This window comes from Candidatus Binatia bacterium (genome assembly GCA_036563615.1).
GTDB lineage: Bacteria > Desulfobacterota > Binatia > UBA12015 > UBA12015 > DATCMB01.
In genome coordinates this window covers 170,239-285,581 of sequence record DATCMB010000018.1, presented here as the reverse complement: position 1 = coordinate 285,581, position 115,343 = coordinate 170,239, and the positions used below count along the sequence as shown (strand labels likewise).

General features: G+C 71.4%; 98 protein-coding genes (2 of these 98 only partly in view). 47 read left to right on the top strand and 51 right to left on the bottom strand.

The window, feature by feature from the left end; translation table 11 throughout:
- Positions 1–662: the 3' portion of a methionine--tRNA ligase gene (gene metG / locus VIS07_15370; GenBank protein ID HEY8516888.1), read on the top strand. The gene continues 931 nt to the left of window position 1, outside the view; the window shows 662 of its 1,593 coding nt (coding positions 932–1,593); the start codon falls outside the window, past its left edge; it ends in the stop codon at positions 660–662.
- Positions 659–1,477 (top strand): TatD family hydrolase, encoded by an 819-nt coding sequence (locus VIS07_15365; protein HEY8516887.1) that lies wholly within the window; start codon positions 659–661, stop codon positions 1,475–1,477. The genes metG and VIS07_15365 overlap by 4 nt, the downstream gene beginning before the upstream one ends.
- Before the next feature lie 52 nt (positions 1,478–1,529).
- Here the strand turns inward: VIS07_15365 and VIS07_15360 are convergent, their stop codons facing one another.
- The 7 genes from VIS07_15360 to VIS07_15330 all read right to left on the bottom strand — a co-directional run bounded on the left by VIS07_15360 (position 1,530) and on the right by VIS07_15330 (position 6,415).
- Positions 1,530–2,606 (bottom strand): FAD:protein FMN transferase, encoded by a 1,077-nt coding sequence (locus tag VIS07_15360; protein HEY8516886.1) that lies wholly within the window; start codon positions 2,604–2,606, stop codon positions 1,530–1,532.
- Positions 2,603–3,160 (bottom strand): hypothetical protein, encoded by a 558-nt coding sequence (locus VIS07_15355; protein ID HEY8516885.1) that lies wholly within the window; start codon positions 3,158–3,160, stop codon positions 2,603–2,605. Before VIS07_15355 ends, VIS07_15360 begins: the two co-directional genes overlap by 4 nt.
- A 3-nt stretch (positions 3,161–3,163) precedes the next feature.
- Complete coding sequence (locus VIS07_15350) at positions 3,164–3,718, bottom strand: FMN-binding protein (GenBank protein HEY8516884.1); 555 nt, start codon at positions 3,716–3,718, stop codon at positions 3,164–3,166.
- 58 nt (positions 3,719–3,776) lie between these two features.
- Positions 3,777–5,180: a hypothetical protein gene (locus VIS07_15345; GenBank protein HEY8516883.1), complete on the bottom strand. Its 1,404-nt coding sequence runs from the start codon at positions 5,178–5,180 to the stop codon at positions 3,777–3,779.
- 80 nt (positions 5,181–5,260) lie between these two features.
- Positions 5,261–5,473 carry a hypothetical protein gene (locus VIS07_15340; GenBank protein HEY8516882.1) on the bottom strand — a complete coding sequence of 71 codons (213 nt, stop codon included), beginning with the start codon at positions 5,471–5,473 and terminating at the stop codon, positions 5,261–5,263.
- 198 nt (positions 5,474–5,671) lie between these two features.
- A complete protein-coding gene (locus VIS07_15335) occupies positions 5,672–6,163 on the bottom strand; it encodes a transcriptional repressor (protein HEY8516881.1) in 492 nt (163 codons plus the stop codon).
- A 9-nt stretch (positions 6,164–6,172) separates the two neighbouring features.
- On the bottom strand, positions 6,173–6,415 hold the full coding sequence (locus VIS07_15330) for a hypothetical protein (GenBank protein ID HEY8516880.1): 243 nt from the start codon (positions 6,413–6,415) through the stop codon (positions 6,173–6,175).
- A 248-nt stretch (positions 6,416–6,663) separates the two neighbouring features.
- Between VIS07_15330 and VIS07_15325 the strand changes: the two genes are divergently transcribed.
- Positions 6,664–7,500, top strand: a complete 837-nt coding sequence (locus VIS07_15325; protein ID HEY8516879.1) for a universal stress protein — start codon at positions 6,664–6,666, stop codon at positions 7,498–7,500.
- Between the two features lie 28 nt (positions 7,501–7,528).
- Here VIS07_15325 and VIS07_15320 read toward each other — a convergent pair whose 3' ends face one another.
- On the bottom strand, positions 7,529–8,203 hold the full coding sequence (locus VIS07_15320; GenBank protein HEY8516878.1) for a polyhydroxyalkanoate synthesis regulator DNA-binding domain-containing protein: 675 nt from the start codon (positions 8,201–8,203) through the stop codon (positions 7,529–7,531).
- A gap of 293 nt (positions 8,204–8,496) precedes the next feature.
- Between VIS07_15320 and VIS07_15315 the strand changes: the two genes are divergently transcribed.
- From VIS07_15315 to VIS07_15295, 5 genes are all read left to right on the top strand, one after another.
- Complete coding sequence (locus VIS07_15315; GenBank protein ID HEY8516877.1) at positions 8,497–9,771, top strand: sigma-54 dependent transcriptional regulator; 1,275 nt, start codon at positions 8,497–8,499, stop codon at positions 9,769–9,771.
- A gap of 332 nt (positions 9,772–10,103) precedes the next feature.
- Positions 10,104–11,135, top strand: coding sequence for a hypothetical protein (locus VIS07_15310; GenBank protein HEY8516876.1), 1,032 nt, complete (start codon positions 10,104–10,106; stop codon positions 11,133–11,135).
- Positions 11,136–11,338: 203 nt separating this feature from the next.
- Entirely contained in the window at positions 11,339–12,022 is a 684-nt protein-coding gene (locus VIS07_15305; GenBank protein HEY8516875.1) for a HEAT repeat domain-containing protein, read from the top strand.
- Positions 12,023–12,035: 13 nt separating this feature from the next.
- Positions 12,036–13,676 carry a methylmalonyl-CoA mutase family protein gene (locus tag VIS07_15300; protein ID HEY8516874.1) on the top strand — a complete coding sequence of 547 codons (1,641 nt, stop codon included), beginning with the start codon at positions 12,036–12,038 and terminating at the stop codon, positions 13,674–13,676.
- 59 nt (positions 13,677–13,735) lie between these two features.
- On the top strand, positions 13,736–14,482 hold the full coding sequence (locus VIS07_15295; protein ID HEY8516873.1) for a hypothetical protein: 747 nt from the start codon (positions 13,736–13,738) through the stop codon (positions 14,480–14,482).
- Positions 14,483–14,489: 7 nt separating this feature from the next.
- Here VIS07_15295 and VIS07_15290 read toward each other — a convergent pair whose 3' ends face one another.
- Entirely contained in the window at positions 14,490–16,160 is a 1,671-nt protein-coding gene (locus VIS07_15290) for a PEP-utilizing enzyme (GenBank protein HEY8516872.1), read from the bottom strand.
- Positions 16,161–16,276: 116 nt separating this feature from the next.
- Between VIS07_15290 and VIS07_15285 the strand changes: the two genes are divergently transcribed.
- From VIS07_15285 to VIS07_15275, 3 genes are read left to right on the top strand one after another with little or no spacing between them, the layout of a single operon-like run.
- On the top strand, positions 16,277–16,873 hold the full coding sequence (locus VIS07_15285) for a hypothetical protein (GenBank protein HEY8516871.1): 597 nt from the start codon (positions 16,277–16,279) through the stop codon (positions 16,871–16,873).
- 60 nt (positions 16,874–16,933) lie between these two features.
- Positions 16,934–17,902: a DHHA1 domain-containing protein gene (locus VIS07_15280; protein ID HEY8516870.1), complete on the top strand. Its 969-nt coding sequence runs from the start codon at positions 16,934–16,936 to the stop codon at positions 17,900–17,902.
- 10 nt (positions 17,903–17,912) lie between these two features.
- Positions 17,913–18,452, top strand: coding sequence for an NUDIX hydrolase (locus tag VIS07_15275; GenBank protein HEY8516869.1), 540 nt, complete (start codon positions 17,913–17,915; stop codon positions 18,450–18,452).
- Positions 18,453–18,607: 155 nt separating this feature from the next.
- Here the strand turns inward: VIS07_15275 and ftsH are convergent, their stop codons facing one another.
- The 3 genes from ftsH to asnS form a co-directional block, all read right to left on the bottom strand.
- Complete coding sequence (ftsH, locus tag VIS07_15270) at positions 18,608–20,536, bottom strand: ATP-dependent zinc metalloprotease FtsH (protein HEY8516868.1); 1,929 nt, start codon at positions 20,534–20,536, stop codon at positions 18,608–18,610.
- A gap of 171 nt (positions 20,537–20,707) precedes the next feature.
- On the bottom strand, positions 20,708–21,307 hold the full coding sequence (gene coaE / locus VIS07_15265) for a dephospho-CoA kinase (protein ID HEY8516867.1): 600 nt from the start codon (positions 21,305–21,307) through the stop codon (positions 20,708–20,710).
- Positions 21,308–21,382: 75 nt separating this feature from the next.
- Entirely contained in the window at positions 21,383–22,702 is a 1,320-nt protein-coding gene (gene asnS, locus VIS07_15260) for an asparagine--tRNA ligase (protein HEY8516866.1), read from the bottom strand.
- A 240-nt stretch (positions 22,703–22,942) separates the two neighbouring features.
- Here asnS and VIS07_15255 point away from each other — a divergent pair, with 240 nt between their 5' ends.
- From VIS07_15255 to VIS07_15215, 9 genes are all read left to right on the top strand, one after another.
- Positions 22,943–24,193 carry an IscS subfamily cysteine desulfurase gene (locus tag VIS07_15255; GenBank protein HEY8516865.1) on the top strand — a complete coding sequence of 417 codons (1,251 nt, stop codon included), beginning with the start codon at positions 22,943–22,945 and terminating at the stop codon, positions 24,191–24,193.
- Positions 24,194–24,221: 28 nt separating this feature from the next.
- Entirely contained in the window at positions 24,222–24,644 is a 423-nt protein-coding gene (iscU, locus tag VIS07_15250) for a Fe-S cluster assembly scaffold IscU (protein HEY8516864.1), read from the top strand.
- Positions 24,645–24,681: 37 nt separating this feature from the next.
- On the top strand, positions 24,682–25,014 hold the full coding sequence (locus VIS07_15245) for an iron-sulfur cluster assembly accessory protein (GenBank protein ID HEY8516863.1): 333 nt from the start codon (positions 24,682–24,684) through the stop codon (positions 25,012–25,014).
- A gap of 2 nt (positions 25,015–25,016) precedes the next feature.
- Entirely contained in the window at positions 25,017–25,694 is a 678-nt protein-coding gene (locus tag VIS07_15240; protein HEY8516862.1) for a DnaJ domain-containing protein, read from the top strand.
- Entirely contained in the window at positions 25,695–27,518 is a 1,824-nt protein-coding gene (gene hscA / locus VIS07_15235) for a Fe-S protein assembly chaperone HscA (protein HEY8516861.1), read from the top strand.
- A complete protein-coding gene (locus tag VIS07_15230) occupies positions 27,515–27,835 on the top strand; it encodes a 2Fe-2S iron-sulfur cluster-binding protein (protein ID HEY8516860.1) in 321 nt (106 codons plus the stop codon). Before hscA ends, VIS07_15230 begins: the two co-directional genes overlap by 4 nt.
- 16 nt (positions 27,836–27,851) lie before the next feature.
- On the top strand, positions 27,852–28,394 hold the full coding sequence (locus VIS07_15225; protein ID HEY8516859.1) for an Rrf2 family transcriptional regulator: 543 nt from the start codon (positions 27,852–27,854) through the stop codon (positions 28,392–28,394).
- A gap of 71 nt (positions 28,395–28,465) precedes the next feature.
- Entirely contained in the window at positions 28,466–28,870 is a 405-nt protein-coding gene (locus VIS07_15220) for a hypothetical protein (protein HEY8516858.1), read from the top strand.
- Between the two features lie 68 nt (positions 28,871–28,938).
- The gene (locus VIS07_15215; GenBank protein ID HEY8516857.1) at positions 28,939–29,277 is read left to right on the top strand and encodes a hypothetical protein; all 339 of its coding nucleotides are present in this window, start codon (positions 28,939–28,941) and stop codon (positions 29,275–29,277) included.
- Positions 29,278–29,281: 4 nt separating this feature from the next.
- Here VIS07_15215 and VIS07_15210 read toward each other — a convergent pair whose 3' ends face one another.
- Genes VIS07_15210 through VIS07_15195 form a run of 4 tightly spaced genes read right to left on the bottom strand, consistent with a single transcriptional unit; the run spans position 29,282 to position 34,173 of the window.
- A complete protein-coding gene (locus VIS07_15210) occupies positions 29,282–30,196 on the bottom strand; it encodes an ABC transporter permease (GenBank protein HEY8516856.1) in 915 nt (304 codons plus the stop codon).
- Positions 30,186–31,247, bottom strand: a complete 1,062-nt coding sequence (locus VIS07_15205; protein HEY8516855.1) for an ABC transporter permease — start codon at positions 31,245–31,247, stop codon at positions 30,186–30,188. Before VIS07_15205 ends, VIS07_15210 begins: the two co-directional genes overlap by 11 nt.
- 5 nt (positions 31,248–31,252) lie before the next feature.
- Positions 31,253–32,791: an ABC transporter ATP-binding protein gene (locus tag VIS07_15200; protein ID HEY8516854.1), complete on the bottom strand. Its 1,539-nt coding sequence runs from the start codon at positions 32,789–32,791 to the stop codon at positions 31,253–31,255.
- A complete protein-coding gene (locus VIS07_15195; protein ID HEY8516853.1) occupies positions 32,788–34,173 on the bottom strand; it encodes a CCA tRNA nucleotidyltransferase in 1,386 nt (461 codons plus the stop codon). The genes VIS07_15200 and VIS07_15195 overlap by 4 nt, the downstream gene beginning before the upstream one ends.
- Positions 34,174–34,276: 103 nt before the next feature.
- Here VIS07_15195 and VIS07_15190 point away from each other — a divergent pair, with 103 nt between their 5' ends.
- Entirely contained in the window at positions 34,277–38,662 is a 4,386-nt protein-coding gene (locus VIS07_15190) for a DEAD/DEAH box helicase (protein HEY8516852.1), read from the top strand.
- A gap of 54 nt (positions 38,663–38,716) precedes the next feature.
- On the opposite strand, the gene VIS07_15185 is transcribed toward VIS07_15190, so the two are convergent.
- Positions 38,717–39,616, bottom strand: coding sequence for a prolipoprotein diacylglyceryl transferase family protein (locus VIS07_15185; protein HEY8516851.1), 900 nt, complete (start codon positions 39,614–39,616; stop codon positions 38,717–38,719).
- 75 nt (positions 39,617–39,691) lie between these two features.
- Between VIS07_15185 and selA the strand changes: the two genes are divergently transcribed.
- Positions 39,692–41,104 carry an L-seryl-tRNA(Sec) selenium transferase gene (selA, locus tag VIS07_15180; protein ID HEY8516850.1) on the top strand — a complete coding sequence of 471 codons (1,413 nt, stop codon included), beginning with the start codon at positions 39,692–39,694 and terminating at the stop codon, positions 41,102–41,104.
- Positions 41,101–43,035: a selenocysteine-specific translation elongation factor gene (selB, locus tag VIS07_15175; GenBank protein ID HEY8516849.1), complete on the top strand. Its 1,935-nt coding sequence runs from the start codon at positions 41,101–41,103 to the stop codon at positions 43,033–43,035. Before selA ends, selB begins: the two co-directional genes overlap by 4 nt.
- 98 nt (positions 43,036–43,133) lie before the next feature.
- On the opposite strand, the gene VIS07_15170 is transcribed toward selB, so the two are convergent.
- Complete coding sequence (locus VIS07_15170; GenBank protein ID HEY8516848.1) at positions 43,134–43,925, bottom strand: peptidylprolyl isomerase; 792 nt, start codon at positions 43,923–43,925, stop codon at positions 43,134–43,136.
- Positions 43,926–44,297: 372 nt separating this feature from the next.
- Here VIS07_15170 and VIS07_15165 point away from each other — a divergent pair, with 372 nt between their 5' ends.
- Positions 44,298–45,605 (top strand): hypothetical protein, encoded by a 1,308-nt coding sequence (locus tag VIS07_15165; protein HEY8516847.1) that lies wholly within the window; start codon positions 44,298–44,300, stop codon positions 45,603–45,605.
- Positions 45,605–46,066 (top strand): hypothetical protein, encoded by a 462-nt coding sequence (locus VIS07_15160; protein HEY8516846.1) that lies wholly within the window; start codon positions 45,605–45,607, stop codon positions 46,064–46,066. The genes VIS07_15165 and VIS07_15160 overlap by 1 nt, the downstream gene beginning before the upstream one ends.
- On the opposite strand, the gene VIS07_15155 is transcribed toward VIS07_15160, so the two are convergent.
- Positions 46,038–46,415: a VanZ family protein gene (locus VIS07_15155; GenBank protein HEY8516845.1), complete on the bottom strand. Its 378-nt coding sequence runs from the start codon at positions 46,413–46,415 to the stop codon at positions 46,038–46,040. The genes VIS07_15160 and VIS07_15155 overlap by 29 nt on opposite strands.
- 107 nt (positions 46,416–46,522) lie before the next feature.
- A complete protein-coding gene (locus tag VIS07_15150; GenBank protein ID HEY8516844.1) occupies positions 46,523–47,776 on the bottom strand; it encodes a thioredoxin domain-containing protein in 1,254 nt (417 codons plus the stop codon).
- Between the two features lie 76 nt (positions 47,777–47,852).
- Here VIS07_15150 and VIS07_15145 point away from each other — a divergent pair, with 76 nt between their 5' ends.
- From VIS07_15145 to VIS07_15125, 5 genes are read left to right on the top strand one after another with little or no spacing between them, the layout of a single operon-like run.
- Entirely contained in the window at positions 47,853–51,245 is a 3,393-nt protein-coding gene (locus VIS07_15145) for a phospholipid carrier-dependent glycosyltransferase (protein HEY8516843.1), read from the top strand.
- Positions 51,242–51,949 carry a hypothetical protein gene (locus tag VIS07_15140; protein HEY8516842.1) on the top strand — a complete coding sequence of 236 codons (708 nt, stop codon included), beginning with the start codon at positions 51,242–51,244 and terminating at the stop codon, positions 51,947–51,949. Before VIS07_15145 ends, VIS07_15140 begins: the two co-directional genes overlap by 4 nt.
- Positions 51,946–53,517 (top strand): glycosyltransferase family 39 protein, encoded by a 1,572-nt coding sequence (locus VIS07_15135; GenBank protein HEY8516841.1) that lies wholly within the window; start codon positions 51,946–51,948, stop codon positions 53,515–53,517. The genes VIS07_15140 and VIS07_15135 overlap by 4 nt, the downstream gene beginning before the upstream one ends.
- A gap of 20 nt (positions 53,518–53,537) precedes the next feature.
- Positions 53,538–53,891 carry an arsenate reductase (glutaredoxin) gene (arsC, locus tag VIS07_15130; GenBank protein HEY8516840.1) on the top strand — a complete coding sequence of 118 codons (354 nt, stop codon included), beginning with the start codon at positions 53,538–53,540 and terminating at the stop codon, positions 53,889–53,891.
- On the top strand, positions 53,888–55,417 hold the full coding sequence (locus VIS07_15125) for a wax ester/triacylglycerol synthase domain-containing protein (GenBank protein ID HEY8516839.1): 1,530 nt from the start codon (positions 53,888–53,890) through the stop codon (positions 55,415–55,417). Before arsC ends, VIS07_15125 begins: the two co-directional genes overlap by 4 nt.
- A 40-nt stretch (positions 55,418–55,457) precedes the next feature.
- Here VIS07_15125 and VIS07_15120 read toward each other — a convergent pair whose 3' ends face one another.
- The 16 genes from VIS07_15120 to VIS07_15045 all read right to left on the bottom strand — a co-directional run bounded on the left by VIS07_15120 (position 55,458) and on the right by VIS07_15045 (position 79,756).
- Positions 55,458–56,762 (bottom strand): hypothetical protein, encoded by a 1,305-nt coding sequence (locus VIS07_15120; protein HEY8516838.1) that lies wholly within the window; start codon positions 56,760–56,762, stop codon positions 55,458–55,460.
- Positions 56,763–56,909: 147 nt separating this feature from the next.
- Entirely contained in the window at positions 56,910–58,886 is a 1,977-nt protein-coding gene (locus tag VIS07_15115; GenBank protein HEY8516837.1) for a hypothetical protein, read from the bottom strand.
- A 163-nt stretch (positions 58,887–59,049) separates the two neighbouring features.
- On the bottom strand, positions 59,050–61,647 hold the full coding sequence (locus VIS07_15110; GenBank protein HEY8516836.1) for a DUF6600 domain-containing protein: 2,598 nt from the start codon (positions 61,645–61,647) through the stop codon (positions 59,050–59,052).
- 147 nt (positions 61,648–61,794) lie between these two features.
- Positions 61,795–62,952, bottom strand: coding sequence for an MltA domain-containing protein (locus VIS07_15105; GenBank protein ID HEY8516835.1), 1,158 nt, complete (start codon positions 62,950–62,952; stop codon positions 61,795–61,797).
- A gap of 46 nt (positions 62,953–62,998) precedes the next feature.
- On the bottom strand, positions 62,999–64,168 hold the full coding sequence (locus tag VIS07_15100) for an alanine--glyoxylate aminotransferase family protein (protein HEY8516834.1): 1,170 nt from the start codon (positions 64,166–64,168) through the stop codon (positions 62,999–63,001).
- A gap of 15 nt (positions 64,169–64,183) precedes the next feature.
- Positions 64,184–65,575 carry a M20/M25/M40 family metallo-hydrolase gene (locus VIS07_15095; protein HEY8516833.1) on the bottom strand — a complete coding sequence of 464 codons (1,392 nt, stop codon included), beginning with the start codon at positions 65,573–65,575 and terminating at the stop codon, positions 64,184–64,186.
- A gap of 26 nt (positions 65,576–65,601) precedes the next feature.
- Positions 65,602–67,164, bottom strand: a complete 1,563-nt coding sequence (locus tag VIS07_15090; protein ID HEY8516832.1) for an AsmA-like C-terminal region-containing protein — start codon at positions 67,162–67,164, stop codon at positions 65,602–65,604.
- Complete coding sequence (locus VIS07_15085) at positions 67,164–68,186, bottom strand: sigma-70 family RNA polymerase sigma factor (GenBank protein ID HEY8516831.1); 1,023 nt, start codon at positions 68,184–68,186, stop codon at positions 67,164–67,166. The genes VIS07_15090 and VIS07_15085 overlap by 1 nt, the downstream gene beginning before the upstream one ends.
- A 202-nt stretch (positions 68,187–68,388) precedes the next feature.
- Positions 68,389–69,531, bottom strand: coding sequence for a phosphoribosylformylglycinamidine cyclo-ligase (gene purM / locus VIS07_15080; protein HEY8516830.1), 1,143 nt, complete (start codon positions 69,529–69,531; stop codon positions 68,389–68,391).
- Positions 69,528–72,041: a CoA transferase gene (locus VIS07_15075; protein ID HEY8516829.1), complete on the bottom strand. Its 2,514-nt coding sequence runs from the start codon at positions 72,039–72,041 to the stop codon at positions 69,528–69,530. Before VIS07_15075 ends, purM begins: the two co-directional genes overlap by 4 nt.
- 10 nt (positions 72,042–72,051) lie before the next feature.
- A complete protein-coding gene (locus tag VIS07_15070; protein ID HEY8516828.1) occupies positions 72,052–73,962 on the bottom strand; it encodes an alkyl sulfatase dimerization domain-containing protein in 1,911 nt (636 codons plus the stop codon).
- Positions 73,963–74,040: 78 nt separating this feature from the next.
- The gene (locus tag VIS07_15065; GenBank protein HEY8516827.1) at positions 74,041–74,589 is read right to left on the bottom strand and encodes an SgcJ/EcaC family oxidoreductase; all 549 of its coding nucleotides are present in this window, start codon (positions 74,587–74,589) and stop codon (positions 74,041–74,043) included.
- A gap of 26 nt (positions 74,590–74,615) precedes the next feature.
- Entirely contained in the window at positions 74,616–75,872 is a 1,257-nt protein-coding gene (locus VIS07_15060; GenBank protein ID HEY8516826.1) for a DUF1329 domain-containing protein, read from the bottom strand.
- A gap of 177 nt (positions 75,873–76,049) precedes the next feature.
- Positions 76,050–77,795, bottom strand: coding sequence for a VWA domain-containing protein (locus tag VIS07_15055; protein ID HEY8516825.1), 1,746 nt, complete (start codon positions 77,793–77,795; stop codon positions 76,050–76,052).
- Positions 77,796–77,814: 19 nt separating this feature from the next.
- A complete protein-coding gene (locus tag VIS07_15050; GenBank protein HEY8516824.1) occupies positions 77,815–78,951 on the bottom strand; it encodes an AAA family ATPase in 1,137 nt (378 codons plus the stop codon).
- An 85-nt stretch (positions 78,952–79,036) separates the two neighbouring features.
- Positions 79,037–79,756, bottom strand: a complete 720-nt coding sequence (locus VIS07_15045) for an RNA pseudouridine synthase (GenBank protein ID HEY8516823.1) — start codon at positions 79,754–79,756, stop codon at positions 79,037–79,039.
- Positions 79,757–79,838: 82 nt separating this feature from the next.
- On the opposite strand from VIS07_15045, the gene VIS07_15040 reads away from it, so the two are divergent.
- Positions 79,839–81,041 (top strand): LOG family protein, encoded by a 1,203-nt coding sequence (locus tag VIS07_15040; GenBank protein ID HEY8516822.1) that lies wholly within the window; start codon positions 79,839–79,841, stop codon positions 81,039–81,041.
- 39 nt (positions 81,042–81,080) lie between these two features.
- Here the strand turns inward: VIS07_15040 and VIS07_15035 are convergent, their stop codons facing one another.
- Positions 81,081–82,271 (bottom strand): CDP-alcohol phosphatidyltransferase family protein, encoded by a 1,191-nt coding sequence (locus tag VIS07_15035; protein HEY8516821.1) that lies wholly within the window; start codon positions 82,269–82,271, stop codon positions 81,081–81,083.
- Positions 82,272–82,490: 219 nt separating this feature from the next.
- Between VIS07_15035 and hpnJ the strand changes: the two genes are divergently transcribed.
- The 5 genes from hpnJ (at position 82,491) to VIS07_15010 (ending at position 88,823) form a co-directional block, all read left to right on the top strand.
- A complete protein-coding gene (gene hpnJ, locus VIS07_15030) occupies positions 82,491–83,972 on the top strand; it encodes a hopanoid biosynthesis associated radical SAM protein HpnJ (protein HEY8516820.1) in 1,482 nt (493 codons plus the stop codon).
- 25 nt (positions 83,973–83,997) lie between these two features.
- Entirely contained in the window at positions 83,998–85,185 is a 1,188-nt protein-coding gene (gene hpnI, locus VIS07_15025; GenBank protein ID HEY8516819.1) for a bacteriohopanetetrol glucosamine biosynthesis glycosyltransferase HpnI, read from the top strand.
- A gap of 288 nt (positions 85,186–85,473) precedes the next feature.
- The gene (locus tag VIS07_15020) at positions 85,474–86,754 is read left to right on the top strand and encodes an FAD-dependent oxidoreductase (GenBank protein HEY8516818.1); all 1,281 of its coding nucleotides are present in this window, start codon (positions 85,474–85,476) and stop codon (positions 86,752–86,754) included.
- A complete protein-coding gene (locus VIS07_15015) occupies positions 86,751–87,911 on the top strand; it encodes a hypothetical protein (GenBank protein ID HEY8516817.1) in 1,161 nt (386 codons plus the stop codon). The genes VIS07_15020 and VIS07_15015 overlap by 4 nt, the downstream gene beginning before the upstream one ends.
- A gap of 27 nt (positions 87,912–87,938) precedes the next feature.
- Positions 87,939–88,823, top strand: a complete 885-nt coding sequence (locus tag VIS07_15010; protein ID HEY8516816.1) for an MBL fold metallo-hydrolase — start codon at positions 87,939–87,941, stop codon at positions 88,821–88,823.
- A gap of 43 nt (positions 88,824–88,866) precedes the next feature.
- Here VIS07_15010 and VIS07_15005 read toward each other — a convergent pair whose 3' ends face one another.
- The 7 genes from VIS07_15005 to VIS07_14975 form a co-directional block, all read right to left on the bottom strand.
- Positions 88,867–90,063: a CoA transferase gene (locus VIS07_15005; protein HEY8516815.1), complete on the bottom strand. Its 1,197-nt coding sequence runs from the start codon at positions 90,061–90,063 to the stop codon at positions 88,867–88,869.
- A gap of 69 nt (positions 90,064–90,132) precedes the next feature.
- Positions 90,133–90,978 (bottom strand): hopanoid biosynthesis-associated protein HpnK, encoded by an 846-nt coding sequence (gene hpnK, locus VIS07_15000; protein ID HEY8516814.1) that lies wholly within the window; start codon positions 90,976–90,978, stop codon positions 90,133–90,135.
- A gap of 32 nt (positions 90,979–91,010) precedes the next feature.
- A complete protein-coding gene (locus VIS07_14995; protein ID HEY8516813.1) occupies positions 91,011–91,730 on the bottom strand; it encodes a phosphocholine cytidylyltransferase family protein in 720 nt (239 codons plus the stop codon).
- Positions 91,727–92,815 carry an alanine--glyoxylate aminotransferase family protein gene (locus tag VIS07_14990; protein ID HEY8516812.1) on the bottom strand — a complete coding sequence of 363 codons (1,089 nt, stop codon included), beginning with the start codon at positions 92,813–92,815 and terminating at the stop codon, positions 91,727–91,729. The genes VIS07_14995 and VIS07_14990 overlap by 4 nt, the downstream gene beginning before the upstream one ends.
- Complete coding sequence (locus VIS07_14985; GenBank protein ID HEY8516811.1) at positions 92,812–93,435, bottom strand: thiamine pyrophosphate-dependent enzyme; 624 nt, start codon at positions 93,433–93,435, stop codon at positions 92,812–92,814. The genes VIS07_14990 and VIS07_14985 overlap by 4 nt, the downstream gene beginning before the upstream one ends.
- Positions 93,432–93,932 carry a thiamine pyrophosphate-binding protein gene (locus tag VIS07_14980; protein ID HEY8516810.1) on the bottom strand — a complete coding sequence of 167 codons (501 nt, stop codon included), beginning with the start codon at positions 93,930–93,932 and terminating at the stop codon, positions 93,432–93,434. The genes VIS07_14985 and VIS07_14980 overlap by 4 nt, the downstream gene beginning before the upstream one ends.
- A 2-nt stretch (positions 93,933–93,934) precedes the next feature.
- The gene (locus VIS07_14975) at positions 93,935–95,584 is read right to left on the bottom strand and encodes an isocitrate lyase/phosphoenolpyruvate mutase family protein (GenBank protein ID HEY8516809.1); all 1,650 of its coding nucleotides are present in this window, start codon (positions 95,582–95,584) and stop codon (positions 93,935–93,937) included.
- Between the two features lie 134 nt (positions 95,585–95,718).
- Between VIS07_14975 and VIS07_14970 the strand changes: the two genes are divergently transcribed.
- Complete coding sequence (locus tag VIS07_14970; protein ID HEY8516808.1) at positions 95,719–96,594, top strand: 4Fe-4S dicluster domain-containing protein; 876 nt, start codon at positions 95,719–95,721, stop codon at positions 96,592–96,594.
- A gap of 84 nt (positions 96,595–96,678) precedes the next feature.
- Here VIS07_14970 and VIS07_14965 read toward each other — a convergent pair whose 3' ends face one another.
- Positions 96,679–97,431, bottom strand: coding sequence for a fatty acid desaturase (locus tag VIS07_14965; GenBank protein ID HEY8516807.1), 753 nt, complete (start codon positions 97,429–97,431; stop codon positions 96,679–96,681).
- Between the two features lie 150 nt (positions 97,432–97,581).
- Here VIS07_14965 and VIS07_14960 point away from each other — a divergent pair, with 150 nt between their 5' ends.
- Positions 97,582–97,869 (top strand): hypothetical protein, encoded by a 288-nt coding sequence (locus VIS07_14960; GenBank protein ID HEY8516806.1) that lies wholly within the window; start codon positions 97,582–97,584, stop codon positions 97,867–97,869.
- 569 nt (positions 97,870–98,438) lie between these two features.
- A complete protein-coding gene (locus VIS07_14955) occupies positions 98,439–99,326 on the top strand; it encodes a LysR family transcriptional regulator (protein ID HEY8516805.1) in 888 nt (295 codons plus the stop codon).
- Here VIS07_14955 and VIS07_14950 read toward each other — a convergent pair.
- On the bottom strand, positions 99,292–99,873 hold the full coding sequence (locus tag VIS07_14950; GenBank protein ID HEY8516804.1) for a PadR family transcriptional regulator: 582 nt from the start codon (positions 99,871–99,873) through the stop codon (positions 99,292–99,294). The two genes, VIS07_14955 and VIS07_14950, sit on opposite strands and share 35 nt — an antisense overlap.
- 89 nt (positions 99,874–99,962) lie before the next feature.
- Positions 99,963–100,898, bottom strand: a complete 936-nt coding sequence (locus tag VIS07_14945; GenBank protein HEY8516803.1) for an LLM class flavin-dependent oxidoreductase — start codon at positions 100,896–100,898, stop codon at positions 99,963–99,965.
- Between the two features lie 146 nt (positions 100,899–101,044).
- Between VIS07_14945 and asd the strand changes: the two genes are divergently transcribed.
- Positions 101,045–102,124 carry an aspartate-semialdehyde dehydrogenase gene (asd, locus tag VIS07_14940; protein ID HEY8516802.1) on the top strand — a complete coding sequence of 360 codons (1,080 nt, stop codon included), beginning with the start codon at positions 101,045–101,047 and terminating at the stop codon, positions 102,122–102,124.
- Between the two features lie 91 nt (positions 102,125–102,215).
- On the opposite strand, the gene VIS07_14935 is transcribed toward asd, so the two are convergent.
- Positions 102,216–103,985, bottom strand: coding sequence for a GAF domain-containing sensor histidine kinase (locus VIS07_14935; protein HEY8516801.1), 1,770 nt, complete (start codon positions 103,983–103,985; stop codon positions 102,216–102,218).
- A 157-nt stretch (positions 103,986–104,142) separates the two neighbouring features.
- Here VIS07_14935 and VIS07_14930 point away from each other — a divergent pair, with 157 nt between their 5' ends.
- The 4 genes from VIS07_14930 (at position 104,143) to VIS07_14915 (ending at position 109,841) form a co-directional block, all read left to right on the top strand.
- The gene (locus VIS07_14930; protein HEY8516800.1) at positions 104,143–105,738 is read left to right on the top strand and encodes a glycosyltransferase family 39 protein; all 1,596 of its coding nucleotides are present in this window, start codon (positions 104,143–104,145) and stop codon (positions 105,736–105,738) included.
- 13 nt (positions 105,739–105,751) lie between these two features.
- Positions 105,752–107,605, top strand: a complete 1,854-nt coding sequence (locus VIS07_14925) for a phospholipid carrier-dependent glycosyltransferase (protein ID HEY8516799.1) — start codon at positions 105,752–105,754, stop codon at positions 107,603–107,605.
- 221 nt (positions 107,606–107,826) lie between these two features.
- Positions 107,827–108,837 carry a flippase-like domain-containing protein gene (locus tag VIS07_14920; protein HEY8516798.1) on the top strand — a complete coding sequence of 337 codons (1,011 nt, stop codon included), beginning with the start codon at positions 107,827–107,829 and terminating at the stop codon, positions 108,835–108,837.
- Complete coding sequence (locus tag VIS07_14915; GenBank protein ID HEY8516797.1) at positions 108,834–109,841, top strand: hypothetical protein; 1,008 nt, start codon at positions 108,834–108,836, stop codon at positions 109,839–109,841. The genes VIS07_14920 and VIS07_14915 overlap by 4 nt, the downstream gene beginning before the upstream one ends.
- On the opposite strand, the gene VIS07_14910 is transcribed toward VIS07_14915, so the two are convergent.
- Positions 109,838–110,389, bottom strand: a complete 552-nt coding sequence (locus VIS07_14910; GenBank protein ID HEY8516796.1) for a CDP-alcohol phosphatidyltransferase family protein — start codon at positions 110,387–110,389, stop codon at positions 109,838–109,840. The two genes, VIS07_14915 and VIS07_14910, sit on opposite strands and share 4 nt — an antisense overlap.
- 29 nt (positions 110,390–110,418) lie before the next feature.
- On the opposite strand from VIS07_14910, the gene VIS07_14905 reads away from it, so the two are divergent.
- Positions 110,419–111,663 (top strand): tetratricopeptide repeat protein, encoded by a 1,245-nt coding sequence (locus VIS07_14905; protein ID HEY8516795.1) that lies wholly within the window; start codon positions 110,419–110,421, stop codon positions 111,661–111,663.
- Between the two features lie 21 nt (positions 111,664–111,684).
- Here VIS07_14905 and VIS07_14900 read toward each other — a convergent pair whose 3' ends face one another.
- Positions 111,685–112,434 carry a LytTR family DNA-binding domain-containing protein gene (locus VIS07_14900; protein ID HEY8516794.1) on the bottom strand — a complete coding sequence of 250 codons (750 nt, stop codon included), beginning with the start codon at positions 112,432–112,434 and terminating at the stop codon, positions 111,685–111,687.
- Positions 112,435–112,438: 4 nt separating this feature from the next.
- Positions 112,439–113,572, bottom strand: a complete 1,134-nt coding sequence (locus VIS07_14895; GenBank protein HEY8516793.1) for a histidine kinase — start codon at positions 113,570–113,572, stop codon at positions 112,439–112,441.
- A gap of 306 nt (positions 113,573–113,878) precedes the next feature.
- On the opposite strand from VIS07_14895, the gene purK reads away from it, so the two are divergent.
- Together purK and purE are read left to right on the top strand one after the other, a co-directional pair.
- On the top strand, positions 113,879–115,045 hold the full coding sequence (gene purK, locus VIS07_14890; protein HEY8516792.1) for a 5-(carboxyamino)imidazole ribonucleotide synthase: 1,167 nt from the start codon (positions 113,879–113,881) through the stop codon (positions 115,043–115,045).
- Between the two features lie 130 nt (positions 115,046–115,175).
- Positions 115,176–115,343, top strand: the beginning of a protein-coding gene (purE, locus tag VIS07_14885; GenBank protein HEY8516791.1) for a 5-(carboxyamino)imidazole ribonucleotide mutase. It continues 369 nt past the right edge of the window; 168 of the gene's 537 nt are visible here — the first part of the coding sequence; it begins with the start codon at positions 115,176–115,178; the stop codon falls past the right edge of the window.

Below are 115,343 nucleotides of genomic sequence, written 5' to 3'. Positions count from 1 at the left end.
AGTACGGCATGGACGCCGTGCGCTACTTCCTGCTGCGCGAGGCGCCCTTCGGCAGCGACGCCGACTTCACCGAAGCGGCGCTGATCACGCGCATCAACGCGGATCTCGCGAACGGGCTCGGCAACCTCGCGAGCCGGACGCTCGCGATGATGAAGCGCTACTTCGCGGGCGAGGTGCAGCCGCTCGAGCCGAGCGACGACGCGGACCGCGAGCTCGCGGAGGCCTACGCGCGCGAGAGCCGCGAGCTCGACGCGCACGTGCGCGCCCTCGCCTTCCACCGCGGGCTCGAAGCGCTCTGGCGCGCGCTCGACGCGGCGAACAAGTACATCGTCGCCACGGCGCCGTTCACGCTCGCGAAGGATCCGGCGCAGATGCCGCGCGTCGGCGCGATCCTGCACAACTGCCTCGAGGCGCTGCGGGTGACCGCGCAGCTCATCGCGCCGTTCATGCCCGACACCGCGGAGCGTCTGCGCGTCGCGCTGGGACTCGACGAAACCCGCTTCGGCGATCTGCACCTCGCCTGGGGCGCGGCGTTCCCGCCGGGTCACCGCGTCGGCGAGCCGGTCGCGCTCTTCCCGCGCATCGAGACCGATGGCGAGGGCAAGCGCGGCGGGAGCGTCGGGAACGCCGCCAAGGGCGGCAAGAAGCAGCCTCGCTCTTGAGCGCGCCGCATCCGCTGCCACCCGGCGTCCGGGTGGTCGACTCGCACTGCCACCTCGCCGACGAGGCGTTCGACGCCGACCGCGACGCCGTCTGGCAGCGCGCGCTCGACGTCGGCGTCGCAGGCGCGGTGATCGTCGGCGCTGGCGGCGGTTCGGCGTCGAACCAGGCCGCGCTCGAGCTCGTCCGCCGCCATCCCGACCGGATGCGCGCGGTGGTCGGCATCCACCCGCACGACGCCAAGGACGCGGACCGGCGCGCGCTCGAGGAGGTCGCCCGGCTCGCGCGCGATCCGCTGGTCGCGGCGGTCGGCGAGACCGGGCTCGACTACCACTACGACAACTCGCCGCGCGAAGCGCAGGTCGCGTCGCTGCGCGCGCACGTGCTGATCGCGGCCGAGGTCGGCAAGCCGCTCGTGATCCACTGCCGCGACGCCTACGCCGATCTCTTCCGCGTGCTCGACGAGGACCGCCCGCCGCGGCTGCGCGGCGTGGTGCACTGCTTCACCGGCAACCTGCAGGAAGCGCAGGCAATGCTCGAGCTCGGCTTCTCGATCTCGTTCAGCGGCATCGTCACCTTCCGCAACGCGAACGCGCTGCGCGAGGTGGCGCGCGTCATCCCGCGCGACCGGCTGCTGGTCGAGACCGACGCGCCGTACCTCGCGCCGGTGCCGCTGCGCGGCAAGCGCTGCGAGCCGTCGTTCGTGGTCGAGACCGCAGCGCGGCTCGCCGAGGTGCGCGGCGACGACCTCGCGGAGCTCTGCGCGGCCGTGACGCACAACGCCACCGCGATCTTCGGGCTCCCCGCGACGCACTGACGACGGCGCGCTGACCGCTACGGCGCCGAACGCGGCGGCGCGGAAGCGGCTCCTACGACGCGGGCGCGCGCGACGCCTCGAGCGCTTGCGCGGCTTCGAGCGTCGGCATCGCCTCGAACGCGACGGTCGCGTCCCAGCCGCGCGTCGTCCAGGTGTGACCGTCCGCGGTCGCGAGCAGTCCCTCGATGCCGTCGAGCCCTTCGAGCAGCGCGATGCCGTCGCGCTCGCCGAGCAGCAAGAGCGCCTTGCTGAGCGCCTCCGCCGCAGCTCCCGTCGGCGCGACGACCGCGGCGACCAGGTCGCGCTCCATCGGCCAGCCGGTGCGCGGGTCGAGCACGTGCCCGAAGCGACGCCCCGCGATCTCGCTCGTCTGGCCGAAGCTGCCCGAGACCGACAGCGCACGATCGCGCAGCGTCACGACCCCGAGCGACGCGCCGGCGGGGTGCGCGAGCAGGAGCCGCCAGCCGTCCGCGTCGGGCGGCGCGCCGATCGCCTGGATGCTGCTGCGGCCGAAGTCGAGCAGCGCGCTCGTCCCGCCCCGCGCGCGCAGCGCGCCCGCGATGCGATCGAGCGCGTACCCCTTGCCGATGCCGCCGAAGTCGACGCTGGTGCCGGGAGCGTCGAGCGCCGCAGCGCTGCCGCCTTGCGCGAGCACGATGTGCTCGCTGCCGACGCGCGCGCGCGCCGCGGCGAGCGCGTCTGCCGCCGGCAGCTCGCCACGGCGTCCGGCGTCACGCCACAGCGTGACGAGCGGCCCGACGGTGACGTCGAACGTGCCGCGCGTGAGCACCGAGTACTCGCGCGACAGCGCCAGGACCTCGATCACCTCGGGCGGCAGCGGCTGCAGGCCCGAGCCGGCGTGCGCGTTGAAGCGGCTCGTCGGCGCGTCGGCACGCCAGGTGGTGAGGAGAGCGTCGAGGCGCTCGGCGATCGCCCACACGTCGGCTGCGTCGAGCGGGCCGCGGTCGTCGGTCGTGCACAGCTCGACCTGCAGGATCGTGCCCATGACGTAGCGACCGTCGCGCACGCAGTCGCTGACGACGACGGGCTCGCGCGCCGAGGCGAGCGCCGACGCGCCCGGGACGAGCAGCAGCCAGAGAGCGGCCGTGGCGACGCGGGCGACGCTCACAGCCCGGCGCGCTCCGACTCCTCTTCTTCCTCTTCCTCCTCGTCCTCGTCGTCCTCGGCGTCGCCGCGGTAGGCCGCCGACGAGCCCGCGAACACCGCCCACACGCACGCCACGACGAGCACCGCGAGGCTCGTCTCGAGCGCGAGGAAGCTCGCGATCTTCAGGTACGCGAACCACGGGCTCACGAAACGCACCAGCCAGCCGGAGCCCTCGTCGAGCAGCGCCGCGCCGAACGGGACGACGATGAACCACGGCTTCAGGTCGGGGCGCAGCGGCACGAACAGCATCAGGTGCGTCAGCGTCAAGAGCAGAAGTCCCATCGCGAAGAAGTGGAAGTGCGAGACCTCGAGCATGCCCTGGTAGCTGCGCGGCTGCAGGAAGCGCTCCTCGGAGCCGAGGTAGTAGTCGACCACCGACTGGTAGCTGAGCCCCATCTTGTTGAAGAAGAGCGCCGCGTTCGTGAGCCAGAGGACCACGACGTAGAGCACGAACATCAGGATGATCGCCTGCAGGAGGCGATTGCGGCTCCACTCTCCCGTGATCACGAAGCGCATGGGCTACTTCTTCTCGATCAAGACCTGGTGGAGCGCGAGCGCGCGGCGCACCGCGGACGTGACGGCGTGCGAGGTGAGCGTCGCGCCGGCGATGCCGTGGATGTCGCGGTCGACGCGCATCGCCGGGTCGAGCTTGCGGTTCGGGAACTGCTCGAGCCAGCGCTCGGAGGGCTCGAAGTCCGGCGGCTCGTAGAAGGCGAGCAGGAGAAGCTTCGCCACCGAGCCGTCCGGCGCGACGACGATCAGCAGCGTCTCGGGCAGCGTCCGCACGATGTGGGTGTCGATGAACGCGTAGCCCATCGGCGCGCCGTCCTTCTCGCCGACGTGCACCGTGACGAGCTGCGACTCGAGCGGCGCCTTGGCGAGCTCCTCGACGCGCGCCTGCTCTTCGTCGGTGAGGAAGAAGTTCTTGCTCTCGACGCGATCCGCGCCGGGGAAGGCGAGCTGCAGGGCTTCGTTGCGCGCGTAGTGAACCTTCGCAGACGCGACGGTCGCGCCCGCGAGCACGAGCGCGACCGTCGCGACGAAGCCAAGGATGGTGCGAAGCCCGGCGCGCACGCAGAGCGCCGCCGAGCGGAAACGAACGGGGGCGCGAGAACCGCGCCCCCACGCCGAGCTAGAACACGAAGCCAAATCCGAGGTTGATCTCGTCCGGCTTCGTGCCCGAGACGACGTTGAACGTGCGGTAGTCGAGCTTGAAGACGACGTTCTGGATCGGCCAGTAGTCGATGCCGACCTCCCAGATGCGCTGCTGCAGGTTGTTGTTCTTGCCGAGGCCCGGGGGAGTCTCATCCTGGGTGTTCAGGTACGAGAAACGGGCGAACGGCGCGAGGGCCATCTCCGAGTCCGGCAGGATCCACTGCATGACGTCGTAGCCGAGCTCGAAGTAGGTGCCGATCATGCGGCCCGCGATGGTCGCGTTCTCGGAGATCTCGCCGATCTCGCGCAGCGCGAGGGTCAGCGAGCGCGCGTCGCCGAGGTTCGCCATGGTGAACAGCGCGCGCGCCTGCAGGCCGTACGCACGGTACTGGCCGTGGACCTCCCAGATGGTCGTGCTGGTCTTCGGGATGCGGACGTCGTCGACGACCTGATCCTGACCGGAGTTGCCGGTGTACACCGACGCGCCGAGCAGCAGGCTCGGGATCGGGTTGTAGTCGAGCCGACCGGTGAAGGCGACGTCCTCGTACAGCACGCGGTTGCCGTTCTGTCGGGCGTCGCGGAAGCCCTGCGGACGGATGCCCTTCGCGTTGAAGCCGTTGATCAGGTACGCGCGGTAGTTGAGCCCGGGGATGATCTCGCCGAACAGGCCGAAGCCGAGCTCACGCCAGGTCGACGGGATGATCTGACGCTCCACCTCGGGGCGGTTCACCGAGTAGTAGAACACCGGCTCGTGCCACTCGTTGATGAAGCCCATCGGCACGAGCACGAGGCCGACGCGCCCGTTGGCGTACTCCTTCAGGAAGAAGTCGAGGTAGGCGAACTCGACCGCCACCGAGCCGCCGCTCGAGCTCTCGTTCGCGTTCGTGCTGGCGTGCTCGAACTCGATCTCCGAGTTGAACACGATCCAGTCGTTGAACTTGTAGCCGGTGTAGAGGACCAGGCGCTCGAGGTCGGCGCGGTTGCGGTCGTTCGGGCCCTTGTCGCTCACGTAGCCGGTGAACTTGGCCTCGCCGTAGCCGCCGATCGAGAGGCCGCGCGACGTGCGGTAGATCTTCGACGCCGCCGGGCCCATGCCGTACTCGCCCTTGAGCTCGAGCTCCTCCGGGATGGTGAGCTGCGTGCGGATCTTGTCGACCGCGTCGGCGAGCACGTTGGTCTTGCGCTCGCTCTCCTGCTGCTTCGCCTTGACTTCCTCGACCTCTTTGACCTGCTCGGCCTTCAGCGCCTCGAGCTCCTTCTGCATCTCGAGAAGCTTCTGCTCGAGCTCGCGGATCCGCTGCTCACTGGACGCGTAGCTCCGGGTCGGGAACGGAATCACGCAGCCCACGATCGCCAGCACGGCGACGAGCCTTCGCACCATGCATCCCTCCTCTGCTGGTAGAACCGGACTCTGTCGAAGGGCTCTGGGCGTGCGCCGCTGGCCGCTGGGCTCGACTCAGATCAACTTCCCCCGCTCGCTCCCGCGCCGTCCCACTCCACGTCGATGCCGTGCCAGCTCGCGGACGTCGCCCAGGGAATCACGACGACCCGCTTGCAGCGCCGACACTTGAGCTCGACGCCCGTCGCGCGCAGGCGCGCGAGCAGGCTACCGCAGGCGCAGCGCCGCTCGTGCTCGGCGTGGCCGGCGTCCCGAGATGGTGACGGCTCGCTCATCGGGGGCGAAATTGAACATCATTTTCAATGCCTGATGTCAAGGTGGGCGTGGCGAAAAGCACCGCGGGTGGTGCGCGTCGTGGCCGCGTCGCGGAGTAGGTTCCGCCGCGCGTTCTCCGGATCGGGATGAGCGGCGCACGACCCCCCGTGGCGACCGGCACGCCGGTCCGAGCCGACCGCTGAGGCGGCGGGGACGAATCAGCGCCGCGACGTGGTGGCGACGCGATCGACGCTGGCGCTCGGCCGCACGCCCTCGCGGCACTCGCGGCAGATCCCGTAGAGCTCGAGGCGGTGCCGGGCGAGCACGAACCCGAGGCGCGTCGCGATGTCCTCCTGCAGGCGCTCGAGCTGGTCGTCCGAGAACTCCACGATCCGCCCGCAGCGATCGCAGATGATGTGGTCGTGGTGCTGATCCCCGACGTCGGCGTTCTCGTAGCGGGTCTGACCGTCGGCGAAGTGCTGCTCGTCGGCGAGCCCGCACTCCTTCAGCAGCTTGATCGTCCGGTAGACGGTCGCGTAGCCGACGCGCGGGTTGATCTTGCGGACCTCACGGTAGAGGTCGTCGATGCTCATGTGGCGGTGGCCGCCGAAGAAGACATGAGCGATGTCGTCGCGCTGCGCGGTGGACTTGAGATTCTTTTCTTTGAGCGCCTTGCGGAATGCGGCGAATCGCTCCGCGCGCGACAGCATGAACGAGCGTTACGGACGCCGTGGTTCTTTGTCAACCACGGCATCCCGCGGCGCGCGCGCGAGCAAGCGACGGGCTTCCGGGGAGATGTCGACCCCCGAAAGGTCCCGCCCCTCGAGCGTCAACGCCAAAAGCTCGATCTCGTCGTCGGGCGACAGGTCGTGATCGACGAACAGCACCTCCTGCCCGTCGACGCGACACAGCCCGCTGCGCGCGTGATACCCGACCTCGCGCATCAGACGCTCGCGCCGCACGCGGATGCCGATCGCGCAGGCCGCGTTCTCGAGTTCCGCGATCAGCGCCGCGAGGCGCGCCGCGCGCGCGCTGGGACGCTTCGGCGACGAAGCCGTCGCCCCCGGGCGCGTCATGCGCCGGCCGCCGCGTCCGCTTCGCGAGCTACGCACGTTTCGTCGGGCGCTGGCTGTCGACATCGGGCCGCGCTAGTATCGCGCGCGCGCCGGCTTGTAAAGGTTTCCGTCCGACGTCCGAAGGGCAGGTTGGCATGATCAAGAACATCCTCGTCGGCATCGACGGCTCGGAGCACGCGCGAACGGCGCTCAGCTACGCCACCTGGTTCGCCCGACGGCTCGACGCGACGGTGACGGGTCTGTACGTCGTCGACATCGTCTCGATCGAGGGCTCGTTCTTCCACGACATCTCGGGCTCACTCGGCTTCGAGCCGTACCTCGACTTCACGTCGAAGATGCGCGAGGCGCTGCACGAGCGCGGCAACGCGCTGCTCGAGGAGTTCCGCGCGACCTGCACGCGCGAGGGCGTGCGCTTCGACACCGCGCTGCAGATCGGCATCGTGCCGAGCGAGATCTGCGAGCGGGCGCGCGAAGCGGATCTCGTCGTGATCGGACACCGCGGCGTCAATCAACGCTTCTCCACCGGACTGCTCGGCGGCACCACCGAGAGCGTCACGCGACAGTGCCCGAAGCCCGTGCTCGTGACGCCGCTCGAGTTCCGCGAGATCACCTCGCCGCTGCTCGCGTACGATGGAAGCCAGCGCGCGAGCGCGGCGATGCAGGTCGCGGCGGAGGTCTGCAGCCAGCTCAAGCTGCCGCTGTCGGTCTTGACGGTGTGCCGCGACGAGGAGCAGGGCGAGAAGGTCATCGACCAGGCGCGGCGCTACCTTGCGTCCTATCCGCTCGAGGCGCGCTTCAGCGTCGTGACCGGCCACGCCTACGAGCGTATCCCGGCCGAGATCAAGGAGAAGGGCTACGACCTCGTCTTCATGGGGTCGCACGGCCACGGGCGGATCATCGAGCTCGTGCTCGGCAGCACGACCGAGTACGTGCTGCGCAACGCGCCCTGCCCGGTGTTCCTGAACCGCTGACCGAGCGGCTCGGCGGCGCTCGCCGCGCCTACTGCTCTTCGCCCGAGGTCGACGGCGGCGTCGCAGACGCCTCGGGAGCCGGCGCCTGGGCAGGCGTCTCGGCCGGCTTCTCGCCGCTCGACTCGACGGTCGTGCCGTTCTCGCGGGCGAGCAGCTTGCGGATCCGGTTCTCGATCTCGCGCACGCGGCTCTCGAGGCGCTCGACCTCGAGCCCGATGCCCGGGTAGCTGCGCAGCTTCTCGATCGAGCCCTTGATCCCCTGGTCGATGCGCCGCTGCAGCTCCTCCATGCGGCGCTTCGAGGTGGTCAGGACCTCGTCGATGCGGCTCTCGTTGACGAGCTCCGTGACGCGACGCTCGGCCGCCTCGCGCATCTCGCCGAGGGCCTCCATGCCGCGCGAGGTCACTCCGGCGATCGCGTCGCCGCCGTAGCGCACCAGCTCGCGCAGCAGCGGAAGCGACGCCAGGCTCTTGTGGCGGCGCTCCTCCTCGAGAATGATCTGCGCAAGCGTGACGGCCGTGAGGTCGGCGCCCGTCTCGTTGTCCGTGACTTCGACTTCCTCGCCGCTCCGGATCAACGCGGCAATGTCGTCGAGGGCGACGTAACGACTCGTGGTCGTATCGTAGAGCTTGCGGTTCGCATATCGCTTGACGACCCGCGGCATGGTGGGTGGGTCGGTAGCACCCGTCTCCGGGGTCGGCAAGGATGCCCTCCCGGCGTCGACGAGGACGCCCCGCGGCGGGCCGGGCGGGGCGGCACGTCGACTGCCATTTTTGAACGGCCCTTCGGGGAAATCGTCAAAAATGTGCCGCCCGGAGCCGGCCGCGGCGCTCGGGTGCGCCCTCCGCACCCCGCCTTTCAAGGAGAAATCCCTAGAGTTTCGCGCCCTTTCCGAGGCGCGCGGCCGACGCACCACGTCGTGGCTTCGCACTTGCTATGCGGCGCATCCGCCGCGCCGTGCCGGTGGAGTCACGGCCAGGGGAAAGGAATCGCGTCATGCGCCAGGGGACCCTACCGACCAGTGCCCGAGCCCTTCCCGGCTTCATGGGGATGTTCGGCGATCATCCGAGCATGCGTAAGGTGTTCGACATCGTACGGCGCGTCGGCCCGTCCGATGTCCCGGTGCTGATCACGGGGGAGAGCGGCACCGGAAAGGAGCTCGTCGCTCGCGCTCTGCACAACGTGTCGAGCCGCGCGAGCCGCAGCTTCGTCCCCGTCCACTGTGGCGCGATCCCGGAGGAGCTCCTCGAGAGCGAGCTCTTCGGCCACGTCCGCGGCGCCTTCACCGGGGCGATCGCGTCGAGAACCGGCCGCTTCCAGCTCGCCCACCACGGCACGATCTTCCTCGACGAGATCGGGGAGATGAGCCCGCGCTTCCAGGTCAAGCTGCTGCGCGTCCTCGAGGACGGGACGTTCGACCCGGTCGGCAGCGCCGCGACCCGCTACGCCGACGTGCGCGTGATCGCGGCCACGCACCGCGACCTGCACGCCGGGGCACGCGAGGGAACGTTCCGCGAGGACCTGCTCTACCGGCTCGACGTCGTGCGCATCCACCTGCCGCCGCTGCGCGAGCGCCGCGAGGACATCCCCGTGATCGCCCGCCACTTCCTCGACCAGGTGGCCGCGCGCTGCCGCCAGCAGCCGGCCGAGCTCCTGCCGGAAACGGCGGACGCCCTGATGTCGTACGGCTGGCCGGGCAACGTCCGCGAGCTGCGCAACGTGCTCGAGCGCGCGGTCCTTCTGAGCGAGGAGCCCGGCGTGCTGCGTCCGAGCGACCTGCCCGCACCGATCGGCTCGGGCCGCGTCCTCGACGAAGGGGAGAGGAAGCCCGCACCGCTCGCGAGCCCGCAGCACCCGGCGTCCTCCGGCACCCAGATCCCCTGGGACTTCGGTCCCGAGGGCACCGACTTCTACCACGAGCTCGAGAGCTTCGAGCGCCGGATGATCGACCGCGCCCTGCAGCTCGCCCGCGGTAGCAAGCGCGAGGCCGCCCGGCTCCTGCAGGTCAACCGCACGACGCTGCTCGAGAAGCTGAAGCGCCGCGGCTGGTACGTGAGCAAGGACGCCACGGTCACGGCGCTCGGGGCGGCGCCCGCTCCCGCCCGCCCGGAGGAGGTGGGCCCCGAGCTGCCGCGCCCCGACGCCACCGCCCCGGTCCCGGCGATGCGCTGGCCCGGCGACGGCTGGCTCGACATGCGCCGGCCGGTCGCGCGCGCGGCCTATGCGCCGGCGGCTGCTCCCGTCCCGCAGCGCGCAAGCCAGATGCGCTGAGCGGCGCGGACCGGACGTCCGGACGTAAGGTTCCGACGGCTCGGTCCGTCGTTCTCTAGAGCCCACACGGACGGGAGGACGACTCGTGGTCCGTGGGGGCCGCGCTGAGCCCGGAGTTGTTGTAATGCGCAGCGCGAGTTGGTAGGAGTGGCGAGTCTTTTTTTGGGGGTTCTGCGGCCGGTCGGCCGCATGACGGGGCGTTCCCTGCGCAGAGAGGAGCTCGCGGCATGGCGTCGCGAGATCTTGAATCAGGGACTACTTGAAGCGAGGCAGGCACGAGTGAGCGTTCCTGCGGCTCGTGAGCTTTGCAGCGAGCGGGGAGAAAGGAGCTGATGAAGGTGATGCGCGAGAGGAGAATTCTGGCCGCCCTGGCGATGGCGAGCGCGTTCGTCCTCGGGACCGCCGGGACGAGTTCGGCGCAAATACTTCCTCTGGTCGAGGAGGACTTTTCCCACATCCAGCCGGCGGCGCAGCTGGTGATGCCGTTCGACGCGACGGAGGGTAAGGAGTCCTTCCTCATCGTCAGCAACATCGGTGGCACGTCGCCCGCCGGTGGTCCGCAGATCACGACCCACTGGACGTTCTGGTCGTCGAACTGCAACGAGCTGGCGAACTTCTCGATCTGTCTGACGCTGAACGACACGGTCGTGGTCGATCCGACCAACGCTCGTGCGATTGGCCCGGACAACAGCGAGTTCGGCCCGGTCATCAACCTCACCGGTCAGCGCGGCCTCGTCACCGTCACCGCGTACGAGACCAACAACGTCTGCGGTGACTTCTCGAGCACCGGCGCGCAGCTGATCGACAACGCGATCGTCGGCACGTTCACCTTCGCCGACACGAGCGTCGGCTACGCGTTCGGTAACGACGCGTTCGGCCTCGGCCTCGACGTGACCGGCACCCGCGTCGAGCTGCCGGAGTCGGGCATCGTCGACTCGTTCAACATCCAGACCTTCGACCCGACCTCGGTCGAGGCGAGCGTGGTCGTGCTCTCGCACCTGCGTGAGCAGCCGGTCGGCCAGGTCGAGCCGAGCAACGCCGCGATCCGCTTCGCGACGACCTTCTACGACATCAACGAGATCCCGACCTCGCTGCCCGACCAGACCGTGGGCTGCGTCAAGTTCACCACGGTGTCGAGCGAGCCGGGTGGCCCGGCTGGTCTGATCCCGGCGAACATCAACGTGACGACGTCGGGCATCATCCGCCTCGAGCCGGTCGCGGGCTTCACCCCGACCAGCTACCTGTACGGCATCATCGGCCAGGCGGTCGGTCCGTTCGGTGCGAGCTCGAGCACCAAGGTTCTGTACCAGGAGCCGTCGGCGTCGCGTGCGTTCGTCGACGCGCCGTCGACCCTGCTCGACTGATCGTCGACAGACGACGAGAGACGAAGGGCGCCCGGAGAAATCCGGGCGCCCTTTTTCGTTTCCGAAACCCGCCCCGCCTCTCCCGAGCCGCCGCGTCGCTCACCCCTCTCGCGCCTCCCGGCGCACGGGATGCAACCTTGCGCGCAGCGACCGTTTCTGTCGTTAGTCGAGACGTGAGCACACACGGCAAGCGTTTCGTGCGGATGGCTTTCGTTGCGCTGACGGCCGCCTGCCTGGCGACGCCGGCCTACGCCCAGCTCGGCCTGCCCGGCATGGGCAACCAGCGCTCGACCCGCCAGAGCAACCCCGGCTCGAGCGACGTCGACGAGGCCGCGAAGAACATGCGCGACGAGGACGCCGCGACCCGTCTCGAGGCCGTCAAGGCGCTCGCCACCTCGCAGGACAAGAAGGCGGTCGAGCACCTCATCGAGGCGACCGCCGACCTCGACCCGCGCGTCAAGCTCAAGGCGATCGACGCGCTGGGGACGCTGCGCGCCGCCGACGCGACACCGGTGCTCGTGCAGATGCTGTACATGCGCGAGAGCGAGCCGTGGCTCAAGCGGCGCGTGCTGGTGGCGCTCGGCAAGATCGGCGACATGCGCGCAGCGCGGCCGATCGCCGACTTCCTGGCGCGCGACACCGACGCCGAGACCCGCGGCACCGCGATCTTCGCGCTCGGCGAGATCGGCGATCCGAGCAGCGTCCCGCACCTGAAGACGATCGGCGAGACCACCACGGACGAGACGCTGCGCCGGCTCACCCGCGACGCGATCGCCAAGATCGAGCAGAAGCAGGTGAACCCGGAGGTCCTGGTCAAGGCGCTGCGGGACAACGAGGAAGACGCGCGGCCGGCGGCGGCGAGCGCCGCTGCGCCGCTTGCCTACTGAGGAGGTCGTGACGGTGCGCAATCGGTCTGGGCTTGGGGCGACGCAGAATCTCGCGCAGCCAGTGGCGCCGCCGGCTTCGGAACCAGCCCCGCGCACGACGCAGTCCGGCCTCCCGCTGAAGCCCGTCTACGGGCCCGAGGACGCGCAGGCGGCGCTCGGCGAGCCGGGCGAGTACCCGTTCCTGCGCGGTCCGTACAAGACGATGTACCTGAGCCGGCGCTGGACGATGCGCCAGTTCGCCGGCTTCGGCACGCCGGAGGACACCAACCAGCGCTTCCACTTCCTCCTGCGTCAAGGCCAAAATGGCCTCTCGACCGCCTTCGACATGCCCACCCTGATGGGCTACGACGCCGACCACCCGCGCTCGCGCGGCGAGGTCGGACGCGAGGGCGTCTCCGTGTCGACGATCGAGGACATGGAGCGCCTGTTCGACCGCATCCCGCTCGACGAAGTGACCACGTCGATGACGGTGAACTGCAGCGCGTCGGTGCTGCTCGCGATGTACCTGGCGATCGCCAAGCGGCGCGGCATCGCCTGGACCAAGCTCGGCGGCACGATCCAGAACGACATGCTGAAGGAGTTCATCGCGCAGAAGGAGTGGATCTCGCCGCCCGAGCCGTCGGTGCGGATCGTCGCCGACATGATCGAGTTCTGCGCGACGGAGGTGCCACGCTGGCACCCGGTGTCGATCAGCGGCTACCACATCCGCGAAGCGGGAGCGACGGCGGTGCAGGAGCTCGCCTTCACGCTCGCCGACGGCATCGCCTACGTCGCCGAGGTGCTGCGCCGCGGTCGGCTGAAGGCGGACGACTTCGGACACCGGCTGTCGTTCTTCTTCGACGTCCACAACGACTTCTTCGAGGAGATCGCGAAGCTCCGCGCCGCGCGTCGACTGTGGGCGAAGATCATGCGTGAGCGCTTCGGCGCGACGAAGGACGAGGCCTGCCGCCTGCGCATGCACGCGCAGACCGCGGGCGTCACGCTCACCGCGCAGCAGCCCCTGAACAACATCGTCCGCGTCACGCTGCAGGCGCTCGCCGCGGTGCTCGGCGGCGTGCAGTCGCTGCACACCAACTCCTTCGACGAGACGCTCGCGCTGCCGACCGAGGAATCGGTGATGGTCGCGCTGCGCACGCAGCAGATCATCGCCGAGGAGAGCGGTGTGGCGAACATCGTCGACCCGCTCGGCGGCAGCTACGCGCTCGAGGCGCTCACCGACTCGATCGAGAAGGCAGCCGCCGACTACATCGCGGAGATCGACCGCCGCGGCGGCATGGTGAAGGCGATCGAGCAGGGCTACCCGCAGCTCGAGATCGCCGAAGCGGCGTACCGCGACCAGCAGCGCTTCGACAGCGGCGAGCGCGTGATCGTCGGCGTGAACAAGTACACCGTGCCCGAGGAGCGGCCGGTCGACATCCTGCGCATCCCGCTCGAGGTCGAGGAGCGCCAGATCGATCGCGTGCGGCGCTTCAAGCAGTCGCGCGACCACGTCCGCGTCAAGGACGCTCTCAAGCGTGTCCGCGCGGCGGCGGAGTCCGACGACAACCTGATGCCGGTGCTCGTCAGCGCGGTGCAGGAAGGCTGCACGGTCGGCGAGATCTCGGACGTGTACCGGCAGGTGTTCGGCGAGTACCGCGACCCCGCGCACCTGTGAGAGTCGCCGCAATCCGCTCTTCGGCGACGGACGCGCGTCGCCGTCCGCGCGCTCGTGCGGTGCGCTTCGTCGCGCGCTTCGTCATGCTCGCTGCGACCGCCGGTACGCTCGCGCTGCTGCGCGCCGGCGGCGCGCACGCCGAGAGCGCGTCCACGGAGTGCAACGCGTACTTCCCGCTGCGTCCGGGCGCGCGCTGGGTCTACACCGAAGGCCAGCGCGGCTCACCCGCCAAGATGCAGCGCACGATCACCGTCAAGTCGTCGACGACGCACGACGGCGTCACCGATGCCGAGCTGATGCAGGAGGTGACGCTGCCCGGCGAGCCGGGCGTCGTCGCCGGGCAGGCGATCACCAAGGTGCGCTGCGATGCGAGCGGCGTGACGATGTGGGTCGACGGCTCGGCCGGCGTCGCTGGAGAGACGTCCGGCGTCATCAAGGCGAAGCTCCCCGGTCTACCGCCGGCGAAGGACCTCGTCCCGGGCTTCGCCTGGCGCGGCGAGAGCGAGGTCGAGACGATGGACGCGGGCACGCGCGTCGTGGCTTCGGGCACGCGCGGCAGCCGCGTCGAGGGGATCGAGAGCGTCACCGTACCGGCGGGCACGTTCCCGGAGGCATTGCGCGTCGCCTCGGTGCAGACGCTCACGCTGCGTCGCGGCGACGAAGCGCGCTACGCGAAGCAGCAGACCCTCGAGTGGTACGTGCGCGGCATTGGTCTCGTGAAGCGCGAAACCCGCACGAGCACCGGCTCCGACGCCGCCGCGAGCATCGAGGAGCTGCAGAGCTACTCCGGGCTCGAGACGCCCTAGCCGCGGGTCACGCGAGCGCGACGGTTCCCGCGCGCCCGTCGACTACGATCCGGTCGCCGGTCGAGAGCACGCGCGTCGCGTGCGCGACGTTGACCACCGCCGGGATGCCGAGCTCGCGCGCGACGATCGCGCCGTGCGACAGGAGCCCGCCCATCTCGAGGACGAGCGCGCTGCCGAGCGCGAGCAGCGAGGTCCAGCTCGGATCGGTCGACGCGGCGACGATCACCTCGCCCGCGCGCAGCGCGCGCAGGTCGTCGACCGAGCGCACGACGCGCGCCGGACCGACGGCGCGCCCCGGCGAGACGCCGAGCCCGGACAGCTCGCGCGCCGGCATCTCCGCAGGGACCGCGTCGGCGATCGCGCGCGGTCCCTCGTCGTCCGCACCGTGCAGCGTGGCGGGCACGATGGCGTCACGCAGCGTCTCGTACGCGGCGCGGCGCTCGGCGGCCTGCGCCGCGGTCACGGCGCCTTCGCGCAGCGCGGCCTGCAGCTCGTCCGCTTCGAGATAGAAGACGTCCTCGGGATCGTGCAGCGCGCCCCGCGCCGCGAGCCGCTCGCCCGATCGGAGCGCCAGCGAGCGCAGCGACGCGAGGAACAGGTCCGCGTGGTAGCGCATGTTCTCGCGCAGCGCGTAGTACTCCTGACACCAGTCGAGGCAGCGCTCGAAGACGAAGCGCCGCGCCGTGCCCCCGACGCCGCTGCCGATGCGCTCGGACGCACGCCGCAGCAGATCCTCGCGTCGCGCGCGGCGCGCCGCCGCGCTCTCGAGCGACTGCGCCTGCAGCAGCTTGTGCACCATCCCGATCACGACCGCCGGACGCTCGCGCCAGGTCGGGTAGGAGAGGTCACGACCGACCAGTCGATGGCCGTGCCGCTGGATCAGGTCGCGCACCGACGCGCCGAACGCGCCGAGCCCGCCGTCAAGCGCACGCCGCGCGACCTCCTCCGGGGTCTCCTCGATCGCGCGCACGAGCTGCGCGTCGCGGTCCGCGAGCGCCGCGCAGCGGACGAGGTGGTCGTGGATCGCGAACGTCCAGATGCCGTCGAGGCCGACCGTCAGCTCGGCGATCGACTCGGCGTACCCCGGTGCCCACCGTTCGAGCAGCTCGGAGGTCAGGTGGAAGAAGACGTACGCGTAGATCATCCCCCAGCTGACCGTCTCGAGGTAGCTCGCGAGGCAGCTCTGCACGTCGGCGATCGTCGCGGCGATGGCGGCGTCGGGGGCGTCGGGAGCGAGGTCGAGCCGCTCGAGCTCGGGCGCCACGCGACTCGCGGCGCTGCGGAAGACGGCGGCGCGCGACCACGGCATCCAGCCGCGCTCGCGCAGCGTCAGGTTGAGCAGGATCGACACGGTCTGCGGCGACCAGAGCCAGCGACCCTTGTCGCGCACGTCTGCACGCAGCTCCTCGGGCAGCAGCTCGAGCAGCCCCTCGCTGAGGAACACCGAGGGCACCTCGCTCATCACCTCGGCGACGAGCGTCGCGTTCACGTAGACGTGGCCGTGCGCGAGTCGGAACACCGGCCGCGTCGCGAGCTCCGGCAGCCCGGCGTTGGTGAGGCGTCGGCGCACCATGTGCTCCGCCATCTGATCGGCGAGCAAGGTGAAGGTGAGCGGCGTCACCGCGCCCGACCACAGCTCGTCGGCGATGCGTCTGCTCCAGATCGCCTGGCGCTCCACGCCCGTCCATTACCGCCGGCCGTCGACGGTCGCCACAGCGTCCTGCGCGGCGTCAAAACACACGACAACGCCTTGTCTGCATCGGAGGAGGCGAGTAACATCGGCTCGGACTTGCGGTGCTCGACCGGCCGCCAGACCGTAACGGGCCGCCTGCCGCGCGCCCCAAGTCTGAGCGGCTGCCCATGCCGACGGACAGAGAACAGACCCCTCGCAAGCTGGTCTATCTCCGGGACCACACGCCGAAGCCACGCGGCAGGGCAACCCGCATCGAGCGCAAGGTCGCTCCGTCGACGCATCCGGAGCTCGCCGGCGAAGCCGCTTGGCTCGGACGCTCGCTGCTCGCGGTCTCCGGCGGCATCGTCGTCTACTGGCTGCTGATGATCACGGGTGCAGTCCGGCCCGAGGGTCAGGCGGCGTGGAACTGGACGATGTCGCACTCGCTGCCGCACTTGTTCCTTGCGCTCGTCACCGCCTTCGCCGCTCGCCTGGTGCTCCGCTCGCAGAGCCGCGCGGCGCTGTTCGTCGCGCTCGCCGCGGGGGCGCTGATCGTGGTCGCCATCGAAGGGCTCGCGCACCACGTGGTGAGCGGCGACCTGTCGAAGATCTCGCTCGCGGTGCGAACCGATATCTTGACGCACGCGGCCATGCTGGCGATCGGCGTGTGGGCTGCCTCGTACGCGCTGCGCGTCGATCGTCGTCCACCGAACGCGTGAGCTTCGCGACGGCGCGGCACCTTCTTTTGTCCAAGGCCGCGCGTCGCGTATAGGTGAGGCATGGGACGCCCGGTGCTGCACGTGGTGAGCCACGGGCCGTACTGCCTCGACGGGGTCGCGGCCGCTGCGGCAGTGGCGCGCTTTCACGAGGGCGCCGACGTCCGGCCGGTCTTCGTCGCGAACGAGGAGGTCGACCGCGCGTTGCGCGAGGTCGACGCGAAGCCCGGCGAGCAGCTGTGGATCACCGACGTCTCGTGGACCGATCCCGAGACCGAGAAGCACCTGCGGCAGCTGATCGACGCCGGCGTCGAGGTGCACTGGTTCGATCACCACCGCACGGCGATCGATCGACTGCGCCACGGCGGCTACGACCTCCCCTTCAAGACCAAGGTCGTCACCGACGAGTACTCCGCGGCGAAGCTGGTGTACGACCACCTCGCGCGCACCGCCGAGGCGACGAACGGCGGCGGCACGTCGGTGCCGGAGAGGTTCCGCAAGTTCGCCCGCGTCGTCGAGATGGCGGACGACAACGACCGCTGGCTGCACCGCATTCCGGGATCGCACGAGCTCGGGCTCGTCCTGCGAGCGATGCTTCCCGGCGAGGCCTACCGCTCGCTGCTCGAGCTCGACGAGCGCGTGCTCGACACGCCCGAGATGGCGGCGGCGCGCAAGCGTCTCGGCGAGGAGCTCGCGCGCAACCGCCGCCTTGCCGAGGCGACGCGCGCCGAGCGCACCGTCGACGGCGTCAAGCTCGTCACGGCGCTGTGCGACGGCTACCCCGGCGAGGTCGCCGAGGACTGGGGCCGCGAGAGCCCGCGCACCGTGTTCTGCTTCTTCGACGTGCGCACCCAGGCGCTGTCGTTCCGCCGCTCGCGCGATCTCGACCTCGATCTGTCGAAGCTCGCCGAAGCCTGCGGCGGCGGCGGACACCCGCCCGCCGCGGGTGCGATGATTCCGGAGCTCCCGCGCGCCCTCGCCGAGGTCGTCGCAGACCGAATCGCGCCCGAGGTCGCGCGTCAAGTATCGTGAGGACGTCGTGATGGAAGGCGAGATTGCCCGGCTCGCACGACGCTATGGACGCCCCCGCTGGACGGTCCACGACCTTCCCTCCTTCCGTCGCTCGCCGATCAACCGCAGCCGCACGGCCGAGGTCGCGATGGCGATCCGGCGACGCAACGGCCTCTACCTGCTGCAGACCAAGGACCGCTACCCGAGCCAGACTTTTCGCTTGCCGACCGGCGGCATCATGCGCGGCGAAGGGATCGAGCACGCGCTGCTGCGCGAGACCGAGGAAGAGACCGGACTCGACGTCGAGGTGAGCCGCTTCGTCGCGGTGCTGAACTACCGATCCGCCGAAACGCGGCAGACGTTCGCGACCTACCTCTTCCTGCTCGAGGAGCAGGGCGGCGTCCTGGCGCCGCGCGATCCGAAGGAAGGCATCACCGGCTGGCTCGAGGCCGACCTGCACGGGCTCGGCGACGCAGCCCAGCGGCTGCGCTCGTGCACCGGATCGTGGCGCAGCTGGGGCGAGTTCCGCGCGCTGGTCATCGACGCGCTGAGCGAGGCGCTGCGCACCTGAGCGTCGCGGTCGCGTGCCGCGGCCGCGTGGAGCCTCGATCGAGCGCGGCGCGGTCGCGTCGGAGCGCTCGCGCGCGCGGCGTCGATGAGCTTCGAGCGCCACGGCGCGCCACGCCGAAGCGTCAGACCGAGCAGCCCGAGGCCGCGCCGCCGACGTCAAGCGACATCGCGCGCCGGAGCCTTCGGCGCGACGCGCTCGACGTCGCGGATCCGCGCCTCGTCGAGCGCCTGGCGCAGCTTCTCGCCCTCGAGCGTCTCCTCGCGCTCGAGCGTGCGTGCGAGGTGAATGAGCCCCTCGCGACGCTCCGAGAGCAGCTGGCGCGCGGTCGCGTGCGCGCCGCGAACGAGCGCCGCGACCTCGGCGTCGATCGCTTCGTTGGTCGCCTCGCTCGCCGCCTGCGGACGGCCGAGCAGCGACTCGCCGAGGAACAGCGACTCGCGCCGTCCATAGCTCAGCGGCCCGAGCCGCTCGCTCATGCCGAACAGGCAGACCATCTGACGCGCGAGCTGCGAGGCGCGCTCGAGGTCGTCCTGCGCGCCCGTGCTGACGTCGCCGAAGATCAGCTCCTCGGCGACGCGTCCGCCGAGCATCACCGCGAGCCGGTCCATCAGCTCGCTGCGCCGCATGAGCACGCGGTCCTCGGTCGGCAGCTGCATGGTGAAGCCGAGCGCGCCGATCGAGCGCGGGATGATCGTGATCTTCGTCACCGGATCGCAGTGCGGCAGCAGCGACGCGACCAGCGCGTGACCCGACTCGTGGTACGCGACCAGCGCGCGGTCCTCCGGACGCAGCACGCGGCTACGCCGCTCGAGACCCGTCATCAGGCGATCGGCGGCGAGGAGGAAGTGCTCCGTTTCGACCGCGTCGGCGCCGCGCTGCGCCGCGAGCAGCGCCGCCTCGTTCACCAGGTTCGCGAGGTCGGCGCCCGACAGCCCGGGCGTGCGCGCCGCGAGATCGTCGACGTCGACGTTCGGCGCGGCCTTCACGTTCTTGAGGTGGACCTGGAGGATCTTCGCGCGTCCCGCACGGTCGGGCAGCTCGACGATGATCCGCCGGTCGAAGCGCCCGGCGCGCAGCAGCGCGGGATCGAGCACCTCGGGACGGTTCGTCGCCGCGAGCAGCACGACGCCCTTCGACGCGTCGAAGCCGTCCATCTCGACCAGCAGCTGGTTGAGCGTCTGCTCCTGCTCGTCGTGTCGGCCCATCTGCAGACCGGCGCCCGCGCGCGACTTCCCGACGGCGTCGAGCTCGTCGATGAAGACGATGCACGGCGCCTTCGCCTTGGCCTGCTCGAAGAGGTCGCGCACGCGGGCCGCGCCGAGCCCGACGAACATCTCGATGAACTCCGAGCCGCTGATCGAGAAGAACGGAACGCCGGCCTCGCCCGCGATCGCGCGCGCGAGCAGCGTCTTGCCGGTACCCGGGGGACCGACGAGCAGCACGCCCTTCGGAATGCGGCCGCCGAGACGCTGGAAGCGCTGCGGATTGCGCAGGAAGGAGACCAGCGCCTCGAGCTCGGCCTTCGCTTCGTCGATCCCGGCGACGTCGCTGAAGCGCGCCTGGACGTCGTTCTCGCCGTAGATTTTCGCCTTGTTGCGGCCGAAGGAGAGCGCGCCCGCCGCACCGCCCGGCCCCATCCGCCGCGCGATCAGGTTCCACATCAGCATGATGAGCGCGAACGGCAGCAGCCAGCCGAGGAGCAGCGTGCGCCAGAAGTTGTCCGCGATCTCGCCGGAGAACGTGACGTCGTGCTCGGTCAGGACCTTCACCAGCGACGTCAGATCGAGGCCGGGCGGACGCGTCGCGACGAAGGTCGGGCGCTGGTCGGAGAGGCTGCCCACGACGCCGCGCGACTTCTCGATCTGCCTTTCGAGCTCGGGATCGATCTTGGCGTCCGGACGAAGCTGGAAGCGGACCTCGTCGGTGGTGATCAGCGCCCGCTCGATCTGGTTCGCGTTCGCCAGGCGCTGCAGCTCGCTGTAGCTCACCTCGACCGGACGCGGCGCCACGAAGATCGTCTGCGCGAGCAGCACGAGCAGCAGCGCCGCGGGGAGGTACCACAGCGAGAACTTGACGTTCTTCATCGTTTCACGATGCGCACGTACCACCCGTGTCGGGAAGATCCGCACGCGACGGGATGGCCGGTTTTCTCGCGGCGAACGGTGCGCGGGAAGGCGCACGGAACGGACCCGAGGCCGGATGGAGGGCGCTCGAATTCAACTTAAGGGCAGGGCCGTCCGTGTCAACGCGAAACGTCAACGCGGGACCAGCGTCTGCCAGAGGCCGGTGAGACGCGCGCGCAGGTCGTCGATCGAGCCGTCGTTGTCGATCACCACGTCGGCGGCCGCACGGCGCTCGGCGTCCGACATCTGCTTCGCCATGCGCGCGGCGGCCTCCTCTTCCGCCATGCCGCGCTGCGCAGCGAGCCGCTCGACCACGTCGTCGCGCCGCGCGCAGATGACCCACACCTGGTCGACCAGCGACCGCCAGCCCGCTTCGAGCAGGATCGCGGCTTCGACGACCACCGCGCGGACGCGTCCTTCCTCGCGGGCGCGCTCGATGCGGCGCTCGATCTCGGCGCGGATCAAGGGGTGCACGATCGCGTTCAAGCGCGCGAGCTTCGCGCTGTCGGCGAACACGATCGAGCCCAGGCGCTTGCGGTCGATGCGGCCGTCGGGGCCGACGACCTCGGGACCGAACTCGGCGACGATCGCGTCGAAGCCGGGCTTGCCGGGCTCGTACACCTCGTGCCCGATCAGGTCGGCGTTGATCACCTCGGCGCCGAGCTCGGCGAGGATCGCCGCCGCCGTGCTCTTGCCGGAGCCGATGCCACCGACCAGGCCGATGACGAGCATGCTTTCCTGTCTGGCAACCCCTCGCCGCAGGCGCAAGCGAAGCGGGGAACGTTCGCGCGGGCGCCGCCGCTGAGCCTACGGCGTCAGGCGCTCGAGCATGCGCGGGAACGGGATCGTCTCGCGCACGTGGTGCAGGCCGCACAGCCAGGCGACCATGCGCTCGATGCCCATGCCGAAGCCCGCGTGCGGCACCGAGCCGTAGCGTCGCAGGTCGAGGTACCAGGAGAAGGCGGACGCGGGCAGGCCGTGCTCCGCGATCTTGCGCTCGAGCGTCGCGAGATCGTCCTCGCGCTGGCCGCCGCCGATGATCTCGCCGTAGCCCTCCGGCGCGAGCACGTCGACGCACAGGGCGAGGCGCGGATCCGCGGGATCGGTCTTCATGTAGAAGGCCTTGCACGCGGCCGGGTAGCGGTGGACGAGCACCGGACGGTCGAACTGGCGCGCGAGCTCGGTCTCCTCGTCGCCGCCGAAGTCGTCGCCCCACTCGATCGGCTTGCCGGCCGCGCGCAGACGCTCGACCGCCTCGTCGTAGGTGATGCGCGGGAACGGCTTCTGCACGCGCTCGAGCGCCGTGACGTCGCGCTCGAGCGTCGCGAGGTCCTCGCGCCGCTCCTCGACGACGCGCCCCACGACCTCGACCAGGAAGTCCTCGGCGAGGTCCATGTCGCCTTCGAGATCGAGCCACGCGACCTCCGGCTCGACCATCCAAAATTCGGTGAGGTGGCGGCGCGTCTTCGACTTCTCGGCGCGGAACGTGGGGCCGAAGCAGTACACCTTGCCGAGCGCCATCGCGCCGGCCTCGAGGTAGAGCTGCCCGCTCTGCGTCAAGTATGCGGGCTCGCCGAAGTAGTCGACCTGGAAGAGCGTCGTCGTGCCCTCGCAGGCGGCCGGCGTGAAGATCGGCGCGTCGAGCAGCGTGAAGCCGCGGCTGTCGAAGTAGTCCCGGCAGGCGCGCTCGACGCTCGCCCGCACGCGCAGGATCGCGTTCTGCCGCGGCGAGCGGATCCAGAGATGACGGTGATCGAGGAGAAACGCCGTGCCGTGCTCCTTGGGCGCGATCGGGTAGTCCTGCGCGACCGACACGACCCGCACGTCGCGCACGGCGATCTCGTAGCCGCCAGGCGCCCGCGCGTCGGGGCGCACCTCGCCGTCGACGATCAGCGACGACTCCTGCGGCAGACGCTCCGCGGCCTCGAAGACCTCGGGCGGGACGTCCGGCTTGAACAACGTGCACTGGATGACGCCGGTGCCGTCGCGGACCTGCAGGAAGAGCAGCTTGCCGCTCGAGCGACGGCCGCGGAGCCAGCCCCGCAGCGTCACCACCTGGCCCGCGTGGGCGCCGATGCCCGCGACGTTGACGATGGGGAGGGACGACGACGGCGCGCGGTCCGACATGCTGCGGCTTTAGGCAGCGGGCCTCGGTGGCGCAATGCGTAAGGACCCGTGCGGCAAGTCCGCGACCGCCACCGACCGAACGCTCCGGAGGCCCCGACGCGCGGTCGGAGCGGACGTCTCGAGGCTTCGGGAGGCCGGGTTGACTCCCCGTACCCGGTCCCCTACTAAATCATACTAGCCAGGTCTGATTAGTCGTTGTCTGCCCGCAGCGAGCCGACCCGGCTCTCACCCGGAGACGAGATGAGCATTCCGAAGCGGATCTACATGGATTACCACGCGACGACGCCGATGGACCCCCGGGTCCTCGAGGCGATGTTGCCCTACTTCCGCGAGCACTTCGGCAACGCCGCGAGCCGCAACCACTCCTTCGGCTGGGAGGCGGAGTCGGCGGTCGACCGTGCCCGCGAGCAGGTCGCCGACGTCATCGGTGGCAAGGCCAAGGAGATCATCTTCCTCTCGGGCGCGACCGAATCCGACAACCTCGCCATCAAGGGCATCGTCGAGTTCTACAAGGACAAGGGCAACCACATCATCACCGCCGCGACCGAGCACAAGGCGGTGCTCGACACCTGCAAGGCGCTCGAGCGCAAGAAGATCGCCCAGGTGACCTACCTGCCGGTCGACCGCGAAGGCCGCGTCCACCCCGAGCAGGTCCGCGAGGCGATCACCGACAAGACGATCCTGATCTCGATCATGGTCGCGAACAACGAGATCGGGACGATCCAGCCGATCGCGGAGATCGGCCGCATCGCGAAGGAGAAGGGCATCCTCTTCCACACCGACGCCACGCAGGGCTTCGGCAAGCTGCCGCTCAACGTCGACGAGCTCGGCGTCGACCTGCTCTCCGGCACCGCCCACAAGATCTACGGCCCCAAGGGCTGCGGCTTCCTCTGGGTGCGCTCGAAGGGCCCCCGCGTGCGCTTGACGGCGCAGATCGACGGCGGCGGTCACGAGCGCGGCATGCGCTCCGGGACGCTCAACGTGCCGGGCATCGTGGGCCTCGGTGAGGCGGCGCAGATCGCCAAGGCCGAGATGGCGACCGAGTCGGCGCGTGTCGGCGCGCTGCGCGACCGCCTGCACAAGCTGATCACCGACGAGCTCGACGAGGTCTACCTGAACGGACACCCGGTCCACCGCCTGCCCGGGAACCTGAATCTGAGCTTCGCCTACATCGAGGGCGAGTCGATGCTGATGGGCCTCAACGGCTCGGCCCACGCCGACCTGCCGGCGATCGCGGTTTCCTCGGGCTCGGCCTGCACCTCGGCGACGCTCGAGCCGTCATACGTCTTGAAGGCGCTCGGGGTCGGCGACGAGCTCGCGCACACCTCGATCCGCTTCGGCCTCGGCCGCTTCAACACCGAGGAGGAGGTCGATTACGTCGCACAGCGCGTGATCGCCGAGGTCAAGCGCCTGCGCGAGCTGTCACCGCTCTACGAGATGGCGAAGGAAGGCATCGACCTGAAGAATTACTTCGCGGGCGCTCAGCACTGAGCGGCTGCGGGACGGAGACGAAGAGAAAATGGCCGAGTACAGCCCGAAGGTCATCGACCACTACAGCAACCCGCGCAACGTCGGCTCGTTCCCCAAGGACGAGGAGAACGTCGGCACGGGCATCGTCGGCGCACCGGAGTGCGGCGACGTGATGAAGCTGCAGCTCAAGATCAACGACGAGGGCATCGTCGAGGACGCGCGCTTCAAGACGTTCGGCTGCGGCAGCGCGATCGCCAGCTCGAGCTACGTGACCGAGCTCGTGAAGGGCAAGTCCGTCGAGGAGGTCGCGAAGATCAAGAACTCCGTGATCGTCGAGGAGCTGTCGCTGCCGCCCGTCAAGATCCACTGTTCGGTCCTCGCCGAGGACGCGATCAAGGCAGCCATCAAGGACTGGCAGGAGCGGAAGGCCGCGGCCAAGTCCAGCGCCGGCAAGGACCCTGCGGCCGCCTGATCAGCATCCCGATTCGTCGACGAGGAACGCACGCACGATGGCAGCAACGGGCATCACGATGACAGACGCCGCGGTTCAGAAGATCCTCTCGCTGGTTCCAGAGGACCAGCGTGCAGAGCGTGGACTGCGCGTCAAGGTCGTCGGCGGCGGCTGCTCGGGTCTCTCCTACAAGATGGACCTCGACCAGAAGCGCGACGGCGACCGCGTGTTCGAGCGCGACGGTGCCCGGATCATCGTCGATCGCAAGAGCTACCTGTACTTGAACGGCACCGAGCTCGACTACGCCGACGACCTGATGCACGCTGGCTTCAACCTGCGGAATCCCAACGTCAAGCGAACCTGCGGCTGCGGGGCGTCGTTCGGAGTTTGACGATGCAGATCCGCTGCCGGAGCTGCGGCGAAGTCCAGACTCCGACCTTCTTCTGCCGCAGCTGCGAGGCGCTGCAGCTGCTGCCGCAGGACACCGACTACTTCACGGTGCTGGGCTTTCCCTCGCACCCGGCGGTCGACGAGCAGCAGCTCGAGGAGCGCTACTACGCGCTGAGCCGCAAGCTGCACCCCGACCGCTTCCAGACGCGCTCGGCCGACGAGCAGCGCGCGAGCCTGCAGGCGACCGCGCTGCTGAACGCCGCATACCGCACGCTGCGCGACGTCGAGGCGCGCGGACGCTACTGGCTCACGCGCTGCGGCGACGACCTCGGACGCGACAACAACCGCGTACCGCCGCGTCTCGCGGCGTACGTGTTCGACGTGCAGGAGAAGATGTCCGAGCTGCGCACGAGCGCGAACGGCGGTGCGGCGAGCCTGCGTCGCGAGCTGTCCGAAACGCACCGCGACCTCACCGAGCGTCGCAACCGTGAGCGCGCGGCGCTCGCCGAGCTGCTGCGCGGCTGGCCGGTCGGCGACGACGGCGAGCCGACGACGCGCGACGAGCGCGGCGCCGCCGCCGTCCGCGAGCTGAAGGCGCTGCTCTCGGAGCTGTCCTACTTGCGCACGCTCGACCGCGACGTGCAGGCCGCCCTCGCCGAGGGCGCCGGAGCGGAGGTTTAGGTGGCCCGCATCGTCGGCATCGACCTCGGAACGACGAACAGCCTGGTCGCGGTGATGCGCGGCGACAAGCCGGAGATCATCGCGGACCGCAGCGGCGCGCGCCTGCTGCCGTCGGCCGTGTCGCTGCTTCCCGACGGCACGTTCCTGGTCGGCGAGGCCGCGCGACGCCGCGCCGCGCTGCACCCGCGCAGCTCGATCCTGTCGGTGAAGCGCTTCATGGGCGTCGGGCTCGAGCACGTCGACGCGAACGACCGCGAGCGCGTGCGCTTCGCCGAGGGCGAGGGCGCGCTGCGCATCGTGCTCGAAGACGGCGCCGGCGGCACGCAGCAGCTCACGCCGCCCGAGATCTCCGCGCTGATCCTGCGCGAGCTCCGCCGTCGCGCGGAGGCCGCGCTCGGCGAGGAGGTCACGCGCGCCGTGATCACCGTGCCGGCGTACTTCAACGACAGCCAGCGTCAGGCGACGCGCGACGCGGGTCGCCTTGCCGGGCTCGACGTGCTGCGTCTCGTCAACGAGCCCACCGCCGCAGCGCTCGCCTACGGCCTCGACAAGACGGAGGAAGCGCTGGTCGCGGTCTTCGACCTCGGCGGCGGCACCTTCGACGTCTCGATCCTGCAGCTGCGCGCCGGGCTTTCCGAGGTGCTGGCGACCGGCGGCGACACGCGCCTCGGCGGCGACGACTTCGACGCGCGCCTCATCGCGATGCTGCAGGAGAACGTCGGCCTCGATCCGGCGCAGACGAGCGGCGACGACCTCGCGATCCTGCGCGACGCGGCCGAGCGCGCGAAGCGCATGCTGACCGAGAGCGACACCGTGCGCATCGAGCTCGCGCTGAGCGGCGGCACGCGGGTCGCGACGATCGAGCGCCCGGCGTTCGAGACCGCGACCGAGGACCTCGTCGAGCGCACGCTGGCCCGCTGCCGTCAAGCACTGAAGGACGCCGGCAAGGAGACCAGCGACATCGACCACGTCATCCTGGTCGGCGGCGCGACGCGCATCCCGCTCGTGCGACGCCGCGTCGAGCAGTTCTTCGGCAAGACCGCGCTCGCCGGGATCGATCCCGACGAGGTGGTCGCGCTCGGGGCCGCCGTGCAGGCGGGAATCCTCTCGGGCAGCTCGACCGACATGCTGCTGCTCGACGTCGTGCCGCTGTCGCTCGGCATCGAGACCATGGGCGGCGTCTTCACGCGGCTCATCGACCGCAACACGACGATCCCCGCGGCGGCGCGCGAGCAGTTCACCACCGCGGTCGACAACCAGACGCACGTCGAGGTGCACGTCCTGCAGGGCGAGCGCGAGCTCGCGAAGGACTGCCGCAGCCTCGCGCGCTTCCGCATCCCGATCGAGCCCGCGGCCGCGGGGCTGCCGCGGATCGAGGTCACCTTCCTGATCGACGCGAACGGCATCCTCTCCGTGTCGGCGCGCGACGTGCGCACCAACCGCGAGCACTCGATCGAGGTGAAGCCGAGCTACGGCCTCACCGAGGAAGAGATCGAGCGCATGCTCGAGGAGTCGTTCGACCTCGCGGAGGAGGACTTTGCGCAGCGTCAGCTCGTCGAAGCGCGCGTCGAGGCGGAATCGATCCTGCACGCGACCGACAAGGCCAAGCACCTGCACGCCCAGCTCCTGACCGACGAGGAGCGCGAGGCGATCGAGCGCGCGGCGAACGAGCTGCGCGAAGCCGTGCAGGGCACCGACTACAACCGCATCCGCGACCTGATCGAGGCGCTCAACCAGGCGGGCACGCCGTTCGCGCAGCGCATCATGGACGCGTCGATCAAGAGCGCGCTCGAGAGCAAGAGCGTCGCGGAGATCGCGCGATGAGCCACAAGGTGACGTTCCTGCCGATGAACGTGACCGTCGAGGTCGACGAGCGCGACTACCCCTACGGCGATCACGGCAAGCCGGGCTCGATCCTCGACATCGCGCTCGAACACGGCATTCCGCTGGAGCACAATTGCGGTGGCAACTGCGCGTGCACGACGTGCCACGTCATCGTTCGCGCAGGTGCGGAAAATCTCTCCGAGATGGAGGAGTGCGAGGAGGACAAGCTCGACCAGGCCCCCGGGCTGACGCCCTACTCGCGCCTCGGCTGCCAGGCCGTCGTCTCCGGCGACGTCACGGTGGAGATCCCGGAGTGAGGAAGGAGTCGTACCCATGGCGCTGATGCAGGTGAGCCGGCGCGTCGATTACGCGCTGCGCGCAGCGATCCACCTCGCCCGTCAGACCCCGGGACGCTCCCTCTCGGTCGCCGAGATCTCGCTGCAGGAAGCGATCCCGCGCAAGTTCCTCGAGAAGATCATCCAGGACCTGATCCACGCGGGCCTGGTCGTCTCCCGACGCGGCGCGCACGGCGGCTACGCGCTCGCGCGCGACCCGAGCGAGATCTCGTTCCGCGACGTCATGGAGGCGGTCGAAGGCCCGATCACGCTCAACGTGTGCGTCGGCGACCGCAACCTGTGCTCGGTGAGCCCGACCTGCGGCATGCACCACGTCTGGGCCGAGGGACAGCGTCGCCTGATCGAGCTGTTCGCGGCGACCAAGCTCTACGACCTCGCAGGCCCTGTGCATCACGCTGCAGCGGCAGGCGAAGCCTCGACGACGGGCGTCGCGACCACGACGAGCGACGCGAGCACGACCAGCGAGCCGAGCCCGCAGGTGCGCAGCGGCGCCACCCTCCCCGCGGGCAGCCGCGAATGACGCACTGACGCCATCAGGCGTCGAATAGCCCCGTGGACCCCCCGTCCAATGCGGGCATGGAATACTCTCCCTTGCCCCGTGAGGAGCACGGCTCCGATCTCCTCGAGCCCGACGTCATGACCCCGGAGCAGTTCTTCGGGCTGCTTCGTCGACGGTCCTGGCAGGACGGCGAGCGTCGGCTCATGGCGGCCGTGCTGCAGGACGGCATCGAGAACTTCCAGAAGTACGCGTTCGCGACCGATCCGCTCGGACGCGAGCTGTTCGACGTCGAGCGCGACTGGATCGAGTCGGACGACCACGCGCTGTTCTCCTTCACCACCGTGTGCGAGGTCCTCGACATCGATCCCGACTGCCTGCGCAGCGGGCTCCTGCGCTGGCTCGAGCAGCATCGCAACAATCCGGTCCGCATCGAGGCGCGTCACCTCGGCGACCCGCGGCGACGCGTGGAACGGACCCAGGTCGCAGCCGCAGGCTGACGCCGCGCTCGCCGCTGCCGGCCGCGGCGAAACGCGCTACAATCGACGGCGTCCGCAGGACGCCGTCGATGCCGGTCCACCACTATCCGCCGTGCCCGGGGTGCGGCGCCAAGCTCGTCCGCAAACCCGGCGGACGCTGCCCGAGCTGCGGCGCGGACGTCGCTCGGTTCGTCGCCGAGCAGCGTGATCGCGAGACGCGCATCGAGCAGGTGGTCGCGGTGATCTCGACGATCCTCGTCGTCAGCGTGCTGGTCTTCGGCGGCGGGCTCGGGCTCTTCGAGGGCGTCCTGATGTACGCCGCCGCCGGCGCCTTCGTCTGGTACCTCGCGAAGGGGACGTTCTGGAGCAGGCGCGCCGACGCGTCCCCCGGCGAGCCCGCCGAGTCGCGCGACCAGCCCGCGGAGTGACGCGTCACTCGCGCTCGTAGCGTGCGCCGAGCGCCCGCGGCGCGCGCGCCGCGCCCGGCGAGAGCAGCAGCACGAGCAGCGTGAGCACGTAGGGCAGCATCAGGAACGCCTGGTACGGGATCTCCAGCGCCGCCGCCTGGAACTGGAACTGCAGCGCGCTCGCGAGCCCGAACAGCGTCGCTCCGGCGAGCGCGCCCCACGCCGACCAGCGACCGAACACGACCACCGCGAGCGCGATGAAGCCGCGCCCCGCGGTGATCCCCTCGACGAAGGTGTTGGTCGCGGCGAGCGTCAGCGCCGCACCGCCGAGCCCGGCGAGCGCGCCGCCGACCGCGAGCGCCGCCGTCCGGTACGCGCGTACACGCAGCCCGAGGCTCGCCGCCGCGAGCGGATGGTCGCCGAGCGAGCGCAGCCGGAGACCGAGCCCGGTGTGCGCGAGCAACCACGCGAGCGCCGGCGTCGCGACGAGCCCGAGCAGCACGAGCGCGTGCTGCTGGGCGAGCACGGGTCCGAGCACGGGGATCTGATCGAGCAACGGGACGCCGACCGCGGGCAGCGTCGGCAGCACGAGCGCCGCGCCCGTCGCGCCGAGCAGCGCGCGGTAGAGCGCGCCGGTCGCACCGAGCGCGAGCAGGTTGATCGCCGCGCCGACGACGATCTGGTCCGCCGCGAGCCGGATCGCCGCGAGCGCGAACAGCAGCCCGAGCAGCATGCCGACCACCGCGGCGGCGACGCAGCCCCACAGGACGCTGCCGGTCGTCGCCGCGCACAGCGCCGCGGCGAACGCGCCGCCGAGCATCATCCCCTCGACGCCGATGTTGAGCACGCCCGTGCGCTCGACGAGCAGCTCGCCGAGCGCCGCGAGCAGGATCGGCGTGCCGAGCGCGAGCCCCGCCGCGAGGAACGCCTCAAGCAGCATCCGCGGCCTCCTCGGACGGCGCCTCGCCGGCGCGCGAGAGGACGAGACGGAGCGTGTCGAGCTTCAGCATCGCGATGACGAGCAGCGTCGCGCCCTGCACGGCCAGCACCAGCACCGACTCGACGCCCGCCGTGCGCTCCATCGCGGTCGCGCCCGCCGAGAGCGCCGCGAAGAAGAGCGCCGTCGCAACGACGCCCCCCGTGCGCAGACCGCCGAGCAGCGCGATCGCGATCGCCGTGTAGCCGTAGCCCGGCGAGATGCGCTCGTAGAGCCGTCCGGTGACGCCCGCGACCTCGATCGCGCCCGCGAGCCCGGCGAGCGCGCCGGAGAGCGCGAACGCGATCGCGAGGTCGCGCCGCACGGGGAAGCCGGCGAGCCGCGCCGCGGGCGCGTTCAACCCGGCCGCGCGCAGACGCAGACCGAGCGCGGTGCGTGACAAGAGCCAGCCGGCAGCGATGGTCGCGACGAGCGCGAGCGCGACGCCGAGGTGCAGCCGCGAGCCGACGATCGGACGCCAGAGCATCGCGCCCGCGACGAGCGGATCCGACTGCGGGTACTGCCTAGCCGCTTCCTGCAGCGGACCGTCGACCGCCCACGAGACGAGGTACAGCCCGATGAAGTTCAGGAGGATCGTCGTGATCACCTCGTTCACGCCGCGCGCGATGCGCAGCCCCGCAGCGACCACCGCCCACGCCGCGCCCGCGAGCGCACCGGCGAGCAGCACGAGGATCCAGCGTCCGGCTTCGGGTCCGGGCGCCGTGCCCACGACCGTCGCCGCGAGCGCGCCAACCAGGAACTGTCCCTCCGCGCCGATGTTCAGCACGCCGCTCTTGAAGGCGAGCATCACCGCGGCGCCCGTGAGGAGCAGCGGCGTCGCCTGCAGCAGCGTCGCGGTCAGGTTCGCCGTCGAACCGACGCTGCCCGTGAACAGCGCGCGCACGGCGAGCCACGGATCGGCGCCGCCGAGGTGCGCGAGCGCCGCCGCGCACCCGACCGCGACTCCGAGCGCGACCAGCGCCGACACGCCGACGCGCGCGACGAACGACGACACCCTGCTCAGGCCGCGACTCCGACGCCGGCCATGAGCCGGCCCACGTCCAGGCGCCGCAGCGGCGGCGCGAGCGGACCGGCGAGACGACCGCGGTAGAGCACGTACACGTCGCCGGCGAGCGCCTCGACCTCGTCGAGGTCGCACGAAAGCACGAGCACCGCAACGCCGCGCGCCGCGAGCTCGCGCAGCCGACGGTGCACGACGACGGTCGCGGCGAGATCGAGCCCACGCGTCGGGTTCGCCGCGACGACCGCGCGCAGGTTCTGTCGACCGAGCTCGCGCGCGAGGATCATGCGCTGCTGGTTGCCACCCGAGAGCGCGCCGGCCGGCAGCGTCGGATCGCCGGGGCGCACGCCGAACGTGGCGAGGCGCTGCGCGGCAGCCGCGATGATCGAGCGTCGCGGCAGCACGCCGCGCGGCGCGGCCGCACGCAGCTCGTCCTGCGCGAGCAGCAGGTTCTCCCAGAGCTCGAGGCTCGCGACGAGACCGTCGCGCGCGCGGTCGGGAGGAACCACCGCGAGGCCCGCGGCGCGCGCACTCGCCGCGCTCCGCACCTTCCGGCCGCACACCGAGACCTCGCCGCGCACGTCCGCGAGCTCCTCGGACGCGAGCCCTGCGAGCGCCGCGACCAGCTCCGTCTGCCCGTTCCCTTCGACCCCCGCGACGACCGCGATGCCGCCCGCGCGCACCTCGAGCGAGACGTCGTCGAGCACGGGGACACCGCGCCGGTCGCGCGCGGAGAGCCCCTGGACGCGCAGCACGACCTCGGCGTCGCGTGCGGGCGGCGGCACGTGCTCGCCGCCCGCGCGGCGCAGCGCCTCGGGCTCCTCGACCATCAGTGCGGCGAGCGCGTCCTCGTCGAAGCGCGACGCCGGACCGCTGCCCGACACGCGCCCGCGCCGCAGCACCGTCACGTGATCGGCGAGCGACAGCGCCTCGCGCAGCTTGTGGGTGACGATGATGATCGCCGTGCCGGCGGCGGCGAGCTCGCGCAGCAGCGCGAACAGCTCCTGCACCTCGTCGGGCGTCAGCACCGCGGTCGGCTCGTCGAGGATCAGGAGTCGCGTCGGCGCGACCAGCGCCTTCAGGATCTCGACCCGCTGCTGCTCGCCGACCGAGAGCTCCTCGACGACGCGCAGCGGGTTGCCGATGTCGAGACGGCGCGAGCGCGCGAGCTCCCGCACCTCGTCGGCGAGCCGCGCCGCGCGAAACGGTCCGACGTCGCCGCGGGCGAGCGCGACGTTCTCGGCGATGGTCATCGTCGGCACGAGCATGAAGTGCTGGTGCACCATCGAGATGCCGGCGGCGCGCGCCTGCTCCGGCGAGCGCCACACGACCTCGCGGCCGGCGAAGCGGATCGTCCCCGCGTCCGGCGCGTGCAGCCCGGCGACGACGTGCATCAGCGTCGACTTGCCGGCGCCGTTCTCGCCGAGCAGCGCGAGGATCGTTCCCGGGCCGCAGCGCAGATCGACGCCGTCGAGGGCCTGCACGGCTCCGAAGCGCTTGCGCACGCCCTCGATCTCGAGGAGGTACGCCGCGCTCACGTCGCGCTGTCCGGCTCGGCCGGCGGGTAGTGGCCCAGGACCCACGCACGCGCCGCTTCCCGCGACGTGATCTCGCCCTCGAGCTGGGCGTCGAAGGCCCGCTCGAGGATCTCGCGGAAGCGCGGCCCGGGACGGTGGCCGAGCTCGATCAGGTCGCGGCCGCGCAGCAGCGGATCGGGAAGACGTGCTTCGCGCGCGAGCTCCGCCTGCTTGGCGCGGCAGAACTCGTACGCTTCGAGGTTGCCCGAGGCCGACAGCGCATCGATGCGCACGAGCTCGAGCAGGTCGTCGATGTGCTCCTGCGCGAGGAAGCGCTTGAGCTTCGCGACACGCATCGCGGGCGCCTGCACGTGGTGCAGGTGCTGCTCGACCAGGATCGCGGCGCGCTCGGCGGTGTCGCGGCTGCGACGCAGACGCTGCACGATGTCGAGCGTCATCTCGGCGCCCTTCTCGCAGTGCCCGTAGAACGTGATGCGGCCGTCGTCGCGACGCTCGGCGCAGAGCGGCTTCGCGACGTCGTGCAGCAGCACCGCGAGCGCGAGCGCCTCGCCGTGCTGCGGCCCGAGCTTCTCGAGGCACAGCATGGTGTGCGTGAAGACGTCTCCTTCGGGGTGATGATCCGCCGACTGCGCGACGCCGCGCATCGCCTCGACCTCGGGGATCAACACGCCGAGCAACCCCGACGCGGACATCAGCTCGAAGCCGCGCCGCGCGCGTCCCTCGGTGAGGATCTTGACGATCTCCTCGCCGATCCGCTCCCACGCGATGCCGACGATGGTCGGCGCGAGCTTGCAGATCGCCTGCCAGGTCGCGTCCTCGATGCGCCAGTCGAAGCGGGCCGCGAAGCGGATCGCGCGCAGCAGGCGCAGGCGGTCCTCGTCGAAGCGCGCGTACGGATCGCCGATCGCGCGGATCACGCCGGCCTCGAGATCCGCGAGCCCGCCGACGTGGTCGCGCACCTCGAGCGTCTCCGGGTCGAGGAACATGCCGTTCACCGTGAAGTCGCGGCGCTCGGCGTCGGCGCGCTCGTCGGCGAAGTGCACGGTGGCGGGATGGCGGTGGTCGAGGTAGGCGCCGTCGCGGCGGAAGGTCGCGACCTGGAGGTGCTGGCCGCTCTCGATCACCAGCACGACGCCGAACTGCACCCCGACCGGCACCGTGCGGCGGAACAGACGCTGCACCTGCTCCGCGGTCGCCGAGGTCGCGACGTCGTAGTCGGCCGGCTCGCGCCCGAGCAGCAGGTCGCGCACGCAGCCGCCCGCGAGCACCGCCTCGTGGCCCGCGTCGCGCAGCTTGCGCACGACGCGCGCCGCGACGTCGAACAGGCGCCGCGCCTCGGGATCGCTTGGCGGAACGGCCTTCTTCGCCGTCGCTCGCTGCACCCGCGGATCGTCGCACGCGCCAATCAGGGACGCAATTTTCACGTTCCCGTCGCGGCGTTCTCTCGCGCTCGCCCGAGCGCGACGCGACGGCTAAGCTCACCGGGTGGAGTCAAGCAGCACGGATCTCGGCGTTCGCTTCGACCCGCTCGTCGCCGGCTGGTTCGCCGACACCTTCTCCGGCCCGACGCCGCCGCAGCAAGCCGGCTGGCGCGAGATCGCCGCAGGGCGCGACGTCCTGATCGCCGCGCCCACGGGCTCGGGCAAGACGCTCGCGGCCTTCCTCTGGGCGATCGACGAGCTGGTGTGTGAAGCGCGCGAGGGTCGTCTCGCCGACGCGACCGCGGTGATCTACGTCTCGCCGCTGAAGGCGCTCGGCAACGACATCGAGAAGAACCTCGCGGTGCCGCTCGCGGCGATCCGCGAGCGCGCGCGCGAGGCCGGCGTCGACCTGCAAGACATCCGCGTCGCGGTGCGCACGGGCGACACGCCCGCCTCGCATCGTCAGGCGATGCTCAAGCACCCGCCGCACGTGCTGATCACGACGCCCGAGTCGCTCTACATCCTGCTCACCGCCGAGAAGAGCCGCGAGATGCTGCGCTCGGCGCGCACGGTGATCGTCGACGAGATCCACGCCGTCGCGGGTGACAAGCGTGGCGCGCATCTGGCATTGACGCTCGCGCGGCTCGACGCGCTCGTCGGTCGCCGCCTGCAGCGCGTCGGTCTCTCCGCGACGCAGAAGCCGATCGAGGAGGTCGCGCGCCTGCTGGTCGGCAACGACCGCATCGCCGAGGACGGCACGCCGGATTGCGCGATCATCGACACCGGCCACGCGCGCGCGATGGAGCTCTCGATCGAGACCACCGACCTCGAGCTCGGCCCGATCGCGAGCCACGAGCTGCGCGCCGCGGTCTACGATCGCGTCGTCGAGCTGGTGAACGCGCACCGCACGACCATCGTGTTCGTCAACACGCGTCGCCTGGTCGAGCGCGTCGCGCACGCGCTCGGCGAGCGGCTCGGCGCCGAGCGCGTCGTCGCGCACCACGGCAGCCTGTCGCGCCGCATCCGCCTCGAGGCCGAGCAGAAGCTCAAGACCGGTCAGGTGCCGGTCGTGGTCGCGACCGCGTCGCTCGAACTCGGCATCGACGTCGGGCACGTCGACCTCGTCTGCCACCTCGGCGCGCCGCGCGCGCTCGCGACGCTGCTGCAGCGCGTGGGTCGCTCGGGGCACTGGCTCGGCAGCGTGCCGAAGGGCGTCTTCTTCCCGCTGACGCGCGACGAGCTCGTGCAGACCGCGGCCGCGGTGCGCGCGATCCGTCAGGGCGAGCTCGATCGCGTCGTGCTGCCGCGCGCGCCGCTCGACATCCTGGCGCAGCAGATGGTCGCGACGGCGGCGTCGGGCGAGATCGGCACCGAAGCGCTGTGGGAGCTCGTGCGCAGCGCCTACCCCTACCGGGAGCTCTCGCGGCGCGACTTCGACGACGTCCTGGAGATGCTCGCCGAAGGTGTCGCGACGCGGCGCGGTCGGCGCACCGCGTGGCTGCACCTCGACCGCGTCAACGGTCGCGTGCGCGCGCGACGCGGCGCGCGGCTCGCGGCGATCACCAGCGGCGGCGCCATCCCCGAGACCGCCGACTACGACGTCATCGAGGAGCCGACGGAGGCCAAGGTCGGCAAGGTCAACGAGGACTTCGCCGTCGAGAGCATGCGCGGCGACATCTTCCTGCTCGGCAACCACTCGTGGCGCATCCGTCGCGTCGAGCTCGGAAGGGTGCGCGTCGAGGATGCCGGACAGGCGCCGCCGACGATTCCGTTCTGGCTCGGCGAGGCGCCGGCGCGCACGCGGGAGCTGTCGCAGGCGGTCTCCGAGCTGCGTCAAGCAATCGCCGATCGTCTGCACGATCGCGACGCCGCGATCGCGTTCCTGATGGACGAGTGCGGCATGGACCTCGGCGGCGCGACCCAGCTCGTCAACTACGTCGAGAGCACCGTCGCGATGCTCGGCACGGTACCGACCTGCGAGCGCATCGTCGCCGAGCGCTTCTTCGACGAGAGCGGCGGCATGCAGCTCGTCGTGCACGCACCGTTCGGCGGCGCGATCAACCGCGCCTTCGGCCTCGCGCTGCGCAAGTCGTTCTGCCTCGGCTTCGACTTCGAGCTGCAGGCGGCCGCGACCGACGACGGCATCGTGCTCTCGCTCGGCGAGCAGCACAGCTTCCCCCTCGACAGCGTGTTCGGGATGGTGCGGCTCGACACCCTCGAGAAGAACCTCGTCCAGGCGGTGCTCGCCGCGCCGATGTTCGGCACGCGCTGGCGCTGGAATGCGAGCCGCGCGCTCGCGCTGCTGCGCCACCAAGGCGGCAAGCGCGTGCCGATGAACATCCAGCGCATGCGCGCCGAGGATCTGCTGGCCGCGGTCTTCCCCGCGCAGCTCGGCTGCGGCGACAACCGCACGGGCCCGATCGAGCCGGTCGACCACCCGCTGGTCAACGAGACGCTCGCCAACTGCCTGCACGAGGCGATGGACATCGACGGCCTGCGCGAGGTGCTGCGCAAGATCGACAGCGGCGAGATCCGCACCGTCGCCGTCGAGACGGCAGCGCCGTCGCCGATGGCGCACGAGCTGCTGAACGCGTACCCGTACGCCTTCCTCGACGACGCGCCGCTCGAGGAGCGGCGTGCACGCGCCGTCAACCTGCGCCGCACCGACGCGAGCCTCGCGCAGGGCATCGGCGCGCTCGACCAGGCCGCGATCGACGAGGTGCGCGAGCAGGCCTGGCCGGACGTGCGCGACGCCGACGAGCTGCACGACGCGCTCCTCGGCTTCGTCTGGCTGCCGCTCAAAGACATCGGCCCGTGGCAGGAGTGGCTCGACGAGCTCGTCGCCACGCGCCGCGCCGCCGTCGCGCGCTGGACCGCGCCCGACGGCAGCGAGCACGCGTCGGTGGTTCCCGCCGAGCGCAGCCTGCTCGCGCGCGCGGCGCTGCCGTCGCTGCGCTTCGACACGCCGCTCGAGGCGCCGCCCGGCTCGCCCGTCCCCGAGCACGAGGAGGCCGCGCTCGACGCGGTGGTGCGCGGCTGGCTCGCGTGCGTCGGGCCGATCTCGACGGCGGAGCTCGCGCAGCGTCTCGGGCTGCGCCCGACGACGGTCGAGGCGGCGCTCATCCGCTGCGAGAACGACGGCGTCGCGCTGCGCGGCCGCTTCACGCCGAGCACTCCCGAGGAGGAGTGGTGCGATCGTCGCCTGCTGGCGCGCATTCATCGCTTGACGATCGGTCGGCTGCGGCGCGAGATCGAGCCGGTCTCGGTCGCCGACTTCATGCGCTTCCTGCTGCGCTGGCAGCACGTCGCGCCCGGCACGCAGCTGCACGGCCGCGACGGCCTCGCGACCATCATCGCGCAGCTGCACGGCCTCGAGCTGCCGGCGCCGGCGTGGGAGCGCAGCGTGTTTCCCGCCCGCGTCGCGAGCTACACGCCGAGCCTGCTCGACGATCTGTGCTTCTCGGGTGTGGCGGCGTGGGGTCGCTTCTCGCCCCCCGCGGTCGAGCCGGCGACGACGCCGCTGCGCCGGCGGCGCACCGCCCCGACGCGCAACGCGCCGCTCGCGGTCGCGCTGCGCGACGCGCTGCCGCTGCTGCTCGACGCGGCGGCGCTGCGTGCTGGCGAAGCGCTGCACGCCAACGGCGGGGGCGCGACCCAGCGCTTGACGCGCGCCGCGCGCGACGTGCTCGACGTCCTCACGCGGCAGGGCGCGTCGTTCCTCGGCGACGTCGCGCGCGCGACCGGCCTCTTGCCCTCGGCCGCCGAAGAGGCTCTCTGGGAGCTCGTCGCGCGCGGTCTCGTCACCGGCGACGGCTTCGCCGGGCTGCGGACGCTGCTCACGCCGGACGAGAAGCGGCGACCCGAGCGGCGGCTGCGCGCGCTGCGCGGCGGTCGCGCGTCGGCGCGCTCGCTGCCGGTCGGACGCTGGGCGCTGCTGCGTCCGCGCGACGCGATCCTCGCCGACACCTCCGCGACCGCCGACGCGCGCTCGGCGCGTGCGTCGCGCGACGCGCAGTGGGAGCGCAAGGTCGAGGAGACCAGCGAAGCGATGGCCCGCGTGCTCCTGCGACGCTACGGCGTCCTGCTGCGCGAGCTGACCGCGCGCGAGGCGCTCGCCCCGCCCTGGCGCTACCTGCTCGTCGCGCTGCGACGCATGGAGGCGCGCGGCGAGGTGCGCGGCGGACGCTTCGTCTCCGGGCTCGTCGGCGAGCAGTTCGCGCTGCCCGAGGCGGTCGAGGCGCTGCGCGCGACGCGACGCCTCGCCGACGACGGCGAGCCGGTCCTGATCGGCTCCGGCGACCCGCTCAACCTCGTCGGCATCCTGACGCCGGGGGCGCGCATTCCCGCGACGAGCGGTCAGGTGATCGCGTTTCAGCGCGGCGTGCCGGTCGAGGTGGGCGAGCTCGGCGCGGTGCGCAGCCGGCTGCAGAGCCACGCGCAGGGCGCTTGAGCGGATGTTCAGCGACCGCTTCCTGCGTGCTTGACGGCGCTCGACGCTGCGCGCTCACGCCGCCTGTCGGCCGCGGGCGCAGTAGTAGAGCCCGATCGCGAGCACCGGGATGCACACCCACTGCGCGGGCGTGAGCCCGCCGTAGGTCGCGTCGCGCACGCGCAGGAAGTCGAGCGCGAAGCGCACCGGCGCGTACGTCGTCGCGACCAGCGCGATCACCCAGCCGTCGTAGCGGCGACGCTGCGTCGTCCACTGCAGGATCGCGAAGATCACGATGGTGTAGATCAGCTCGTAGAGACCGAGGTCGTGGCGCATCACGCCGTCGATCTCGACGCCGAGCGGCGACGAGGTCGCGACGCCGGGATGGTCGTGCACCGAGAAGCAGGCGAGACGTCCGAACAGCCAGCCGCCCGTGAAGCCGTAGAGCGTGCACTCCATGCCGCGCAGCACCGGGATGCCGGCGCGGCGGAACGCGAGCCAGGCCGCGAGGCCGCCGCACAGCACGCCGCCGAACGACGAGTAGTCGCTGCGGAAGTCGAGGAGAACTCCCGGGTCGAAGAAGTCCTCCGGACGGTAGAGCGCGACGTCGAGCACGTGCGAGCCGACGAAGCCGACCACCAGCATCCAGCCGACGGCGCCGAAGACGTCGTCCCACGGCAGCCCCGTCGCGAGCGACCAGCGTCGCATGAGGTGGATGCCGAACAGCACGCCGAGCGAGACCAGCGGTCCGAACGACGCGATGCGGAGCGGCCCGACGCGCAGCATCCCGAGCTCGTACGCGCCGAGCACGTAGTTGCGCACCAGCAGGGCGGCGAACAGCACGGCGAACAGCGTGAGCCAGAGCGTCGTGACGAGCCGGCCGCGGGCGTCCGACGTCACGGCGGGCTCGGGCGCGCGGTTCGTGTCCTGGCGGCTTCGGCGTGCGGTCGCGATGGTGCCCTCCGAGGGCTGCATTCTATGCCGTGCGGCGAACGGTTGCACCGCGCCAACCAAGGCGAAGCAGCGCGCGCTTTGCTACCCCCGCTGGCCATGCACCCTCGCTCCCTGCCGAGCGTCGACGCATTGCTCGCGCACCCGCAAGCGCTGGCGCTGCGCGAGCGCTTTGCGCGTCCGCTGCTGGTCGAAGCGGTGCGGCGCGTGCTCGACGACGCCCGGCGCGCGGCGCGCGACGGGGAGCGCTTTGGTGCGAAACGTTCCGACGCCGCCGCGCGCGCGACCGACGAGGCGTCGCCCGACGCGATCCTGCGCCGTGCGGAAGCGTGGCTCGACGCGGCCGCCGCGGGACGCCTGCCGCGGGTGATCAACGCGACCGGAGTCGTCCTGCACACGAACCTCGGGCGCGCGCCGCTCGGACCGCGCGTCGTGGACGCAATTGCCGCCGCGGCGGCCGATCCGGTTGCGCTCGAGTTCGACCTCGCGAGCGGCGAGCGCGGCGAGCGCGACCGGCACGTGCAGGACGCGCTGTGCGCGCTGACCGGAGCCGAGGCGGCGCTGGTGGTGAACAACAACGCCGCGGCCCTCCTGCTCGCGCTCGACACCCTCGCCGCGCGGCGCGAGGTGGTCGTGTCGCGCGGCGAGCTGATCGAGATCGGCGGCTCGTTCCGCCTGCCGGACGTGCTGCGCAAGAGCGGCGCGATCCTGCGCGAGGTCGGCACCACGAACCGGACGCGGCTCGAGGACTACGCCGCGGCGATCAACCGGCGCACGGCGCTCGTGCTACGCGCGCACCCGAGCAACTACCGCATCACCGGCTTCACCGAGCAGCCGAAGCTGCGCGACCTCGCCGCGCTCGCGCACGAGCGCGGCGTCGCCCTGATCGAGGACCTCGGCAGCGGCGCGCTGCTCGACCTCGAAGCCTTCGGGCTGCCGCACGAGCCGACGCCGCGCGAGTCGCTCGCGGCCGGCGCGGATCTGGTCAGCTTCAGCGGCGACAAGCTGCTCGGCGGACCGCAGGCCGGGATCCTCGTCGGACGCGCGTCGTTGATCGAGAAGCTGCAGCGCAACCCGCTCAAGCGCGCGCTGCGCGTCGACAAGCTGACGCTCGCCGGTCTCGCCGCAACGCTCGCGCTCTACCGCGCGGCGCCGGATCTCTCGTCCGAGCTGCCGGTGCTCGCCCTGCTGCGCCGCGATCCTGCGACGCTGCAGCGGCTCGCGCACGAGGCGTGCGCGCGTCTGCGCGCGGCCCTCCCCGCGGGCTTCTCGTGCGAGGTGGTCGCGTCGCAGGCCGAGGTCGGCAGCGGCGCGCAGCCGACGCTCGCGCTGCCGAGCTACGCGGTCGCGGTCACTCACGAATCGTGGAGCGAGGAGCGTGTCGCGCGCTGGTTCCGCGACGCGAAGCCCGCGATCGTCGGCCGCATCACGCGTGGGCAGGTGCTGCTCGACGTGCGTGCGGTGCGCGATCCGGCGGACCTCGTTCCGCACCACGAGCAGGTGTCGGCATGACGACGCTCGCGACGAAGACGGCGCACGGCGCCGCGATCCTCGGCACCGCGGGACACATCGACCACGGCAAGACGGCGCTGATCCGCGCGCTCACCGGTCAGGACACCGATCGCCTGAAGGAGGAGAAGGAGCGCGGCATCTCGATCGAGCTCGGCTTCGCCTTCTACGAGATCGACGGCCGGCGCTACGGCGTCGTCGACGTGCCGGGGCACGACCGCTTCCTCCGCAACATGCTCGCCGGCGCGCACGGCATCGACCTCGTGCTGCTCGTCGTCGCCGCGGACGACGGCGTCATGCCGCAGACCGAGGAGCACTTCGACATCGTGCACCTGCTCGGCGCGCGGCGCGCGATCTTCGTCATCACCAAGATCGACCTGGTCGACGAGCGTCGCGTGGCCGAGGTGCGCTCGGAGATCGAGGTGCTGGCCGCCGGGACGGCGTACGAGTCGGCGCCGGTGTGCGCGGTGTCGAGCGTCACCGGCGCGGGACTCGACGAGCTCCGCGCGGCGATCGTCGAGCAGATCGCGACGCTGCCGCCGCGCGATCCGTCCGGCTGGTTCCGGATGCCGATCGATCGCGCGTTCGTGATCCACGGCCACGGTCTCGTCGTGACCGGAACGGCCGTCTCGGGCGTGGTGCGCGAGGGCGACCCGCTCGCGCTGCGTCCGGGCGACGTCACGACCCGCGCACGCACGATCCAGGTGCACGGCGAAACGGTGACGCAAGCGGGCGCGGGACAGCGCGTCGCGGTGAACCTCGGCGGGCTCGATCGCAACGCTGCGCGCCGCGGGCTCGTACTCTCAGACCCGCGCGTCGAGTTTCCGACCGATCGCTTCGACTGCTGGCTCGAGGTGCGTCCCGGAGCGAAGCGTCCGCTGCGCTCGTTCGATCGCGTCCGCGTCTACGTCGGCACGGCGGAGACGATGGGCCGCGTCATCGTGCTCGGCGCGCAAGAGCTCGCACCGAAGTCGCACGGCCATTGCCAGATCGTCGTCGACGAGGAGCTCATGGTCGCGAACGGCGACCGCTTCATCCTGCGCAGCGAGAACGCGACGCGCACGACCGGCGGCGGCGAGGTGCTGCACCCGTTCGCGACGCGCCACCGCACGGTCGACGACGCGCTGCTCGCCCGGCTCGCGCGCCTCCGCGAGCCCGCGCTGCAGCCGCGCATCCACGCGTTCCTCGAACTGCTCCACGAGTTCGCGGCACCGGTCGGCTACGTCGCGCAGGCGATGAACCGCACCGACGCCGACGTGCGTCGCGCGGCCGCGGGCCTTCCGGAGATCGTGCCGCTACCCGAGGCGAACGATCCGCAGGCCTACACGACGCGCGACAAGTGGCGTCAGCTCGCGGCGCTGGTCGCGGAGGTGCTGCGCCACTACCACCGCGTGCACCCGCTGGAGTCCGGCATGGAGGCCGAGGCGTTGCGCTCGCGGCTGCGCGTGCCGGTGCCGCCGCGGCTCTTCCGGCCCGTGCTCGAGCGGCTCGAGGCGGAGGGTGTGCTGGTCCGCGAGCAGGCGCTCGTCCGGCTGCCGACGCACAAGGTCGAGCTCGCGCAGGACGACGCCGACGTCGCGACGCGCGTCGCGCGCGCGCTCGAGAGCGGCGGCTTCACCCCGCCGGACGTCAAGCAAATCCAGAAGGATCTCGACCTGACCTACTCGCGGCTGCTCGAGGTGCTGCGCGTCCTCGAGCGTCAGGGCCGCGTGGTCCGCGTCGGGCCGGACCTGTGGTACGCGAGCGCGGCGCTCGAGCAGGCGCGCGTCAAGCTGCGCGAGTTCCTCGCGAGCCGTCCGGAGATCACCGTCGCCGAATACAGGACGCTGCTCGGCGCGAGCCGCAAGTACGCGCTCGCGCTACTCGAGTACTTCGACAGCATCGCGCTCACGATTCGCGTCGGCGACGCGCGCAAGCTGCGGCGGCCAGCGTAGCCGCGCGCGTCGAGCGCGATCACGCGCGCGCCGGCACCGACGTCGCACGCGCGAACACCTGCAGCGTGCGCACGTCAGCACCCCGCGTCGCCCGCCGCTCAGTGCGCGCCGTGCGCCATCGCCGGGGACGTCGCGCCCGGGCTCGGCTCGGGAATCGACTTGGCGATACGCTCGACCGCCGCCTCGTCGATCGTCAAGTTCGCCTTCTGCTTGAGCTCCTCGTAGTACTCCTTGGTGCGCCCCTGCACCGCCTCGTTGCGCAGCGTCGCGCGAATTTGCTCCTTGACCTGATCGAACGGCTTCTGCTCGCCTTCGCGACGCTCCTCGAGCTGGATGATGTGGTAGCCGTACGGCGTCTTGACGACCTCGCTGATCTCGCCAGGCGTCTGGAGCGCGAACGCGGCGGCCTCGAACTCGGGCACCATGCGTCCGTGACCGAAGAAGCCGAGGTCACCACCCTTGCGCGCCGACGCCGTGTCGACGGAGTTCGCCTTCGCGATCTCGGGGAACTTGCTCGGATCCTTCTTGACCTCTTCGAGCAGCTCCTTCGCCTTGGCTTCGTCCTTGACGAGGATGTGTCGAGCCTTGATCGTCGTCGTCGAGTAACGCTCGGGGTGCGCATCGTAGTACGCCTGCACCTGCTCGTCGGTGATCGGCGGCGCGTCCTGCAGCTTGCGCACGACGCGCTGGATCACGAGACGGCGGCGCAGATCGTTCACCTGGCGCTCGATGTCGGGGTCGTCGGCGAAGCCCTGCTGGACGCCCTCGTCGAAGAGCAGCTCGTTCAGGACGTAGTTCTCGACGAAGCGCTTGCGCGCCTCGGCGTCCATCATCGTGCGCGACCGGTGCGGCAGGCGTTGTAGCTCGGCGGTCAGCTCCTCGGCGGTCATGACCTTGCCGCCGTAGCGCGCGACGACCTCACCGCTCTCGCTCTTCGCCGTGTTCGACTTCGCTGCTGCGGAGCCCGATGTCGCGGACGTCTGCTTCGCAGTGTCCGGGGCGCTGGTCGAGGCTGCGGCAACCGGAGTCTCGTCGCGCGGTGCTCCGCGCTCGCAGCCGCCGAGCACGAAGCCCGCAATCAGTCCCAAGCACAGAGAGAGTCTCGCGATCATCCCGCAAGAATGACAAGAAACGATGCGGCTTCCAACGTTGGAATCGCATGCGCGCGGCGTGAGGAATTGACGCCGCGCAACCCTCTCCGCTAAACCTGCCCGCGGCCGGGTTCTCCGCCGCGGTCCTCATCGCGCCGGCCCTCGTACGCGATGCGCTTTCCGAGCGAACAACGGTTCCTCAAGTACTGCGTCAGCAAGCGGCGTACGTACCTGAAGCAGCTGTTCGAGCGGCGCCACGCACGCGGGTTCTTCGACCTCTGGCACGCGGAGCTGCGCCTGTCAGAGAGCCGCTTCGAGATCGACGGCCTGTCGAGCGAGCAGACGACGCACCTCGGCTCGCAGATGCGCTGGCTGCTGTTGCAAGACCTGCACCAGGTGGTCCGCATGGTCGTGCCGGACTTCCCGCCGGCGCCGCCGAGCGTGCTCGCCGCGCTGCCGGGCGCGCTGCACCAGGTGCGCGTGTCGCGCTCGATGCTGATCGCGGGCGAAGAGGGAGTCGGCAAGGAGCAGCTCGCGATCCTGCTGCACGTCCTCGCGGGGCGACCCGGTGCGCTCGTGCGGCTCGCGAGCGCGGAGCTCGGCCACGCCGGCAGCTCGCCGACGCGTCAGCTCATGCCCGAGCGCGGCACGGTGTTCATCGGCCAGCTCGAGCAGATCCGCGAATCCGCACAAGAAGAGCTGCTTTCGTTCCTCAACGGCGAAGCGCGGCGGCGCGATCTGCTGTTCATCGTCGCGACCTCGGCCGAGCCGCGCGAGCTGACGAACAAGCACGGCGTGCGTCGCGACCTGCTCGTGCGAGTCAGCCAGACGGAGGTCCGCCTGCCGCCGCTGCGCTCGCGGCCGCGCGACGCGGAGATGTTCATCGGGGACGTGCTCTACGACCTCTTGCGCGTCCCCGCGGAGCGCCTGCCCGAGCTGCGCACCGAGGCGCGCGAGCTCGCCGAAACGTGGCGCAGTGAGCTCGTCGACCCCGACAAGGAAGGCTACGACTACTTCGCCGAAGCGCTGTCGTTCGTCATGTGGCGAGAGCGCAAGGCGCTCGCCTCCGAGATGCTGGCGCAGCCGTGGTGCCGCGAGCTCGCGCGCCAGAGCTTCCCCGGCAACTACGCGGAGCTACGCGAGCGCGTCGCGGCGCACTTCGATCGCGACGACGAGCGCAGCGGGCTGCGCTCCGTCGACACGTACGGCGCGTCGCAAGCGAGCGAGCGCGTGCGCACCGAGCCCGCGCGGACGCCCGCCGAGCCCGCGCCGCGTGCCGCCGAGCGCACGGTTCCGACCAACCTGAGCCGCGACCAGCTCCTGCGCGAGTACTACATCGCGCTGCTGCGCGAGGAGCGCGGCGACCTGCGTCGCGTCGCGCTGCGCGCCGGACGCAGGCTACGCAGCCTGCACGCCGAGCTCGCGCGCCTCGACATCCGTCCCAACAGCCTCACGCCGCACACGCTCCCTCCCACTTGATGATCGGACGCCGTCGCGCGCTCCCGACGCAACGAGATTTTCTGTTGCGCGAGGATGACGCTTGCGACACCATCCGCCGTTCGGGGATGTGGTACGTTCTGTCAGGCACGGTTTCCCCCACGGAAGGACACGGCGGCGATCGAGCGCCATCAGGTGAGCCGCTGATGCCAGTCGATCCGACCTCGAGGAGTCACCAGATGGACGATGTGTTGCGTCAGGCGGAAGCCTTGCTCCGCTTCTCCGGCGAAGTGGAAAACAGGATGGTCGAGAGCGGGCTCGGAGGAGTGAACGGCGTCATCGAGCGCTACATCCAGCTGCGACAGGCCCTCGATCGCCTGAGCCAGCGCGAGCTCGACTGGGCCAAGGGGGAAGTCGACCGGCTGATCGCGACGCTGACGGGCGTCGCCGAGCAGCTCGAGCAGCTTCGCGCGATCAAGCTCGCGATCGTCGACCAGCGCTGAGCGCGGTCGCGAGCGCGGCGCCGAGGAGCGTACCGCACGCGTCGAGCGCGACGTCGTACGGCGAGCCGACCCGGCTCGGCACCCAGGTCTGGTGCAGCTCGTCGACCGCCGCGTACGCCGTCCCGAGGGCGACGGCCGCGGCCGCCGTGGTCAGGGCGGCGCGCTCCGGGTGGTCGAGCGCGCGCACCAGCAGGATCGCGAGGATCGCGTACTCGGTGACGTGCGCGAGCTTGCGCACGAGCGCGTGCACCGCCTCCAGCGTCGCCGGTGATGCTCCGGGCAGCAGAAGCTCGAGGAGCGGCAGCAGGAAGCCGCCCGTCTGCTCGCCGCTGAAGTAGTCGCTCGACAAGAGCCAAATCAGCGACGCCCACGCGACGACCGGCAGCCAGCGCGACGCGACGTCGCTCGCCGCTGGTCGCGTCGCTGCGGTCGCTTCAGGCCGGGTCGCGCCGCGCGTCAGGGCTCGTTGCCGCTCCGCGCCGCGGCGGATGCGGTCTTCTGCGCCCGCTCGATCGCGAACGCGTACTGGAAGTGCTCGGGACGCAGGCTGCCCGGCACGCGGCGACCGTTGATGAAGAACGTCGGCGTCGACTCGACGCCGACCTTGGCGCCGATCGCGACGTCGGCCGCGACCTTGGCCGCCGCCGCCGGCGACGCGAGGCAGCGCTCGAACTCGCTCTGATCGAGACCGAGGCGCGCCGCGTAGCCGACCAGGCTCGGCCGGTCGAGCGCGCTCTGGTTCTCGAACAGCATCCGCGCGTACTCCTTGGCCTTCCCCTGCGACGCGGCGCACTCGTAGGCGGCCGCGGCCTCGCAGGCGTGCACGTGGCCTTCGGTCTTCACCTGTGGGTTGCAACGCGAGCTCAGCGGGAAGTTGCGGTGCACGACCGCGACCTTGCCCTCGGCGCGCGCAAGCACGGGTGCGAGGTCGGCGAAGGCGCGCGCGCACGCCGGGCACTCGAAGTCCGAGAACTCGACCAGGGTCACCGCGTCGGGATCCGCGGCCTCGTCGGGCTCGATGCCGAGGTCGACGACCGGCTGCGAGATGTACCAGGCATAGAAGCGCGGATCGCGCTCGCGGATCTCCTCGACCGTCACCGCGGCGGTCGCCGTGTCACGCGGCGCCTGCAGCAGGATCAGCGCGACGACGGCGGCCACCATCACGCCGCCCGCCGGCAGCCAGAACCGCGCCGGCGTCCAGCCCGGCGGCGCCGGCGCGCGCAGCATGCGCATCATCGCGAAGGCGACCCCGAAGAGCGCGACGTTCACGGCGTCCAGCGAGAGACAGAGCGGACACGCGACCCCGATGGCGACGGTCGAGACCACGAAGAAGTAGATCGAGATCACGAGCATCGCGGCGGTCACGGCCGCGAGCGTCGCGGCGGAGCGCGCGCGCGCCTCGCCGCGTCCCTTGGCGATCGACAGCGCGATCGCGCCGGTCACGAGGTAGCTCGCGAGCGCCCACCCGGCGACCGGGATTCCGAGCACCGTCGCGTACGAGCTCGTCAGGACGGCGTCGCACGACAGGCTGGCCGACAGGTCGCAAAAACTCGTGTAGCCACCCTGGCCAGCGGAGATCCGATGATGGATATAAAGCACCACCGCGCACAGCGCGGTGCCCAGAACCGAAAGGATGAGGGCGAGGGTGGGAAGGAATCCGAGTTCGGGCGCCGCCGAAGTGGCTGCCGTGGAGCGACGCGCCGTACCCATGTCGAACGACGATCCTAGCCACGCCCCCCCTGCAATTCAACGCGCTGCTTTCGCGTCGCTGCGTCGCGCGCTCGGCGTGCTGCTCGTGCTGCTCGCGTTCCTCGGGTTCCTGCTCCCGTCGCCGGCGCACGCGCAGAGCTTGCTGCGCAACGGCGCGTTCACCGACGGTGAGGGCGACAAGCCGGCCGGCTGGCAGACCGAGCAGTGGAGCCCCACCGCGGGCACGACCTTCGAGTGGAAGCGGACGCCGAGCGGGTTCGGCGTCGTCGTCGTGCGCAACCCGACGCCGAACGACGCGCGCTGGACGCAGAGCGTCCGCGTGCACCCCAACACCTGGTACCAGCTGTCGGGCTACGTGCGCGCCGTCGGCGTGACCGGCAGGGGCTTCGGCGCGAGCCTCGCGATCCTCGGCGGCTTCGAGCACAGCCGCGAGGTGAAGGGAGCAGACAGCGGCTGGCAGCCGGTGTCGATGTGGTTCAAGACCAAGCCCGACCAGAACCAGGTCACGGTCGCCTGCCGGCTCGGCAACTACGGACAGATCTCGTCGGGCGAGGCGTGGTGCACGGGCCTCGAGCTGGTCGCGATCGGGCGACCGCCGCTCAACGCGGACTTCGTCTACGGGCCGCTCGACGAGGCCACCACTCCCGTCGGCGTCCCCGCTGCGGTGGGCATCGTCGCGCTGCTCGCGCTCGCGCTCTGGCTCTACGGCAAGCTGCCGTCCGAGGTGACGCTCGGCGAGCGTCTCGCGCTGCACGGCGTGCTGATCGCCCTGCTCGTCGTCAAGCTGCTCGTCGCGCCGTACTTCATGTACCGCGTCGACATCTCGTCGTACTCGGCGTGGGCGATGAAGCTCGCGGCCGAAGGACCGGCGCGCTTCTACGCGCCCGGCTACTTCGCCGACTACCCGCCGGGCTACATGTACGTCCTCTGGGCGATCGGGCTCGTCGCCAACGCGCTGAACCTGTCGTGGCAGTCGGCGAGCTTCGTCGCGCTGCTCAAGGCGCCCGCGCTGCTCGCCGACCTCGCGGTCGCGCGTCTGCTCTTCGCGCGGCTGCGTCCCGGCGGACGTCGCCTCGCCTGGGTCGCGGCGCTGGGCTTCGCGCTCAACCCGGCGCTGCTCCTGAACTCGACCATCTGGGGGCAGACCGACTCCGTCCTCGCGCTGCTGACGCTGCTCGCCTTCCTCGCGCTCGGCGACCGTCGCTTCGAGCTCGCGTGGATTCTCGCGACGCTCGCGGTGCTGACCAAGCCGCAGGCGTTGCTCATCGTGCCGCTGCTCGTGCTCTGGCCGTGGGGCTGGTGGAAGAGCGGTCGTCCGCTGTCGGCGCTGCTGTGCATCGTCGCGACGGTCTACGTCGTCGCCGACCCGTTCCGCGGCGAGCGACCGTGGAGCTGGCTCGTCGAGCTCTACACCGGCACGACCGGCTACTACGCGGAGACCTCGGTCAACGCGATGAACCTCGCGGCGCTGCTCTTCGGCATGCGCCACAACGACGCAGAGGTCACGCTCGGCCTCACCGCGCAGACCTGGGGCTTCCTGATCGGCTTCGCCGTCGGCCTCGCGTTCCTGATTCCCTACCTCAAGCGGCGCAGCCGCTCGCTGCACGCGGCGCTGATCGCTTCCGCGACGCTGGTCGCGTTCATGTGCTTGACGCGCATGCACGAGCGCTACCTCTACCCGTTCTTCGTGTTCGCGGGTCTGCTCGGCGTGACCGGACGCGTCGGGGTGATCTACTGGGTGCTCTCGGCGCTGTTCTTCGCGAACCAGCTGCTCGTCTACCTCTACCAGCAGGACGCGAGCGCCGGACCGGTGTGGCTCTGGCGGACGATCGCCGTGCTCGGCGTGCTCGCGACCGTCGGCTGGTACGCGACGTATCGTCGCATCACCCGGCTCGGCGACGAGCCGCCCGGCGCGAGCGTGCTCGACGAGGACGACGATCGCTGGCGCGAGGCGGTCGAGGCGTCGCGTGCGGCGGCGACGGCGCCGCGCCCTGCCGCGTCAGCGCCGGCTACAGCCGCGACCGCCGACGACGCCCCGATGCCCGCGTGGACCTGGCGCGAGATCGGCTTCCTCGTCGTGCTGACCGCGATCTCGCTCGGCCTGCGCGTCTGGGAGATCGACAAGCCGACGGAGCTCGTCTTCGACGAGATCTACTTCGTCGAGCAGGGGCGGAACTACCTGCAGGGCAAGGACTTCATGGATCCGCACCCGCCGCTCGCGAAGCTCACGATCGGCCTCGGGATCCTCACCTTCGGCGACACACCGACCGGCTGGCGGCTCATGAACGCCTTCGTCGGCACGGCGCTGGTGCCGCTGATGTACCTGCTCGCGCGCCTGCTCTTCCGGCGCCGCGTCGCGGCCGGCTTCGCCGCGTTCTTCGTCGCGACCGACGGCTTGTGTCTCGTCGACTCACGCATCGCGGTGATCGACATCCACTACATCACGTGGGGTGTCGCCGCGTACGTGGCGACGGTGTGGCTCGTGCGTCGTCGGCAGTTCCACAACGCGTGGTGGCTGCTCTTGACGGGGACGCTGATCGGGCTGTCGGTGGCAGCGAAGCTCTACATCCCGTTCTTCAGCTTCCTGCTGATCCTCGGGACGCTGTTCGTCACCGCGCGCAACTTCGCGCGTGAGCGCGGCGTCGCTCCGTTCCGCTACGCGCTGTGGCCGGTGTTCGTCGTCGGGGCGACGGCGAGCGTCGTCTACGTCGCGTCCTACGCCCCGCACTTCCTCTGGGGCTGGTGGCACTCGCCGCTCGACCTCGTCAAGTACATCGTGATCAAGGTCCCCGAGTACCAGGCGGCGGTGTACGACGCGACGCACCCGTACAGCTCGAAGTGGTGGACGTGGCCGCTGCTGCTGCGTCCCGTCTGGTACTACTGGAAGGACCCGGCGCCGGAGCCCGGGACCGTCGTCGGCATCTGGGGCTCGGGCAATCCGCCGGTGTGGTGGGCGGCGCTGCCGGCGCTGATCCTCGCCGCGTACTACGCGATCCGCGAGCGACGGCTCGCGCTGGTCTTCGTCGTCGCGGGCTGGGTGATCCACCTCGCGCCGTGGGTCGGCATCGGACGCACGCTGTTCCTCTACCACTACATGGCGTCGCTGCTGTTCGCATTCCTCGCGCTCGCCTGGATGCTCGACCGCCTGTGGCACGGCGAAGGCAGCGCGGTCGAGCGCGGCATCGTCGGCGCGGCGCTGCTCGGCAGCATCTTGCCGGTCGCGATGGCGACGACCGGTGGCTGGGGTCCGGTGCTGTTCGTCGCGCTGCTGCTCGGCTACGAGGGCATGCTGTTCTCGTCCAAGCGCGACCAGACCCGCATCGGGCGCCTCGCGGTCGTTCTGTACTGCGTCGCGATCGTCGCGGTGGCGATCTACTTCCTGCCGATCTGGCTCGGCACGCCGCTCAGCAAGCGCGCGTGGGAAGCCCGCATGTGGATCTCCGGCTCAAAGCTCGGGAACTGGATATGACGCGACTTCGTTCCCGCCGGATCGTGATCGTGCCGAGGCTGCTCGGAGCCCTCCTTGCGCTCGCGCTCGTCGGCGTCGCCGAGGCGTCGACCGAGCTCGTCAAGAACGGACTTCTCTCGCAGGGCCGCGACGGCAAGCCCGACCACTGGCGCAACGAGAGCTACGCGCCGACCGCGAGCAAGTTCTCCTGGACGGTCGACGAGACCGGCGTCGGCACGCTGCGCATCGACAGCGAGCACCCGAACGACGCGCGCTGGGTGCAGAACGTCCCGGTGTCGCCCTTGACCTGGTACCACGTGACCGGCTGGATCCGGGCGGAGAACGTCGGCACGCAGACGATGGGCGCCTACCTGTCCATCATGGACACGTTCCACAACTCGCGCGACCTGCGCGGCACGACGGGCTGGCAGATGGTCGAGCTCTGGGTGAAGACCGGCAGCCTCGAGACGTCGCTGCCGCTCGCCTGCCGGCTCGGCGGCTACAGCTCGCTCAACACCGGAACCGCGGAGTGCACCGGCATCTCGGTCGTCGCCGCGGGCACGCCGCGCGAGGGCGCGCCGTTCGTCTACGGCGGCACGCCGGGCAAGGAGAGCACGGGAGCGAGCCTGCCGCTCGCGCAGGGCGTAGCCGTGCTGGTCGCGATCGGCATCCTCCTCGTGCTGTGGCGCTACCTCGCGCCGCCGACGTGGCGCATCCCACCGTGAGGCGCGTCCACCTCGTCGTCCTCGTGCTGCTCACGCTGGTCGGCGGCTGGCTTCGCTTCTCGTCGACCAGCTTCGGCCTGCCCGACAAGTATCGACCGGACGAGGAGTACCTTTTGTCGCGTGCGCTCGGCTTCGAGGGCGACTGGAATCCGCACTTCGCCGTCTATCCGGCCGCGTACCTGTACGTGCAGCACGCCGTGCTGCGCGGCTACGCGCTCGCCGTCGGGTATCGGCGGAACTTCCGCGAGGTCTACGCGTCGGACCGTCAAGCGCTCGCCTACCTGATCGCGCGCCGCACCTCGGCGGCGTTCGGCACGGCGACGATCCCGATGATCTACCTCGCCGGCGCACGCGCGTTCGGACCGCCGAGCGGGCTCGCCGCAGCCGCGATCCTGACCTTCTCGCCCATCCACGTCCGCGATTCGAAGTACGCGACGACCGACGCGCCGACCGCGTTCTGGCTGACCGTCGCGATCTGGCTGACGATGCGGATGATCCATCGCGGGCGCGTGAGCGACTCGTTGCTCGCGGGCCTCGCCACCGGCTACGCCATCGCCAACAAGTATCCGGCGGGCGCCTTGATGATCGGCGTCGCGGTGGCGCACCTCGAAGCGCGCTGGCGCGAGGGACGCTCGCTGTGGCGCGTCTTCCGCGACATCCGCCCGTGGGTCGCCGCGTACGCCGCGATCGTCGCCTTCCTGTGCGGGACGCCGTACTTCGTCCTCGACTGGCAGCAGACCGTCAAGGACTTCGAGTACCAGCGCGGCTTCATCGAGCGCGGCGTCGGCAACGAGCTCGCGGGCTGGGGCTGGCCGTGGCTGTTCCTCAAGGTGATGCCGGACAGCTTCGGCCTCTTGCTGATGGCGCTCCTGCTCGCCGGGCTCGTGTGGGCGGTGGTGCGACCGCGGCTCGGCACGCTGTCGCTCTTCGCCTTCATCCTGGTCGCCTTCGTCGGCATGACGAGCAGCCGCTACACCTTCTACCGCTACGTCCTCGTGCCGCTGCCCGCGCTCGTGCTGCTCGCGGGACGTCTCGTCGGCGACGCGTACGCCTGGCTCTCGACGGTCGTGCGCCCGGTGCGCGCCGGCGTCGTCACCGCCGCGCTGCTCGCGCTATGCTTGACGCCGTCCGCGATCCGCGACTGGAAGCTGAACCGCCTGCTCGCGCGGCGCGACACGCGCACGATCGCACGCGAGTGGATCGAGCAGAACGTGCTGCGCCCGGCGAAGATCGCCGCCACCGACCACCTCACGCCGTACGGCAAGCCGCAGCTGCCGCCCGGCTACACGCTGGTCGAGATGGACGACGTCGCGTCGCTGCGCGCCAACGGCGTGCGGTTCGTCATCTCCGACGAGTCGCCGCTGCGCTTCTACTCGCGCGGTCCGACGCCCGCGCAGCTGCGCGACCTCGAGCGCAACGCACGACTCGTGCTCGACGTCGATCCGCACGACGGCGGCGACGCGCCGCAGCCGGTATTCGACATGGCCGACGCGTTCTACGCGCCGCTGCAGCACGCCTCGAGCATGAAGCGCCCAGGACCGCGGATCCGCATCTGGCAGATCGACTGATCCTGCGGTAGCAGCCAGTCATGCAAAAGGTCACGATCTACCACAACCCCGTGTGTGGGAAGTCGCGCGGCGCCCTCGAGATCCTGAAGGAGCGCGGCGTCGAGCACGAGGTGATCGAGTACCTGAAGACACCGCCCGACCGCGCGACGCTCGAGCGCTTCCTGGACATGCTTCCGGGCGAGCCCGCGGAGCTGGTGCGCAAGGACAAGCGCTTCAAGGAGCTCGGGCTGAACGCGGCGGACTACGTGACGCGCGAGCAGGTGGTCGACATCCTGCTGAAGCACCCCGAGCTCATGGAGCGGCCGGTCGTGGTGCGCGACGGTCGCGCGGTGATCGCGCGGCCCTCCGAGCGCGTGCTCGAGCTGCTCGATTGAGCGCGCCTTCGTCCTCGACCGACGCGCGGCACGCGACCTCGTACGCCGCCGCGGACGAGCGCTCTCTGCTGCACAACGGCGCGCTCGTGTGGCTCGACGAGCCGGTGTCGTACGACGACGTGCTGCACGCCGTCGACGCCGCGGCGCGCGCGCGTCGCGAGCTCACGCTGCGACCGCCGCGTCTGCCGCTCGCGAGCGAGGTCCTCGGCTGGACGCGCGACGACGCGTTCCGCGCGAGCCGGCACGTGCACGCGGTCGCGCTCGACGCGCCCGCGGACGAGCACGCGGTGGCACGCACCGCAGGCACGCTCTGGGAGCGCCCGCTGCGCTTCGACCGTCCGCCCTGGGAGGTGGACGTCCTCACCGACGGCGACGGGCTCGGTGTCGCGCTGCTGGTGAAGGCGCACCCTGCGCTGAGCACGCGTGGCGCTGCAGCCTTGGTCGAGCTGCTGCTCGGGGACGGCGCCGAGACCGCGAGCAAGAGCGCTGCGCCGCAAGCCGGCGACGACCAGGACGCCGAGGAGGACGAAGCGTCGCGCGGCGGCGTCCTGCCGGCCGTGCTGCGCCTCGCCGCCCTGCTCGCCCTGCGCGGCGCGGAGGGCTCGCGCGCGCTCGCGAGCGAGGTGCGCAACCTGATGCGCCCGGGCGCCGCGCTGGCGCGGACGCGCGAGGTCGGTCGCATGCTGGAGTCGGCGGGCACGCTGGTGTCGTCGCCGGCGCCGGAGACGCCGTGGAACGGCACGCTCGGCAACCAGCGCGCGGTGTGCTGGCTGTCGCTGCCGCTCGACGGCCTGCACGCGATCGCACGGCGCTTCGGCGGCACGTGGCAAGACGCGTGGCTCACCGTCGTCGCGGACGCGCTCGGGCGTCTGCTGCGCGCGTGCGGTCGGCCGACGATGGATCTCTCGCTGCTCGCGTTCCGTCCCGAGCCGCGCGGCGGCGACACGAGCGCCTCCTCGAACGCGGCGGACGCACGCGGCGCAAGCTCCGCCTCCGACGCGAACGACGCGCGCGCCGGAGCCTCCGCCCCTGACGCCGACGACGCGCGCGCCGACCGTCCAGGCCCGATGCTGGTCGCGCTGCCGGTCGGCGAGCTCGCGCCCGCCGAGCGCTTCGCGTCGGTGCACGCGAGCGCGCGCGATCCCCTGTCCGCTGCGCGCGGCACCGGGCTCGCCCGCATGGCCGCGATCGCGCAGCGCCTGCCCGAGCCGCTGCAGTCCGCGCTCGGCTTGCTCGCGTTCCAGGCGGCGAACGTCGTGGTCGCGAGCGAGCGCGCACCGCAGTCGCTGTTCGTCCTCGGCAACCGGCGCGTGGCGACGCTCGTGCCGCTCGCCGCGCTGCCCTGGCAGATCGGGCTCGCGCTGACCTCGCTCGAGCACGACGAGCACGAGCTGACCATCGGCATCACGCTCGATCCGTCGCGCGCGCCGGCGCCGACCAAGGTCGTGCGCGCGCTGCACGACGCCTACGCGACGCTCGCGGCCGCGGCCGACGTGGCGCCGACGCACGCACGCGCCACGCGCTGACGCATCTCCAGCGAGAACCTTCTCGCGAAGGAGCGCCGAGCTAGCGACGCGCCTCGAGCTCCTCGATCTTGCGCTCGACGCGCTGCCGACGCGGACGCAGCCGCTCGTCGGCGGGCGAGGTGCGCTCGAGGAACGCTCGGTACAGCGCGAGCGCGAGCGCGCGCGGGCTCTTGCCGCCCGGTCCCTGGACCAGCGCTCGCGTCGTCGACCGCTCGCCGAGCACGGCGACCGCGGTGTGCCAGGCGTCCCGCTGCTCGGGACGTGCGACGTCGAGGACGGCGAGTGCGTCGGCGAGCTCGAGCACGACGGCGTCGTCACGCGGCGCCAGCGCCGCGGCGACCGCGAGCGTCGCGGCGGCCGTCGGTCGCCCGGCCTGGAACTCGAGGCGACCGAGGATGCGCCACACGTCCGGCGCGCAGCCGTCGACCTGCAGCGCGTCGCGCAGGCGGCTGATCGCGACGTCGGTGTCGAGCGCGTCGCTCGCGCGCTTCGCCGCCAGCGTCAAGCGTCGCACGGTCTCGCGCTGCCAGGTCGCGAGACCCTGCTCGCCTGCCTCGGTGAACGCCGCAGGAAGCGGCTTGCCGAGGCAGCGGAAGTGGTCGACCTCGTGCCAGCGACCGTCGGCGTAGACGAGCACGCGTCCGCTGGTCGCGCCGCTCTCGCCGCCGACGCGCGCGCCGAGCGAGTCGACCGTCCAGCTCTCGACGAGCGCGCCGGCATGCGTCTCCCAGCGCGAGCCCGGGCCGACCCGCGGCGCGCACACGAACTCCAGACGCGGCGCGAGCGCCCAGCCGCAGAGCCCGAGCGTCGTGCCGTCGCCCTCACCGGTCCGCAGCTCGGCGAGCACGACCGGGTCGCCACCTCGCGCGTCGAGGGAGAAGGCGCGACCGATTCCGGTCGGCGCCGGCATGCCGGCATGCTCGAGCTCGACGTCGAAGCCGTGATCGCCGATCAGCATGCCCTTCTCGCGCGACACGTCGATCAGCACGAGCCGCGGCACCGCGCCCCCCGCCGACGCGGTCCGGACGAGCGCGACGACCCAGCGCGTGCCGTCGCCGACCGCCTCGAGGTCGACGATCGTCACGTTCGGCGCGAGCGCGGCGGCGGCGCGCGCGCGGCGCTGCGCGTCGGTGCGCGGCGGCCGCGCGGTTTCGGTCGCGGCGCCGGCGCTGCTGCCGCCCGACGCCGGCGTCGGCGACGGTGCGGGTGCGGCCTGCGCGGGGTCGGCGGCCGCGATCTGCTTCTGCAGCCGATCGAATTGCTCGGTCGTGAGCTGCGGCGTCGGACGCGTGGCGCACGCGGCCAGCGCGCCGACGAGCGCGACGACGCCGCAGAGCCTCGCCACGTCGCGGAGCGTCCGGCGGTCCGTCGCACCGCGGGCGCGGACCTCAGCAGGCGAGCGCGAGCACCCCTTCCCCACCAGCGTCAGGCCTACACCCTGCGACGCTCGGCGGCGAGCCGCATCGGCTCGCCGCCGCGGTGAACGCGCGCGTTACGGCTGCACCGAAATCGTCGGCACCGGGTCGTACGCGAGCGTCCGCATGAAGGTCGTCCACTGCGTGATCGCCGGCGCGAAGTTGAACACCGGGAAGTGGCCCTGTCCGTCGTAGAGCACCATGCCACCGGTCGCGAGGCGCTTGCCCTTCACGAGGTTGCCCGACACCGGCGCCACCAGCGTCGGAAGCCCCGCGAGATCGAACGCCTCTTGGTACTGGTACCCGGGCAGCTCCGGGAAGGCGATCGGCGGGAAGGTCGGCGCGACCAGCGGATAGCCCGCGGCCACCACCATCGACGCCGTCATCGGCGTCGTCACGTAGGCGTCCGCGGTGCCGTGCGTGAAGAGAATCGACAGCGGCGGGCCCTTGCGTCGCTTGGCGAACAACGGCGCGTACGCGACCGGGTCCGACACCTCGCTGCCCATCTGCAGCAGGTGCAGCGCCGGATGGAACAGGTCGACCGGTCCGCCGAGCAGGAGCGAGACCAGCTCGCGCAGCTTGAGCCCGGCGAAGAACTCCTGCTCGCGGGTCAGGATGTTCACCAGCAGGTGACCGCCGCCTGCCGACAGCACGCCACCCTGCACGTTGCTCGCGACGGCGAGGAACAGCGGACCGGTGGTCGCGCCCTGCGAGTGCCCCATGTAGGAGATGCGCTTGCGGTCGAAGCGAATTTTGCGCTTGGTCGCGACGAATCCGGCCCCCGGCGCGACGTTGATCAGCGTCGGCTCGATCGCCAGACGCCGCACGAGCTGGTGGACGGCGAGCGAGTCCGCGGCGGCCTGCAGCGGGTTGTCGCGCAAGGAGTCCGGGTTCAGCGGGTTGTAGAAGTTCGACCCGTCGGGCGTCGCACCGGCGCGCAGGCCGTGCAGCGGCTGGTCGATGCCGAGCGACGCGATGCCGGCGCTCGCGAGACGTCCCGCGGTGCCGTCGTTGATGAAGCTGTTCCGGCTGCCGCCGGTGCCGTGCATGTAGGGCGCGATCGGCCAGCCGCTCTTGGGCATCACGATCGTGCCGTCCTCTCGCTCCTTGGGCACCGTGAGCACGAAGTTCAGCGTCTCCACGCGCTGCACGATCGGCCGCCCGTTCTTGTCGAACTGGAAGATGCCGGTGCCCGGATCGCTGAACGGCGGCGTGCCGTTCTGGAACTGCGGCGCCTGGAACTGGCCGGTGAACACCCAGTAGTGACCGTTCGAGCGTGCCACGTCGAGCGCAAGATTCGTCGCAACGGGGCGTACCTTCGAGCGAATCCAGCGCGCGGCCACCTCGAGCTTGCGCGTCGCGTCGCCGGTGCGGAACACGGTGGCCGCGACCACGCGGTCACGCGGAATCCCCTCGAAGCGCTCGAGCTGCCGCCAGAGCTTGCGGTAGAGCGGCAGCGCCTTCTTCTCGTACGCGCCCTGCGCGGTGAGATCGCGCATGCGCTCGATGAACGGCGACGGCGTCACCGGGAGCGCGTCGTCGCCGAGCAGGTCGTCGGTGATCACCGCGGCGTAGAGCGTGTCGGGCTCGAGCGGGTGACCGGGCACCGGCATGATCCCGAGCAGGTGATCGTCGCGCCATTCGTCGCCGACCGAGCGGTACTCGATCCAGAGCGGCGTGCGCTGCCTTCGATTGCGCGACGACGTGTCGATGTTGATCAGGAAGACGCTCGAGCCGGGCGCGCGCGACGCCTCCGGATTCGCGGGCAGCGACGAAGGGTCGATGTCGCCGTCGAACTTGAAGAACACGCCGGAGTTGATGCCGAAGCCTTCGGTGCGCTCGAGCGAGTCGCGATAGGCGCCGATCAGCGGGTTGCCGCCCGGGAACGGAAAGTTCGCCAGCGACACCGTGCCGTCCGGGTCGCGGCGCAGCTCGAACGGGAACGGCATGTCGTAGAACGAGACGCCGTTGGGATCGAAGACCGCCTCGACCGCCGCGGCAGGGGCAGGTGCGAGCAGCAGGAAGGCGGCGAGCAGGATACGGGAGCGGCGCATTCAGGACCTCCGACGCTGGGCCGGACGGTCGTCCGGCATCCTGGGCTCGCTATCAAGGTCCCCACGCCGCAGGCAATGCTGATTCTTTGCGGTCGGCGCGTGCGCGTGCCGTGCTCGATCGTGAGCTGGCGCGCGGGCGTGTCGCTGGCGGTCGATCGGGAAGCTAGCGTCCGCGTGCGCCGCCGCGCATGCCGCCGCCCACGCTGCCCATGCTGCGGCCCATCGAGCGTCCGCCGCCACCGCCGGAGAAGCCGCGGCTCATCGACGAGCCGGAGTACGACCGCACCGACGGCGCGGACGAGCCGCGCGAGAAGCCCGAGGACGGCGCGGAGTACGTCCGCGGCGCCGAGGACGTGCTGGGCGCGGAGTAGCTCCGCGGCGCGGAGTACGTCCGTGGCGCGGACGACGTTCGGGGCGCGGAGTACGCACCGGGCGCAGAGGTGCTGGGCGATCCGTACGAGCGCGTCGGCGCGGAGCGCACCTGCGGCGCCCCGCGCGACGGCGCGGTGGTACCGCCGTAGGACCTTCCGCTCGGCAGCGAGCGCGGCGCGACGGCCGCGTAGCCGTCCGCCTGCCTCCCGCCACCGTCCGGACGGGAGAGCGTGCGCGGCTGCGAGAAGTAGGTGCGCGGAGCGTTCTCTCGCGTCGTGGGCGCCGAGCGCACCGACGGGCTGGAGCCCAGCGTGCGGGAACCCGACGGATTCGAGCCCAGCGTGCGCGAGCTGCGTGAAGGTGCCTGTGCGCGCACGTCGCCGCGCGCGCCGTTCGGCATCGAACGTACGCTGGGGGAGCCGGGTGAGCGCGACGTGCCGACCGAGCCCTCGCGCGACGTCGTGCGCGGCGCGGTCGCGCCACGCGAGGAGCCCGACGACGCGTCGCCGTCGAACGCCGGACGTTGCGCGACGTACGGCTGCCGCGACGCACCGCCCTCGCGCGGCGCGACCGGCATGTCGCCGCGATGGCTCAGCGTCGGCGGACGCGGAACCCCGCGCGACGCGGTCCGAGCGTCGCCGTTGCCCTCGAAGGTCATGCTCCGACGCGTCGGCGCGCTGCGTCCGCCGTCCGGCTGCGAGGTCGGCGTCCGTGCGAGCGCCTCGCGGCCGCTCGGCATCGCGCGCGCGCCGACTTCGTCGCGTCCGACCGCAGCGACGCTGCGCACGGCCGGCGTGCGACCGCTCTCGGCCGCCATCTGACGCAGCGTCGTCGGCGTGAGCGGCGCTCCCTGATTGCGCTCGACCAGCGGCAGCTTGCGCTCGAAGCTCGGCTGACCGCCGACCGGCGTGCGCGCCGACACCACGCGACGGTCGAGCGCGTCGCGCGGCGGCTGCGCCGTGCGCGTCACCCCGACCCGCGACGGGTTCGTCGCCGGCAAGCTGTCGCGGGTCGGCACGACCGGAAGCCGACCGCCCACCGGACGCATGCCGCTCGCGTCCCGCGCGTTCACCGGCATGACGCGGCCGCCGCGCCGGAAGTCCGGCACCGGCATGCTCGAGAAGCCGCCCGGGTGGCGCCGGTTCACGAACTCGACATCTTTTATATTGATGTTCGTGATGTTCTTGGTGATGAAGTAGTTGTTGACGATGCGCGGGCCGCCCCAGCCGCCCCACCACGGGCTGCCGATCACCACGCCGCCCCAGCCACCCCACCACGGGAAGCACGGCTCGCCCCAGCCGAGCGGCACCCAGCCGATGCTGCCGAAGCCGATGCCGATCGACACCGAGACGCCGCCGCCCCAACCGCCGTACCAGCCGACGAGCGCCGGAGCGTAGACCGGGGCCGCGACGATCGGCCCCGGCGCCCAGCCCCAGTAGCCGCCGTAGTAGACCCAGCGGCCGTAGTGGAACGGCGCCCAGCCCCAGGGAGCGTAGTCGAGCCACGTCCAGCCCCACGGATCGACCCAGACCCAGCGGCCGTCGGTGTACGGCGCCCAGCCGACCGGAACGTCGCGCGGCCGCCAGACCGGCCCGTACTCGGGGTGCTGATCCCAGTCGCCGTGCTCGTCGAGGTCCTCGGCGCCGTAGATCTCCTCGCTGACGTAGCGATAGCTCTGCGCCTGCTCGACGCGGCGGGCGCGCTGCGCCTCCCACTCGTCCCAGGCGTCGCCGCCCTCGATCGAGTACAGGCTCGGGCGAGCGTCGCTGCCGGTGCCGGTGATCTTGGCGCCGCGGCCGATCGTGAGACGGTAGCGCTCGCCGCCGACGTAGACCGCCGCCTCGCCCTCGCGCACCTGGACGTCGGTGTCGCCGTCGCGGTCGACCGAGACGCGGTACACGCCGGCCTCGCGCACGACGATCGCCGCACCCGGGGTGTCGATCTCGACGTGGCGCTCACCCGGGTCGCGCCGGACGCGGAAGGTCGCGAGGCCGAGCGTCATCCGCACCTGGGTCGTGTCGGGACCGAGCTCGAGCATGCCGATCTCGGTCTCGCTCGCGAGGCGGGCGTAGACCGCCGGCGCGAGCTGGATCTCGGCGCGCGACGCGGCGCCAGAGTAGAAGCGGTCGCCGGTGACGAGCGGCGCGTTGACCGACACGCCGGTCCAGTCGTCGGCGTCACCGCGCAGATACGACGCCTCGCCCTCGATCAGGCTGACCCGGGCGACGCCGGGCTCGTCCTTCGGTCGGTCCGTCAGCTCGACGTCGGATGCGGCGGCGGCGAGGCCGCCCGAGGCCACGAGCAGGCCGAGCGCGGCCAGCAGGCCGAGGGCTCCGGCCCGGGCGCGACGCCCGTGCAGGAACCCCGATCGAGAGCTCCGGGTCTTCATCGTCTTGCTCCTGCCGCCGGTCCGCGACGCCCCTGGCGTGCACCACCGACCCTGGTTCAAACACACGACCAGCGTCGAGGATGCGCTGATCATGCGCCCCGGCGTGGGGCGTCGCCAGAGGAAAAGCGCGCGGCGCCTGGGAGCCGGTCAGGACCGGGGCTCGAGCCAGGCGATGCGGCCGCGGTGGCGCAGCTCGCCCGCCACTCGTTCCGCCTTCTCGTCGCTGCCGCAGAAGAGATCGATCCGGCCGCGTCCCTTGATCGCCGTGCCGGTGTCCATCGCGATCACCAGCGACGAGAAGCGCTCGCCGCCGGGCAGCTCGACCGATAGGTGCCCGATGCTGCCGAGCGGCACGACGTCAGGGTCGACCGCGACCGAGCGCCAGGCGACGAGCGGCACGCCGAGCGCGCCGCGCGGCCCCTGTTGCGCGTCCGGCGAGGACTCGCGCACGGCGAAGAACACGTAACGTGGGTTCGTGCGCATCACCGCCGGAGCCTCGTCGGGGTGCTCGCGCAGCCACTTCTTGATCGCCGGCGCGGTCGCCTCCGTCGGCCGGAACACGCCGCGCTCGACGAGCTCGACGCCGATCGAGCGGTAGGTCTTGCCGTTGCTGCCGGCGAAGCCCACGCGCACCGTCGAGCCGTCGTCGAGCACGAGGCGACCCGAGCCCTGGACGTGCAGGAAGAAGAGCTCGATCGGGTCGTCGGTGTAGAACAGCTCGAGCCCGCGCCCGTCGAGCGCGCCGTTCTCGATCTCGGCGCGCGTCGGCAGGTCCGTTCCGCCGGGCGGCATCGCGTAGACCGGGTAGCGGAAGCGGCCGTCGCGCTTGCGTCGCGCGGACAGCGTCGGCTCGTGGTAGCCGGTGACGAAGATCGGGCGGAACGGCGACGCGGTGAAGCGCTCCGCCAAGATCTTCGCGAGATCGGCGTCAGGACGCGCGAGCGCATCGCGCAGCGCGCGCAGGCCGCGGACGACCGTTCGCGTCTGCGCGCTCGCGTCCTTGGCTTCCGCGCGCGGCGCGAGCTTGCCGAGCGCCTCGCTGACGGCGCGGCGCAGGGCGGCACGATCGCCGTGGTCGGTGAAGGCGGTCGACGTCTGCGTGCGTGACGATCGTGCGCTCGAGGTCTGCGCGCGCGACTTCTCCGGACTCTCCGTCTGCGCGCTCGACGCCGGCTTGCCGGACGACTGCGACGAGGACGTGCCGGCGCGCGCGTCGCTCGGCGTGACGAGCGCCACCGCCGCGGCGACCAGCGCCGTCGCGCCGACCAGCACGGCCGCCGCCACGAGCGTGCGTCCGCGGCTCACGAGGTTTCGTCCGGTCGCGCGGCGGCGCCGCCGACCTGCCCCACCGTCAAGCAGAAGCGAGCACCTGCTCGGCGGCCGCGAGCGCGCCGGTGCTCGTGCGCCCGAGCGTCTCGCCGAGCGCGTGCAGCACCAGCAGGACGTTGCCCGCGGTCGACGACTCGCCCATCAAGCCGATCCGCCAGACGCGCCCCTTCCACGGACCGAGCCCGGCGCCGATCTCGATGCCGTGCTCGTCGAGGAGCTGCTTGCGCACGCCGGCCTCGTCGACGCCGTCGGGCACCGACACCGCGTTCAGCATCGGCAAGCGGTGCTCGGGTGCGACCGGCATCGCGAGTCCCAGCGCGTCGAGCCCCGCGACCAGCGCACGGTGGTTGCGCAGGTGACGCGCGAAGCGCGCCTCGAGCCCTTCCTCGTGCACGATCCGCAGCGCCTCGTAGAGCGCGTACACCATCGAGACCGGCGCGGTGTGGTGGTAGACGCGGTCCGAGCCCCAGTACTGCTCGAGCAGGCTCACGTCGAGGTACCAGCTCTGCACCGGAGTCTTGCGCGCGCGCACGCGCTCGAGCGCGCGCTCGCCGAACGTCACTGGCGAGAGGCCGGGCGGGCACGACAAGCACTTCTGCGTGCCGCTGTAGCAGGCGTCGATGCCCCAGGCGTCGACCTCGACCGGCGTGCCGCCGAGCGAGGTCACGGTGTCGACGACGAACAGCGCGTCGCGCTCGTGCGCGAGACGCGACAGCTCCTCGAGCGGCTGGCGCGCGCCGGTCGAGGTCTCGGCGTGCACCGCGGCGACGAGGCGCGCCTTCTTGCCCTGCGGCAGCGCGTCGAGCGCGCTGCGCAGACGTTCGACGTCGATCACCTCGCCCCACGGCACCTCGACCGGGACCACGTGGGCGCCGCAGCGCCGCGCGATCTCGACCATCCGCCCGCCGAACACGCCGTTCACGCAGATCACCGCGACGTCGCCGGGCTCGAGAAGATTGACCAGCACGGCCTCCATGCCCGCGCTGCCCGTCGCCGAGATCGGGAAGGTGAGGCGATTGCGCGTGCGGAAGGTCGCCCGCAGAAGCTCCTTCACCTCCTCCATCAGCGCGACGAAGGCCGGGTCGAGGTGGCCGACCAGCGGGGTCGCGAGCGCGCGCAGGACGCGCGGGTGGACGTCGCTCGGTCCGGGACCGAGCAGGATGCGGCGTGGTGGGTTCAGCTCAGCAGACACCCGGTCACCGTCGCGTCAGACGTGCTCGTATGCAAGCCGGCCCACGGCGTCGACGTAGGTGCGGATTCCCCAGCGGTAGCCGTCGACCGGGACGCGCTCGTCGTGGCCGTGGAACATGGTCTGGAAGCTGATGCCCTCCGGCAGCTTGAGCGGCGCGAAGCCGTAGCAGCGCGCGCCGAGCGCGGCCCAGAACTTGTCGTCGGTGAAGCCCGGGATCAGCCACGGCACCGGGATTCCGTCGGGGTCGTGGTCGCGCAGCGTCGAGCACAAAATCTCGAATTCGGGCGTGTCGGACGAGGTCACCACCGGCTCGAGGCTCTCGAGGATCTCGACCTCGAACTCCTCGCCGATCACCGCGCGCACCTCGCGCAGCAGGTCCTCGAGCGTCTGTCCGGGCAGCGTGCGGCCGTCGAGCTCGACGGTCGCGACGCCGGGGATGACGTTGGTCTTGTTGCCGGCACGCACCACCGTCGGCGACACGGTGTTGCGCAGGATCGCCTCCATGCCCTGGCGCTGCTGCGGGTCGCGCAGACCGTAGTCGAGCACCGTGCTCGCGAGGTACGGCGTGGTGAGGCCACGCAGCGCGAGCGCCACCGGCAACGGCTGGTGCTCGGCGAGCGACTCGATGAACTTCGTCGCCTCGGGCGTGATGTGCAGCGGCAGCCGCGTCTCGCCCAGCTTCGCGATCGCGCGCGCGAGCTTGACGGGCGCGCTGTCGGAGCGCGGCACGCTGCCGTGTCCGGGCACGCCGCGGAACGTCAAGCGCAGCCAGCAGACGCCCTTCTCCGCGACCTGGATCGGGTAGTAGCGCACGCCGAGCAGCGGCATCGAGAAGCCGCCGACCTCGTTCAGGCACACCGCCGCGCGGACCATCTCGGGATGGTTCTCCGCGAGCCAGCGCGAGCCGTAGCGGCAGCCCGCCTCCTCGTCCGCGACCACCGCCATCACGACGTCGCGGTCGGGACGGCGCCGCGAGCGGGCGAGCGCGGTCATCGCGGCGAGGTCCATCGCGAGCTTGCCCTTCATGTCGACCGCGCCGCGGCCCCAGATGCAGCCCTCGGCGATCTCGCCGCCGAACGGGTCGCGGCGCCAGCTCGCGCGCTCGACCTCGACGACGTCGATGTGCGAGGCGAGCATCAGCGGCCCCTGGTGTCCGTTGCCGACGATCCGGCAGACGAGGTTTGCGCGGCCCGGCGCCGACTCGAGGACCACCGGCTCGAGCCCCTCGCGGCGCAGCACGTCGGCGACGTACGCTACCGCCGGCGCTTCATTGCCCGGCGGATTGACGGTTTCGAAGCGGATCAGACGTTGCAGGTGCGCGACCGTCGCGTCGAGCAGGGACTCGTCGACGAGGGCGAGCAGGTCGGCGCTGCGGGCGTCGTCGGAAGGGGCCGTCGCCGTGTGCATGGCGGCGGACCTTAAGGGAAAACGCGCTAGCCGAGAAGGGGACGCGGCAGCTTGAACCAGGCCCACGCGAGCCAGCGCCGCAGCACCGACTCCTTCGCGAAGCGCTCGACATCGACCGTGGTCTGCACGTCGGGCCAGGTGCCCGACACCGAGAACGGCACCGAGATCTCGCCGCGCTCGGTGACCAGCGCGCCCGCGAGCGGCGCGAGCGCGATCACCTCGCGGGTGACCTCGGGCGACACCCGCAGGTGTCCGGTGAAGGCGACCGTCCCGTTCAGGTCGATCGAGCCCTTGCCGAGGACCTCGTAGCCGTTGCCCGCGAGATGCAGCTCGTTGGCGTGCAGGCGCGACTCGGCGAGCGTCACCGGGCTGCGAATCTCGTCGAACGACGTCGACGTCGCGGTGAACAGACCCCCCAGGCGCGACGGCGGCTCCTGGTCGCCCAGCAGCGGCCCGACGACGTCCGCGACGAAGTTGTGCCCGGCGATCGCGCCCGACACGATGCTCATCTCGCCGCTGCCCGAGACGCGGCCGGTGATCTCGTTCCAGGTCTCGCCCGCGGTCGCGAGCTTGCCGTCGAAGCTGAGCCCGCCGCCCATGACGGCGCCGACTGCCGGAAAAGCGCGCAGCGGCACGGAGCTCAGCGCGACGCGATCGAGCTTGTAGTTCGGCGTCTCGCCGCGCCCCCACGGTCCGACGTCGCCCGACACGCTGACGTTGTGCTTGGTCGACTCGAAGCCCGCCTTGGCGTCGAGGTGGACGGGCGTGCCCTCGCCGAAGCCGCGCAGCTCGGCGTCGACCGACGCCATGCGGATCTCGCGCGGCGTCGCGCCGGCGCGGTCGATGACGCGGACGGTGCCGCCCGCGATCTGGACGCGGTGCACCGCGCGCTCGCTCGCGATGGCGAAGATGTCTTCGGCGCCGACCGAGCGCGGCAAGAGCGCGTCGATGTTCACGCGCCCCGAAGCGTCGCGCACGATGTTGATCACCGGCTGATCGAGCTGCAGCACGCCCTCGAGGTCGCCGCGCATGAGCGCGCCGATGTCGACCGTGAACTGCGCCGACGCGCTGGTGAGCAGCGGCTCGCTGCCCTGCGGGTCGTTGACCACGAGCCCGCTGAGCTCGACACCCGGACCGCCCTCGAAGGTCAGCGCGACGCTCTCGACCTTGGCCTTGCCGCCGAGCGCCGACTCGAAGCGCTCGATCGCCGCGGTCTCGAGCCGCTCGCCGACGGTGCGCGCCCCGAGCAGCGCGGAGATCAGGCCACCGAAGATGAGCGCGATGCTCGCCGCGATCTTCCAGACGCGATGCGTCGAGCGCTCCTCGCGTCCGACGCCGGCGCGACGCGCGAGCACCAGCTCCTGCGCGCAGTTCGGACAGAAGGCGACGTGGCGCTCGAAGTTCTCCTCGGCGGTGCTGCTGAGGTTGCCTTCGATGTAGCTCGCGAAGGTGTACTCGGAGGGATGCGAAGTCGACTGCGCGGCGTCCGCGACCTGCTCGTCGGGGGTGCCGTAGAGCATGAGGTCGCGCATGGCCTCGCGGACCACCGCGCGCACCCGCTGCTCTTCCAAGTCGACCCGATGCCGCATCAGAGCCTACCCTCGAACTTCTCCGCGATCAGGCGACGCAGCTTCTCGTGCAGACGCATCTTGCGCACGTAGGCCGCGTTGGTCGTGATCCCGATCGTGTTCGCGACCTCCTCGATCGGTAGGCCCTGGAAGTAAAATAGCTGCACGAAAAGCTGATCTTTCGGCGGCAGTTGCGCGATCAGCTCGCGCACCCGCGCCGCACGCTGCGCTGCCTCTACCTGCGGCTCGGGACCCGGCTTCGCGTCGGGTTGCACCTCCCGGAGCCGCCAACTCTCGATGTTGTTAGGATCGTCCAGTGAGACCGTTCGACCCTCGCGCCGCAATCGATCGATGGTCAGCCGATTCGCCACCACCCTGAGCCAGCTCGCAAGGGAGCATCCGTTCCTTCCCTGGTACTGGCGCAGCTTGCGAGCGTCTTGGTCGAACAGCGCCAGGAAGACGTCCTGGCAGATGTCCTCGATCTCCTCTTTCCTAGATGGACGACCGAACTGCTGAAAAATTACGGAGACGCCGTACGAGACGATTCCGGAGTACTCGGCCACGAGCCGCCGACGAGCCTCCACGTCACCGCGTATGCACCCCTGCAGCAGCTCGGTGGTCGCGTCCACGCCTTCGGGGCTCTGCGCAGGTGGAAGGCTCGCGACCCGATCGGCACCGGACGGAAAACCGCTCATGGCCGGTAAGGCCTTGTACGGCCCCTCAAGGCAAAGGGCAAGGTTCGGTGCCATGGGCGACAGGATTGACGCGCCCCAGCGTCTGTATCTGACATCGTGCTTTCCGCGAGCGTCATTTGCTTGATCGTCTGCGCCGTCGCGGCGCTCGTCGCCGTCGTCTGGATGATCGCGTACCGCGTCGGCTTCAACGAAGGACGACTCACCATCCCGCTCCGGCTCATTCACGCGCTGGCCGAGCACAGGTTGCACTGCCTCGGCGAGAATCCCGACGACGTCGCGCGCGATCTCGAGCAGGCGCTCGCCCTCCCCGCGCGCGACAGCCGCCGGCTGGTGGCGAGCAAGCTGCATTCCGCTCAGGCGCAACCGACGCGAAGCTTGCGCTCTGCCTGAGCAGCGTCCCGGCAAGGACGCGAAAGAGCGCGCGGGACGGGCCTCGAGCGCCCCTCGCGCGCGGCGAGAGCGGAGAGCGTCGGTCCGTCGCTCGTCGCAACCGCGCAAAACGCACGCACGCCGCGGTCAACGGCGTGCGACACGCGCTGTCAGCGCCGGTTCACGCTTTTGCGAGCGGTTGAAACGTCTTCCCGGTGCCGACGAGACCCGGCTGCGGCAGGACGAGCTTGCGCTCGCGGTCCGCGACCGCGCGCCCGAGCACCGTCGCACCGGGCTCAAGCTCGCGCAGCAGGCCGAGCGCACGCTCGGCCTCGCGCTCCGCGACCACGACGCAGAACCCGACGCCCATGTTGAAGGTCGTGTACATCTCCGCCGGCGCCACACCGCCGCGCTCCGCGATCAGCCGGAACACCGGCTGCGGCTCGGGTAGCGTGTCGAGGACGAAGCCGACGTCGCGCGCCGCGATGCGCAGCAGGTTCAGCAGGCCGTCGCCCGTGATGTGCGCGAGCGCCTTCACGCCGACGCCGGCGTCGAGCAGCGCCATCACCTCGCGCACGTAGATGCGCGTCGGCACGAGCAGCTCCTCGCCGATCGTGCGCCCGCCGAGGGCGTCGGGGCGCTCGTCGTAGCGCTCGCCGTGCTCGCCGCCGAGCACCCGCCGAGCGAGCGTCAAGCCATTCGAGTGGATGCCCGACGACGGCAGCCCGAGCACGACGTCGCCCGGCACGACGTCGCGTCCGACGATGATGCGGTCGAGCGGCACGAGGCCGACCGCGGTCGCGACCACGTCGAAACCTTCGCGGCCGTCCGGTGGATGCGAACGCAGGAGCTCGCGCACCTGCGCGATCTCGCCGCCCGGGATGCTGATCCGTGCTTGACGCGCGCCCTCGACCAGGCCGAGCGAGAGCTGCTCGAGCAGCACGGGATCGGTCGACGACACCGCGACGTAGTCGACGAGCGCGATCGGCTCCGCGCCGACGCACAGCACGTCGTTCACGTTCATCGCGATCAGGTCGATGCCGATCGTGTCGAAGCGCCGCAGCGCTAGCGCGACCAGCAGCTTCGTGCCGACGCCGTCGGTGCTGATCGCGAGCCCCTGCCCGGTGCCGAGGTCGAGCACGTTGGCGAAGAAGCCGTTCGGCAGGACGGGTCGCCCGCGTCGCGGAAAGTCGTTGGTCGCGGCGAGACGCGAGACCAGCCGCCCGAGCCCCGGCTCGAGCCCGAGCACGTCGACGCCCGTCTCCGCGTAGGTCGCTCCCTTGCTCGTCGTGCCTGCGTCTCCGTCGCCACGTCCCGCGCTCACCCGATCGCTCCTTCCGCTCGTAGGGCGGCGATGTCCGCCGGATCGATCCCTAGCAGATCGCGCAGCACGAGGTCGGTGTGCTCGCCGAGCAGCGGCCCGGGCCCGCTGACGCGCCCCGGCATGACGCTCGACACGAACGGCACGCCATCGAAGGTCGCGGGCGCTTCCCCGGGGACATCGACGGTCGCGAAGTAGCCGCGGTGTGCGAGCTGCGGGTCGGCCGCGAGGTCGGCGCCGTTCGCGACCAGGCCCGCGGCAACGCCCGCGTCCTGCAGCCTCTGCTCGACGTCGGCGGCGCGCTGCGTGCGCGTCCAGCGCTCGAGCGCGCGATCGATCGCCTCGCGCGCCGCGAGACGTCCGGCGAGCGTCTCGAGCTCGCGCGCCGCGGCCCAGGTCTCGCCGTCCGCCGCCAGCACGCGCGCGAGCGCGCGCCACGCGTCGTCGGCGAGCACGGCGATCGCGATCCAGCGGTCGTCGTCGACGCCGCCGCGGCCGTCGGGCTCGGGCGCGCAGCGGTAGAGGCCGTGCGGCACGGCGGGGCCCTCCTGCGACGCGTTGCCCGGCGGCGCGACCTCCTCGCCGCGCAGCAGCGCGAGGCTCTCCGGACCGAGGAACGACGCCAGGTTGCCGTACTGGCCGAGGTCGACGAGCTGCCCCTCGCCGGTGCGATCGCGGTGGCGCAGCGCGACCAGCGTCGCGAGCGCTCCCATCATGCCGCCGAGCATGTCCGACCAGGAGTAGCCCCACCCGGCCGGGTCGCCGCCCGGATGGCGCATCAAGTACGGAAAGCCGACCAGCGCTTGCAGCGTCGGGCCGTAGCTCACGTTGTCGCGCCACGGACCCGTCAAGCCAAAGCCGGACATGGACACGGCGATCACGCGCGGGTTGAGCGCGCGCAGGCCCTCGTCGTCGAGCCCCCAGTTGCGCATGACGCGCGGCGAGAAGTTGTCGATCACCACGTCGGCGCGCCGGGCGAGGTCGCGCGCCAGCTCGAGCCCGCGCGGGTGCGCGAGGTTCAGCACGACGCTCTGCTTGCCGCGGTTCAGGTTGCCGGTGAGCCCGCCGCGCCGGTTGCCGAAGTCCGTCGCGTCGCGCCGCTCGATCTTGATCACGCGCGCGCCTTGATCGGCGAGGATCCGCGTCGCGACGGGCCCCGCGACCACCCAGGTGAAGTCGAGCACGAGGACGTCGTCGAGGACGCGTGCGCCGTCTTTCGCTGGAGCGGCGGCCTGCGCGCCGAGATCGCGAGGCTCGAGCGCGCTCGTCGGAGCCGTGCGCCACGCCGGATCGCGCGCCACCTCGTCGTCGTGCTCGCCGAGCCGCGGCGCCGGACGACGAAAACGCCACGGCGACGCCGAGAGCAGCACCGGCGGCCCGGGCAGCACGGCGGTGCGCCCGTCCTCGGTCGTGAGCGTCGCCGGGAAGCCGCGCGCGCGGAGCTGCTCGTCGTCCGCGATCCGTCGTGGGTCGCGCACGGCGGCGTACGGCAGCCGGCGCAGGTGCGCCTGCTCCATCAGATCCTCGACGCGGTGCCGACGCGCCCAGGCGTCGAGGCAGTCGAACAGGTGCTCGGCGCCTTCCTTGCGATGGACGGGCTCCTCCCAGCGCGGGTCGCGCAGGTCCCAGGCCTCGCCGTCGCTCGCCACCCACTCGGCGAGCGTCGTCCAGTCGCCCATCGTCGTGTGCAGCACCCAGCCGTCGGCGCAGCGTCCGATGCGGAAGTAGCGGCTCCAGTGCAGCGTGCCGCGTCGACGCTCGACCTCGCCGTTCTGACGGTAGAAGCCGGTGACGTGCTCGACCGCGCCCGCGGTCGCCTGCACGATGGCGACGTCGACCAGGCCACCGCGTCCGCGGCGCTCGCGCGCGCGCAGCGCGCAGAGCGCGCCGATCGCGCCGTACACGGCCGCGCTGGTGTACGCCGCCAGCCCGAACGGCGCGAGCGGCGGCTGGTCGGGGTGGCCGTTGACGTAGGTCATTCCGCTGCGCGCGGTGCACACGAGATCCGAGCCGCGCCAGCTCGCGCGCGGCCCGCTGCCGCCGAACGGCGTGACGTCGACCAGCACGAGGCGCGGATGGCGGCGCAGCAGGGTCTCCCGATCGAGCTCCGCCGCGCGCAGCAGATCGGGCGGCGATCCGGCGACGACGACGTCCGCGGCGGCGACGAGCTCTCTGAGCCGCTCGCGGCCGGCGCTGCTCGCGACGTCGATCGCCACGCCGCGCTTGTTGGCGTTGAAGAAGCGGTGCGCGTCGCTGTCGCCGTCCGCCGGCGCGTCGACCGAAGCGTCGCCCGCGCTGCGGCCGAGGCGACGCACCTGTGCGCCGTGCGGCGGCTCGACGCGCACCACGTCGGCCCCGAAGTCGCCGAGCAGGCGCGCGCACAAGGCACCGGACAGATCGGTCAGATCGAGCACCCGCACGCCGTCGAGCGCGCCCGCGCCGCCGCTCGTCGGCGCTGCCGTGGGTCGAGCGCCGTGCGCCGCGCTCTCGCGTCCCGCTTCGTCGGCCGTCACCGCGTCCTCCTCACGGCTCCGCGATCGCGAAGCCGAGCGTGAACGTGTCGAGCGCCCCGAGCAGCGCCTCGACCGCTTCGCGATCACCTGCGACGGCGAGCGCGCCGCGCGTCTCGAGCTCGGCGAGCGAGGCGGAGCCGACCACCAGCGCGACCAGCGCCTCGTGCGTCAAGGACAGCGTCGCATCGGGAGCGTCGGCGCGCCTGCCGGGCGAGTGGTGCAGCGCGCCGTCCTGCACGCCGACCGCGTGCACCTCGCCGCGGTCGGTGACGTCGAGCGTGAGCTCGATGCGCCGTCCGCCGAGCGCGTCCGCGTCGAGCCGGACGCCGAGGTAGTCGATCAGCATCTCGACCGTCATCGCGCGCGCGACGTCGCCACCCATGGCGTTGCGGCCGAGCGCCGGGACGCCGCGGCGCAGCTCCTGCGCCGCCGTCAAGTAGAAATCGCGCCACGCCGCGGACTCCGCCTGGTAGCCGAGCTGCTCGAGCGCGTCGGCCTGCAGGGCGCGCGCCTCCTGGTTGCTCGGGTCGGCGAAGACGAGATGGTTCACGATCTGCGCCACCCAGCGGTACTCGCCAGCCTCGAAGCTCGCGCGCGCCGCACGCAGCAGCGCCTCGGGGCCGCCCGCGAGCTCGACGTAGCGTCGCCCGGCCTCGGCCGGCGGCAGCGGGTGGAGATTCGCCGGGTTGCCGTCGAACCAGCCGAGGTAGCGCTGGTAGATGGCCTTCACGTTGTGATTGATGGTGCCGTAGTACTCGCGGTTGAAGTGCTCGTCGGCGAGCGACTCGGGAAGACGCAGATTCTCGGCGATCTCGAGCATGGTCTCGCCGCGGTTCGCGCGCCGCATCGTCTGGTCGTGCAGGAAGCGGTAGAGGTCGCGCTGCTTCTCGAGGAAGCGACGGACCTCCGCAGCGCCCCAGCGCGGCCAGTGGTGGCTCGCGAACACCACGTCGCTGCGCTCGCCGAAGAGCTCGATCGCCTGCTGGATGTACTTGCTCCAGGCGAGCGCGTCGCGCACCTGGGCGCCGCGCGGCGTGTACACGTTGTGCAGCGTCGCCGTGCAGTTCTCCGCCATGCACAGCACGCGACGCTCGGGAAAGTGCAGGTTCATCTCCGCGGGCGCCTCGGTGCCCGGCGTGAGCTGGAAGGTGATGCGCACGCCGTCGATCGTGCGCTCGTCGCCGCTCACGCGGATCTCTTCGGTCGGCGGGATCAGACCCGAGGTCGCGAGCAGCGGCACGCCCTTGCCCAGCCCCGCGTCGACGTGGCCGCGCGGCCCGCGCGGCAGCAGCATGCCGTACATGTAGGTCGCGCGCCGGGCCATGGCGTTGCCCGCGACGACGTTCTCGCTGATCGCCGCCTCGAGGAACCCTGCGGGCGCGAGGATCTGCACGCGCCCGGCCGCGACGTCGGCTTCGTCGACCACGCCGCGCACGCCGCCGAAGTGATCGATGTGGCTGTGCGTGTAGATCACCGCGCGCACCGGACGCTCGCCCAGGTGCTCGCGGACGAGCGCGAGCGCGGCGCGAGCGGTCTCCTCGCTGGTCAGCGGATCGATCACGATCCAGCCGCTGTCGCCGCGCACGAAGGTGACGTTCGCGAGGTCGAGGCCGCGCACCTGGTAGATGCCGTCGACGACCTCGAACAAGCCGGCGCGCGTGTTGAGCTGCGCCTGCCGCCACAGGCTCGGGTGCACGGTCGGCGGCGCGTCCCCGGAGAGGAACGCGTAGTCGTCGAGGTTCCACACCGGATAGCCCGCCGCGTGCTGCACCTGCGCGCTCGCCGGCGGTGCGATGCGCCCGCGCTCGGCGAGCGCGAGCTCTTCGCTGTCGGTCTGCGCGAGACGCTGCGCCACCGCGGCGTTCGCGGCGCGCGTCGCGGCGGTGGCGTCCTTCGGTTCGAGCGGATCCTTCTCGTGCACGGGCACAGCGTAGCGCCGCGGGGCGCGAAGGTATATCGGCGCGGGGCTGCGCGGCGCGCGCGGCGACGTTCGCGCGCGTCAGCCTTCCCGATACACGAGCGGCACCGGGATCATCGCGCGCCCGGCCGCGACCTTCCACGTGCCGTCCTCGCGCAGCAGGATCGCCGTCAGGTGTCCCTTGCGCACCGGCAGCTGCTTGCCCTGCAGGTCGACGACGCCCGAGAGATCGTACTGGCCGTCCACCATCGCGACGTTCTCGGTGATGAACCAGACGGTCTCGATGGTCAGCGCGAGCGTGCTGTTCTTGAACGCCGTCTGGTGCTCCTGCTGGAAGAGCTTCGCGACCTCGTCGCGGCCCTTCGCGTGGCGGCCGTCCGGCTCCATGTAGTCGCCGTCGATCGCCCAGAAGGCGACCATCGCGGGCACGTCGTGCCGGTTCCACGCCTCGGTGTACTGCGCGTAGAGCTTGCGGATCGCGTCCTCCTCCTCGAGGTCGCTCGCGAGACCGCCGAGCCCACGGATCTCCCTCGGCGTCGGCTGCGGCGCCTTGCTCGCGTCCTCACCCGTCTGGGCGGACGCGGGAAGCGCCACGAGGAGCGCCGCCAGTAGCAACAGGGTCCTTCGCATGGCTCCCTCCTCGGGATCGGCGGCGCTCAGCGCGCGGACTCGACGAGCGCAGCGATGGTGAAGAACTGCTCGGTCGTGCCGGACTTCTCGCCCTGGTTGAAGTACAGGCCTTCCTCGCCCGGGAAGCGCGGGCTCGGCAGCGCGGCCCGCGTCGCGTGCGACGCCTGCACGTCGACCATCATGATCGCCGGGCCGAACGCCATCTCGTCTTCATACTTGACCTTGCCGACCGGCGTCTCCTTGCGGAACGTGTGGTCGTTCACCCACACCTTCCAGAGGTTGCCGGAGCGGTCATAGATGTCCGAGTACAGGACGACCCAGGCTTCCTTGTCGATGAAGATGATGCGCTTCGAGTAAGCGTACTGCGGGAACTTCGAGCGCGCCTCGACGACCCACACCTTGCGCTTCTCCCAGTCCTCGTCGAACGCGAAGCTGCCGCGGCCCTCGGCCCACTTCACCGGGAAGTTCCGCCCGTGCATGACGCCGAGCACTTCCTTCTCGCCGAGGAACGTCCAGTCCATCCACGCCGGATGGCCGTCGTAGCCGTAGTAGCTGTCTAGGTCGGTGTCCTGGCCGAAGAGCGCATCGGAGCGCTGCGCGGCCGACAGTCGACGCACGCGACGCAGCGACGGCAGGTAGAGCCAGCTGTCGTCCTGCTTGTCCGGATCGAGATAGCGATAGCTCGTCACGCCGACCCCCTTGAGGTCGAAGGGCTCGAGGATCGGGTGCAGCGACTGGCGGTACTGCACCTGCTCCTTGCTCGGCATCTCCGGCTTGGGATCGACGTAGAGCCGGCCGACGTACATCAGCCGACGCAGGTGATCGAGCAGGTAGTGCCGCTCGATCGTCATCTCCCGGTCGTTCTCGACCGTGCCGACGTCGGCGTCGAAGTTGCGCGCGTCGAAGTCGTCGGTGATCGCGAACCTGCGATCGAAGTTCCACGCGATCTTGGTCGCCGCGAGCGGGTCGTTCGGGTCGATGTTGGGAAACGGCAGGCCCGCGACCCAGCCCTCGAGCCGGCGTCCGTCCGCCGACAGCTTCACCTGACCCGAGTACTTCTCGGTCGCCTCGCGATAGGCGCGCGGCAGCGTGATCGGCTTGGTCTCGACGATCGTCATCGGCATGCCGTGCTCGACGCACCAGACGATGCCGGGCGACACGAGATCCTTGATCTGCGCGACGTTCTGCGGGCCGATCTTGTCACCTGGCTTGACGTCGGCCCGAGCCGCGAACGGTGCGAGCAGCAGGAGCGAGAGCGCGACGGAAAGCTTGATGGTGTTCATGAGCACCTCCCTGGTCGCCGCGGGCGAGCGTCGCGTCGTGGGCCGTCGGCGTCGCGGGCACCCGAATCGGTGCGCGCGGTTCGGCGCTCGTACGTGGGTTACGTCGGCTCATATCCCGGCGCACGGGGCGAAAGAAGCCGGTTACGACGCGAGACGCCGCCGCGCGCGACGCCCCGCTCAGGCCGCGCGCCGGCGCGGCTTGAGCTCGGCGAACAGATGCCGCGTGTCCGCGCGCAGGTCCGAGACCAGCGACACGCGATCCGACAGCGCCCGTACCGTTTCCGTGCGCGCCGACGCGACGTCGATCAGGATCGAGTACAGCGCAAAATTCTTCTTGCGCTTGAGCTCGAGGAAGCGCTCGCGCCACTCGGGATCGACCTCGCACTCGCCGTCGGTGATCAGCACGATGTCGCCGCGGCGCATGTCGCGCTCCGCGAGCCGTGCCACCGCCGCGTCGAGCGGCGCCATGTAGTCGGTTCCCCCACCGGGGAAGTGCTCGGCGAGATCCAGCGTGCGCTCGAGCGCGACCGACCACGACGCGCCCGGGTTCATGTCGAAGTCGCGCAGCCCGCGCTCGCCGGACGAGAAGCAGACGACGTGGCAGCGCCGCCGCCGCCGTCGCGCGAGCTCGACGAAGGTCAGCGTCACCGCCTTCGACCAGATCTCCTTCTCGCCCGCCATCGACGAGCTGGTGTCGAGGCAGATCACCATCGGGCCGTGCCCGCGCTGGTCGAGACCGCGCAGCGAGTAGGTCAGCACGCCGCCGTCGAGCAGGCGGCGCAGGAAGTCGCGTCGCAGCAGCGGGTGCGACAGCGCCATCAGCTCGTGCGGGATCAGCCGGCCGACGTCCTCGAGACCCCGCCCCTGGCGGATCTCGTAGAGCTCCTCGTCGGTGCGGTCGAGCGCGCGCCGCCGCACCGCGAGCGCCTGCTCGCGCATGCGACCGAACACCTGGAAGAGGCGGCGCATCTTCGCGTTGTCCGCGAGCCGCCGGCCGAGGTCGATGCTCTGCCCCGGGTCGCGCGGTCCGCCGGCGCCGATGCCGCGTCCCCACGCCGCGAGCGCGTCCTGCAGGTCGGCGACGCGAGAGGACGCCTGTGCGGCCGCGTTGAACAGCTTCTCGTCGAGGCGCTTCGCGACGCGGTCGAGCGCGCGCTCGACGCGACGCCGCTTCTGCTCGCGCTGCGCCGCGACACCGTGCGCGCTGAGCTTCGCCTTGAGCGCGGCTTCGCGCATCGCGCGCGCGGCGGCGCTCGCGGCGCGGCGACGCCGACGCGCGGTCGTGCGCGAGCGCGCGCCTTCTTCTGCGTCGCTCGGCTCGCCCTCGCCGCTCTCGTCCGCTTCGCCCGCCGGCGCGTCCTCCGTCTGCTCGTCGCCGTCGGCTTCCGCGGCCTCGTCCTCGGCGGCCTGCGGCTCGTCCCCGCGCGCGAGCTCTTCCGCGAGCTCGCGGCCGACCTCCGCCTCGCGCTGCGCCTCCTCGGCGTTCGCCTCCTCGCGCTCGAGGTTCCAGAGGTCGAGGAGGTCGCCGCTCGTCAGCACGCGATCCTCGCGCAGCGCGCGCAGCACCGCCTCGCCGACCAGCACCGCGCCGAGCCCGGCGCGCGCCTCGTCGAGGATCGTGTGCAGGCGCAGCATCTCCCACGCCGGGCCGGTCGCGACGCCGGCGAGCACGCGACGGTTGAACGCGGTGCTCGCCGCGGTGCGCTCGGGCGGCAGCAGGACGACGTTGTACTTGAAGAGCGCGCAGAACAGGTCCTCGACGAGCGCCGGGAAGTGCGGCACCAGACGCGAGCCTTCCTCGTCGAGCGTGCGCCAGGCCTGCGAGCCGCGGCGCAGGCGCACGATCGCTGCACGGTCGTAGGAGTCCGACTCGACGACGTGCGGGTCGAGCGACGCGCCGCTACCGCGCTCCGGGTGGCTCACCGCGCGTCCCCCGCACGCATCAGCCGGCCTCGGCGATCGATTGGCGCAGCGCCTCGATCTCGCGTCGCGCCTCGGCCGCGCGCGCGACCTCGCGACCCGCCTCGCGCGCCGCGCGCTCGATGTCCGCGAGCCGCTCGAGGATGCGGCGCAGCTTGGTCTCGACCTCGATGCGGGCGCGCGCCTGCTGCTCGCGCGACTCCCAGGTGCGCGACAGGTACTCGCCGAGCTCGCGTCCCTGGAAGATCAGCTCCTGCACCTGCTCGTCGAAGCCGTGCACGAGCTGGCGCAGCACGTCCTTGACGGTCGCGCGCTCGGCCGGGTCGCGCCACAGGACGTGCTCGAGGAAGAGCAGCTCGTCGTCGCCGACCGCGCTCTTGCCACGCAGAAGCGCGAGCGCGCGCAGCAGCGAGATGCTCTGCCGGAAGCGCCGGTCGGACGGCACGATCTGCTGCTCGGCGAGCGCGCGACGAAGATCCCCGATGCTGCGCAGCACGCCGTCCGGAACGTCGACCTCGTCGACCGCGGCTTGCACGAGCGCGAGCTCGTCGAGCGTCACGCGCACGCCGACGCTCGGCGCCGGCGCGCGCAGCATGCGCAGGAAGCGCCAGTCCTCGACCACGTAGCCGACGACGAAGCGCACCAGGAAGCGGTCGTAGATCGCCGACAGCTCGTCCTCCTCGGGCAGCTCGTTCGCGGCGCCGAAGAGCGTCAGCAGCGGCACGGCGACGCTCTCGCGGCCGTTGTGGAAGCGGCGCTCGTTGAGCAGCGTCAAGAGCGCATTCAGGATCGAGGAGCTCGCCTTGAACACCTCGTCGAGGAAGGCGACGTGCGCCTCGGGGAGCTTGTCGGTGGTGACGCGGCGGTACTCGTCCTGCTCGAGCGCGCGCAAGCTCACGGCGCCGAACACCTCGTCCGGCGTGGTGAACTTGGTGAGCAGCCACTGGAAGTAGCGCGCGCCCTCGATGCGTCGGCAGAGCTCGTCGGCGAGCATCGACTTCGCGGTGCCCGGCGGCCCGAGCAGGAGGACGTGCTGCCGCGCGATCAGCGCCGCGAGCGCCCCTTCGATCACCTCGTTGCGCTCGACGAAGATCTGTCCGAGCTCACGCCCGATCGCGGCCAGCTTGTCACGCGCCGCGGCGAGATTGCTCGCTTGCACTCGTTCTCGACTATCAACGCGCGCAGGGACGGGCAACGCGGTCACGAGCGTCGCGGGCGCCGCAGCGGACCGTAGCGCAGCGCTCCTACGCGCGAGCGACGGCGCTCTCGGGAACGCGCAGCCCGAGGCGCGCGGCGAGCTCGCGGAGGTCGGGCGCGAGCGGCGCGACGAGCCGAGCGGGCTCTCGTCCGTCGTCGAAGGTGAGCGCGTGCGCGTGCAGCGCGTGACGCGGGTGCTCGTCGGACGGCGGCGTTCGGTAAATGCGCTCGCCGACCAGCGGCAGGCCGAGGTGTGCCACGTGGAGCCGCGCCTGGTGCGTGCGTCCGGTGAGCAGCGTCACCTCGAGCAGCGCGTGACCCGCCGCGACGTCGCGCACGCGCACGCGGCTGCGTGCGCTGCGCGCTCCCTCGTCGCCCGGCCGCGCGATCCGCCAGCTCGGCACCCCGCGCCGTCCGGTGGGTGCGATCGGCGCGTCGACCAGCGTCTCGTCGAAGTCGGGCGTGCCGTGGCAGATCGCGAGGTAGGTCTTCTCGCCGTGCTGCGCGAGGCGCTGCGCCCACGGCGCGACCAGCGACTTGCGCGTCACGAAGACGATCACGCCCGAGGTGTCGGCGTCGAGCTGGTGCACCGCCCAGACGCGTCGCCCGAGCCGGCGCGCGAGCAGATGCTCGAGCGAGCGCGGATCGTCGCGGTCGCGGCCCGTCGACGGCAGACGCGGTGGCTTGTCGACGACCACGACGCGGCCGTCGTCGTACACGAACGTGAAATCGATGAGCGCGACGTCGTCCGGTGCGCGGGCTTCCACGGCTGCGGTTCCGCGAACGCTGTAACGAAACTGTAACCGGCGCCCCACTCGCATTCTCCCGACCGCGCTGGGACAATGAATCGTGCGTCAAGAAAATCCCGAATCCTCGCCGCAGCGCCGCCGTCCCGCGCGGCGCCGGCGCCCGCGGCGCGCACCGGCCGCACGCCCCTCCGTCGCCACCGACGGCGCGGTCTACCGCGACGACACGCTCGAGCCGAGCTCGACGATCCCCGACGGCTCGGTCACCGTCGGCATGGAGACCGAGGACGCGCTCGGCGCCGAGGCCGCGGCGCGCGCGCCCGACGCGCGTGCGCTGCGCAGCCGCGACGAGATCGTCGCCGAGCTCGCCGCGGAGATGAACGAGACCGCGCAGAAGCTGCTGCGCGACCGCGTCAGCGTCGCCGACATGAAGCTGCTGAACGCGGCGCTCAAGGAGCTGCGCTACGCGTTCCAGGTGTTCGCGCGCTACCGCCAGTTCCGGAAGGTCTCGACCTTCGGCTCGGCGCGCACGCCGCCGGACCATCCGACCTATCGTCAAGCACACGAGTTCGCCCGCCGACTCGCCGACCTCGGCTGGATGGTCATCACCGGAGCGGGCGGCGGCATCATGCGCGCGTGTCAGGAAGGCTCCGGACGCGAGCGCAGCTTCGGCATCAACATCCGGCTGCCGTTCGAGCAGAAGCCGAACGAGATCATCCACCGCGATCCGAAGCTGGTGAACTTCAAGTACTTCTTCACCCGCAAGCTGATGTTCGTGAAGGAGGCCGACGCGATCGCGCTGTTCCCGGGCGGCTTCGGCACGCACGACGAAGGGTTCGAGAGCTTGACGCTGCTACAGACCGGCAAGAGCCGCCCCGTGCCGGTCGTGTTCATCGACGCGCCGGGCGGCACCTACTGGCAGACCTGGCGCGCCTACGTCGAGGATCACCTCCTGAAGGAGAACCTGATCTCGCCGGCCGACATGCGGCTGTTCAAGATCACCGACGACCTCGACGTCGCGATCGCGGAGATCACCGGCTTCTACCGGCGCTACCACTCGTCGCGCTACGTCGGCGACCGGCTGGTGATTCGCTTGACGGAGCCGCTCCCGCCGCACGTCGTCGAGATGCTGAACGACGAGTTCGGCGACATCGTCGCGAAGGGCCGCATCGAGCAGACGCAGGCCTTGCCCGAGGAAGCGGGCGAGCCCGAGATCGCGCACCTGCCGCGGCTCGTCTTCCACTTCGCGCGCAGGGGCTTCGGGCGTCTGCGCATGCTGATCGACGCCGTCAACGAAGCGGGCTGAGCGCCGCGCGTCGCGCGTGCGACGTGCGGCCGAATCGCGTCAGCGCGCGCTCGCCGCCTGCTCGGCGCGGTGCAGCAGGTCGGCGAGCAGCATGAGCGCGGTGAACCAGAACACCTGCGCGCCCAGCGCGGCGCCGATCAGCAGCTCGGTGAGGAGCCCGGTCACGGCGGCGAGCAGCACGAGGATGCTCGTGTCGCGCGTCGTGAGCGTCGCGAGCATCGTCGCGAGCAGGCGCGACTGCCAGATGTCGAGCGGCTTCCAGCGCTCCTCGGTCTTCTCGGCGTAGGTCACGACCGCGAACGACGCGAGCCCGCCGAACGCGAACAGCGCACCCAGCGCCCACGCGCTGCCGGTGCCGAGCTCGGGCCACGCGTGCACCGCGATGCCGAGGAAGGTCGCGATGTGGATCAGCGTGTCGGAGGTGATGTCGAGCCACTCGCCCCACTCGGTCTCTTGCACCTTGGCGCGCGCGATCTCGCCGTCGACGCAGTCGAGCACCGCGGTCGCCTGGAGCAGCAGCGCGCCGAGCACCGGCCAGAAGATCCCTGGCAAGGCGATCAGCGCCGCGCCGAGGAACGCGAGCAGCACGCCGGCGACCGTGATCTGGTTCGGCGTCACGGGACGGCGCATGAGCTCGAGGCTCAGCGGCCGCGACAGGTGACGGTTCAGCACCCGGTCGAGGAAGCCGTCGCGCGGGTTGTCGAGCGATTCGAGCAGCTCGCGCTCGACGCGCGTCCGCTCGACCGCGGCGATGTCGGGATCCGTACCGAGCTTCGCGTACGACAGCGCCAGCACGCGGCGCTCGCCGAGCCAGCCCTGGCGCGGGTCGACCTCGGCCTCCACCGCCGCCGACTCGAGGTCCGACGGGACGCGTCCCCCGAGCGCGGTCGCGGTCGTGCGGACGAGCGCGATGCGGCCGCGGTCGTCGCGCGCGGCGCGCGGCGCTCCGTCGGCGGCGAGCAGGTCGCGCACCGCGCCGGCGACGCAGGCCACGTCGGCGCGCAGCAGCACGACCGGGCCGTCGGTCGGCAACGCCGCGCCGGGCTCGAGCCGACTCAGGCCGTGCGCCTGGCCGATCGGTCGGCCGTCCGAGACCAGCGCCGGCGCGAGGCCCGTGACCTCGGCCAGCGCGCGGGCTCGATCGAGCAGGTCGCGCCCGACGAAGGTGGCCGCAGGATCGACCTCGGGCGCCAGGAAAATCAGCAGGGTGCCACGCTCCGGCTCGCGCATCGGGCAAGCCGTGTACCTGAAGCGCGCCGCCTTCGACAGGGGTTCCCGACGCCGAAAAACGGCGGATTTTCGGGCTTTCGCGCGCGGAGCGGTCGATTGCCTTCGCCTGACCGACCGCTATAATCGGCTTTCTTACGGGATTCGCGCGCGCGACGGGGCGTGACGCGCGCGACGACGCGGAGAGGGGATCCGCCCGAGGGGCGCCGGGGAGCTCAACCGATGATGAAGACGCTGTTTCTCAATCCGCCGTCGTACGACGACTTCGACGGTGGGGCCGGCTCGCGCTACCAGGCCAAGCGCGAGGTCTGGTCGTTCTGGTACCCGACCTGGCTCGCCTACCCCGCCGGGATGATCCCCGGCAGCCGGCTGCTCGACGCGCCGCCCGAGGGGCTCAACCAGGACGAGACGGTGGCCATCGCCGCCGACTACGACTTCGTCGTCATCCACACCTCGACGCCGTCGCTGCGCAAGGACGCCGAGACCGCCGAGAAGATCAAGTCCAAGAATCGCAACGCGATCATCGCGATGGTCGGCGGCCAGGCGACCGCGCAGCCCATGGAGACCCTGCAGGCCTCCGAGGCGATCGACCTCGTCGGCCGCAAGGAGTTCGACTACTCGATGAAGGAGGTCGCCGAGGGTCGCGAGTGGAGCACCATCGGCGGCATCAGCTATCGCCGCGACGGGAAGATCTTCCACAACCCCGACCGTCCGGAGCTCACCGGCGAGGAGCTCGACAAGCTGCCCTTCGTGACCGAGGTCTACGCCCGCGACCTCGACTACAAGAAGTACAACTCGCCGTACTGCCAGTACCCCTACGTCTCGCTCTACACGGGACGTGGCTGCCCCGCGCGCTGCACCTTCTGCCTGTGGCCGCAGGTGACGACGGGTCACCGTTATCGCACGCGCAGCCCCGAGAACGTCATCGAAGAGGTCAAGAACATGCGCAATCTCTTCCCCGAGATGCGCGAGATCTTCTTCGACGACGACACCTTCACCGCGGACCGCGAGCGCGCGCGTCGCATCGCGCAGGAGCTCGGCAAGCTCGGCTACACCTGGTCGACCAACTCGCGCGCCAACGTCGACTTCGAGACGCTCAAGATCATGAAGGAAGGCGGGCTCCGCCTGTTCGTGATCGGCTACGAGTCGGGCAACGAGCAGATCCTGAAGAACATCAAGAAGGGCGTCGACATCCGTCGCGCGCGCCAGTTCACCGAGGACTGCCACAAGCTCGGCATCCTGATCCACGGCACGTTCATCTTCGGCCTGCCCGGCGAGACGCCGGAGACCATCCGCCAGACGATCGAGTTCGCGAAGGAGATGGACTGCGAGACGATCCAGGTCTCGCTCGCCTCGCCGTACCCCGGCACGGAGTTCTACGACTACGTCAAGAAGAACGGCTACGAGGTGGTCGATCCGCTCGTCGACGCCGGCGGCTACCAGAAGTGCACCGTCAGCTACCCCGAGATCTCGGCCGACGAGATCTACGCGGCGGTCGAGCGTGCGTACCGCGAGTTCTACTTCCGCCCGCGCTACATCACGAAGAAGCTCAAGCAGATCGTCTTCGACGCGCACGAGCGTCCGCGTCTGCTCGCCGAGGGCAAGCAGTTCCTGAAGACGATGTGGCATCGGCGCAGCGAGGCGAAAGCGCGCCCGCCGCGCACCGAGGGACCGCGCGCCAGCGCGCCGGCCGCCACCGCCTGAGCGTCGCGGGCGGGGGCGCGACGTCGTGCTGACACAGATCGTCCTGCTGCTGGTCGCGGTCGCGACGGGCTACCAGCTCTTCAGCCTGGTCTGCGCCTGGGCGTTCGCGCGCTGGCAGCGTCGCGAGCTCTCCCGCCCGCTGCCGACGGACGACGCGCTGCCCGGCGTGACGCTGCTCAAGCCGCTCTGCGGCGCCGTCCCCGAGACCTACGACAACCTCGCCAACTCCTGCATGCTCGACTACCCGAAGCTGCAGGTCGTGTTCGGCGTCGCCGACGCGGACGATCCGGCGATCGCCATCGTCAAGCGCCTGAAGCGCGACTTCCCGATGGTCGACATCGAGCTCGTCGTGTCGCCGGAGCGCATCGGCAGCAACGCGAAGATCAGCAACCTGCACAACATGCTGAAGCGCGCGAAGCACGACGTGCTGCTGATCGCCGACAGCGACATCCGCGCGCCGCGCGACTACCTGCGTCGCATCGTGCCCTACCTCGACCAGCCGAAGGCGGGGCTCGTGACCTGCCTGTACCGCGCGAGCGAGGGCCGCACGCTGGCGCACCGGCTCGAGGCGCTGTTCATCAACACCGACTTCGGTCCGATGGTCACCGTCGCGCGTCAGGTCGAGCGCATGACGTACGCGTTCGGCGCGACCATCTGCATCCGGCGCAAGGTGCTCGAGGAGATCGGCGGCTTCGCCGCCGTCGCCGACCACCTGGCCGACGACTACCAGATCGGCAACCTCGCGGTGCAACGCGGCTACGACGTCGTGCTGGCGCCGGTGGTGGTCGAGACGGTGCTCGACCTCGACCGTCTGAGCGAGGTCGCGAAGCACCAGCTGCGCTGGGCGCGGACCTACCGCGTCTGCCGCCCGGCGTCGTACCTCGCGACCGTCGTCACCCACAGCACGCTCTGGGCGACGGCCTACCTGCTCGCGGCCGGCGCGACCGCCGGGGCGTGGGCGGTGTTCGGGGCCGCGGTCGGCATCCGCATGCTCGCCGCGGGCATCATCGCGGATCGGATCCTCGGCGTGCAGCGGATCTGGCGTCAGCTCTGGCTCGTCCCGGCGAAGGACCTCTTCATCTCGGCGATCTGGGCGACGGCGTTTCTCGGCAACCGCGTGCACTGGGGCAGCGCGGACTTCGAGGTCACGCCAGACGGCCGCATGGTCACGCTCGCCGACGAGCAGCGGATCCCCGAGCCGGTCGAGAACTGAGCCCGCGCGGCGCGCGCGCCGCGAAGCCCAGAGCACTCACGCGCGTTCGCACGCGCCCTCGAGACCGACGACGCACTGCCGTTGAGCGCCGCGGATCGACCGCTCCGCAGCGCGGCTCGCCCGCCACGTCGATCGCCGTTTTCGGTGCTTGCGCGCCCCCTGCCAGGACGGTACGACCGTGCCCGCGGGCGCCTGCCCGATCCTTGTGCAGCCTCTCCCGGCGGTGCCGGCAGCGGCGGCACGCTGGCCGACCACGAGCGTCCTTCCCGGACGCGAGCTTGCGCGCGAATGGCTGACACTTCTTCCGCACCATACCGCTGTCACGTCGCCATCATCGGTGGCGCGACCGCGGGCGCCGAAGCGGCGGACAAGCTCGCCGCGGAGGGCGCCCTGTGCGTCGTCTTCGAGCAGAACGATCGTCCCTACGGGAAGGTCGAGGACGGCCTGCCGCTCTGGCACACCGCGCTGCGCAGGAAGGAGTACGACCTCATCGACGCGAAGCTGCAGCGCCCCGGCGTGCACTTCGTGCCGCGCACCGCGATCGGCCGCGACCTCTCGTTCCGTGAGCTGCTCGAGTCCTGGGACTTCGACCTGATCGTGCTCGCGCACGGCGCGTGGCGCGACCGTCCGCTGCCGGTCGAGGGCGCGGATCGCTTCGTCGGCAAGGGGCTCGTCTACCAGAACCCGCTCATCTACTGGTTCAACCACCAGCACGAGCCCGGCTACGCGGGTCCGCGCTACGAGATCCCCGACGGCGCGATCGTGGTCGGCGGCGGGCTCGCGTCGATCGACGTCGTCAAGGTGCTGCAGATCGTCACCACGCGCGACGCGCTCGCGAAGCACGGCATCGAGGTCGACCTGCTCGCGCTCGAGGCCGACGGCATCCCGGAGACGCTCGCGCGCCACGGCCTCAGCTGGCAGGACCTCGGCCTGCGCGGCTGCACGCTGTTCTACCGCCGGCGCATCGAGGACATGCCGCTCAGCGAGCTGCCGCCGAACGCGCGTCCCGAGCAGATCGAGAAGGCCGGCACCGTGCGCCGCCGCATCCTCGAGAAGGCGCAGAGCAAGTTCCTGTTCGCCGTCGAACCGCTGTCGGTGCCCGTCGGGCTGCTGGTCGAGAACGATCGACTGGTCGGGCTGCGCTTCGCGCGCACGCGCCTCGACGCCTCCGGGCGTCCCGAGATCGTGCCCGGCGAGGAGTTCGAGGTGCGCGCCGAGCTCACCGTGTCGTCGATCGGCTCGATCCCGGAGCCGATCGAAGGGCTCGAGATGCAGGGCGAGCTGCTGCGCATCGAGGACCTCGAGCTCGGCAAGGTCGCCGACTACGAGCACGTCTTCGGCTGCGGCAACGTGATCACCGGCAAGGGCAACCTGGTCGCGTCGCGCCGCCACAGCGCGCAGGTCGCGAAGTACTTGACGCAGAAGATCGCGGCATCCGCGAACGGCGGACGCGCGCCCGAGACGACGGCGCGGCTGCTCGAGAAGGTGCGCGCGCGCCAGCGCGCGGTCGGTTTCGACGGCGACTACCGCGCGTGGATCGAGCGCGTCCGTCCGGAGGGTTTCGCTTGAGCTCGCGCACACAGGGGTCGCGTGACGGGCGCGCGGCGACCGCCGCGCTCCGCGTGCTGCTCGCCGCGACGCTGCTCGCCGCGTGCGGCGACGCGTCCGGCACCGGCGGCACGGCGGCCGATCCCGCGACACCCGGCCCCTACCCGGTCGGCGTGACGCGCATCACGCTGCGCGACGAGGCGCGCGGGCGGACGCTCCTCACCGAGGTCTGGTACCCCGCGGACGAGTCGGTGCGTGGCCTGCCGCCGTCGCCGCTGGGCGAGTACCTGCCACCGGATCTCGCATTTCTCGCCGACAACGCGACGATCCCGGTGGTCGCGGTGCGCGAGGCGCCGATCTCACCGGACGGCCCGTTCCCGCTCGTCGCGTTCTCGCACGGCTCGGGCGGCATCCGCTTCCAGAACACCTTCCAGGTCGAGCACCTCGCGAGCCACGGCTACGTCGTCGTCGCGCCCGACCACGAGGGCAACACCTTCTTCGACGGCTCCGGCTCGCAGTCGCAGATCGCGGTCGAGCGGCCGCTCGACGTGATCTACGTGCTCGACGCCTTCAGCGGCTTCACGCACGACCCGGCGAGCCCGTTCCACGGCTGGGTCGACACCGCGCTGCCGTTCGGCGTGACTGGACACTCGTTCGGCGCCTTCACCAGCTTCGCGGTCGCGAGCATGGACGCGCGCATCGCCGCGTCGCTGCCGATGGCGCTCGCGGGACCGATCTCCGACACGTACTCCGCGGCGACGTTTCTCATGCTCGCGACGCAGGACAAGACGATCGGCCTCGCGCAGAACCAGGCAATCCGCGACGCGTACGAGGAGCTGCCGGGTCCGCGCTACCTGGTCGAGGTGATCGACGCCGGGCACTACAGCTTCAGCTTCGCCTGCGCGACCGGGCTCGGCATCGGCGACGGCGACGGCTGCAAGACCGGCACGCGCCTCGAGGACGATTCGCCGGTGACCTTCACCGACTACCGGCGCGTCTGGAACCTGGTCGACACGTACTCGGCGGCGCTCTTCGGCCGCTACCTGCGCGGGATCGAGGCCTACGAGGCGACGCTCACGACCAACCTCGATCCGGAGATCGTGCTCCACCTCGCGGATCCCGAGCCGACCGGATCCGCCGCGAGCGCGCTCGTGCTGCCCTTCGGCCAGGTGCCGTAAGCGGGCTCCGTCCGCTATCGTCGCTGCATGAGCGACACGCCGTCCCGCGTCGTCAAGGACAACATGATCGGGCTGCGCATGCCCGACGTCGACGTGTGGAGCGACCGCGTCGTCACCGTGCTCGGCCAGAACCCCGGACCGTTCACCGGGCCGGGCACCAACACGTACCTGGTCGGCACCTCCCGCCGTCCGCTGCTGCTCGACACCGGACAGGGCTTGCCGCAGTACCTGCCGCTCCTCGAGCGCGCGCTCTCCGAGCACCGCGGCGGCAAGGAGATCGAGCGCATCCTGCTGACCCACGCGCACGTCGATCACCTGGGCGGCGTCGAGCACGTGCGCGCCCGCTTCGGCGCGCTGCCGGTGCTGAAGCGTCCGTGGCCGGGGAACGACGGTCAGCTCGAGGCGTCGGTGGTCGCGATCGACGACGGCGCGGTGATCGAGACCGAGGGCGCGACGCTGCGCGCGATCCACACGCCGGGCCACGCCGAGGACCACCTCTGCTACTGGCTCGAGGAGGAGCGCGCGCTGTTCACCGGCGACGTCGTGCTCGGCGCCGGCACGACCGTGATCCCGGAGCACGGCGGCGACCTCGCCGACTACATGGCCTCGCTGCGCCGCCTGCTCGCGCTCGAGCCGGCGGTGATCTACCCGGCGCACGGTCCGGCAATTCGTGACGCCGCGAAGAAGATCCGCGAGTACATCGCGCACCGCGAGCTGCGCGAGGCGCAGATCGTCGATTTGCTCGCGCGGGGCGTCTCCGAGGTCGGGGAGCTGGTGAGCCGCATGTACGCCGACGTGCCGCAGTTCCTGCACGCGGCGGCCGGCACGTCGGTGCGCTCGCACCTGCGCAAGCTCGAGCGCGAGGGTCGCGCGCGGCGCGACGGCGAGCGCTGGACGCTGGTCACGGCGTAGCCGGTCGCATCCCCGGCGCGCAGCCGGACGCCCGTTCCCGACGTCAGATCACGCCGTCCGCGCGCAGCGCCGCGAGTTCGTCCTCGGTGCAGCCGAGCCAGTCGCGGTAGACGGCGTCGTTGTCCGCGCCGAGCGCGCCGCCGAGGTTCTCGATGCGCGCACGCGTGCGGGCGCCGCGGGGCTGCGGCGCCGCGGTGGTGACGCGGCCGAGCTCGTCGTCCGCGACCTCGAGCAGGCTCTCGCGCGCGTGGAAGTGCGGATTGCGCAGGACGTCGTTCAAGCCGTCGACCGCGGCGAGCGAGACGCCGGCGTCGTTGAACGCGGCGACGACCTCCGCGGTCGGGCGCTGCGCGATCCACGCACCGAGCAGCGCATCGAGCTCGTCGGCGTGGCGCACCCGCGACAGGTTGTCGCGGAAGCGCGGATCGTCGCGCAGCTCGGGGCGGCCGATCACCGCGAGCGCACGGTGCGCGAGCTCGTCGGTGCCGGCCGTGATCGCGACCCAGCCGCCGTCGGCGGTGGGGTACACGTTGCGCGGCGCCATGGTCGGAAAGCGGTTGCCGTGCCGTCCGGGCTCGATGCCGTCGCGCGAGGTCGCCGCGAGACGCAGGGATAGGAGCCCGAGCAGCGGCTCGTACATCGCGACGTCGAAGACGTCGCCGCGCGCGGGCGTCGCCGGATCACGGCGCGCGTCGCGGGCGTAGAGCCCGAGCAGCGCCGCGACGATCCCCTGCAGGACGCCCATGTAGTCGCCGAGCCCGACCGGCGACAGCGTCGGCGGTCCGTCCGCGGCGCCGGTCAGCGCCGCAAGCCCGCTCATCGCCTCGGCGAGCGTCCCCGAGCCCGGACGCCCGGCCCACGGCCCCTCCACGCCGTACGCCGTCAGGTGCACGGCGACGAGCCGCGGATGCGTCGTCGCGAGCCGCTCGGGCTCGAGCTCGAAGCGCTCGAGGCGTTCGCCGCCGAGGTTCGTCACCAGCAGATCGGCGCGCGCGAGCAGGCGATCGAGCAGCGCGCGTCCCGCCGGCTTCGACGCATCGAGCGTCACGTGCTGCTTGTTTCGATTGACGATCTTCCAGGTGAGCGGCGCTCCGCTTCGATCGATCAGACGGCGCAGCGAGTCGCCGCGCGGGTGCTCGACCTTGATGACGCGCGCGCCGAAGTCGCCGAAGAAGGCCGCGATCTGCGGTGCGGCGGCGAGCGTCGCGAGGTCGACGACGGTCAGGTGCGAGAGCGGCACGCGCCACGGCTACGGCGCGTGAACGCGCGATTCAAGCGCGCAGGCTCACGTGCGACTCGCGCGCGCGGGTCAAGCGCGCAGGTCGCTCCAGCGCGCGAGCACGACGCCGCGCGCCTCGAGCCGCTCGCGCACGCGCGGCGAGGTCAGCGCCGCGAGCTCGTCGCTCGGACGGTAGCCCGGCATGAGACGACGCATCTCCGGCGTCTGCCCGAGTGCGGGATGGCAGTAGAGCTCGCTCGTGCCGGGCGGCAGCGTGTCGAGCAGGTGCAGGACGTAGGGCTCGTCGCAGGCGCCGGTCTGGTGCAGACCCAGCGTGCGGTCGGCGAACACGACGCCGTGCGCGCGGAAGCGACGCTCCGCCATCGCCGACAGGAGCCGCAGCACGAGACCCTCGAAGGTCTTCCGCGCCACGTGGCGTCGGTCGTAGCGCAGGTTCGGCAGCACGGCCTCGCGCGTGAGACGCATCGCCGGAATGCCGAACTCGGGGACGAGCGGCGCGAGGACGTCCTGCACGAGCGGGTGCAGGTGGACGTTCAGGTGACCGTCGAGATGCGCGAGCGGCAACCCTGTCGCGCGGAAGCGCTCGAGCTGCGCGCGCACCTCGCGCTGCACGGCGCGCCGCAGGCGCGGCGAGAAGAAGTAGCGGATCGCGGCCGGGATCGCGCTCTCGCGGAACGCGCCGGATGCGGTCGCGAGGCCGGTCGCGCGCGCGTCGGGGCTCGCCGGGCGTCCCTGCACGAGGACCAGGTGCAGGCCGACGTCGAGCGTCGGCGTCTCGCGCGCGAGCGCGACCGCTTCGTCGGCCGCGGGCGCCGTCACCATGAGGCTCGTCGCGGTCAGGATGCCTTCGCGGTGCGCGCGCACGATGGCGTGGTTCACCTCGGGCGCGAGCCCGAAGTCGTCGCCGGTGACGATCAGCCGGCGCGCGGCCGCTGTCGTCGCCGTGCTCAGACCGACGATCCGCGCGCGATCGTCCGGGCGCGTTCGAGATCCTCGGGAAAGTCGATCTCGGTCCAGTCGAGGTCGTCGACGCGCTCGAACCCGACCTCGACCCGGCGCAGCAGCTCGGGATAGACCTCCTCGTGCTCGAGGTCCTTGTCGCCACGCGCCACGCGCTGCTCGAGAAGCTCGCGCAGCACGGCGGACGCGCTCGCGTCGAGCTTGAGGAAGCCGACCGACTCGCCGAGCAGGTCGTACTCGCCGCGCGGCCGGCGCGAGATGTCGATCACCCGACCGCCGCGCACCATCAGCATCTGCTCCTCGCCGGTCGCCTGCGAGCGTCCGTCAAGCAGAAAGCAGCTCGGGTGCGGCGAGCGCACGAGACGCTCCATCATGGCGTCGGGCAGCCAGACGTCGGCGTCCATCACCAGCACCTCGCCCGCGAGGTGGTCGCGGGCGGTCCACAGCGACAGGATCGCGCCGCGCTCGTAGTCCGAGTTGCGCAGCAGCGTCACGCCCGGAAGCTTGCCGAGGCGCTGCTCCATCAGCTCCGCCCTGTAGCCGACGACCACCACGACGCGCGTCACGCCGCAGCGCTGGAGCTGCGCGATCAGCCGCTCGATCAGGCTCTCGCCCGCGACCTCGAGCAGCGCCTTCGGCTGATCGAGCGAGGCCTCGCCGAAGCGACGCCCGACGCCCGCCGCGAGAATGATCGCCGTTGCGCTCACCGCAGCGCCTCCTCGCGTCCGAGCGCGCGCGCGAGCGAGACGAGGAAGCGCGCGAAGTCGTCCTCGGTGAGCGCGCCCATGTTGGCGACGCGGAACACCTCGCGGCTGAGCTGCCCCTGTCCCTCGTAGATCACGAAGCCGTCCTCGCGCAGGCGATCGTGCAGCTCGCGATACTCGAAGCCGGGCGGCAAGGACAGCGTCGTGATCGAGTTCGAGCGCAGCTCGGGCGGCAGCAGGAAGCGCAGGCCGAGCTTCGCGAAGCCCTCGCGGAGCTGCGCCGCGGCGCGCGCGTAGCGCGCGATCCGCCGATCGACGCCTTCCTCGAGCAGCTCGTCGAGCGCCTCGTCGAGCGCGTACATCACCTGCACCGCGGCGGTGAACGGAACCGTGCGCTTCTCGTGCGCCTGGAAGTGGCGCGGCAGGTGCATGTAGACCGAGCGCGGCGGGATCGCGGCCATGCGCTCCATCTCGCTCTTGCGCGCGAGCACGAAGCCGACCCCCGGCAGCCCCTGGATGCACTTGTTCGCGACGCCGACGCACACGTCGACGCCCCAGGCGTCGAGCTGCATCTCGTCGCCCGCGAGCCCGCTGATCGCGTCGACCAGGAACACCTTGCCGTGCCGGCGCACGATGCGGCCGACCTCCGCGACCGGATTGAGCAGCCCGGTCGTGGTCTCGTGGTGCACGAGCGCGACGACCTCGATCGCGTCGTCGGCGGCGAGCGCCGCGTCGATCGCGGCGAGGTCGGGCGGCGTGCCCCAGTTGCCGCGCACGACCACGGTGTCGATGCCCGCGGTCTGCGCCATCTCGAGGATGCGCTCGCCGTAGACGCCGTTCGCGACCACGAGCATCTTGCGCCCACGCGACACGCTGCTGGTCACGGCGGCCTCGAGCGCGAGCGTTCCCGAGCCGGTGAGCGGCACCGCGACCCAGCCGCCCTGCGGCGCGAACGAGCGCACGAGCTTCGCACGCACGGCGTCGAGCAGGTCGCTGAACTCCGGCTCGCGGTGGCAGAGATCGCCGCGGGCGAGCGCGCGCGTGACCCGCGGCGAGACGTTGACCGGTCCCGGCGCGAGCAGGATCACCGCGCGGAGCCTCCGTGGGTTCGCGTGGACGCGAGCCGCTCGATCGCGCTCCGCAGACGGGCCGTCATCTCGGGCGGCGTGAACGGGATGCGCGGCGCGGGCGGGCCTTCCTCGGGAAGCGTCTCGACGAGCAGCAGCGTCGGCCCGGAGATCGACGCGTGCTCGCGCAGCGTCGGCGCGATCGCCGCGGCGTCGCGCACGCGTGCCACCGCCTCGTAGCCCGCGGCGCGCGCGATCTCCTCGAGCGCGACCCGCGACGAGATCGTCGGCTGGTTGCCGGTGCTCGCGTAGACGCCGTTGTCGAGCACGACGTGGCGGAAGCGCTCGGGCGCGAGCACGCCGATCATCGGCAGCGCGCCGAGGTTCATCAGCACGTTGCCGTCGCCGTCGAGCACCGCGACCGGCACGCCCGGACGCGCGGTCGCGACGCCGAGCGCGATCGACGACGCGAGGCCCATCGAGCCGATCATGTAGAAGTGCGTGTCGCGGTCGCCGAGCGCGTGCGCCCAGCGCGAGATGTAGCCGTTCGCGCACACCACGACGTGGTCCGCGAGCTCGGGCAGCGCGGCGGCGATCGCGTCGCGCGTCGTCGGACGCGTCCTCTCGGTCGCGGCCGTCAAGCAAGCACTCCGGGTTTGACCACGAGCGCGACCGGCCCCGGCTTCCCGTCGAGGCGAGCGCGCGCCCACGCGACGTCGTCCGCGGCGCTCGTCGCCTCGATCGCGCGCCAGGGAATGGACATCGCGTCGAGGATCTTCGGCATCGCCTCGCCCATGACGAGGTGCTCGGGCGCGTCCTTGCCTTCGTAGCCGCGCCACGTGATCACCAGCAGGCAGGGCATCTCGTAGATCGCCTGCAGCGAGCCGAGCGCGTTCAGCGACACGCCGAAGCCCGAGTTCTGCATCACGACCACGGGTCGGCGTCCGGCGAGCGCCGCGCCGGCGGCGAGGCCGAGCGCCGCGTCCTCGCGCGTCTCCGCGATGTAGCCGTGCGGCTCGAGCGCGGTGATCAGCGACGCGACCAGCGAGCACGGCACGCCGGTGAAGAAGTCGAAGCCCTGCTGCATGAGCTCGCGCGCGAGCTGCGCGCCGCTCAGCCCTCCCGCCCCGCCGTGCATGGTCACGCGCGGATCTCGGCCCAGGCGCGGCGGTAGTCGTCGAAGCTGTCGATCTCCATCCAGCCCTTGTAGACGTCGACGCAGGTCACCTCGTGGCCGCGGTCGATGAGCTCCTGGAGGAGATCGGGGAGGCTCGCGCGCTCGAGCGATTCCGCCTCGTGGAACGGACCACGGTGGCGCTCGACGAGGTCGCGGTAGGTCTCGCGCACCAGGGCCGCTCCGCGCTCGGAGAACATCGCCAGCCCGATGAACTCGCCGTGCGCCTCCTCGGGCGCGAGGCGCTGGCCGATCTTGAGCACGCGCGGACCGGAGGTCGACGGCACGAAGCGGTAGCCCGACACCGGCGCCTCCTCGGTGATCACCAGGTCGTGCTTGCGCTTCGGCACTCTGCCGTTCCCCGCCCGCACCGCGTCGTAGTACGCGCGATCGACGCCGATCACGATGTCGCCGCGCGCGCGCAGCATGCGGTTGATGATCGCCTCGTCGAAGATCACGTCGCCGTACAGGCAGACGAGCGGTCCGCGCAGCTCGTCGCCGGCGACCATCAGCGACGCGAGCTCACCGGTGGTCGCGTAGGCGTCGTTGTCGTAGCAGCGGAGCTGCGGATAGCGGATCGCCGCCTTCTGGTGGCCGCGCACGACCGCGATGTCCTTGATGCCCGACGCGTTGAGCGCCTCGATCTGCCGCTCGAGGATCGTCTTGCCCTTGATGTCGAGCATACATTTCGGACGGTCGCGCGTGAGGTCGCCGAGCGCGCCGTCCTCGCCGGCGGCGAGGATCACCGCCGTGCAGTCGAAGCCACCGGGCAGCAGATAGAGCGACTCGTTCTGCTTGAGGTCGCCGAGGCCGACGAGCGCGTAGATGTCCTCGAGCGGCGCGATGCGCTTCTCGAGCTCGATCGTCTCGCCGGCCTTGAGCGCGGCGAGCGCGTCGCGCATCGCGACGACGGCCGCGCGCAGCGCCTGGTTCGCGTAGATCACCAGCCGGAAGCCCGCGCGCTCGAGCTCGCGCAGCGGCGTTCCGACGTACGTCGTCGGCACGGCGACGAGCGGCACGTCGCGGTCCCACGCGGCGGCCACCTCCGCGAGCTCGCTCAGGTCGTGGTGCTTCGAGTGGATCAGGATCGCGTCGGCGCCCGCGTCGGCGTACGCGCGTGCGCGCGTCAGCGCCTCCTCCTTGCCCCAGCCCGCGATCAGCGCCTCGGTGCGCGCGATGACGACGAAGTCGTCGGCCTTCTGCGCGGCCTTCGCCGCCGCCACCTTGCGCGCGTGCTCCTCGGTCGGGACGAGCTCGCGCGCGACGCCGGCGTAGAAGCTGCAGCGCTTCGGGAAGACGTTGTCCTCGATCGAGATCGCGGCGACGCCCGCGGCCTCGAAGTCGGCGACCGTGCGCATGACGTTGATCGCGTTGCCGAAGCCGGTGTCGCAGTCGGCGATCACCGGGATCGACGTCGCCTCGACCATCGCGCGCGTCGCCTCGAGCGTCTCGCTCATGGTGAGGATGCTCGCGTCGGGCACGGCGCGCACGGCGGAGAGACCGAAGCCGCTCGCCCAGACGGCGTCGAAGCCCGCCTGCTCGACGAGCTTGGCGGACAACGCGTCGTGCGCGCCGCAGGCCACCACGCAGGCGCGCTCGGCGAGCAGACGCTTCAAGGATCGCGTGGCAGCGCCCATCGACAGGCTCGGGGTACGATACGGCCGCTCGAGCCGCAACCCGTCAAGGACCGATGTCCGCGTCTTGACGAGCGAATTGAAAGCGCCGGGGAGCGCGGGATAAGGTGCCACCCATGGCCACGATGATCACCGACGAGTGCATCAACTGCGGCGCCTGCGAGCCCGAGTGCCCCAACACGGCGATCTACCAGGGCGGCGTCGAGTGGGTGGCACCCGACGGAAGCAAGCACCCCGCGCTCTCGGACCAGACCTTCTACATCGTCCCCGAGAAGTGCACCGAGTGCGTGGGCTTCTACGATCACGAGGCCTGCGCCGCCGTGTGCCCGGTCGACTGCTGCGTCCCGAACCCGAACATCCCCGAGACCGAGGACGTGCTGATCGCGCGCGCGAAGGCGCTCCACCCCGACAAGACGTTCGGCCCCGACTTCCCGTCGCGCTTCAAGGCCGGCGGGGCTGCCGCGCCCGCTCCGGCGCCGGCGGCGGAAGCCCCGGCCGCGGCTGCCGCGTCACCGGCGCCGGCTGCCGCCCCGGCGGCACAGACTGCGGCTGCGGCGCCTGCCGCTGCTCCCGCGCCGGCCGCCGCTGCTGCACCCGCCGCGACCGTCGCGGTCAGCCCGGAGGACGCGCTCGCGGCGTCCGTCCCGGCGCTCGAGGAGTGGGGCGTCCCGCTGGTCTGCTTCCGCTGCTCGGGGCAGTTCGAGGTGGAGTTTCAGTACATCAAGCCGGGCGTCGTGCTGCACTGCCCGCACTGCGGCGGCTCGTTCGTGTGCAACACGGCGCTCTACCAGTCGCTGTCGCGTCGGCTCACGAAGTTCTACTCGTCGTGGACCAAGAGCTTCGAGGAGTTCCGCGAGCGCCGCGCGCGCGAGCTCGAAAACTTCGAGGCGAGCCAGAAGGCGGCGCTCGCGAAGCTCGAGGAGGATCTCAAGGAGATCTCCGCCAAGGCGGATCTCGCCGGAGCTCCGGTCCGCAGCCGCGGGCTGCTCTGAGCGGGTTCGCTGGGCCGGCCGTTCGGCCCGAGCGCTCGACGCCGGCCGAGCGCGCCCGGCCGACGGATCCCGATCCGCCCTCGATCAGTACTCGCTGCGCAGCGCGACCGACGCGACCGGCTGCGCGAGACCGAGGCTGCGCAGCAGCGCGATCGTGTACCAGCCGAGGTCGATCTCCCACCAGCGCTGCGCGAAGCGCGAGCTGCCGGGGAACTCGTGGTGGTTGTTGTGCAGCCCCTCGCCGCCGGTGATCACCGCGAGCAGCCACATGTTGCGCGCGCTGTTCGCGAAGCGCTGGTAGCCGATCCAGTGCGCGGCGCCGTTGATCGACGCGTTCAGGAAGATGTACAGCCCGACGTGCAGGCCGAAGGCGATCAGCCCGAGCAGCGGACCGAACGCCAGCATCAGCATCCCCGCGAACAGACCGAGGCCGAGCCAGCTGTTCGAGAACAGACGATCCCAGCGGTCGTCCGTGATGTCCTTGGTGTAGCGCGCGATCGTCTCGGGATTCGCGGCCTCGCGGCGGTAGTACGCGTAGTTGAGGAGCTGGATCTGCCAGAAGCCGTGCACGTACGGTGAGTGCGGGTCGCCCTCGGCGTCGGCGAACTTGTGGTGCTTGCGGTGCACGGCCGCCCACTGCCGCGGCTCGATGCCGGTCGTGAGCCAGATCAGCAAGCGCATCACGAAGCGCACCGACGGCGCCAGCGTCACCGCTCGATGCGACAGGGACCGGTGCAGGTAGATCGTCGTGCAGAGCGTGGCGATCTGCACGGTGATGAAGACGGTGATCAACGCGAGCACCAAGTCGTGCATCGAGAAGGTCAAGAGATCGAGCATCGGACGGCCTTTCCTCCCTCACGGAAACCAAGCGGAGCGCGAGGTCGGCTCCAGCTAACTACGATGCCGCGAGAGCCGCAAGCAGGTTGGTCTGCGCGCGGAAACTCGCGTTGGCCGCGCGGCGCGCTCGTGGTACCTTCTTCCCTCGCAATGCTCGACGAGCGCGTCCTGCGCGAAAGGATTCAGGAGCTGCTGCGTCCCTACGCGTCGAACTGGAGCGGCTCACTGCGTCGCGGCGATCTCGTCATCCCGCAGGTCGAAGTGAACCGGGTCATCCAGGACATCACTGCCGCGGTGCAGGAGGCGCTCGACGAGCGCTCGGAAGCGTCCGACCTGGCGCTGTTCCGCTTCCTCTCGGAGACGCGCCGTCTGCCCTCCGTGCAGGACCAGGTGAAGGCCCTGCGCGAGCAGTTCCTGGTCCTCGAGCGCAAGCGCTAGGTCCGCGCGCGCGAGCAGCTCGCGCGCGGCGCTCCGCGTCGTGTCGCGCCGCGACGCGTCGCGCACGGGACGATTCCACGGTCGTTGCACGCGTCCCGCTCCGCGAGCGTTTCGCGTCTGCGCTGGCGCTGGCGACGATTCGCACGGACCGAAATGGCACACGCGCACGCTCGACTGTGTCATTCCGGACTCGGAGCGCACACCGCAGTTGACAACGCGCTCGGGAGCGGCGCGACAATTCGCGATTTTTCGCCAGCCGCCAGCGGCCGTCGAGATGGCACGCGTGATGCTCTGGACCCGGGCATCCCCCAAGCACCCCTCGGCCCTGTCGGAGCCCCTCCCTCCGGCAGGGCCACCCGCCCTCCCCCCAAGGCGCGGACACGCGGCACGCCAATCGGCCCGCGACCACGAGGTGCTCGGAAGCGCGTCAAGCGCTTCCGCTTGCGCGTTTGCCGCAGGGTCGGTGCGGCGAATCCTCGCCCGTGGGTGCGTCCAATTTGCGGCCGTTGGACCGTCTGCTACTCTAATGCACTGCTTCAGGTCGTTTAAGCCAACCTGAACTCACACCCATGCACATCGAGACCCTCAAGGTCTTCTGCGACCTCGTCGACACGGGCAGCTTCTCCGTCGCGGCCGCGCAGAACTTCGTCACCCAGTCCGCCGTCAGCCAGCAGATCCGGACGCTCGAGACGCGCTACGGCCGCAAGCTCGTCGAGCGCGCCAAGCGGCGCGTCCGCCCGACGCCGGCGGGCGAGATCTTCTACGAGATCTCGAAGGAGATCGTCACCCGCTACCAGGACCTCGAAGGCCGCCTGCAGGCGTTCGCCAACATCGTCGCCGGCACGGTGCGCGTCGCGACGGTGCACTCGGTCGGGCTCTACGAGTTCTCGGACGAGCTCAAGCGGTACGTGAAGGCCTACCCGAACGTGAACGTTCGGCTCGAGTACAAGAAGTCGAACCAGATCTACGAGGACGTGCTCTCCGGCACGCTCGACGTCGGCGTCATCGCGTACCCGAGCAAGCGCCCGCAGATCCGCCTGATCCCGTTCCGCGAGGACCGTCTGGTGCTGATCTGCAGCCCGGCGCACCCGTTCGCGAAGCAGAAGACGATCTCGATCAAGAAGCTCGAGGGCCAGAACTTCGTCGGCTTCGAGAAGGACATCCCGACGCACAAGGCGATCGAGCGCGCGCTGCAGAAGCACGGCATCCGCGTGCACTACGTCGCCGAGGTCGACAACATCGAGGTCATCAAGCGGATCGTCGAGGTCGGCACGGGGATCTCGATCGCACCCGAGCCCGCGGTGCGTCCCGAGGTGCGCAACAAGACGCTGGTCGCGATCCCGCTGAGCGACGAGACGTTCCTCCGCCCGCTCGGGATCATCTACAAGGAAGGCCGGCACTTCTCGCCCGCCGCCGAGAAGTTCATCGAGATCCTGACGCCGCCGGCCGAGAGCTGACGGGACGCTCGCCCCGAGCCGCGTCCGCGAACGCTTCGAGCTCGCCGAGCAGCTCGAGCTCGGCCTCCAGGTGCGCGAGCGTGCGCAGGTCCGCGAGGTGAGCGAGCGTGCGCAGGTCTGCGAGGCGCTCGAGCGTCGACCCGCGACGCTCGTCGCGCAGCTCGCGCACGAGCCGCTCGCGCGCGCGGCGCTCGGCACGCAGGAGCTTCGCGTCGAGACGCTCGCCCAGGTGTGCGGCGAGCGCGACCCTGATCAGCAGCGGACGCGCGACGAACGCGCGGCACGCGGGCTCGTCGACGAGCCAGCGCCGCAGCACCTCGCGTCCCGCGTCGGTGAGCGCGTAGCACCGACGCCGACGCCGCGACGGCGGATCTTCGTCGACCGCGACCACGAGCCCGGCGCGCGCGAGCTCCGCGAGCAGCGCGTAGACGTGCGACGGCTCGAGCTCGCGACCCGCGAGAAAGGAGCGATTCAGGCGCTCGCGCAGCCGATAGCCGTGCGCCGGGCCGTGCTCGAGAAGGCCGAGGACGATGTGCTTGACGGACATGCGATCCTCCCGGCCGAGGATCGAGGCGTCGCGCCGGCTCGAGCAAGCCGCCGACGCGATTTCATGTCACGCGTGCAACCGCCGGAACTCTAACCCAGCCGCGGCATGACCTCGCGCGCGAACAGCTCGAGCTGCTCGGGGCTGCCGAAGTCGCCGAACATCACCATGAAGCGCTGCACGCCGAGCGCGGCGCGCGCGCGCAGCGCGTCCGCGACCTGCTCGGGCGTGCCGAGGTGGACGTCGCCGTCGAGCTTGACGAAGCCCGCGAGCTCGCGGGCGAGGCGCTCGCGGGCGCGCTCGACCTCGGCGGCGTTGCGTCCGAGCTCGACCATGATCTGCTCCGAGACCTCGATCGTGTCCGGGTCGCGGCCGACCTCGGCGCAGAATTCCAGCAGGCGCTCGCGCTTCGCCGCGAGCTCGCGCCAGTTCGGGTTCGGGCAGTTCCAGCCGTCGGCGTGGCGCGCGGCGAGGCGCAGCAGCGAGTCGCTCGCGCCGCCGAGGATCAGCGGCAGGCGCTTCGGCTTCGGCAGCATCGGCGCCGCCTCGACGCGGTAATGCTCGCCCTCGAACGTCGCGCGCTCCTCGCGCCACATGCGGCGGACGATCTCGACCGCTTCCGCGAGCTGCTTCGAGCGCACCCGGGGCGGCGGGAAGGCGTAGCCGTAGGCGCGGTACTCCTCCTCCATCCAGCCCGCGCCGAGGCCGAGCTGCAGACGACCGTCCGAAAGATCCGACAGCGACGCCGCCATCTTCGCGAGCAGCGCCGGCGAGCGGTACGACTGACAGAGCACGAGCGGCCCGAGCAGGATCCTGTGGGTCGCGACGGCGAGGCCCGAGAGCGCCGTCCAGGCCTCGAGGTGGTTCTCGTCGGGGCGCGTCGGGAACCAGAAGTGGTCGTCGAGCCACAGCGACTCGTAGCCCAGACGCTCGATCAGCTCGGCGCGCGCGCGCAGGGTCGGCCAGTCGAGCCCCGCGAGCGGCAGGAAGACGCCGACCCGGGGAGCCTGCGAAGCGGAAGACGCCATGCGCGCCACTGCACTCATTCCCGGGTCGCAATGCAAGCGCACGACGTCCGACGACGGTCGTGGGAACGTGGTCGCGCAGTCAAGTTGACAACCCTCGCGGTGGCCACGACGATGCCGGGATCCCCGAGGGTTGAGGAGCTCCACGCATGGCAGGCAATCGAGAGCGCAAGGTGGCGGTCGTGGGCGCGACCGGCGTCGCCGGACAGCAGTTCATCGCCGCGCTGCAGAACCATCCTTGGTTCCGCATCACGACGCTCGCCGCCTCCGAGCGCTCGGCCGGACGCAGCTACGGCGAGGCGCTGCGCGACGCGAACGGCGCGTTTCGCTGGTACTGCGACGAGGAGCCGAGCCCGAAGGTGCTCGCGCTCGAGGTCGCCAACGCGCGCGACCTCGACCCGACGTCGGTCGACATCGTGTTCACCGCCGTCGAGAGCGACGCCGCGCGTGAGCTCGAGCCGAAGCTCGCGAAGCACAGGCCGGTGTTCTCGACCGCGTCCGCGTTTCGCTACGAGCCCGACGTCCCGATCGCGGTGCCCGGCGTCAATCTCGATCACCTCGCGATCGTCGACGAGCAGCGTCGCCGCCGCGGCTGGCAGGGCTTCATCGTGCCGCTGCCGAACTGCACGACGATGGGGCTCGTCATCACCCTCAAGCCGCTCGACGAGGCGTTCGGCGTCAAGAAGGTCATCATGACGTCGATGCAGGGGCTGTCCGGCGCGGGACGCTCGCCGGGGGTGGTCGCGCTCGACGTCCTCGACAACGTGATCCCCTACATCGTCGGCGAGGAGGAGAAGGTCGCGCGCGAGACCGGCAAGATCCTCGGCGGCGTGCGCGACGGCGCCTTCGCCCCGCACGACGTCGTGGTGAGCGCCACCTGCACGCGCGCCAACGTGCGCGAGGGCCACACCGAGGCCGCGCACGTCGAGCTCGCGCGCTCGGCGAGCCTCGAGGAGGTCCGCGCGGCGTTCGAGAACTTCGGCCGCGAGTTCTGCGCGCGGAATCTGCCGTCCGCGCCGCGGCGGATGATCGTCGTGCACGACGACCCGTTCCGTCCGCAGCCGCGCCTCGACCGCGACGCCGACGGCGGCATGACGACCTCGGTCGGCCGCCTGCGTCTCGACGCCGCGGGGCTGCGCTACGTGCTCGTGTCGCACAACACCAAGATGGGCGCCGCGAAGGGCGCCGTCCTGGTCGCCGAGCACATGGTCGACGCGGGGCTGATCTAGCCACAGCGGCTGCCCAGCAGAGCGACTCCCGCCGCGCGCGTGCGTCCGCGTGCGTGCGTTCGCGCGCTGTGCGGTGGCGCGCCGCGTCCAGCTACGCCGCGGGCGCGACGACCTCGGTCGGGATCCGCACCTCGAAGACCGTCTCGTTCCCCGACAGCAGCTCGACCGTGCCGCCGAGCATGGCGGCGAGACGCTTGACCAGGTAGAGGCCGAGCCCGAGGCCCGAGCCACCGGCGCGCAGCCCCGCCGAGCCCTGGCGGAACATCTCGAACACCTTCGGCCGCTCCTCGGGCGGGATGCCGGGTCCGGTGTCGCGCACGCGCATCACGATCTGGCCGTCGCGCACCTCGACCTCGACCGCGACCAGACCGCTGGTCGTGAACTTGAGCGCGTTGGTGACGAGGTTGCGCAGGATCGTCGCGAGCTTCCCGGAATCCGAGCGGACCGTCACGGCCGGCGCGTCGCAGCACAGCTCGACGTCGGGCTTCCGCAGGTACTCGACCTCGTGCACGATCTCGGCGCACAGCTCGTTCAGCTTCACGTCGGACAGCACGACGTGGTCGAAGCCCGCCTCGACCCGGCCGACGTTCAGCACGCCGTTGATCAGGTCGAGGAAGTGCACCGAGCAGTCGTACATGCGCGCGACGAGCTGCCGCTGCTCCTCGCTGAGCGGACCCGCGGCGCCCTCGAGCAGCATCGCGTTGTAGCCGATCAGCACGTGCAGCGGCGTGCGCAGGTCGTGCGACACCGCGGCGATGAAGTCGGCCTTGACCTGGTTCGCCTCCTGCAGCGAGCGAACGAGCCGCGCGTTGCGCAGCGCGACCAGCGCGTGCTTCGCGAGGCCCTTGGCGAGCGAGATCTGCCGGCGCGCGAAGCGTCCGGTGCGCTCGAGGTAGCCGAGCGTCATCAGCCCGACGAGCTTGCCGTCCTCCACGAGCGGCACCGCGAAGTACGACGAGATCGGAACGTCGGCGACGTACTCGGCGATCTCCGGCACCTTGCGCACGTCGGGGATCTCGAGGACGCCGTCGTCCGATTCGGCGATGCACTGCTCGACCCAGGCGAGGATCTCGCCGCTCGCCGGCTGATCGTCGGGCGGCGCGGGCACACCGTGCACGGCGACCCGGCGCATCTCCGACGATCCTTCGTCCATCAGGTGCACCGCCGCCCAGTCGCAGCCGACCGCCTCGGCGACCTTGGCGGCGAGCGCTCCGAGCAGCTCGTCGGGATCGTGCATGCGGGCGAGCAGCGTCGCCGTCTCCGAGAGGTTCTGGGAGAGACCCGTCGCGTCGTCGGTGCGGGCGACGAAGTCGACGCCGAGCGCCGCCATCGTGCGGATGACCTCGATCGCCGCGCGGTCCGGCACGCGCACGCGGTCGGCGTCGCACCAGGACATCTGCAGCGCGCCGATGATCCGCGGTCCGCGCTCGAGCAGCACGAACATCGCCGACTCGATCCCGAACTGCTCGAAGATCGGCCATGCGAACGGGGTGACCGTCTTCGCACGATGAACGAGCGAGACCTTCTCGGTGATGAAGCGCTCGTTCGCGACCGGCGTCTCGCGCATCGGCACGAGGAGCTGGTGGAGCCGCTCTTCCTCCTCCGGCGAGTAGCCGGCGGCGATCAGGGTGAAGATCGACATCTGGCGCAGGTCGCCGCGCCAGATCTGCACGCGATCGCACCCCGTCAGCTCGCGGACGGTTTCGCACAGCGCCTGCAGTGCGGTTCGCGGCTCGTTGTGCGCGACCAGCGCGCCGGCGAGACGGACGCACCAGTCTCCCGGGTCGACCGCGCCGGGACCGACCGCACCGACGGCAGACTCCGCCTCCGATGCGGTCAGCGCGATCGACGGGTTTCCCACGATGCCCTCACCTTCCTTCATCGGCAGTGCTGCGCCATGAGCTGAATTTCTCGCCAGCGGAGTGCCTGGCGCGTGCCAGGCGGAAGGTAACACCGCCGCGCAGGGCGTCGAGCTGGCGTCTCTTGAGGCTCGCGCGACGCGCGGTGTAGGAGCGCGCGTGCTCGTCGCCAGCGCAGCCTGCGTCGCGTCGCGTGCGTGGCGCGCCGCGTGGCTCGACACCTCGCTGCTGGTCTTCGCCGGCGCCGTGCTGTTCGCTGCGGGACTCGCCGACTACCCGCTGTGGGACCCGGGCGAGGGACGCAACGCGCAGGCGGCGCGCGAGATGGGTCGCGCCGGGCGCTGGCTCGTCCCGATGCTCTACGGCGAGCCGTACTACGACAAGCCGGCGCCGTTCTTCTGGTTGCTCTACGCGCTGCAGCGGCTCTTCGGCGAGAACGAGCTCGCAGCGCGGCTGCCGTCGACGCTCGCGTCGCTCGGCACGCTCGTCGTGCTGCACCGCTTCGCGCTGCCGCGCTTCGGACGCGCGACGGCGGCGCTCGCCGGCGTGATCTACGTCACGTCGCCCGAGGTCGTGGCGCTCGCCCGCTTCTGCAACTTCGATGCGACGCTCACGCTGTGCGTGACGGTCGCGGTCGTGGCGTGGCTCGGCTGGCTCGAGCGACCCGAGCGCTTTCCCGCGCTCGCCTACGTCGCGATGGGCGTCGGCGTGCTGGTCAAGGGACCGGTCGCCGTCGTGCTGCCGCTGCTGACCCTCGCGACCTGCGCGTGGCGACGTGAGCGCGTGCGGGAGACGCTGCGCGCGATGCGCCCGCTCGCGGGCGCGGCGATCGTCGGCGCGCTGGTGCTGCCATGGCTCGGCTGTGCCGCGATCGCGGATCCGGCGTACGTGCAGACCTTCCTCGTCGGGCACAACGTCGAGCGCTTCCTCGGCACCGGCTACGGCCACGAGGGCGGGATCCTCTACTACGTCCCCGTGCTGCTCGGCGGGCTGTTCCCGTGGAGCCTGCTCCTGCCCGCGACGCTCTTCGTGCGCACGCGCGACGACGCGCTCGACGACGTGCTGTGCTGGGCCGCGGTCGTGCTCGCGTTCTTCACGATCGCCCAAGCAAAGCTCGCGACCTACGTGCTGCCGGCCTGTCCGGCGCTCGCCATCTGGCTCGCCGCGCGGCTCGTCGCGCTGGGCGAGGAGGCGCACGCGCGCGCGCTGCGCTGGCTGCGCGGCGCGTTCGCCGTCTGGGTCGGGGCGCTCGTCCTGCTGCCCGTCGCCGTCGTCGCGTATCTGCGGACGACGTACCCCGAGCTCTGGTGGGGTGCGGCGTGGACGCTGCCGCTGCCGCTCTTCGCGGCGCTCGCCGTGCGTCGGATGGCGCGCGACGCGTTCCGGCCGCTCGCGCTGTGCGTGCTGCTCGCGGCGGTCAACGCCTACGTCGTCACGGCCTTCTACCTGCGTGGCGCGCCGCTCGTGAGCCAGGTCGTGTCCGACGCCCGCATCGCGCGGCTCGCGCGCGAGCTCGCACCGCACGCGACCATCGTCGGCTTCCGCATCCAGCCTGCGTCGCTCTCCTTCTACGCGAACGCGCCGGTGCGGCGCGCGCGCTTGCCCGAGGAGGTCGGCGCCGCGGCGCAGAAGGGACCTGTGCTGATCGTGACGCGACGACGCCACGAGCCGCTGCTCCGTGCGGCCGGCATCCCCCTGCACGTCTGGCTGGACACGCGACGGCACCTCCTGTACGCGACCATGCCGGTTTCCTGACCGCTTTCCACCCGTGCTCGGCAAGAGGAACTCGACGCTGGTCGCCGGCGCGCTCGTCGTCGTGGCGATCGCCGCTGCGCTGTACTTGACGGGGCTCGCGGACGTTCCGTTCTACACCAAGGGCGAGCCGCGCGAGGCGCTCGTCGTGTGGGAGATGGCGAACGGCACGAGCCTCGTGCTGCCGCTGCGCAACGGCACGGAGATTCCGTCGAAGCCGCCCTTCTTCCACTGGCTCGGCCTCGTCGTGTCGTCCGTGCTCGGCGAGGTCAGCGAGCTGACCGTGCGGCTGCCGTCGGCGCTACTCGCGATCGCCGGCGTGACCGCGGTCTACCTGTTCGGCGCCACCGTGGGACGGATCCGCTCGGGCTGGCTCGCGGCGGTCGCGCTGATGTTCAGCTTCGAGTGGATCCGCGCGGCACGCATCGCGCGCGTCGACATGACGCTCACCTTCTTCCTGGTCGCGGCCCTGATGTGCTTCGCGTGGATGAACCGCAGCGGCGTGACGCGCGCGCGGCTGTGGATCTTCTACACGGCGATCGCCGCGGCGACGCTCGCCAAGGGTCCGGTCGGCGTCGCGCTGCCGTTCTTCGTGATCGTGCTCTACGCGTTCACGAGCCCGCTGTCCGCGGACGTCGCGACCGCCGACTCGTGGCTGACGCGGCTCGTGGCGCGCGTCCGCAACGCCTGGCGCACGGTCTTCGAGCTGCGCCCGGTGCACGGGCTCGCTGCCGTCGCCGTGATCGTCGGCGCCTGGTACGTCGCGGCCTGGGTCATCGGCGGCAACGACTTCTTCGTCAAGCACGTGCTGAAGGAGAACCTGTTCCGCGTGATCGATCCGGAGCGGCTCGACACCGGACACGAGCACGGGCCGTTCTACCTGCCGCCGCACTTCATCGTCGGCGCGCTGCCGTGGAGCCTGCTCACCCCGGCGATCGCCTGGTGGCTGTGGCGGATGCGCCCGCTCGACGCGACGACGCGCTACCTCGTCGTCTGGTTCCTCGGCGTGATCCTCTTCTACTCGATCCCGGCCTCGAAGCGCTCGGTGTACATCCTCCCCGCGTATCCCGCGGGCGCGCTGCTGCTCGGGCTCGTCCTGGGTCCGGGTCCCGAGGGCGAGGGACCGCGCAAGCTCGCCGCGTGGGCGCTGATGGCGACCGCCGCGGGTCTCGCGCTCGCGGGTGTGGTGGTGCTGCTCGCGACGCTCGGCGTGCCGCTCGAGGTCCCGCTCGCGAGCATCCTCGAGCCGAAGGACCAGCAGGGCGTGGTGGCCGCGCTCGAAGCGCTGCGCGCGCAGCGCTGGCTCGTCCTCGGCGCGGTGCTCGCGATCGTCGCCGGCGCCGCAGGGACGTGGCGCGAGGCACCGGGCGCGCACTGGCTGCGCGCGAGCGTGACGCTGACGGTCGCGCTGATCGCGCTCTACGCCGGAGTGGTCGCCGTCGTCGAGCGCGGGCTCTCGCAGAGCCGCACGCTGAAGCCCTTCCTCGCCGAGGTGCGCGAGCGCGTGGGCAGCGACGAGATCGGCTTCTTCTGCACCTTCGACTACGGCGCGGTGTACTACGCGCAGCGCCACCTGCCGCTGCTGCTCGGCGGCGAGAAGTGCCACGACGACGCGTTGCGCCGCGCGACGCTCGCCGCCGACGACGTCCCGCCCTACCTGCTGATGTGGCAGGACGAAGCCGAGCGCGCGGGCGCGCAGGTCGAGGTGCTCCTGACCAGCGAGGGACGCGGCCCCAAGGGCCGCGCCCGGATGGTGCTCGCGCGGCCGACGGGCGTACCGCTCGAGTCACTGCCGCCCCCGGCGGCGCAGCCGGAGACGCGCCGCAAGCGGGGCGAAGCGACCGAGCAGGGCGCGGCCGGCGCGGACTGACGCCGCCGAGCTTCGGCCTTTCGGCGTGCGGCCGAGCCTCCGGTCGCGGCCACGGCCGATGGACGCGTCCCGCAGCCGCCCGCTATAGATGCAGCGCGCTCGGGGGACGGGGCCACGTGCGCACGCCAGCTTTCGCGTCAATGCAAACGGCACGGGAACCAGCGAGCGAGCCGAGCGTCGAGGAGAGCGCAGCGCCCGTCGCGTCCGCGATCGACGGCGCCGTGGCGAGCGACGGCGCCGCGCCGCGTCCCGCGCGCAGCTGGGGCCGACGCCTGCTCGTCCTCCTCGGCCTCGGCATGCTCGCCTTCCTGATCTACCAGGTGAACGCCGAGGACCTGCTGGCACGCTTCCTCGCGCTCGGCTGGCGCGCGCCGCTGCTCCTCTGGCCGTACCTCCTGGTCGCGATCGTCGACGGCTGGGCCTACTCGTTCACGCTGCCGCGCAACGGCGTGCCCCATCCGCCGCTGCCGTCGCTGATCCTCATCCGACTCGCGGGCGAGTCGGTGAACACGCTGACCCCGACCGCGTACCTCGGCGGCGAGCCGGTGAAGGCGATGCTGCTCGTCAAGCGCGGCATCACCGCGGCGAGCAGCACGGTGTCGGTCGTGGTCGCGAAGACGGCGCTCACCGTCGGGCAGATCGTCTTCATCCTGCTCGGCATCATGCTGACGCTCGAGCGCTTCGACCTCGTCCGGCACGGCGACGTGCTGTTCGTCGTGCTGTGCGTCGGCGGCGCGGCGTTCGCGGCGCTGCTCGTCCGCTGGCAGCAGCGCAACGTGTTCTCGAGGCTCGCGCGCACGGGCGAGCGTCTCGGGCTGCGCGGCAAGCGCTTCCTGCGCTTCAAGGCTGTCGCGCCGGAGATCGACGAGGAGCTCGGCGGCTACTACCGCACGCGCCCCTGGGACTTCGCGGCGACGACGGGGCTGCACTTCCTCGGCTGGCTGCTCGGCACCGTCGAGGTGAAGGTGTTCGCCGACCTGCTGCAGTACCCGATCTCGTGGCGCGACGCGTTCATCATCGAGTCGATCTCGCAGCCGTTGACGCTCGGCAGCGCGCTGATCCCGGGTGCGATCGGCGTGCGCGAGGTCGGCGGTGTCGCGATCTTCGGAATGCTCGGGCTCGACGAGTCCGCAGGGCTCGCGGTGTGGCTGCTGCGTCGCGTGCGCGAGGCCGTGTTCAGCGGGATCGGGTTGCTCTACCTGATGTACGCGACGCGCAGGAGGTCGGCATGAGCGAGCGTCCGGAGCGCACCGGCAACCCGATCGCGCGCTTCGCGAAGGCGGCGTTGCCGTGGGTCTTGACGCTGCTCATCCTCGAGTACTTCCGCCGGCGCTGGAACGTCGGCGCCGTGATCGACACGCTCGCCGGCGCGCGCTGGGGTCTCTACCTGGCGCTGATGGTCCCGTACTCGATCGTTTATTTCCTGCTTGACTCGCTGGCCGTGACGACCGCGGTGCGCCGCTTCCACGTGCCGGTGCGCTACCGCGACATCCTGCCGGTGCGTGCGGTGACCTACGTGCTCGCGTTGGTGAACTCGAACGTCGGTCAGGGCGGGCTCGCGCTGTGGCTGCACCGGCGCGAGTCGATCCCGCTGCTCGCGATCTTCGGCACGTTCCTGTTCCTCGCGTTCGTCGAGATCTACCAGCTCATCCTCTACTCCTCGATCGGTGTGGCGCTGTACGGCAGCCGCATCCCCGGGCTCGGGACCGTCTACCTCGTCGCCTACGCGCTGCTCGTCGCGTGGTTCCTCTACTTCAACGCGCTGCCGAAGCTCGGCGTGCGGCGTCCGGCGCCGGGGCTGTTCGCGACCTTCGGACGCGCGCGCGTCGTCGACTACCTGATCATCCTCGCGATCAAGAGCGTGTCGCTCGGGCTCGCGATCCTGACGCACTGGGCGGCGCTGCAGCTGTTCGCGATCCACGTGCCGCTCGGCGCGCTGCTCGCGAACCTGCCGCTGATCTTCCTCGGCTCGGCGCTGCCGCTGACCGTCGGCAAGCTGCACGCCGCGGCGCTGTGGGGCTACATGCTCGGCGGTCCGGACGGCTACGCGTCGCCGGAGAGCCTCGGCACGTACAGCCTGGTCGCGCACCTGACGTTCCTGGTGATGAACGCGCTGATCGGCATCGCGTTCCTGCCCAAGGCGGGGCGCGAGATCTGGGACCTCGCCGCGACCAGCAAGCAGGCCGAGCCCGCGGCCGAGGCGATCGGCTCCGGCGCGAGCGAACGAACGCGCTAGCCGCGCGTCAAGCGAAGGAGCACCGGCGCCAGGTTGAGGCACGCGACCGCGACGCTCACCGGCATGAGAAACCCCGCGCGCAGCGAGGCCGCGAGCGCGCCGCTCGCGACCAGCACGAGCGCGTAGTTCGCGATCCCGGCGAAGTGTCCGGCGCGATCGGCCGGACCGCGCCGCGGCGGCGCGTCGGTGGGCGGAGGCGTGCGCGTCGCGCGCAGCGCCGCGACCGCGAGCGCGCCCAGCGCGAGCACGACCGCGGCAGGCAGCAGGCGCGACACCACGCCCTGCGCCGCGAGCGCGGACAGCGCGCAGACGACGAACACGCCGTCGCCGACGACGTCGAGCACCGCGCCGCGTCGCGACGCGCTGCCGAGCCGGCGCGCGAGCCGTCCGTCGACGAAGTCGCTTGCCGCCGCGAGGGTCGCGACGATCAGCGGCAGCTCGGCGCTCGCCCCGAGCGCGAGCACGTAGAGCGGCCCCAGCACGATGCGCCCCGCGGACAGCAGCATGGGCAGCACGCCGAAGCGGCTCTCTGCGCGCGCCAGGTGCATTCCCGGACCCCCTGTTCTAAGAAAGCCGGATGGCGTTCAAGTTCTGTCCCGAGTGCGGGACCCCGGCGGAACCTGGTGGCCGCTTCTGCACCGGCTGCGGCAAGCCGATGGGTGGAGGTGGCGGCACATCGGCGTTGCCGGTCGCCGGCGTCGTCGCGCTCGCGACGTTGCTGCTGCTCGGTGGCGGCTTCTGGCTCTACTTCCGGCTCGCGCCCATGCCGCCCCGCCCGCTCAAGCCCGGTGAGGGACAGGTCGCCGCGGCGCCGGCCGGACGCGGTGAGGCCGCCGCGACCACGCCGAGCGGCCAGCCGCACCCGCAGATCGAGCTGCCGGACGACATCAAGCAGTACATCGCCAACCTCGAGCAGGAGGCGAAGTCGAAGCCGAACGACGTCGCCGCGTGGCAGACGGTGGCCCGCGTGCAGTACCGCGCCTCACGCCTCGACCCGAGCTACGCGCCGGCGGCGCGCGCCTCGTTCGAGCACCTGCTCGAGATCGACAAGAACAACCTCGAGGGTCTGCGCGGCCTCGGCAACCTCGCCTACGACCAGCAGGACCGGAAGACCGCGATCGAGTACTACGAGCGCTACCTCGCGCTGAAGCCGGACGATCCCGAGGTGCGCACCGACCTCGGCACGATGCTCTTCGAGAGCGGCGACGTCGGGCGCTCGGAGATGGAGTTCAAGCGCGTCATCGAGCAGAACCCGCGCTTCTTCCAGGCGTACTTCAACCTCGGCATCGTCTACGAGGCGAACGGCGACCGCGAGGGCGCGAAGGCGCAGCTCGAGAAGGCGCGCGAGCTCGCGCCCGACGACGCCATCAAGAGCAGAATCAGCGCGCTGATCACCGCGGCCGAGCAGGGCATTCCGTTCGTCCAGGCCGCCGAGGCGTTCGCGGCCCAGCAGGCGCAGGCGGCGACCGCCGGCGCGGCGCCGGGCACGGGCGCGCCGGCCGCGGGCTCGGACGGCGCGCCGGCGAGCGCGACGTCCGAGCCGCAGAGCTTCGCCGCCGGCGTCGAGCAGGTGTTCCGCAGCAACCCGGTCGCGGGTCCGAAGGTGACGCGCGTCGAGTGGCCGTCGCCCGAGCGCGGGCGGGTCGTGATGACCGCGTTCCCGATGGACCAGATGCCCGACGCGATGCGCGACGGCTACCTCGACAAGATGACCAAGGGCGTGCGCGAGGCGAAGGAGAAGTTCTCGGTCGCGGGCCCGGTCACGATCGAAATCGTCGACGCCGCGAGCGGCAACGTGATGGCGACGGTCGAGGCGAACTGAGTCGACGGGCGCGCGCGTCGCTTACCAGCCGAGGCGCGCGCGCAGCTCGCGCGCCTGCACGCGCGACAGCTCGACCTGGCTCGACTGCGAGTCCTTCATCACCAGCCGGTAGCGACCGCCGAACCAGCGCGCGATCTCCTTCACCTGGTGCAGGTTCACCAGGCGCGACTTGTGCGCGCGGAAGAAGACCTGCGGGTCGAGCCGCTCCTCGAGCTCGCGCAGCGTGAAGTTGGTCATCAGCGCGCGCCCGTCGACGTGCGCGTAGACCAGACGCGACTCGACCGCGAACCAGAAGATCTCGCTCACCGGCACCACGAGGATCTTGCGCGCCGTGTGGACCGGGATCTGCGTCGCGTAGACCTTGCGCGGCTCGGCGACGCGCGCCAGCGCCTCGACGTCGCTGCGCGCGCGTCCGTCGGCGAGCTTCTGCCGCACGCGGCCGACCGCCTCGGCGAGCCGCGCCTGCGAGAACGGCTTCAGCAGGTAGTCGAGCGCCTCGACCTCGAACGCCTTGATCGCGTACTCGTCGTACGCCGTCGCGAAGATCACGTGCGGCGGGTCCTTCAGCGCACGCAGCACGCCGAAGCCGTCCATCGCCGGCATCTGCACGTCGAGCACGACGAGATCGGGCTGCTGCGCCTCGATCAGCTCGATCGCGGTGGCGCCGTCGCCCGCCTCGCCGACGAGCTGCACGTCGGGAATCTTCTTCAGGAAGCCCTTGACGCGCTCGCGCGCCAAGGGCTCGTCGTCGACCACTACCGTACGAATCATTGCTTCAGTGAACGGTATCGAGCGCGCCCGGCGGCGTCGTGGCCTGCGGGACGCGCACCGTGACCTCCGTGCCTTCTCCGGGACGGCTGGTGATGCGCGGCGCGTACTGCTCGCCGTAGAGGTGAACCAGACGGTCGTGCACGTTGCGCAGCCCGACGCCCGCGGAGAGCGCTGCCTGCACGCCGTTGCGCATGCCGACGCCGGTGTCGCGGACGACGACGCGCAGATCCGCCCCCTCGAGGCTCGCCTCGATCGACACGCGACCGCCGCCGACCTTCTGCGACACGCCGTGGCGCACGGCGTTCTCGATCAGCGGCTGCAGGATCAGCGTCGGCACGACGCCGTGCCGCGCGCCGTCGCTGACCACGAAGTCGACCGACAGCCGATCGCCGAAGCGCGCCCGCTCGATGTCCAAGTAGGCGTCCGCGATCTCGAGCTCGTCGGCGAGCGTGACGAAGGAGCGATTGTCGCTCTGCAGCAGGTAGCGAAAGATCTCGGCGAGGCGCTCGACGCACGCTTCGGCGCGGTCGGGATCGCTCGAGATCAGCTGCGCGATCGAGTTCAGGCTGTTGAACAGGAAGTGCGGGTTGATGCGCGCGCGCAGCGCCTCGAGCTGCGCAAGCGACGCGAGCTCGCGCGCCTGGCTCTCACGCTTCTCGAGCAGGAAGATCTGCCACCAGCTCTGGTTGAAGCCGATCACCGTGATCAGGACGACCGGCACGATCGGCACCGCGAAGTAGAGGAGCGGCAGCTTCTGCAGCCAGGTCGCCGGCACGACCACCGTGAGGTCGCCGCCCCTGTACGCCGAGAACATCCAGGTGCCGTAGTTGAGGAACATGATCCCGTTGACGATCACGAACGACGTGGCCGTGATCACCACGAAGGTGATCACCACCTGGAGCAGCAGCGTCGTCGAGCGGCGCTGCGTGGTGACGCGCGGGAACACCCACTGCCAGAGCAACAGCGCCGCGCAGCCGTAGACGGTCGAGCCGAAGAGCGCGCTCCACAGCGGCGACCAGCGCTGCACCATGATGCACTGCACGAGCCCGACCTGGAGGCCGGTGGCGAGCGCGCCGCCGAATACGAGCTTGGCCTGACTGCGAAGCCGGCTGGTGGGCTGATCCCGGAGTGCTGGCATGCCCTTGGTCCGGCCCGGTTGCATACAACAATCGTCAAGCCGAACGCACCCGCCGGACGCACGGCCGGCGGCGAACCGTCAAGAACGGGGTCCGAGCGGGCGGAACCGGGGTCCGAGGGACGCGGGGCTCGGTCGCGAGCGGCGGCGCGGGGGTTGCCGCGCGCGGGCTCGGGCACGCCGCGTGCGTGCGATCCGTCCGGCAACGGCGCAGGCGGGACCTGCGGCAAGCCCGGTCGTGAGCGCAACGCCAGCGCATCTGCGACCTCGGCTGGCGCAGCCCGCCCCTCGCACACTACCCTCGCGATGATGTCCCGACCCCGCGCAGAGCTTCCCGTCCCGCCGTGCGCGCCGCTGCGCGTCGGCATCCTCGGCGGTGGGCAGCTCGCGCGCATGACCGCCGACGCGGCGCGCCGGCTCGGCATCGACACCGTGGTGATCGATCCCGAGGCCGAGGCCCCGGCCGGACAGGTGACGCGCCAGATCGTCGGGCCGCTCAGGCGCGGCGAGGCGCTGGTCGAGCTCGCGCGCCAGATCGACGTCGCGACGCTCGAGAACGAGTTCGTCGACCTGGGCGCGCTCGAATACCTCGCGCACCATGGCGTCATGGTGCGCCCGTCGATCCACACCTTCGGCGTGATCCTCGACAAGCTGCGCCAGCGCGAGCGTATGGATGCGGCCGGGCTCGGCGGCGTGCCGTTCGCCGACGTGACGACGCAGGCGGAGGTCCGCGCGTTCGCCGAGCGACACGGCTGGCCGGTCGTCCTCAAGACGCGCTCGCAGGGCTACGACGGACGCGGCGTCGCGATCGCGCGCGACGCGGGCGACCTGCCGGCGGCTTGGGAGCGTCTCGGCGCCGGCGTCCGGCCGCTCATGGCCGAGGGCTTCGTCGACTTCGAGCGCGAGGTCGCGGTGATGGTCGTGCGCAACGCGCACGGCGAGGTGCGCGCCTACCCGGTCGTCGACACCGTGCAGGAAGACTACGTGTGCCGCGTCGTGCGCGCGCCGGCCGACGTCCCGCCCGAGATCGCCGCGGCCGCGACCGACGTCGCGGTGCGCGCCGTCGAGGCGATCGAGGGCATCGGCGTGCACGGCGTCGAGCTCTTCGTCGGCCGCGACGGACGGGTCTCGGTGAACGAGATCGCGCCGCGCCCGCACAACTCGGGGCACTACACGATCGACGCCTGCGTGACGTCACAGTTCGAGAACCATCTGCGCGCGGTCGTCGGCCTGCCGCTCGGCCCCGTCGACATGACCGTTCCCGCCGCCGTCATGGTGAACCTGCTCGCGACGCGACACGGCGACGCCTCGGAGCTGCGCGGCGGCGCGGTGCGCAGCGGCGACGCCTGGGTGCACCTCTACGGCAAGCGCGAGCTCCGGCCGGGACGCAAGATGGGCCACGTCACCGCGGTCGGCGCGACGCACGAGGAAGCCGAGCGACGGGCGAACGAGGCCGCGCGAGCGCTCGGCTTGTGAGGCTCAGCGCTCGGTCGGCGAGCGACGTCGCATCAGCCTCCGTCACGCCGCGCGAGCGCGCGGCGCAGCGCGCGAGCATCGACACTCATTCTCTCGACGCACTGCCCTCGATCGGTTACCTCTGGGGGCAATGTCGGAGGCGTCAAGCGGCGCGGCACGCAGGCGTGAGCCCGTGGTGGGAATCATCATGGGCAGCGACTCCGATCTCCCGGTGCTGCAGGCCGCGGCGGACGTCTGCACAGAATTCGCGGTGCCGCACGAGGTGCGCATCGTCTCCGCGCACCGGACGCCGCTCGAC

Coding starts and splice junctions, on each gene's coding strand:
- VIS07_14950 (HEY8516804.1), bottom strand. CDS start 99,873: ATGTCCGTCAAGCACATCGTCCTCGGCCTTCTCGAGCACGGCCCGGCG.
- VIS07_14895 (HEY8516793.1), bottom strand. CDS start 113,572: ATGCCAGCACTCCGGGATCAGCCCACCAGCCGGCTTCGCAGTCAGGCC.
- selB (HEY8516849.1), top strand. CDS start 41,101: ATGACGACGCTCGCGACGAAGACGGCGCACGGCGCCGCGATCCTCGGC.
- VIS07_15160 (HEY8516846.1), top strand. CDS start 45,605: ATGATCGGACGCCGTCGCGCGCTCCCGACGCAACGAGATTTTCTGTTG.
- VIS07_15095 (HEY8516833.1), bottom strand. CDS start 65,575: ATGCACACGGCGACGGCCCCTTCCGACGACGCCCGCAGCGCCGACCTG.
- selA (HEY8516850.1), top strand. CDS start 39,692: ATGCACCCTCGCTCCCTGCCGAGCGTCGACGCATTGCTCGCGCACCCG.
- asd (HEY8516802.1), top strand. CDS start 101,045: ATGGCAGGCAATCGAGAGCGCAAGGTGGCGGTCGTGGGCGCGACCGGC.
- VIS07_15085 (HEY8516831.1), bottom strand. CDS start 68,186: ATGCAGCTTGCTCGCCACCAGCCGGCGGCTGTCGCGCGCGGGGAGGGC.
- arsC (HEY8516840.1), top strand. CDS start 53,538: ATGCAAAAGGTCACGATCTACCACAACCCCGTGTGTGGGAAGTCGCGC.
- VIS07_15165 (HEY8516847.1), top strand. CDS start 44,298: ATGCGCTTTCCGAGCGAACAACGGTTCCTCAAGTACTGCGTCAGCAAG.
- VIS07_15115 (HEY8516837.1), bottom strand. CDS start 58,886: ATGCGCCGCTCCCGTATCCTGCTCGCCGCCTTCCTGCTGCTCGCACCT.
- VIS07_15225 (HEY8516859.1), top strand. CDS start 27,852: ATGGCGCTGATGCAGGTGAGCCGGCGCGTCGATTACGCGCTGCGCGCA.
- VIS07_15210 (HEY8516856.1), bottom strand. CDS start 30,196: ATGCTGCTTGAGGCGTTCCTCGCGGCGGGGCTCGCGCTCGGCACGCCG.
- VIS07_15140 (HEY8516842.1), top strand. CDS start 51,242: ATGACGCGACTTCGTTCCCGCCGGATCGTGATCGTGCCGAGGCTGCTC.
- VIS07_15345 (HEY8516883.1), bottom strand. CDS start 5,180: ATGGTGCGAAGGCTCGTCGCCGTGCTGGCGATCGTGGGCTGCGTGATT.
- VIS07_14955 (HEY8516805.1), top strand. CDS start 98,439: ATGCACATCGAGACCCTCAAGGTCTTCTGCGACCTCGTCGACACGGGC.
- VIS07_14960 (HEY8516806.1), top strand. CDS start 97,582: ATGCTCGACGAGCGCGTCCTGCGCGAAAGGATTCAGGAGCTGCTGCGT.
- VIS07_15240 (HEY8516862.1), top strand. CDS start 25,017: ATGCAGATCCGCTGCCGGAGCTGCGGCGAAGTCCAGACTCCGACCTTC.
- coaE (HEY8516867.1), bottom strand. CDS start 21,307: ATGCTCGTCATCGGCCTGGTCGGTGGCATCGGCTCCGGCAAGAGCACG.
- VIS07_14910 (HEY8516796.1), bottom strand. CDS start 110,389: ATGCACCTGGCGCGCGCAGAGAGCCGCTTCGGCGTGCTGCCCATGCTG.
- VIS07_15060 (HEY8516826.1), bottom strand. CDS start 75,872: ATGAACACCATCAAGCTTTCCGTCGCGCTCTCGCTCCTGCTGCTCGCA.
- ftsH (HEY8516868.1), bottom strand. CDS start 20,536: ATGAAGAACGTCAAGTTCTCGCTGTGGTACCTCCCCGCGGCGCTGCTG.
- asnS (HEY8516866.1), bottom strand. CDS start 22,702: ATGTCGGACCGCGCGCCGTCGTCGTCCCTCCCCATCGTCAACGTCGCG.
- VIS07_15035 (HEY8516821.1), bottom strand. CDS start 82,271: ATGCGCGAGCCGGAGCGTGGCACCCTGCTGATTTTCCTGGCGCCCGAG.
- VIS07_15305 (HEY8516875.1), top strand. CDS start 11,339: ATGGCTTTCGTTGCGCTGACGGCCGCCTGCCTGGCGACGCCGGCCTAC.
- VIS07_14945 (HEY8516803.1), bottom strand. CDS start 100,898: ATGGCGTCTTCCGCTTCGCAGGCTCCCCGGGTCGGCGTCTTCCTGCCG.
- VIS07_15185 (HEY8516851.1), bottom strand. CDS start 39,616: ATGCAGCCCTCGGAGGGCACCATCGCGACCGCACGCCGAAGCCGCCAG.
- VIS07_14970 (HEY8516808.1), top strand. CDS start 95,719: ATGGCCACGATGATCACCGACGAGTGCATCAACTGCGGCGCCTGCGAG.
- VIS07_15110 (HEY8516836.1), bottom strand. CDS start 61,647: ATGAAGACCCGGAGCTCTCGATCGGGGTTCCTGCACGGGCGTCGCGCC.
- VIS07_14900 (HEY8516794.1), bottom strand. CDS start 112,434: ATGATTCGTACGGTAGTGGTCGACGACGAGCCCTTGGCGCGCGAGCGC.
- VIS07_15090 (HEY8516832.1), bottom strand. CDS start 67,164: ATGCGGCATCGGGTCGACTTGGAAGAGCAGCGGGTGCGCGCGGTGGTC.
- VIS07_15230 (HEY8516860.1), top strand. CDS start 27,515: ATGAGCCACAAGGTGACGTTCCTGCCGATGAACGTGACCGTCGAGGTC.
- VIS07_15150 (HEY8516844.1), bottom strand. CDS start 47,776: ATGGGTACGGCGCGTCGCTCCACGGCAGCCACTTCGGCGGCGCCCGAA.
- VIS07_15315 (HEY8516877.1), top strand. CDS start 8,497: ATGCGCCAGGGGACCCTACCGACCAGTGCCCGAGCCCTTCCCGGCTTC.
- VIS07_15255 (HEY8516865.1), top strand. CDS start 22,943: ATGAGCATTCCGAAGCGGATCTACATGGATTACCACGCGACGACGCCG.
- VIS07_15335 (HEY8516881.1), bottom strand. CDS start 6,163: ATGCTGTCGCGCGCGGAGCGATTCGCCGCATTCCGCAAGGCGCTCAAA.
- VIS07_15275 (HEY8516869.1), top strand. CDS start 17,913: ATGGAAGGCGAGATTGCCCGGCTCGCACGACGCTATGGACGCCCCCGC.
- VIS07_15355 (HEY8516885.1), bottom strand. CDS start 3,160: ATGCGCTTCGTGATCACGGGAGAGTGGAGCCGCAATCGCCTCCTGCAG.
- purK (HEY8516792.1), top strand. CDS start 113,879: ATGTCCCGACCCCGCGCAGAGCTTCCCGTCCCGCCGTGCGCGCCGCTG.
- VIS07_15310 (HEY8516876.1), top strand. CDS start 10,104: ATGAAGGTGATGCGCGAGAGGAGAATTCTGGCCGCCCTGGCGATGGCG.
- VIS07_15325 (HEY8516879.1), top strand. CDS start 6,664: ATGATCAAGAACATCCTCGTCGGCATCGACGGCTCGGAGCACGCGCGA.
- VIS07_14915 (HEY8516797.1), top strand. CDS start 108,834: ATGAGCGAGCGTCCGGAGCGCACCGGCAACCCGATCGCGCGCTTCGCG.
- VIS07_15065 (HEY8516827.1), bottom strand. CDS start 74,589: ATGCGAAGGACCCTGTTGCTACTGGCGGCGCTCCTCGTGGCGCTTCCC.
- VIS07_15215 (HEY8516857.1), top strand. CDS start 28,939: ATGCCGGTCCACCACTATCCGCCGTGCCCGGGGTGCGGCGCCAAGCTC.
- VIS07_15020 (HEY8516818.1), top strand. CDS start 85,474: ATGGCTGACACTTCTTCCGCACCATACCGCTGTCACGTCGCCATCATC.
- VIS07_15010 (HEY8516816.1), top strand. CDS start 87,939: ATGAGCGACACGCCGTCCCGCGTCGTCAAGGACAACATGATCGGGCTG.
- VIS07_14965 (HEY8516807.1), bottom strand. CDS start 97,431: ATGCTCGATCTCTTGACCTTCTCGATGCACGACTTGGTGCTCGCGTTG.
- VIS07_14980 (HEY8516810.1), bottom strand. CDS start 93,932: ATGCACGGCGGGGCGGGAGGGCTGAGCGGCGCGCAGCTCGCGCGCGAG.
- VIS07_15170 (HEY8516848.1), bottom strand. CDS start 43,925: ATGACCGCCGAGGAGCTGACCGCCGAGCTACAACGCCTGCCGCACCGG.
- VIS07_14905 (HEY8516795.1), top strand. CDS start 110,419: ATGGCGTTCAAGTTCTGTCCCGAGTGCGGGACCCCGGCGGAACCTGGT.
- hpnJ (HEY8516820.1), top strand. CDS start 82,491: ATGATGAAGACGCTGTTTCTCAATCCGCCGTCGTACGACGACTTCGAC.
- VIS07_15340 (HEY8516882.1), bottom strand. CDS start 5,473: ATGAGCGAGCCGTCACCATCTCGGGACGCCGGCCACGCCGAGCACGAG.
- VIS07_15280 (HEY8516870.1), top strand. CDS start 16,934: ATGGGACGCCCGGTGCTGCACGTGGTGAGCCACGGGCCGTACTGCCTC.
- VIS07_15245 (HEY8516863.1), top strand. CDS start 24,682: ATGGCAGCAACGGGCATCACGATGACAGACGCCGCGGTTCAGAAGATC.
- iscU (HEY8516864.1), top strand. CDS start 24,222: ATGGCCGAGTACAGCCCGAAGGTCATCGACCACTACAGCAACCCGCGC.